The organism is Streptococcus sp. 27098_8_66, assembly GCF_041431945.1.
Classification (GTDB): domain Bacteria; phylum Bacillota; class Bacilli; order Lactobacillales; family Streptococcaceae; genus Streptococcus; species Streptococcus dentalis.
The window spans coordinates 1-115,343 of sequence record NZ_JAPVYS010000004.1; the positions used below are offsets into that span (position 1 = coordinate 1).

General features: G+C 43.6%; 103 protein-coding genes, 2 tRNA genes, 1 pseudogene and 1 riboswitch (1 of these 107 running past the window's edge). Of the genes and pseudogenes, 85 read left to right on the plus strand and 21 right to left on the minus strand.

Annotated elements, in window-relative coordinates; all coding sequences use genetic code 11:
* The 24 genes from O3642_RS04300 to rsmA form a co-directional block, all read left to right on the plus strand.
* Nucleotides 1-1,274, plus strand: a 1,274-nt coding sequence (locus O3642_RS04300; RefSeq protein WP_371605477.1) for an LPXTG cell wall anchor domain-containing protein, incomplete at its 5' end; no start/stop codon positions are given.
* 331 nt (nucleotides 1,275-1,605) lie between these two features.
* Nucleotides 1,606-4,080, plus strand: a complete 2,475-nt coding sequence (locus O3642_RS04305; protein ID WP_371605478.1) for a peptidase — start codon at nucleotides 1,606-1,608, stop codon at nucleotides 4,078-4,080.
* A 769-nt stretch (nucleotides 4,081-4,849) separates the two neighbouring features.
* Entirely contained in the window at nucleotides 4,850-6,064 is a 1,215-nt protein-coding gene (secY2, locus tag O3642_RS04310; protein WP_155127941.1) for an accessory Sec system protein translocase subunit SecY2, read from the plus strand.
* An 8-nt stretch (nucleotides 6,065-6,072) separates the two neighbouring features.
* Nucleotides 6,073-7,650 carry an accessory Sec system protein Asp1 gene (gene asp1 / locus O3642_RS04315; protein WP_371605479.1) on the plus strand — a complete coding sequence of 526 codons (1,578 nt, stop codon included), beginning with the start codon at nucleotides 6,073-6,075 and terminating at the stop codon, nucleotides 7,648-7,650.
* Between the two features lies 1 nt (nucleotide 7,651).
* Nucleotides 7,652-9,196 carry an accessory Sec system protein Asp2 gene (asp2, locus tag O3642_RS04320; protein ID WP_371605480.1) on the plus strand — a complete coding sequence of 515 codons (1,545 nt, stop codon included), beginning with the start codon at nucleotides 7,652-7,654 and terminating at the stop codon, nucleotides 9,194-9,196.
* Nucleotides 9,193-9,663: an accessory Sec system protein Asp3 gene (gene asp3, locus O3642_RS04325; protein WP_003012414.1), complete on the plus strand. Its 471-nt coding sequence runs from the start codon at nucleotides 9,193-9,195 to the stop codon at nucleotides 9,661-9,663. The genes asp2 and asp3 overlap by 4 nt, the downstream gene beginning before the upstream one ends.
* A gap of 26 nt (nucleotides 9,664-9,689) precedes the next feature.
* Nucleotides 9,690-12,074: an accessory Sec system translocase SecA2 gene (gene secA2, locus O3642_RS04330; protein WP_371605555.1), complete on the plus strand. Its 2,385-nt coding sequence runs from the start codon at nucleotides 9,690-9,692 to the stop codon at nucleotides 12,072-12,074.
* Between the two features lie 11 nt (nucleotides 12,075-12,085).
* A complete protein-coding gene (gtfA, locus tag O3642_RS04335) occupies nucleotides 12,086-13,600 on the plus strand; it encodes an accessory Sec system glycosyltransferase GtfA (protein WP_155127953.1) in 1,515 nt (504 codons plus the stop codon).
* Nucleotides 13,584-14,387, plus strand: a complete 804-nt coding sequence (locus O3642_RS04340) for a hypothetical protein (protein WP_371605481.1) — start codon at nucleotides 13,584-13,586, stop codon at nucleotides 14,385-14,387. The genes gtfA and O3642_RS04340 overlap by 17 nt, the downstream gene beginning before the upstream one ends.
* Nucleotides 14,326-14,940, plus strand: a complete 615-nt coding sequence (locus tag O3642_RS04345; RefSeq protein WP_371605482.1) for a hypothetical protein — start codon at nucleotides 14,326-14,328, stop codon at nucleotides 14,938-14,940. The genes O3642_RS04340 and O3642_RS04345 overlap by 62 nt, the downstream gene beginning before the upstream one ends.
* Nucleotides 14,933-15,124, plus strand: a complete 192-nt coding sequence (gene asp4, locus O3642_RS04350) for an accessory secretory system protein Asp4 (RefSeq protein ID WP_003003066.1) — start codon at nucleotides 14,933-14,935, stop codon at nucleotides 15,122-15,124. The genes O3642_RS04345 and asp4 overlap by 8 nt, the downstream gene beginning before the upstream one ends.
* Nucleotide 15,125: 1 nt before the next feature.
* Nucleotides 15,126-15,350 (plus strand): accessory secretory protein Asp5, encoded by a 225-nt coding sequence (locus O3642_RS04355; RefSeq protein ID WP_371605483.1) that lies wholly within the window; start codon nucleotides 15,126-15,128, stop codon nucleotides 15,348-15,350.
* Nucleotides 15,351-15,714: 364 nt separating this feature from the next.
* The gene (locus O3642_RS04360) at nucleotides 15,715-16,608 is read left to right on the plus strand and encodes a TDT family transporter (RefSeq protein WP_155127959.1); all 894 of its coding nucleotides are present in this window, start codon (nucleotides 15,715-15,717) and stop codon (nucleotides 16,606-16,608) included.
* Nucleotides 16,609-16,693: 85 nt separating this feature from the next.
* Nucleotides 16,694-17,371 (plus strand): CPBP family intramembrane glutamic endopeptidase, encoded by a 678-nt coding sequence (locus O3642_RS04365; RefSeq protein ID WP_155172659.1) that lies wholly within the window; start codon nucleotides 16,694-16,696, stop codon nucleotides 17,369-17,371.
* Between the two features lie 78 nt (nucleotides 17,372-17,449).
* Nucleotides 17,450-17,791: a ribonuclease P protein component gene (gene rnpA, locus O3642_RS04370; RefSeq protein ID WP_003002960.1), complete on the plus strand. Its 342-nt coding sequence runs from the start codon at nucleotides 17,450-17,452 to the stop codon at nucleotides 17,789-17,791.
* Between the two features lies 1 nt (nucleotide 17,792).
* A complete protein-coding gene (locus tag O3642_RS04375) occupies nucleotides 17,793-18,608 on the plus strand; it encodes a YidC/Oxa1 family membrane protein insertase (RefSeq protein ID WP_003015944.1) in 816 nt (271 codons plus the stop codon).
* A gap of 15 nt (nucleotides 18,609-18,623) precedes the next feature.
* Nucleotides 18,624-19,571: an RNA-binding cell elongation regulator Jag/EloR gene (jag, locus tag O3642_RS04380; protein WP_151378923.1), complete on the plus strand. Its 948-nt coding sequence runs from the start codon at nucleotides 18,624-18,626 to the stop codon at nucleotides 19,569-19,571.
* 78 nt (nucleotides 19,572-19,649) lie between these two features.
* The gene (locus O3642_RS04385) at nucleotides 19,650-20,279 is read left to right on the plus strand and encodes an HI_0552 family protein (RefSeq protein ID WP_371605484.1); all 630 of its coding nucleotides are present in this window, start codon (nucleotides 19,650-19,652) and stop codon (nucleotides 20,277-20,279) included.
* 147 nt (nucleotides 20,280-20,426) lie between these two features.
* Nucleotides 20,427-20,561, plus strand: coding sequence for a 50S ribosomal protein L34 (gene rpmH / locus O3642_RS04390; RefSeq protein WP_003003086.1), 135 nt, complete (start codon nucleotides 20,427-20,429; stop codon nucleotides 20,559-20,561).
* Between the two features lie 125 nt (nucleotides 20,562-20,686).
* Nucleotides 20,687-21,457 carry a TatD family hydrolase gene (locus O3642_RS04395; RefSeq protein WP_155127965.1) on the plus strand — a complete coding sequence of 257 codons (771 nt, stop codon included), beginning with the start codon at nucleotides 20,687-20,689 and terminating at the stop codon, nucleotides 21,455-21,457.
* On the plus strand, nucleotides 21,429-22,019 hold the full coding sequence (rnmV, locus tag O3642_RS04400) for a ribonuclease M5 (protein ID WP_173018869.1): 591 nt from the start codon (nucleotides 21,429-21,431) through the stop codon (nucleotides 22,017-22,019). The genes O3642_RS04395 and rnmV overlap by 29 nt, the downstream gene beginning before the upstream one ends.
* Before the next feature lie 132 nt (nucleotides 22,020-22,151).
* Nucleotides 22,152-23,561, plus strand: coding sequence for an SseB family protein (locus O3642_RS04405; RefSeq protein WP_371605485.1), 1,410 nt, complete (start codon nucleotides 22,152-22,154; stop codon nucleotides 23,559-23,561).
* Between the two features lie 88 nt (nucleotides 23,562-23,649).
* The gene (locus O3642_RS04410; RefSeq protein ID WP_049471809.1) at nucleotides 23,650-24,363 is read left to right on the plus strand and encodes a hypothetical protein; all 714 of its coding nucleotides are present in this window, start codon (nucleotides 23,650-23,652) and stop codon (nucleotides 24,361-24,363) included.
* A 19-nt stretch (nucleotides 24,364-24,382) separates the two neighbouring features.
* The gene (rsmA, locus tag O3642_RS04415; RefSeq protein WP_371605486.1) at nucleotides 24,383-25,258 is read left to right on the plus strand and encodes a 16S rRNA (adenine(1518)-N(6)/adenine(1519)-N(6))-dimethyltransferase RsmA; all 876 of its coding nucleotides are present in this window, start codon (nucleotides 24,383-24,385) and stop codon (nucleotides 25,256-25,258) included.
* A gap of 45 nt (nucleotides 25,259-25,303) precedes the next feature.
* Here rsmA and O3642_RS04420 read toward each other — a convergent pair.
* Both O3642_RS04420 and O3642_RS04425 read right to left on the minus strand, forming a co-directional pair.
* Nucleotides 25,304-25,393: transfer RNA gene (locus O3642_RS04420), tRNA-Ser, on the minus strand.
* Nucleotides 25,394-25,397: 4 nt separating this feature from the next.
* Nucleotides 25,398-25,480, minus strand: a tRNA-Leu gene (locus O3642_RS04425).
* Between the two features lie 248 nt (nucleotides 25,481-25,728).
* Here O3642_RS04425 and rsgA point away from each other — a divergent pair.
* The 16 genes from rsgA to glnA all read left to right on the plus strand — a co-directional run bounded on the left by rsgA (nucleotide 25,729) and on the right by glnA (nucleotide 45,434).
* Nucleotides 25,729-26,607: a ribosome small subunit-dependent GTPase A gene (gene rsgA, locus O3642_RS04430; RefSeq protein ID WP_371605487.1), complete on the plus strand. Its 879-nt coding sequence runs from the start codon at nucleotides 25,729-25,731 to the stop codon at nucleotides 26,605-26,607.
* A gap of 14 nt (nucleotides 26,608-26,621) precedes the next feature.
* Complete coding sequence (gene rpe, locus O3642_RS04435) at nucleotides 26,622-27,281, plus strand: ribulose-phosphate 3-epimerase (RefSeq protein WP_118396403.1); 660 nt, start codon at nucleotides 26,622-26,624, stop codon at nucleotides 27,279-27,281.
* Nucleotides 27,274-27,906, plus strand: a complete 633-nt coding sequence (locus O3642_RS04440; protein WP_155127976.1) for a thiamine diphosphokinase — start codon at nucleotides 27,274-27,276, stop codon at nucleotides 27,904-27,906. Before rpe ends, O3642_RS04440 begins: the two co-directional genes overlap by 8 nt.
* Before the next feature lies 1 nt (nucleotide 27,907).
* Nucleotides 27,908-29,158, plus strand: a complete 1,251-nt coding sequence (locus tag O3642_RS04445) for a DNA recombination protein RmuC (RefSeq protein WP_155127979.1) — start codon at nucleotides 27,908-27,910, stop codon at nucleotides 29,156-29,158.
* Nucleotides 29,145-30,092 (plus strand): 3'-5' exoribonuclease YhaM family protein, encoded by a 948-nt coding sequence (locus O3642_RS04450; RefSeq protein ID WP_155127982.1) that lies wholly within the window; start codon nucleotides 29,145-29,147, stop codon nucleotides 30,090-30,092. Before O3642_RS04445 ends, O3642_RS04450 begins: the two co-directional genes overlap by 14 nt.
* Nucleotides 30,093-30,224: 132 nt before the next feature.
* Nucleotides 30,225-31,040, plus strand: coding sequence for a pur operon repressor (purR, locus tag O3642_RS04455; RefSeq protein ID WP_371605488.1), 816 nt, complete (start codon nucleotides 30,225-30,227; stop codon nucleotides 31,038-31,040).
* A gap of 23 nt (nucleotides 31,041-31,063) precedes the next feature.
* Entirely contained in the window at nucleotides 31,064-31,648 is a 585-nt protein-coding gene (locus O3642_RS04460) for a hypothetical protein (protein ID WP_371605489.1), read from the plus strand.
* Between the two features lie 205 nt (nucleotides 31,649-31,853).
* Entirely contained in the window at nucleotides 31,854-32,267 is a 414-nt protein-coding gene (rpsL, locus tag O3642_RS04465; RefSeq protein ID WP_003003125.1) for a 30S ribosomal protein S12, read from the plus strand.
* 19 nt (nucleotides 32,268-32,286) lie between these two features.
* Nucleotides 32,287-32,757 carry a 30S ribosomal protein S7 gene (rpsG, locus tag O3642_RS04470; protein WP_003003105.1) on the plus strand — a complete coding sequence of 157 codons (471 nt, stop codon included), beginning with the start codon at nucleotides 32,287-32,289 and terminating at the stop codon, nucleotides 32,755-32,757.
* A gap of 272 nt (nucleotides 32,758-33,029) precedes the next feature.
* Nucleotides 33,030-35,111, plus strand: coding sequence for an elongation factor G (fusA, locus tag O3642_RS04475; protein ID WP_003003071.1), 2,082 nt, complete (start codon nucleotides 33,030-33,032; stop codon nucleotides 35,109-35,111).
* 279 nt (nucleotides 35,112-35,390) lie between these two features.
* Nucleotides 35,391-36,401 (plus strand): type I glyceraldehyde-3-phosphate dehydrogenase, encoded by a 1,011-nt coding sequence (gap, locus tag O3642_RS04480; RefSeq protein WP_003003093.1) that lies wholly within the window; start codon nucleotides 35,391-35,393, stop codon nucleotides 36,399-36,401.
* Nucleotides 36,402-36,635: 234 nt separating this feature from the next.
* Nucleotides 36,636-41,417 (plus strand): bacterial Ig-like domain-containing protein, encoded by a 4,782-nt coding sequence (locus tag O3642_RS04485; RefSeq protein ID WP_371605490.1) that lies wholly within the window; start codon nucleotides 36,636-36,638, stop codon nucleotides 41,415-41,417.
* A gap of 202 nt (nucleotides 41,418-41,619) precedes the next feature.
* The gene (pgk, locus tag O3642_RS04490) at nucleotides 41,620-42,819 is read left to right on the plus strand and encodes a phosphoglycerate kinase (protein ID WP_155127989.1); all 1,200 of its coding nucleotides are present in this window, start codon (nucleotides 41,620-41,622) and stop codon (nucleotides 42,817-42,819) included.
* 268 nt (nucleotides 42,820-43,087) lie between these two features.
* Complete coding sequence (locus O3642_RS04495; protein ID WP_003012394.1) at nucleotides 43,088-43,621, plus strand: aromatic acid exporter family protein; 534 nt, start codon at nucleotides 43,088-43,090, stop codon at nucleotides 43,619-43,621.
* A 67-nt stretch (nucleotides 43,622-43,688) separates the two neighbouring features.
* Complete coding sequence (locus O3642_RS04500; RefSeq protein WP_369087880.1) at nucleotides 43,689-44,048, plus strand: MerR family transcriptional regulator; 360 nt, start codon at nucleotides 43,689-43,691, stop codon at nucleotides 44,046-44,048.
* 39 nt (nucleotides 44,049-44,087) lie between these two features.
* Nucleotides 44,088-45,434 (plus strand): type I glutamate--ammonia ligase, encoded by a 1,347-nt coding sequence (gene glnA / locus O3642_RS04505; protein WP_003012492.1) that lies wholly within the window; start codon nucleotides 44,088-44,090, stop codon nucleotides 45,432-45,434.
* A 251-nt stretch (nucleotides 45,435-45,685) separates the two neighbouring features.
* Here glnA and rnjA read toward each other — a convergent pair whose 3' ends face one another.
* Nucleotides 45,686-47,368 (minus strand): ribonuclease J1, encoded by a 1,683-nt coding sequence (gene rnjA / locus O3642_RS04510; RefSeq protein ID WP_151378929.1) that lies wholly within the window; start codon nucleotides 47,366-47,368, stop codon nucleotides 45,686-45,688.
* A 3-nt stretch (nucleotides 47,369-47,371) separates the two neighbouring features.
* Nucleotides 47,372-47,602 carry a DNA-directed RNA polymerase subunit epsilon gene (locus O3642_RS04515; protein ID WP_003008866.1) on the minus strand — a complete coding sequence of 77 codons (231 nt, stop codon included), beginning with the start codon at nucleotides 47,600-47,602 and terminating at the stop codon, nucleotides 47,372-47,374.
* A gap of 154 nt (nucleotides 47,603-47,756) precedes the next feature.
* Here O3642_RS04515 and O3642_RS04520 point away from each other — a divergent pair, with 154 nt between their 5' ends.
* The 10 genes from O3642_RS04520 (at nucleotide 47,757) to O3642_RS04565 (ending at nucleotide 56,004) form a co-directional block, all read left to right on the plus strand.
* Complete coding sequence (locus O3642_RS04520) at nucleotides 47,757-48,095, plus strand: phosphoglucomutase (protein ID WP_369087879.1); 339 nt, start codon at nucleotides 47,757-47,759, stop codon at nucleotides 48,093-48,095.
* 155 nt (nucleotides 48,096-48,250) lie between these two features.
* Nucleotides 48,251-49,285, plus strand: coding sequence for a hypothetical protein (locus tag O3642_RS04525; protein ID WP_371605491.1), 1,035 nt, complete (start codon nucleotides 48,251-48,253; stop codon nucleotides 49,283-49,285).
* Nucleotides 49,286-49,437: 152 nt separating this feature from the next.
* Nucleotides 49,438-50,427: a hypothetical protein gene (locus O3642_RS04530; RefSeq protein ID WP_003012484.1), complete on the plus strand. Its 990-nt coding sequence runs from the start codon at nucleotides 49,438-49,440 to the stop codon at nucleotides 50,425-50,427.
* A 147-nt stretch (nucleotides 50,428-50,574) separates the two neighbouring features.
* Nucleotides 50,575-51,582 carry a hypothetical protein gene (locus O3642_RS04535; RefSeq protein WP_241672622.1) on the plus strand — a complete coding sequence of 336 codons (1,008 nt, stop codon included), beginning with the start codon at nucleotides 50,575-50,577 and terminating at the stop codon, nucleotides 51,580-51,582.
* A gap of 313 nt (nucleotides 51,583-51,895) precedes the next feature.
* Nucleotides 51,896-52,579, plus strand: a complete 684-nt coding sequence (tsaB, locus tag O3642_RS04540; protein WP_371605492.1) for a tRNA (adenosine(37)-N6)-threonylcarbamoyltransferase complex dimerization subunit type 1 TsaB — start codon at nucleotides 51,896-51,898, stop codon at nucleotides 52,577-52,579.
* Nucleotides 52,576-53,013, plus strand: coding sequence for a ribosomal protein S18-alanine N-acetyltransferase (gene rimI / locus O3642_RS04545; protein WP_371605493.1), 438 nt, complete (start codon nucleotides 52,576-52,578; stop codon nucleotides 53,011-53,013). Before tsaB ends, rimI begins: the two co-directional genes overlap by 4 nt.
* A complete protein-coding gene (gene tsaD, locus O3642_RS04550; protein WP_371605494.1) occupies nucleotides 53,003-54,013 on the plus strand; it encodes a tRNA (adenosine(37)-N6)-threonylcarbamoyltransferase complex transferase subunit TsaD in 1,011 nt (336 codons plus the stop codon). The genes rimI and tsaD overlap by 11 nt, the downstream gene beginning before the upstream one ends.
* A 216-nt stretch (nucleotides 54,014-54,229) precedes the next feature.
* Nucleotides 54,230-54,925, plus strand: coding sequence for an AzlC family ABC transporter permease (locus O3642_RS04555; RefSeq protein ID WP_371605495.1), 696 nt, complete (start codon nucleotides 54,230-54,232; stop codon nucleotides 54,923-54,925).
* Nucleotides 54,912-55,238 (plus strand): AzlD domain-containing protein, encoded by a 327-nt coding sequence (locus O3642_RS04560; protein WP_182448465.1) that lies wholly within the window; start codon nucleotides 54,912-54,914, stop codon nucleotides 55,236-55,238. The genes O3642_RS04555 and O3642_RS04560 overlap by 14 nt, the downstream gene beginning before the upstream one ends.
* A 103-nt stretch (nucleotides 55,239-55,341) precedes the next feature.
* Entirely contained in the window at nucleotides 55,342-56,004 is a 663-nt protein-coding gene (locus O3642_RS04565) for a hypothetical protein (protein ID WP_369087872.1), read from the plus strand.
* Between the two features lie 44 nt (nucleotides 56,005-56,048).
* Here the strand turns inward: O3642_RS04565 and gla are convergent, their stop codons facing one another.
* Nucleotides 56,049-56,921: an aquaglyceroporin Gla gene (gene gla / locus O3642_RS04570; RefSeq protein WP_371605496.1), complete on the minus strand. Its 873-nt coding sequence runs from the start codon at nucleotides 56,919-56,921 to the stop codon at nucleotides 56,049-56,051.
* Nucleotides 56,922-57,042: 121 nt separating this feature from the next.
* Nucleotides 57,043-58,215, minus strand: coding sequence for an NAD(P)/FAD-dependent oxidoreductase (locus O3642_RS04575; RefSeq protein ID WP_371605497.1), 1,173 nt, complete (start codon nucleotides 58,213-58,215; stop codon nucleotides 57,043-57,045).
* Between the two features lie 237 nt (nucleotides 58,216-58,452).
* Here O3642_RS04575 and O3642_RS04580 point away from each other — a divergent pair, with 237 nt between their 5' ends.
* From O3642_RS04580 to O3642_RS04590, 3 genes are all read left to right on the plus strand, one after another.
* Nucleotides 58,453-58,833 (plus strand): CidA/LrgA family protein, encoded by a 381-nt coding sequence (locus O3642_RS04580; RefSeq protein WP_031576327.1) that lies wholly within the window; start codon nucleotides 58,453-58,455, stop codon nucleotides 58,831-58,833.
* Entirely contained in the window at nucleotides 58,826-59,521 is a 696-nt protein-coding gene (locus O3642_RS04585) for an LrgB family protein (RefSeq protein WP_003008843.1), read from the plus strand. The genes O3642_RS04580 and O3642_RS04585 overlap by 8 nt, the downstream gene beginning before the upstream one ends.
* A 181-nt stretch (nucleotides 59,522-59,702) precedes the next feature.
* The gene (locus O3642_RS04590; protein ID WP_003005613.1) at nucleotides 59,703-60,002 is read left to right on the plus strand and encodes a YbaB/EbfC family nucleoid-associated protein; all 300 of its coding nucleotides are present in this window, start codon (nucleotides 59,703-59,705) and stop codon (nucleotides 60,000-60,002) included.
* Nucleotides 60,003-60,209: 207 nt separating this feature from the next.
* Here the strand turns inward: O3642_RS04590 and O3642_RS04595 are convergent, their stop codons facing one another.
* The 3 genes from O3642_RS04595 to O3642_RS04605 form a co-directional block, all read right to left on the minus strand.
* Complete coding sequence (locus tag O3642_RS04595) at nucleotides 60,210-60,803, minus strand: 3'-5' exonuclease (RefSeq protein WP_371605498.1); 594 nt, start codon at nucleotides 60,801-60,803, stop codon at nucleotides 60,210-60,212.
* A gap of 53 nt (nucleotides 60,804-60,856) precedes the next feature.
* Nucleotides 60,857-61,351 carry a DUF536 domain-containing protein gene (locus O3642_RS04600; RefSeq protein ID WP_003008835.1) on the minus strand — a complete coding sequence of 165 codons (495 nt, stop codon included), beginning with the start codon at nucleotides 61,349-61,351 and terminating at the stop codon, nucleotides 60,857-60,859.
* Between the two features lie 104 nt (nucleotides 61,352-61,455).
* Complete coding sequence (locus O3642_RS04605) at nucleotides 61,456-63,744, minus strand: Xaa-Pro dipeptidyl-peptidase (protein WP_371605499.1); 2,289 nt, start codon at nucleotides 63,742-63,744, stop codon at nucleotides 61,456-61,458.
* A gap of 101 nt (nucleotides 63,745-63,845) precedes the next feature.
* On the opposite strand from O3642_RS04605, the gene O3642_RS04610 reads away from it, so the two are divergent.
* The 9 genes from O3642_RS04610 (at nucleotide 63,846) to O3642_RS04650 (ending at nucleotide 73,824) form a co-directional block, all read left to right on the plus strand.
* Nucleotides 63,846-65,123 carry an HdeD family acid-resistance protein gene (locus O3642_RS04610; RefSeq protein WP_023919173.1) on the plus strand — a complete coding sequence of 426 codons (1,278 nt, stop codon included), beginning with the start codon at nucleotides 63,846-63,848 and terminating at the stop codon, nucleotides 65,121-65,123.
* Between the two features lie 106 nt (nucleotides 65,124-65,229).
* Nucleotides 65,230-65,997 (plus strand): CppA N-terminal domain-containing protein, encoded by a 768-nt coding sequence (locus O3642_RS04615; RefSeq protein WP_024055030.1) that lies wholly within the window; start codon nucleotides 65,230-65,232, stop codon nucleotides 65,995-65,997.
* A 10-nt stretch (nucleotides 65,998-66,007) separates the two neighbouring features.
* Nucleotides 66,008-66,949 carry a serine hydrolase domain-containing protein gene (locus tag O3642_RS04620; RefSeq protein ID WP_371605556.1) on the plus strand — a complete coding sequence of 314 codons (942 nt, stop codon included), beginning with the start codon at nucleotides 66,008-66,010 and terminating at the stop codon, nucleotides 66,947-66,949.
* A 172-nt stretch (nucleotides 66,950-67,121) separates the two neighbouring features.
* The gene (gene mvk / locus O3642_RS04625) at nucleotides 67,122-68,000 is read left to right on the plus strand and encodes a mevalonate kinase (protein ID WP_371605500.1); all 879 of its coding nucleotides are present in this window, start codon (nucleotides 67,122-67,124) and stop codon (nucleotides 67,998-68,000) included.
* Nucleotides 67,982-68,932, plus strand: a complete 951-nt coding sequence (gene mvaD / locus O3642_RS04630) for a diphosphomevalonate decarboxylase (protein WP_371605501.1) — start codon at nucleotides 67,982-67,984, stop codon at nucleotides 68,930-68,932. The genes mvk and mvaD overlap by 19 nt, the downstream gene beginning before the upstream one ends.
* Nucleotides 68,922-69,929, plus strand: coding sequence for a phosphomevalonate kinase (locus tag O3642_RS04635; protein WP_371605502.1), 1,008 nt, complete (start codon nucleotides 68,922-68,924; stop codon nucleotides 69,927-69,929). The genes mvaD and O3642_RS04635 overlap by 11 nt, the downstream gene beginning before the upstream one ends.
* The gene (fni, locus tag O3642_RS04640; RefSeq protein ID WP_371605503.1) at nucleotides 69,926-70,930 is read left to right on the plus strand and encodes a type 2 isopentenyl-diphosphate Delta-isomerase; all 1,005 of its coding nucleotides are present in this window, start codon (nucleotides 69,926-69,928) and stop codon (nucleotides 70,928-70,930) included. Before O3642_RS04635 ends, fni begins: the two co-directional genes overlap by 4 nt.
* A gap of 412 nt (nucleotides 70,931-71,342) precedes the next feature.
* Nucleotides 71,343-73,004 (plus strand): C69 family dipeptidase, encoded by a 1,662-nt coding sequence (locus tag O3642_RS04645; protein ID WP_371605504.1) that lies wholly within the window; start codon nucleotides 71,343-71,345, stop codon nucleotides 73,002-73,004.
* Entirely contained in the window at nucleotides 72,997-73,824 is an 828-nt protein-coding gene (locus O3642_RS04650) for a PrsW family glutamic-type intramembrane protease (protein WP_371605505.1), read from the plus strand. The genes O3642_RS04645 and O3642_RS04650 overlap by 8 nt, the downstream gene beginning before the upstream one ends.
* 49 nt (nucleotides 73,825-73,873) lie before the next feature.
* On the opposite strand, the gene O3642_RS04655 is transcribed toward O3642_RS04650, so the two are convergent.
* The 6 genes from O3642_RS04655 to pflB form a co-directional block, all read right to left on the minus strand.
* Nucleotides 73,874-75,136, minus strand: a complete 1,263-nt coding sequence (locus O3642_RS04655; RefSeq protein ID WP_371605506.1) for a hydroxymethylglutaryl-CoA reductase, degradative — start codon at nucleotides 75,134-75,136, stop codon at nucleotides 73,874-73,876.
* Nucleotides 75,136-76,308 (minus strand): hydroxymethylglutaryl-CoA synthase, encoded by a 1,173-nt coding sequence (locus tag O3642_RS04660; protein ID WP_371605507.1) that lies wholly within the window; start codon nucleotides 76,306-76,308, stop codon nucleotides 75,136-75,138. Before O3642_RS04660 ends, O3642_RS04655 begins: the two co-directional genes overlap by 1 nt.
* A 192-nt stretch (nucleotides 76,309-76,500) precedes the next feature.
* Nucleotides 76,501-76,725: a hypothetical protein gene (locus tag O3642_RS04665; RefSeq protein WP_269795816.1), complete on the minus strand. Its 225-nt coding sequence runs from the start codon at nucleotides 76,723-76,725 to the stop codon at nucleotides 76,501-76,503.
* Nucleotides 76,726-76,831: 106 nt separating this feature from the next.
* The gene (locus tag O3642_RS04670) at nucleotides 76,832-77,299 is read right to left on the minus strand and encodes a threonine/serine exporter family protein (RefSeq protein WP_003008808.1); all 468 of its coding nucleotides are present in this window, start codon (nucleotides 77,297-77,299) and stop codon (nucleotides 76,832-76,834) included.
* Between the two features lie 4 nt (nucleotides 77,300-77,303).
* Complete coding sequence (locus O3642_RS04675; protein WP_371605508.1) at nucleotides 77,304-78,062, minus strand: threonine/serine exporter family protein; 759 nt, start codon at nucleotides 78,060-78,062, stop codon at nucleotides 77,304-77,306.
* A 418-nt stretch (nucleotides 78,063-78,480) separates the two neighbouring features.
* Nucleotides 78,481-80,796 (minus strand): formate C-acetyltransferase, encoded by a 2,316-nt coding sequence (pflB, locus tag O3642_RS04680; RefSeq protein WP_155128162.1) that lies wholly within the window; start codon nucleotides 80,794-80,796, stop codon nucleotides 78,481-78,483.
* Nucleotides 80,797-81,056: 260 nt separating this feature from the next.
* Here pflB and dinB point away from each other — a divergent pair, with 260 nt between their 5' ends.
* The gene (gene dinB / locus O3642_RS04685) at nucleotides 81,057-82,163 is read left to right on the plus strand and encodes a DNA polymerase IV (protein WP_155128159.1); all 1,107 of its coding nucleotides are present in this window, start codon (nucleotides 81,057-81,059) and stop codon (nucleotides 82,161-82,163) included.
* Nucleotides 82,164-82,171: 8 nt separating this feature from the next.
* On the opposite strand, the gene O3642_RS04690 is transcribed toward dinB, so the two are convergent.
* From O3642_RS04690 to rnhC, 3 genes are all read right to left on the minus strand, one after another.
* Nucleotides 82,172-84,604 carry an ATP-dependent RecD-like DNA helicase gene (locus O3642_RS04690; protein WP_371605509.1) on the minus strand — a complete coding sequence of 811 codons (2,433 nt, stop codon included), beginning with the start codon at nucleotides 84,602-84,604 and terminating at the stop codon, nucleotides 82,172-82,174.
* 67 nt (nucleotides 84,605-84,671) lie between these two features.
* Nucleotides 84,672-85,322, minus strand: a complete 651-nt coding sequence (gene lepB / locus O3642_RS04695) for a signal peptidase I (RefSeq protein WP_369087861.1) — start codon at nucleotides 85,320-85,322, stop codon at nucleotides 84,672-84,674.
* Between the two features lie 3 nt (nucleotides 85,323-85,325).
* Nucleotides 85,326-86,225, minus strand: a complete 900-nt coding sequence (gene rnhC / locus O3642_RS04700) for a ribonuclease HIII (RefSeq protein ID WP_369087860.1) — start codon at nucleotides 86,223-86,225, stop codon at nucleotides 85,326-85,328.
* A gap of 136 nt (nucleotides 86,226-86,361) precedes the next feature.
* On the opposite strand from rnhC, the gene O3642_RS04705 reads away from it, so the two are divergent.
* The 5 genes from O3642_RS04705 (at nucleotide 86,362) to O3642_RS04725 (ending at nucleotide 93,149) form a co-directional block, all read left to right on the plus strand.
* Nucleotides 86,362-86,652, plus strand: coding sequence for a hypothetical protein (locus O3642_RS04705; protein WP_003005477.1), 291 nt, complete (start codon nucleotides 86,362-86,364; stop codon nucleotides 86,650-86,652).
* Between the two features lie 10 nt (nucleotides 86,653-86,662).
* The gene (locus O3642_RS04710) at nucleotides 86,663-87,217 is read left to right on the plus strand and encodes a CvpA family protein (protein ID WP_021153876.1); all 555 of its coding nucleotides are present in this window, start codon (nucleotides 86,663-86,665) and stop codon (nucleotides 87,215-87,217) included.
* Between the two features lie 73 nt (nucleotides 87,218-87,290).
* Nucleotides 87,291-89,630: an endonuclease MutS2 gene (locus O3642_RS04715; protein ID WP_371605510.1), complete on the plus strand. Its 2,340-nt coding sequence runs from the start codon at nucleotides 87,291-87,293 to the stop codon at nucleotides 89,628-89,630.
* Nucleotides 89,631-90,072: 442 nt separating this feature from the next.
* Nucleotides 90,073-91,491 carry a C69 family dipeptidase gene (locus O3642_RS04720; RefSeq protein ID WP_371605511.1) on the plus strand — a complete coding sequence of 473 codons (1,419 nt, stop codon included), beginning with the start codon at nucleotides 90,073-90,075 and terminating at the stop codon, nucleotides 91,489-91,491.
* Nucleotides 91,492-91,620: 129 nt separating this feature from the next.
* Nucleotides 91,621-91,715, plus strand: a riboswitch (glycine riboswitch).
* A gap of 102 nt (nucleotides 91,716-91,817) precedes the next feature.
* A complete protein-coding gene (locus tag O3642_RS04725) occupies nucleotides 91,818-93,149 on the plus strand; it encodes an alanine/glycine:cation symporter family protein (protein WP_371605512.1) in 1,332 nt (443 codons plus the stop codon).
* Nucleotides 93,150-93,202: 53 nt separating this feature from the next.
* Here the strand turns inward: O3642_RS04725 and sstT are convergent.
* Nucleotides 93,203-94,419, minus strand: a pseudogene (gene sstT / locus O3642_RS04730) (serine/threonine transporter SstT).
* A gap of 137 nt (nucleotides 94,420-94,556) precedes the next feature.
* Between sstT and O3642_RS04735 the strand changes: the two are divergent.
* Entirely contained in the window at nucleotides 94,557-95,405 is an 849-nt protein-coding gene (locus O3642_RS04735; protein WP_155128142.1) for a mechanosensitive ion channel family protein, read from the plus strand.
* Between the two features lie 193 nt (nucleotides 95,406-95,598).
* Here the strand turns inward: O3642_RS04735 and O3642_RS04740 are convergent, their stop codons facing one another.
* On the minus strand, nucleotides 95,599-95,916 hold the full coding sequence (locus tag O3642_RS04740) for a hypothetical protein (RefSeq protein ID WP_151378949.1): 318 nt from the start codon (nucleotides 95,914-95,916) through the stop codon (nucleotides 95,599-95,601).
* A gap of 279 nt (nucleotides 95,917-96,195) precedes the next feature.
* Nucleotides 96,196-97,542, minus strand: a complete 1,347-nt coding sequence (gdhA, locus tag O3642_RS04745; RefSeq protein ID WP_003004977.1) for an NADP-specific glutamate dehydrogenase — start codon at nucleotides 97,540-97,542, stop codon at nucleotides 96,196-96,198.
* A 299-nt stretch (nucleotides 97,543-97,841) separates the two neighbouring features.
* Between gdhA and O3642_RS04750 the strand changes: the two genes are divergently transcribed.
* The 16 genes from O3642_RS04750 to O3642_RS04825 form a co-directional block, all read left to right on the plus strand.
* Complete coding sequence (locus tag O3642_RS04750; protein ID WP_155170235.1) at nucleotides 97,842-98,777, plus strand: dihydroorotate oxidase; 936 nt, start codon at nucleotides 97,842-97,844, stop codon at nucleotides 98,775-98,777.
* Nucleotides 98,778-98,901: 124 nt separating this feature from the next.
* A complete protein-coding gene (locus tag O3642_RS04755; RefSeq protein ID WP_151378950.1) occupies nucleotides 98,902-99,258 on the plus strand; it encodes a helicase BlpT in 357 nt (118 codons plus the stop codon).
* 273 nt (nucleotides 99,259-99,531) lie between these two features.
* The gene (gene msrB / locus O3642_RS04760; protein WP_155170231.1) at nucleotides 99,532-100,467 is read left to right on the plus strand and encodes a peptide-methionine (R)-S-oxide reductase MsrB; all 936 of its coding nucleotides are present in this window, start codon (nucleotides 99,532-99,534) and stop codon (nucleotides 100,465-100,467) included.
* 378 nt (nucleotides 100,468-100,845) lie between these two features.
* Nucleotides 100,846-101,559: a CPBP family intramembrane glutamic endopeptidase gene (locus tag O3642_RS04765; RefSeq protein WP_155170229.1), complete on the plus strand. Its 714-nt coding sequence runs from the start codon at nucleotides 100,846-100,848 to the stop codon at nucleotides 101,557-101,559.
* Nucleotides 101,560-101,718: 159 nt separating this feature from the next.
* A complete protein-coding gene (locus O3642_RS04770) occupies nucleotides 101,719-103,062 on the plus strand; it encodes a CapA family protein (protein WP_155170228.1) in 1,344 nt (447 codons plus the stop codon).
* Nucleotides 103,063-103,065: 3 nt separating this feature from the next.
* Nucleotides 103,066-104,730, plus strand: a complete 1,665-nt coding sequence (locus O3642_RS04775) for a hypothetical protein (protein ID WP_371605513.1) — start codon at nucleotides 103,066-103,068, stop codon at nucleotides 104,728-104,730.
* Nucleotides 104,731-104,752: 22 nt separating this feature from the next.
* Nucleotides 104,753-105,469 carry a DUF554 domain-containing protein gene (locus O3642_RS04780; RefSeq protein WP_070675372.1) on the plus strand — a complete coding sequence of 239 codons (717 nt, stop codon included), beginning with the start codon at nucleotides 104,753-104,755 and terminating at the stop codon, nucleotides 105,467-105,469.
* A gap of 458 nt (nucleotides 105,470-105,927) precedes the next feature.
* Complete coding sequence (locus tag O3642_RS04785; protein ID WP_371605557.1) at nucleotides 105,928-106,506, plus strand: HD family hydrolase; 579 nt, start codon at nucleotides 105,928-105,930, stop codon at nucleotides 106,504-106,506.
* Nucleotides 106,507-106,642: 136 nt separating this feature from the next.
* The gene (locus O3642_RS04790) at nucleotides 106,643-107,491 is read left to right on the plus strand and encodes an HAD family hydrolase (RefSeq protein ID WP_371605514.1); all 849 of its coding nucleotides are present in this window, start codon (nucleotides 106,643-106,645) and stop codon (nucleotides 107,489-107,491) included.
* Nucleotides 107,492-108,124, plus strand: a complete 633-nt coding sequence (locus O3642_RS04795) for an SGNH/GDSL hydrolase family protein (RefSeq protein WP_371605515.1) — start codon at nucleotides 107,492-107,494, stop codon at nucleotides 108,122-108,124.
* A gap of 147 nt (nucleotides 108,125-108,271) precedes the next feature.
* A complete protein-coding gene (locus O3642_RS04800; protein WP_003005519.1) occupies nucleotides 108,272-108,667 on the plus strand; it encodes a CopY/TcrY family copper transport repressor in 396 nt (131 codons plus the stop codon).
* An 18-nt stretch (nucleotides 108,668-108,685) separates the two neighbouring features.
* A complete protein-coding gene (locus tag O3642_RS04805; protein WP_002901455.1) occupies nucleotides 108,686-109,057 on the plus strand; it encodes a cupredoxin domain-containing protein in 372 nt (123 codons plus the stop codon).
* Between the two features lie 10 nt (nucleotides 109,058-109,067).
* Nucleotides 109,068-111,290, plus strand: coding sequence for a heavy metal translocating P-type ATPase (locus O3642_RS04810; protein ID WP_371605516.1), 2,223 nt, complete (start codon nucleotides 109,068-109,070; stop codon nucleotides 111,288-111,290).
* A gap of 356 nt (nucleotides 111,291-111,646) precedes the next feature.
* Complete coding sequence (gene spxB, locus O3642_RS04815; protein ID WP_183136317.1) at nucleotides 111,647-113,422, plus strand: pyruvate oxidase; 1,776 nt, start codon at nucleotides 111,647-111,649, stop codon at nucleotides 113,420-113,422.
* Nucleotides 113,423-113,580: 158 nt separating this feature from the next.
* Nucleotides 113,581-113,928, plus strand: a complete 348-nt coding sequence (locus O3642_RS04820; RefSeq protein ID WP_371605517.1) for a VOC family protein — start codon at nucleotides 113,581-113,583, stop codon at nucleotides 113,926-113,928.
* 633 nt (nucleotides 113,929-114,561) lie between these two features.
* Nucleotides 114,562-115,343, plus strand: partial view of a 6-phospho-beta-glucosidase gene (locus O3642_RS04825; protein WP_371605518.1) — the 5' portion only. 658 nt of this gene lie beyond the right edge of the window; the window shows 782 of its 1,440 coding nt (coding positions 1-782); the start codon lies at nucleotides 114,562-114,564; its stop codon lies off the right edge, out of view.

The window sequence follows — 115,343 nt, forward strand, 5'->3', positions numbered from 1 at the left end:
CAGAATCAGTTTCGACATCTGAGTCAACAAGTGAGTCTGAATCAGTTTCGACATCTGAGTCAACAAGCGTATCGGAATCAGTTTCAGCATCTGAGTCAATAAGTGTGTCCGAATCAGTTTCGGTATCTGAGTCAACAAGCGTATCGGAATCAGTTTCAGCATCTGAGTCAACCAGTGTGTCCGAATCGATTTCAGTATCTGAGTCAACAAGTGAGTCCGAATCAGTTTCAGTATCTGAGTCAACAAGCGTATCGGAATCAGTTTCAGCATCTGAGTCAACCAGTGTGTTGGAATCAGAATCAGTTTCAGTTTCAGCATCTGAGTCAACCAGTGTGTTGGAATCAGAATCAGTTTCAGTCTCAGAGTCTGAGTCAACCAGTGTGTTGGAATCAGAATCAGTTTCAGTCTCAGAGTCTGAGTCAACCAGTGTGTTGGAGTCGGAATCAGTTTCAGTCTCAGAGTCTGAGTCAACCAGTGTGTTGGAGTCGGAATCAGTTTCAGCATCTGAGTCAACAAGTGTGTCCGCTTCAGAATCTGTATCAGAAACTCAATCAGTAAGCACTTCAGAGTCAGAAGAAGCGTCAACTTCACTCAGTGAGTCTGTTTCAGAATCTGTGTCAGAAACTCAATCCATGAGCACATCAGAGTCTGAAGAAACATCTAGCTCCTTGAGCGAATCGGTTTCAGAGTCTGTGTCAGAAACTCAATCCGTAAGCACTTCAGAGTCAGAAGAAGCGTCAACTTCACTCAGTGAGTCTGTTTCAGAATCTGTGTCAGAAACTCAATCCATGAGCACATCAGAGTCTGAAGAAACATCTAGCTCCTTGAGTGAGTCTGTTTCAGAATCTGTATCAGAAACCCAATCAGTAAGCACCTCAGAGTCAGAAGAAGCGTCAACTTCCTTGAGTGAGTCTGTTTCAGAATCTGTGTCAGAAACTCAATCCATGAGTACATCAGAGTCTGAAGAAACATCTAGCTCCTTGAGCGAATCGGTTTCAGAGTCTGTGTCAAGATCGACAACGACTTCAGTAAGTGCATCAAGTTCTGAATCGACAACGACGTCAACAAGTACGTCAGCTTCTTATTTAGGGTCAATGAGTCAGACTAGATCACAATCTGAATCGTCAAGCTCTTCTCAAAAATATAGAGGGTCAGAAGGAATTCTTCCAGAAACAGGAACAGCAACGTCAACAGGTATGTTTGCAGCAGGAGCATCTGCGCTTCTTGCAGGTATTGCTGCCTTGGGTCGTCGTAAGAAAAAGGATGAGAATTAATCTATCAAACTCATTCCATTGCTGTCATATAGATGAACTTAGGATTTAAAAATAAGTGAAAGCAAGTCTCGAAAGAGATTTGCTTTTTTCTAGTGAAAACTAAGTATGAAAGAATAGTCAAATATATTGAAAATGATCAATAATCCTGTATAATCAAAAGAGAATAATTTTTAGGGAGAAAAATGTGTTATTTAAGAGGATGAATGGAAAGTCTTGGAAGGGAGAGCGGATTACACGATTTAAATTAGTCAAAACTGGGAAAAACTGGATGCGTGTTGCGTGCTCAAATATTACTTTCTTCCAACGGAGAGGGAAAAAAGGAGCTCCGCCCTTGTCCTTTTCCAGATCAAGTCAATTGGCTCTCACGAGGGGGCTGATTGCAACAGGTGCACTGCTTGGAGCGGTATCGCTTGCTCAACCTACTTTTGCGGATCAAGAAGACAAACAAAGCTTTGGCTCAGAGTTGGATTCAGAAATAGGTCTAATTGGAAAAGATAGCTTAGTTTTAGGGATTGCTGGCAATTCATTAACTAGTGAAAAAATCAACTCCTTGACAAGTCAAGAAAGCTTCTCTTCATCAGTAGGAACCCCTGTTTCTGAGATTACTTCAATGGCTAGTTCAGAAGCTTCTACTTCAATAAATTCAACCTCTTTATCAGAACTGGTTTTAACGGAACCTTCTTCTATCCAATTGGATCAGCAAAAGGAACGACTCTATAAGTTAGCACAGGATATTTATAGCTATATTGACCAAGCTAAAGCTCTAGAAGATGGAAAGGAGACTGTGTTCCTTGGGAAGCAGGCCTTGGATGCTATTCGTCATCAATTAGCAAATCCTTCAGCTGAGGGAAACCAAGTAGTTGACCAAGCTAAGACAGCCCGAAACCGACTGATCAATCTTGTCCTACGTGCCACTTCAGGAAAACGTGATTCTCGAAATGGGAATGCAATAGGCTCTGATCAAATGTTGCGAGCCCCATTCGTTATGAGTGGACCTGGAAATAACCATCTCATCACTGCCTATAATTCAGATCCAGTGAGACTCCAGTATATTGTCCGGGAGCGAAATGGTGGTGTTATCCTAACTTTTATGGGTTATGCTCCAAATAGTGAGCGGGTAGATGGTGTCTTGGTGCCGAATGCGACTTTGAAAACCCCCTTTGCTCCCATGCTGATTGAGGGGAAAGTAGGAGATACAGAGGTTGTGGAACCAGGGAAAACATATACGATTACAGTTCGTTTTACCAACGCTCACAACCAGTTTATAGACCGTTCTTTCCGAATTAAAGTATTGCCACAAAATGACGGGATTCGAAATCCAATTGTTGCAGTGAAGTCAAACACGCAAGTATCTGATCTCTCTCAATTGACTGATGCAGAAAAAGAACAAGTGTGGGAAAAGTTTAAGGCTGTGAATCCCCGTCTCATATCTTCTAAGGATTTTAAGTCCTACTCAGTTTCAGCAATTGGAGAAGTTACAGTTGTTTTCAAAGATAATACGACAAATACTGTAACTGTTCCTTTGACAGAAGATCCACGAATTCGCTCACTTTCTTTGAGTGTTTCTTCAAGTCTGTCAGAGGTTGAAAGTACATCTAGATTGGGGTCTGAGTCAAAGGAAATATCTGAGTTGAAGAGTTTGTCTGAGGGATTCAGTGATTCACTGTCTAACTCGAGTGCTATCTCTGCAAGTGTCGGTCTTTCTAATTCAGTATCTATCAGCGAATCAGAAGAAGAATCAATCTCTTTTTCAGAAGAGGCCTCCTCATCGCTTTCAGAGTCCGTTTCAGAATTCCAATCAGTGAGTGCATCAGAGTCAGAAGAAAGCTCTATTTCCTTGAGTGAGTCATCTTCAGAATCTGTATCAGAAACCCAATCCGTGAGCACTTCAGAATCAGAAGAATCGTCAACTTCACTGAGTGAGTCCGCTTCAGGTTCTGTATCAGAATTCCAATCAGTGAGTGCATCAGAGTCAGAAGAAACGTCAACTTCACTGAGTGAGTCCGCTTCAGGTTCTGTATCAGAATTCCAATCAGTGAGTGCATCAGAGTCAGAAGAGGCATCAACTTCCTTGAGTGAGTCTGTTTCAGAATTTGTATCAGAAACCCAATCAGTAAGCACTTCAGAGTCAGAAGAAGCGTCAACTTCCTTGAGTGAGTCTGTTTCAGGTTCTGTATCAGAAACCCAATCAGTAAGCACCTCAGAATCAGAAGAAACGTCAACTTCACTCAGTGAGTCTGTTTCAGAATCTGTGTCAGAAACTCAATCCGTGAGCACCTCAGAATCAGAAGAATCATCTACTTCACTCAGTGAGTCCGCTTCAGAATCTGTATCAGAAACCGAATCCGTGAGCGCGTCAGAGTCAGAAGAAAGCTCTATCTCCTTGAGTGAGTCTGTTTCAGGTTCTGTATCAGAAACCCAATCCGTGAGCGCCTCAGAGTCAGAAGCAGCATCTACTTCACTCAGTGAGTCCGCTTCCGAATCTTTATCTGAATCGGTTTTGATTTCACAAACGGTCACTATTTCATTGTCTGAAAGTCGTTCACAATCAAGCCTATCTTCGCATTCAATCTCAACAAGTGGGTTAGCATCAATAAGTGCTTTGCCTTCTCAAAAAGAATTCACATCTCCATCTACTTCCTTGATCCCATCAGAGTCTATGCTCTCTTCGCAAAAGGACAGTCAATCAAAAGTAACACTTCCAGAGACTGGAGTGAGTCCTTCAAAAGGTCTTTACCCTGCAGGGATAACCACTCTCTTTGCAGGTTTAACTTCATTGGGTCATCGGAAAAAAGAAGAAAAATAATCCTATAAATAAATGAGGAAATGATGTCATTTCACGTTGCCAAGTTCCAGCAAAACCTAACATAGTTTTGCTGATTTTTAATGGAGAAATTAGCTCCAGTGAGAGGGTGAGAAATACGAAATCAGATAGAGAATATGTTATAATGAATGAGGATGCACTCGTTCGGAATTCTGTGTAAAAGTGACCAACAAGTGGTCTGAAACTTATTAAGTTAGCAAATCGACTAATGGTTCAATTGCAAAAACTTTTAATAAACAAGTAGAAGAAAAAGAAGGGGCTAGAGATAAAAATCCATTTTATAAATCTTTTCGGTTAATCTTCCAAAAGTATTGCTTTAATGGCCCAGAACGATATTATAAAAATTGTCCGATAGTTTGGAGTTAATGAGATTGACATCTACTTTTATGATCAGACGAATGAACCATGGAGAGATCTGAATTCTCGTATGGATGGCATCCTAGCGGGGTCTCTTTTGAGGATATTGTATTTGTTCAATCTCCATTTTAGAATGGGATGCTCATCTAGTTCATAAGTTAGAGAGTCTTCAAGCAAAGCTAGTGACCTTTATCAACGAGAAAGGCTAAGTATTTGTGGTTTCTAGCTTGGAAGAAGATAATCAGGTAGTGAAAGAAACATTATCGTCTAATATTTCAGCAAACTAAATATACGTTATTCTTAATTTGAAATAGTTAGTTTACCAATGAGCTAAAATTAAGTTCGTCAGATCTAATTCTGCAAGTCCGGAGAAAGAAAAATTATTGAAATTAACATGATAAAACGATCAGAAGTTGGGAAACGATTTTGTTGGACGATTTTATTCGTCTTTATTTATGTGTTTGGTAGTAAAATTGCATTGCCGTTTGTTGATTTGTCGCGAGTGCTTAATGTGAATGAAACGACTGCGACGGGCCTGCAATTATCCAGTGCCATTATGGGAGGAAATTTACGAGGAATGTCGATTTTTTCAATCGGCCTTTCTCCGTGGATGTCTTCCATGATATTGTGGCGGGTGTTTACCGTATCCAAGCGCTTTAATCTCGAAAAGACCAGTGCAGATATTGTCGGTCGACGAAAAATGTATCTAACCTTGCTGCTCGCCTTAGTACAAGCCTTGGCAGTTTCCATGTATTTACCTCTGCAAACCAGTCTAAATTCAGCTCTTGTGATTGTTGTCAACACGATGATTATGATCGCAGGCACCTTCTTTTTAGTCTGGCTCTCAGATTTAAATGCCGCACTCGGCTTGGGAAATTCAGTCGTCATCATGATGGCTGGAATGGTGATGTATTTGCCAGAAGATATTATGCGGACCTTATCTAAAATGGATATTCCAACTTATTGGTATGCAATTGGTCTCTTTTTCATCTTAGCCTTTGTTTATACAGCCGTCTTGATCGAGTATGCTCGTTATCGCATTCCAGTCAATAAGCTTGGAATTCACAACAACCTAAAAAGTTATTCTTTTTTAGATATCAAGCTAAACCCAGCTGGAGGGATGCCGTTTATGTATGCCATGACCTTAGTATCGATTCCACAGTATGTGCTGTTGCTGGTTCTCTCAATGGATTCAAATGCTAAATGGGCTGCTAAGTTTGCAAAAGAATTGGTGATGGGTGAGCCTGTCTGGATCCTCCTCTACATATTTATGATTGCCCTCTTGTCCTTTGCATTTTCTTTTGTCAATGTCAATGGAGAGGAAATTGCTGAAAAAATGATGAAAAGTTCAGAGTATATCGATTCGGTTTATCCTGGTCCAGATACTCGAAAATTTATTAATGGGATTGTGTTACGCTTGACTGTTTTTGGGACCTTCTATCTCATTCTTTTTACTGCCCTACCGTTTTCAGTTTTACTATGGGATAAGGATTTATTGCGCCTAACAATGATTCCAGGAACCTTCCTTATGTTTGTCGGAATGGTATACAACATCCGGGAAGAGATTCATGCTCTCCAAGTAAATCAACGATATACAAGACTATTCTAGGAGTTATCATGTATTACTTTATACCAGCTTGGTACGGGTCAGAACGGACCTGGCATAGCACCACCATCCCTTGGTACTGGATGAAGGATTCAATCGAGTTTGATGACACCATTAACCAGGTTCGTGTCTTCCAAGATGCAGGGATTGATCGGAAGTTGCTGATTCCGCATTATGCTCCCCAACTACGCTATTTTTTACACCGTCAAGATTTGCTAGAAACAGACTATCTCTCTGTCTTTGATCACTTGCAGGGGGTCTCTCCAGATCAGGAAATGATGCCTGTGCAGATTGAGGATTTGGAGTGGCCTTCAGAGACCACTTTTGCCTACACACCTTTTCAGGTAGTGGCTTTTCGTCGAGGGGAGATGATTGCAAAAATCGACATGGGTGTAGATGGGAATATCCTCTCTATTACTCGCCTCAAGGATGGAGAGATTGCCTTTATTGAATATTTAGATGATCGAGGCTTTCTTTCTAGTGTCATTTACTATAAAAGTGGGCATCCCTATTTCCAAGAGTATCTCAGTGTTGACGGAACTTGGGTTCTACGTGAAATGCTGACGGAAGATAATCATTCGGTATTTGTGAATGAGTACGTTCAATCCTTGTTTAAGAAAGGAGTCTACTCGGAAATCAAAGAAGTCATCATGGAGAAAATGAAGTTCCTGCTTGGGACCATCGTACCTCAGCAAGATCAAGCAGTTTTTGCAGCTCATCCGGCCAATTTGCCCTTTTTGCAAGAATTAGGATTTGGAGTTAAAAAAGTTCTGTCTTTTTATGGGAAACGCCAGCCCTTGTCTCTATATGATTCCCTACTTTATTTTTGTTTAAAGGATGTCCAGTTGATTGTCACAGATAGTGAAAAAACAAAAGAAGCCATTCTTGGCTTTTCTCCAACCTTGCAGTCTAAAGTCCATCGAGTGACCTCTTTTGACTCTCGCTTACGATTAGGGAATAGTCAGGAACGCAAAGAATCAAAAATCTTTTTCTATGTGGGGGAAGACGGTTTCCTATCGAAAAAGCTACTAAAGAACTTGCTGGAAATCTTGGCTGAGAACCCCTTGTTTGAGCTTGTTTTTGCCTTTTACAGTACATCTGAAAATCATTTGCTTACCTTAAGAAGTCAATTAAAACAATTGATAGAAGAAGAGATTGCCTTAGCTTCGGTGCAGCTAACAGTCACAGATCAAGAACTTGGGGAGAATAAGATTCAGGATGATGAGTTAGCTGTAGAAGTGCCAGAATATCGTTATACGGTAAAGAACTTCTTTCATGAGAATGATATTATCAAGGAGTTGGAACAGACCCGCTTGATTGTAGACCTTAATGATGAACCGAATCTTTATACACAAATTGCGGGAATCTCAGCGGGGATTCCTCAGGTGAATCGAACCAAGACAGAATTTGTCGATCATCTAAAGAACGGCTATATCATATCCAAAGAAGGAGAATTAGAGAAGGCTTTGAAGTACTTCTTAACAGCCTTGAAACCATGGAACGAAGCCCTAGTATACTCTGTCGATAAAATACAAGAGTATACGGGCCCGCGTTTGATAGCCAAGTGGGAAGGATGGATGAAAGAATAGTATGGACAAACAGTCGAAAACAAGTCATATTCTTCAAATTGGTTTAGAAAATTGGCTGGAACAAGTAGAGATTCCAGAAGAAATGGGTTGGCACTATTTTTCATGCCAGGATTTGCCCTCTCTAAAAGAGTATATGGAAGAGCAGGAAATCCAAAAATTCAAAGCCTTACTAATAGATCGACCTGAAGATTTGTTGGGCTTAAAAGATCAGATGGACTTTTTCCAACCCTATACCATTTTTTACAATCATCAGTTCCAACAAGAAACCTATCCGGAAGAAGTGAAGGAATTGCTTCGGTTGAAGCAGGTTAGGTCTTGGGATTTTTCAGACAAAGCCCATTTTCTCTATCAAGTCACTCGTTTCCTTTATGATGGTCAGTATGGGGATGCTTTTACGGCTTACGATATCCGCATTCGTCCTGATTTTTCAGGCTCGCAGACAGTTTTAGGAAAACATCTCTTGCAGCTGACGGGATCTTTCGGGAAGGACTTTACTCCCTTGGCTCAATGGATTTATAATTATGTTTACGATGGGACTACTCCCGTTAATATATGGTTAGAGTATGAAAAAGAGCCCTCTTGTCAACTTCAATTGCGTATTCAATTTTTCCAAAGTGGCGCTATTGGTGATCTCGTGAAAGAGATTATCTACTCTGAGGATGACCTAAAAGAGCCAATCTTGCTAGATGAATTTGAGCGATATTATCTAGCCTTTTGTCTGGAAGCAAAAGGAGAAGGGGAGTTGAAGATTGGGGCCTTACACAAACGTTATTCTCATGGTCCTTTTGGGGAAATGACCGTTGGGGCCCAGACACTTCGGGATAGCAAGCGTCAGGAAATCTTTGCTTACTTCCATCCTGGAGATATGAAACCGCCTTTGAATATTTATTTTTCAGGGTATCGTCCGGCTGAAGGATTTGAAGGATTTGTCATGATGCGAAGAATGGGAAGTCCCTTTATCCTCTTTTCAGATCCGCGCTTAGAGGGTGGCTCCTTCTATATGGGCTCTCAAGAGCTAGAAGATCAGATTGTTGCTTACATTGATCAGTATCTAGACTGGCTAGGGTTTGGTCCTAAAGAGATGAACTTTTCTGGACTTTCTATGGGGACCTTTGGAGCTTTGTACTATGGCTCCTCCTACTCGCCTCATGCTATTTTAGTTGGGAAACCGATTGTTAATCTTGGGGATGTGGCAGCTAATTTGAAATTCAAACGTCCCGATGAGTTTGGGACATCCTTAGATATGATGCAGTTGCTTGTCGGACAAGTCTCAAGGGAGGGTATTGATCTATTGAATCAACGGTTTTGGGATCGTTTCAATCAAGCGGATTTGAAGGATACTATTCTGGCCATGGCCTATATGAGAGATGATGACTATGATCAACTGGCCTATCCGAAAATTTTAGAAGCCCTCTATGATCATCCTGTGCGGATTATTAGTTCTAGTCGACCTGGTCGACACAATGATGCCAGTGCACCGATTGTTGAATGGTTTTTAACCCAATATAAAGAAATCATGGAAAGAAATTTTGGAAGGATCGAATGATAACTATTAAACAACAAGAAGCCAGACGGCACTATTGGGGGCCCTTGCCTTCAGCAGACTATCTATGGGGCTCGCTTATCCAAGGTTTTGCGAGGGATAAGGTTGTTTTTAAAAACCCCTTGATGCCTTCTGGTCAAATTTTAAAGACCTGGAAATCAATGAGCAATTTCAGCGCCAATCGTTGGGCTCCTAGTCTTCCGCTCTTAAAACGAGGTCAATCTTATGTATTAGATGTGAGCATGACTTCCACACCTTCCCATACAGTGATGGTGGAAATTGTCTTTCTGGACCGTTTTGGTGTGCCTGTCAAACGTCAGGTAACATCAGATGGAAGCTTGGCTTTTGTTTATCCAGAGAATGCCTACGCCTACGAAGTGCGTCTCCTTAGTGCCGGCATGCAAGAATTTGTTTTTCATTATTTCACGATTCAACCAATATCGTCTGAGGGAGCAGAGGTTCTCGCATAGACGAGCCAGACTGCTAGTAAAAGAGGATCACATTGGATTATTTTACATTAAGAAAAATTAAAAAGATCTTGAAGGAAGTGAATAGCTGGAAAGATCATATGACCCGCTTGACGGATCATCAGCTACAGGAGAAGACTGTAGAATTTCGGGAACGTCTAGCTCAGGGCGAGACCTTGGATGATTTATTACCGGAAGCATTTGCCGTTGCGCGTGAAGCTGATAAACGGGTTTTGGGCATGTTTCCTTATGACGTGCAAGTCATGGGAGGGATTGTCCTCCACCAAGGCAATGTCGCTGAAATGAATACCGGTGAAGGAAAGACCTTAACAGCGACCATGCCTGTTTATCTCAATGCCTTAGAAGAAAAAGGGGTCATGGTCATTACGACCAATACCTATCTGGCAACCCGAGATGCGGAAGAAATGGGACAGGTCTACCGCTTTTTGGGATTGACCGTTGGAGTTCCTTTGAAACAGTCTGAAGACGAAGAATTAGATCCAGAAGTCAAACGGGAGATTTACCGGTCAGATGTCATTTATACGACAAATACCAGTCTGGGCTTTGACTATTTAACAGAGAACTTGACAGCTTCAACAGATGGCCAATTTTTGGCAAACTTCAATTATGCCATTGTCGATGAGATTGATTCAGTGCTTCTAGATAGTGCTCAGACTCCCTTGATTATTTCTGGTTCTCCTCGGGTTCAATCCAACCTATATGGGATTATTAATACCCTGATCCAAACCTTCAAAGAGGGGGAAGACTTCAAGTTTGATGAAGAAAAGAAACGGGTTTGGTTGACTCGAAAGGGAGCTCATGCAGCAGAAAGCTTTCTTGCTATTCCCAACCTCTATAATCCCCAATATCATGATATGGTCCGCCATATCAGCTTAGCTCTTCAAGCCAATAAAAACTTTATTAAGGATAAGGATTATGTCATCCATCCCAATGTCGAAGGGCAACCGGAGATTGTCTTACTTGACCAGGCAACAGGTCGATTGATGGAAATGACACGATTGCAAGGAGGACTCCATCAAGCGATTGAAGCCAAAGAAGGTCTCAAGCTAACCCAAGAAACAAGGGCCATGGCTACCATTACCTACCAAAATCTCTTTAAGATGTTTCGTAAGCTTGGAGGAATGTCGGGGACTGGGAAAGTCGCTGAGGCAGAGTTTCTCGATACCTATGCCATGTCCGTCATTAAAATTCCGACTAACCGAAAAAAAATCCGCCAGGACTTGCCAGATGAGATTTATCAGACCCTGCCTGAAAAAGTGTTTGCATCCTTAGAATATATCAAAGAAGTCCATGCAAATGGCAATCCAATCTTAGTTTTTACAGGTTCAGTTGAGATGTCCATCCTTTATTCTAATCTTCTATTGCGGGAGGGCATAGCTCACAACCTCTTAAATGCTAATAATGCCGCTCGAGAGGCCCAAATTATTTCAGAATCTGGCCAAATGGGAGCAGTGACTGTAGCGACCTCCATGGCTGGTCGAGGGACCGATATTAAGTTGGGTCCTGGAGTGACTGAACTAGGGGGACTAGTAGTTGTTGGGACCGAACGGATGATGAACCAGCGGATTGACCTTCAAATTCGTGGTCGTTCTGGTCGCCAAGGAGATCCTGGACGGACCAAATTCTTTGTTTCTCTGGAAGATGACTTGATGAAAAACTGGGGACCAGATTGGATTCAGGATACTTACCAAGACTACGATGTAGAGGAGCGAATTGGTGCCACTAAGCCGTTGACTAAACGAAAATATAAGAATCTGGTGGGACGGGCTCAAAATGCAAGTGAAAGTTCTAGTCAGGCCAGTCGTCGCATGACGCTTGAATTTGCAGAAAGTATGAACATTCAGCGAGATATCATCTATAAGGAACGTAACCGCTTGATTAAACAAGAAGGTCGTTTGGATGTAATTGTCGAACAAATTGTCCGAGAAGTCTTTATGAGAGTGGCAGATAATAAAGATTACATAGATCCCATTGCTTTTTATCGTTATATTTTGGACAATGTGAGCTATCAGGTGGATCCGCAGACGACTCATCGATCATTCCGTTCTAAAAAAACAAAGAAAAATTTCTTATGGGAAATTGCTCAAAGAGAGTTAGAAGCTAAGTATGAGATCTTAGGCACCGATGAGGTGATCGCCCAATTCCAGCGCATGGCCATCCTAAAAGCAATCGATGAAAACTGGGTAGAGCAGGTCGATTATTTGCAGCAACTTCGAGCTGCTCTGTCTGGTCAATATGCCAGTCAAAAGAATCCATTAGTTGAGTTTTTCCAAGAAGCCTACCAATCCTTTGAACGAATGAAAGAGGCGGCCAAGGAACAAATGGTCCGCAATCTCCTGCTAAGTCGAGTAGAAATCAATAAAAAAGGGGAAATAGTCTTGCATTTCCCATAAAAGAGGACATTATGACAGTATACAATATCAATCTTGGAATCGGTTGGGCTAGCAGTGGTGTTGAGTATGCCCAGGCCTACCGTGCCCAGTTGTTACGCAATATCCATCAACCAGCTAAGTTTGCCTTTATGGATATGATTCTAGCCGATAATATCCAGCATTTAACAGAAAATATCGGTTTTCAAAATGATGAAATCATCTGGCTCTATAGCCATTTTACGGATATGAAGATTGCGCCAACGACTTATACCCTTGATCAGGTCTTAGCAGGATTTGCCGGAAAACCGACTCGTGAAGAAGTCAATGGTAAGATCAAGCGCTTCTTTTATGAGGACCAGGACAACTTTTTGACCTGCTACTTGCGGGCAGAAAATAGTCCTTATGTCGAACGTTGCGAGTATGTATCTAGAGGGATTTTGGTGAGAAAGGATTATTTCTCCTATACCCGTTATTGTACCGAGTACTTCATTCCTAAGAACAATCAAGCCAACTTGATTGAACGCCGGTTTTACAATGAAGACGGGTCGGTTGCCTACAGCATGCAGATGGCGGATGGCCGCGAAATCTATCGTTTCCCAGATCGCTACCTGGTTGGTCGCCAAGAATTGATCCGTTACTTCATGCAGACCCTTCAATTGACCAAACAAGATCTGGTGATTTTGGATCGGGAAACCAATATTGGTCAGCCTATCTTTGAAGAAGCGCAAAAAGCCCGCCTGGGGGTGGTCGTCCATGCCGAGCACTTCAGTGCCAATAATGTCGATGATCAGTATATCTTGTGGAACAACTATTACGAGTACCAATTTACCAATGCGGACAAGGTGGACTTCTTTATTGTCGCGACGGACCGCCAAAAAGAAATCTTAGCCGAGCAATTTGCCAAATACACCAACCATCAGCCAGCTATCTATACCATTCCAGTTGGGAGTCTTGCGAACTTGCCACAGAACGAAAATCGCACCCCATTTTCTATGATTACAGCCTCTCGTTTGGCGACAGAAAAGCATATTGACTGGTTGGTGCGAGCAGTGGTTCGTGCCAAAAAAGAATTTCCAGAACTGTCTTTTGACATTTATGGAAAAGGTGGAGAAGAAGGCAAGCTGCGTTCTCTAATCGATGAATTGGGAGCGGCAGACTATATCCATCTCAAAGGGCATGCCAATCTAGAGGAAATTTATAAGAATTATGAGGTTTACCTGTCAGCATCGACCAGTGAAGGCTTTGGGTTGACCCTGATGGAGGCGATTGGTTCTGGACTTCCGATTATCGGTTTTGACGTTCCTTATGGCAACCAGACCTTTGTTACAGAAGGTAAAAATGGCTATCTCATTCCGCCTTCAGCAGATCAAGTGGTCGACCAGATTGCTGCTGCCTTTGAGGAGAAAATCATCCAGTTATACAAAAAAGATGATCTAGCCAGCATGCGTCAAGCATCTTATGCGCGTGCAGAAGACTTTTTGACCAGTCGAGTAGAAGAAGCTTGGGCACAATCGATAGAAGAGGTGACACATGCTGAACGTATTTGATAGTTATTCTCGTGAAAGCCAAGACCTGCTCCACTCCATGAAAGAGTCTGGTTTTGACCACCCGACCGTTGTTTTGGAGCCAAATGGTTTCTTACCAGACGGTGTCGAGTCTCCCTTTATCTATTTCTTAGGACAAGCAAAAGGAGAGAAGCGGGGACGCTACTTTAATGAAGTTCCAGTGCCTGATTTCTGGGAAGTTTCTGGGGATAACAGTTCGGGAAAAGTGACCTACTATGGTCAGGAAAAGGCTCGGATTGTGTACCATGCTGCTTCCTATAAACGCATCGTCGAGCGCTTAGAGTGGTTAGATGATAAGGGGCAAGTGGTCATGATTGAGCACTATGACCAATACGGCCGTAAGATTGCTGTAACGACTTGTGGTGATCAAGGTCAGCATTTGGTGACCACTTATTTTGAAGGGGATACCGAGCGCTTGACAGAAAATCACCAAACAGGGGATTTGATCTTGACCTTGGACCATCAACCCATGCGGATTTTCAAGAATCGCTTAGATTACTTTGTCTTTTATCTAGAGTATCGTGGTTTTGATCTAGATGGTTTGGTCTACAATACGCTGGCTACCTCCTTTAGTATTAGTCTCCAGCTGGGCAATAAAGTCATCAGAGGACGCGACGTCTTGGTGTGGCAGGAGCCTCTTCACGACAGCCTTCCGGGGCAACATGCAGTTGATTCTAAAGAGCCCAGAAATCCGTACCAAGAAGATCTTGATTCCGCAAAACGCGACCTATCATCGCGCTTTGCAGTTGACCTCGCAGGACCAGCATAGCTATTTCGGTCCCCTTGGCTACCTGTATGATTTCAAGGTGAAAGACGATATCCGTAAAGACGCCTTTGTCTTGACCAATTCGGATCAGATCGAAGCCTTGACTTACCTAGTAGAGAACTTGCCAAATGTGACCTTCCGTGTAGCAGCTTTGACGGAGATGTCTGCGAGCCTCTTGTCTATGGTCCGCTATCCAAATGTGGTCTTGTACCAAAATATCAGTCAAGAGCGGATCAAAGAGTTGCTTAAGGTCTCTAGTATTTATCTAGATATCAACCACTATGCAGAGGTGCAAGGCATTGTTCGCAAGGCCTTCGAACACCAGCAAGTCATCCTTGCCTTTAGCCATACCCTGCATGACTGCCACTTCCTCGCACAAGCCAATATCTTTGATCAAGGAAAAGAAGCAGATATGGTGGCCCGTATTCAGGAAATCTACCAATCCGTGGATAACTACAGAGAAGCCGTCGTGCAACAAATTGCCCAATCAAGTAGCGTTGAGCCAGCTGTTTTCAAAGCTCGCTTGCAAGAAGGGATAGGTGGACACAGTGAGTGATCGTAAGAAAGATTTATTTTACAAAGAAGTAGAAGGGCGGATGGAGTCTCTCAAACGCCGTCCTGCCGAAAAAGAAAAGACGACACGTTCTGAAAAGATCAATGTCACTTTTAATGTGATCATTGGTTTGGTGATTTTGTTGGGAGTTATTTTTACCCTCTTCAGAGTGTTAGGAGGATCCTAAGATGGAAATGGTATTTGCAATCGGGATCTCGATCTTATCCCTCGCTCTTGTAGTTCTGATCACCCTGCAGCCTCGCCAACAACAATCGCTTTCAACAGATGCGACCAGTAACCTAGGAAAGCCAAGTTACTGGCGGTCTCACCGTGGACTCAAGTTAGCGACCCTTGTTGTTAGTATCGTCTTTCTCGTATCCTTATTTCTTTATATGATGGTCGTACAGACCTAGTTTCTAATAGAATGGATAAAAGAAGTTGGTATTCTCCGACTTCTTTTAGAATGTAATCCATCTGTTTCTTACATAATGCAACCTAAATGATACTTAAAAAATTAAAGAGATATCTACAATTTGAAGAGGCTGGGACAAAAGTCCTAGCCTCTCAATTATTTTTGGATTGTCGATCAAGACGCAGAGGTTGATGGGCTCTACTACGCTGATTTCATCAGCTTTTACAGCCCTACTCAACTGTGCGGAGGTGGGACGACGAAATCGAATTCTAACGAATTACCGATTTCTGTCCCAATCTCTTTTTTTATCCTGCTTCCTTCTCTTTTATGGTATACTGAAAGCGACAACATGATTGGAGCTTCCGATGAAAAAGATCCCCTTAGTATTTTCAGGCTGTCTGTTAGGACTGGTTGGCGCTGGAAACCTTCTCGCAGACTCGCTACCCTTCCTTGCCCATGCCTTTAGTCTGACAGGTTTGTTCTTCTGGTTTTTCTTTGTCGTTTATCATGCGATTCGTTGGCAAGAAACCAAGATAGAACTCCAACAACCAGCTCTTTTATCTGGGATGGCGACTTTTCCCATGGCAGGGATGATTCTATCCACCTATCTTTTGCGCCTCTTTCCTGCCTTTGGAGGTCTATCACAGTTGGTCTGGTGGTCTGCCTTTCTCTTGGACCTGGGCTTAATTCTCTATTTTACCAAGACCCATGTCCTAGCGCGACCAAGAGCCAATGCCACTCCCAGTTGGACCGTTCTCTATGTGGGCATTGCAGTAGCAGCTTTGACCTATCCCGTTGTGGGAATTAGGGGGATTGCTTATTTCGCTTTAGTGATTGGTTTTGGTTTGACCTTTCTTCTTTATCCCCTTATCTATCATGATTTGAAGCAGTCTCCCTTACCCAGTCATCTGTTGGGCCAAGAAGGCATCTATTGCGCTCCATTTTCCCTTCTGTTAGCAGCTCTGGTTCGTGTGGGTGGAGCAAGCCTTCCTGTCTGGTTCTTACTGATCATGGTAGTGGCCTCGCAAGGTTTTTATTTCTTTGTTTTGACGCGCCTACCGAAAATGATCAAAGAAGGTTTTCAACCTGCTTTTTCAGCGCTGACCTTTCCAACAGTCATCACAGCGACCTCTTTGAAAATGGCCCAAGGCTTATTGCAACTGCCTTTCTTGACAGCTCTCGTATGGCTGGAAACTCTTCTTTGTCTCTTGATTTTAGTCGCTGTCTTAGGTGGTTATGTGGCCTATCTCAGAGAGTAGGAAGTCATCCTTTTTCATTGAAACCTAGTCACGATTATGGTAAGATGCACTATACGATTTGTCATACTTTATAGGAAAGGTATCTATGAAATTCATCAAAGGAAAGCTCTCACTGCTTTATCCCCTCTTTCTGCTCTTGTTTTATTTTTATGTTCGGCCTCAATTTCGCCCCTTGGCCCAGTATGTCTCCAATAGTGTAGCAAGTGCCAATAGCTATTATTGGACCTTATTTGGCCTAGAAGGCCTCTATGCAGTCTTTACAGGATTTTTGGTCTACCGTTTTTCTAAAAAAGCGCAGTTTAAGCTGGGGAAGAACCCTCTTCAAGCTCTGATAGAAGCCGTTTTTGCGGCTTGTTTGGTTTACTGGTTGGACTACTTCATCAGTGGTTTTGTCCAAGGACGGGCGGCCGTTTTGAGTCTGTTTCCACGGGAAATTAGCCCCACAGGGGTGCTTATCCTAGTGATCGCAATGGTCGTCATCCGGCCAGTGACAGAAGAGCTGATCTTTCGTGGAGCCTTGGTGAATGCCTACCTCAAAGGCTGGAAACTCTATGCTGAGATTTGGCTTCCAGCCCTCATATACAGTGGCCTACATTTTCTTCACAATCCCTTTTCGCTAGGAGCTTCTATCATCTATCTCCTGCCGAGTGTGATTTTTGGGATCCTGTATTATCGGAGTAAGACGCTCCTTTCTCCAATTTTAGCTCATATCTTGCTCAATCTCTACTACACCTTGCCTTTACTTTTATCTGTATTTAAGTAGCAACCGATTTCCTGAGTGAGATTGGTTTTTTTTGAAAATATGGTATAATAGAATAAATTTAATAGAGGGAGTTGAGGTTTGAAAAAAAGCTACCGCGTCAAACGTGACAAAGATTTTAATGCTATTTTTAAAAGTGGTCAAAATGTTGCCAATCGGAAATTCGTTGTTTACCGCTTGCGCAAAGACCAACCGCATTTTCGAGTCGGCCTGTCTGTTAGTAAGAAACTAGGAAATGCTGTGACCAGAAATCGCATCAAACGTTTGATTCGCCATGTTTTGATCAAACACCAAGCCTTCCTTACGACCGATGATTTTGTTGTCATTGCTCGTAAAGGAGTGGAGGAACTCGACTTTCATCAAGTAGAGAAAAATCTTGTACATGTCTTAAAATTAGCACATGTCTACCAAGAAAGGGAATAATGTGAAAAAGAAACTGAAGTTAACTGGATTATTAGGAGCGGCCTTATTGGTCTTGACAGCTTGTGGAACCTCTCAAGTGACAGCTCAGTCGACGGGTGGTTGGGAACGCTTCGTCTACTTCTTTGCAGAAGCTATCCGCTTCTTGTCCTTTGGTGGAAGTATCGGTGTAGGGATTATCGTCTTTACCATTGTCATCCGGACGGTCCTCTTGCCTCTCTTCCAATATCAAATGAATTCAACCCGCAAAATGCAGGAAATTCAACCCCTCCTCAAGGAATTGCAAGCTAAGTATCCTGGGAAGGATCTTGATAGTCGGACCAAGCTTTCTGAAGAGATGCGGGCCCTTTACAAGGAAAAAGGCGTCAAAACGTCTTCAGCCTTCCTTCCTCTCTTAATCCAGATGCCGGTCTTGATGGCCTTGTTCCAAGCGCTGAGCCGTGTCGAATTTCTTAAAGTCGGTCACTTCCTTTGGTTGGACCTTGGTGCGATTGATCCGACTTATATCTTGCCGGTTCTTGCAGCACTCTTCACATTTTTCAGCAGTTGGTTGACCAATAAAGCCATGCCAGAGCGCAATGGTAGTGCGACAACCATGATGTATGTGATGCCTGTGATGATCTTCTTCTTTGCCTTGTTCTCAGCCAGCGGGGTCGCACTATACTGGGTGACTTCCAATGCTTACCAAGTTGGGCAAACCTATCTCTTGAACAACCCCTTCAAGATTATTGCAGAGCGTGAAGCAAAAGAGCAAGCTTCGCGCGACATGGAAAAACAAAAACGCCGTGCCCTAAACAAAGCACAGAAAAAGAAAAAATAAGAAAGAGGTGGACATATGGTCCTATATACTGGAGCAACTGTTGAAGAAGCGATTCAAAAAGGTCTGAACGATTTAGATATTCCTCGTATGAAGGCACATATTACGGTTGTAGCGCGTGAAAAGAAAGGTTTTCTTGGCTTGTTTGGGAAAAAACCAGCCCAAGTAGAGATTGAGCCGATTGCAGAAACAACTGTTGTGAAAGCCAATCAAAAAGCTGTCAAAGGTGTCCCAGATGAGATCAATGCGCAAAACGAACCGGTTAAGACTGTGAGCGAAGCAACGGTTGATCTCGGACGCGTCGTAGCAGCGATCAAAAAGGTCGAAGAAGAAGGAGAAGTTGTCTCTGAAGAAATCAAGACAGAAATCCTGAAACATGACAAAGAAGCAGATACCGTTCTTGAAGAAAAAGGGCATGAACATATCCTTGAAAAAGTCAAAGAACCAGCGACAAAAGAATCAAGTGAATCTGATTTCTCAAATCTTGGTATCGAAGTAGAGGAAAACTACAATATCGAAGAAGTCGTAGCTGATGTGACAGCCTATGTTCAAACAGTGCTCGATGAAATGGATGTGGATGCGACTATCTCAAGTAGTCACAACCGCCGTACGGTCAATATGCAAATTGATACCAATGAACCAGGACGTGTCATTGGGTACCACGGAAAAGTCTTGAAGGCTCTTCAACTTTTGGCGCAAAATTACCTCTATAACCGCTACTCAAAGAATTTTTACATTACCATTAATGTTAATGACTATGTAGAACACCGGGCAGAAGTTCTTCAAAGCTATGCTCAGAAGTTAGCAACGCGTGCCCTCGAAGATGGGCAAGCCCAACAGACAGATCCGATGTCAAACAGTGAACGCAAAATCATTCACCGTATCGTCTCTAAGATGGAAGGAGTCACTAGCTACTCTGAAGGGGAAGAACCAAACCGTTACGTGGTGGTAGACATCGAAGGATAATCTAGCTATTATTTCCCATAAGGGAGAGACGGGATTGAGCCGATCTCTCCTTTTTTGTTATGATTAGAAAGGAAGCAGATGACATTTGCAGCGATTCGAGAGTTTTTAAAGCTTCAAGGAATTCACTACCAGGCCCCAGCGAAGGCAGGCGTGCTAGCCTCAGAGATGGAGCAGTATCGTGCCCTAGCTCAAGCGGCTCGTAAGGAATTCACCGATTTAGTCTCAGCCTTTCAGAAGCGTCACCCCTACTTAGAGCAAGATCGGACTAGCCAATGGATGAACCAGGCTCAAATTTTGCGGCCTCATTTTTGGGCTTATCTAAGAGGCGAAGGGACGATGGCAGAGCCCATGTTTGCCTTGAGGCTTTATGGGGATGCAGCTGATTTTGGTGTTTCCTTAGAGGTGAGCTTTATCGAGCGAAAAAAAGACGAGCAGAGCCTTCAAAAACAACACAAGGTTCTCACCCTTCCCATCACTCAGCCAGTTTATTATTTCGCCCAGAAAAATGGAGAGAGTCAAAGGGTAGAGGGAACAGAAAAGAATCACCATGATCTGTTACAAGCAGTAGCAGACGGAACGGTTCGTAAGGTCCTCGTCAAATACGATGTTTCTCTAGTCGAGGAAGGTTCTCTTGAGGATATCCTGGAACAGTTGCAAGAGGCGCTGGTGGCTCTGGAACCCTATTACTTGGCAACCCGTCAGGTGTAGAAAGGTTTTCTCCAACCTGTATTTGTAACAATTTTGCCATAGCTATTGACAAATAGAGCTGAATCCGATAGAATGGTAAAGTATGTTTAGTAACTGATCACAACTAGCCGGCTAAACGAATACAAAATCTATGAGGAGGTATTCATCGTGAAACGTACTTATCAACCAAGTAAACTTCGTCGTGCGCGCAAACATGGTTTCCGTCACCGTATGGCAACTAAAAATGGTCGTCGCGTATTGGCAGCTCGTCGTCGTAAAGGACGCAAAGTTTTGGCTGCTTAATTCAGATAAAAACCTAAAAACCAGTAGAAACTCGAGACTACTGGTTTTTGTTTTGTCCGAAAGTGAATTTAGAGGCGCTTTCTGCTATAATAGAAAGAAGAAAAACTCGGAAGAAAAGGAAGATCATGCAGATTTTTGATACCCACACTCATCTCAATGTGGAAGAATTCGCAGGAAAAGAACAAGAGGAGCTTGACTTGGCCAAGGAAATGGGTGTTGTAGCCCACAATATCGTTGGTTTTGACAAACCGACGATTGAGCGTGCCATGGAGTTGGCAGATCAATATCCAGAACTCTATCTCACGCTTGGTTGGCACCCCACTGAGGCGGGCGATTATACTCCTGAAGTGGAGGCCTATTTACTTGAACAGCTAAAACATCCCAAAGTCGTCGCACTCGGAGAAATCGGTCTGGATTACCACTGGATGACAGCGCCAAAAGACGTCCAAGAAAAGGTTTTTCGTCGTCAGATTCAATTGTCTAAGGACTTGGACCTCCCCTTTGTGGTGCATACACGCGATGCTTTAGAAGATACTTATGCCATCATCAAGAGTGAAGGAGTCGGGCCTCGCGGTGGGATCATGCATTCTTTCTCAGGAAGTTTAGAAGAAGCTAAACGCTTCATGGATTTGGGAATGATGATCTCCTTTTCTGGAGTGGTCACTTTTAAGAAAGCCACAGATGTCCAAGAAGCGGCAGCTGGCCTTCCGTTAGACAAGATCTTGGTTGAAACAGATGCCCCTTATCTGGCGCCAGTTCCCAAACGTGGTCGGGAAAATAAAACAGCCTACACTCGTTATGTAGTAGACTTCATTGCAGGACTACGTGGCTTAACAACAGAAGAAGTGGCTCAGGCAACCTATGACAATGCAAGAAAGGTATTTGACCTTGACTGAGAAAAGAAAAATACCAGAAGTGATTGTCGTGGAGGGCAAGGACGACACAGCCAATCTCCGTCGTTTTTATGAGGTGGATACCTATGAAACGCGAGGTTCTGCGATCGATCAAGATGACTTGGAACGAATTGCTACCTTGCAGGAGTTGCGTGGGGTCATTGTCTTTACCGATCCAGACTACAATGGCGAGCGCATTCGCAAGATCATTATGCAAGAGGTGCCCCAAGCCAAACATGCCTTTTTAAATCGTGGTGAAGCAGTCCCCAAATCCAAGACCAAGGGGCGTTCTCTTGGAGTGGAGCATGCGAACTTTGAAGATTTAGAAAAAGCCCTAGCTGGACTGGTCGGGTCTTACGAAGATGAAAATTTCTTTGATATCACAAAGACCGACTTGATGCGGCTTGGACTGTTGATGGGAAGCGATAGTCGCAAACGGCGGGAATATCTAGGAGAAGCCTTGCGCATCGGCTACTGCAATGGCAAGCAATTACTCAAACGCTTGGAGTTGTTTGGAATTAGTTTGGCTGAGGTTGAAGCTACCATGAAAAGTTATGAGAATTGAGAAACTCCCCAAAAAGCAAGGGGAAGATGACACAATAGAAGTAAGTATATACGGTTTAATCAGACTTGGTTGCAAGCATTAGAAAAGTGACTCCATAGGATTTGTTATGAGTGTAGATAATGAGGATAATTTATGGGAATCTTCGATTTTTTAAAAAAGACAGAAACAACTGAAGCAACAAACAAAACAGTAGAGTCAATTGACAAAACATGCTTGGGAGTTCTAGAACTATTTCCGATAAAGGAGACGAATGAGTTATTGATTATTGGGAGCTTAGAGGGCGGACTCAAGGTTGGGGATTGTCTGCAATTTTGCAATCCCGATCGAGGTATGGACGCACTTGGTTCTGTAGTCGTGAAAAAACTCATTAATCAAAATAAGGATGTAGATGTTCTCACGGATGAATCTCTAGCTCATTTGGTCATCGATATGGAAACTTCCTTGGTTAATCTTAAAAAGGGAAGTGTTCTCTATAGTTATGGTGTCGATGAGGAACAACGGCTATCAAGCTATACAGATGCTCTTTATAACGCGTTTGTAATTGTCCAAAAAGGTCAAATGTCCAATGAAGACTATCAAGCCGCTAGTCTTGATGATAGCATAGAAATATTGCGCCTCTTTTTATGGGAGTGCCGTCAAAATCAGAAAACTGAAAGTGAAGAAAGCTATCAAGCTAACACTCGAAAGCTAGAACGCCTAGCAGAAATCGTCAAGGACAAGTTGTTAGCAGCAGATTCGATTTACGCGGTCTTTTCAGAAAAAACGGGGGAAGCGTATCTTTTCTCAACGACCTATGATAAAGGTGAAGAGGGCTATCTCTGTTCAGACCCGATGATCATGCTATATACGCCGCGTTGGTATCACCAATTTAAGGAAACCATTGATCGTCGACCAAATTCAGTTGTGAAACTGATTGAAAATACAGCAGATAAAAAAGGAATTGAGAATTTTCTTGGGACAGCCTTTTACTTAAATGGAGCTTTGGGAGCAGCCTTTAATACCAAGGAAGTCAGCATTAGTGCTTCTGTTTTGGTTCAGAAACCAGATTTTTCGAACCTACCAGAGATACAAGTTCCTGTTATGAATCCTGATATTGTAAGATGGATGCTGTTGATGGGGCAGATGGATAAGCCTACAACAGATGACGAAGAAGTAATATATAAGCTCTATTATAAATTCTTCTCAGCAGCCATGCCAAAAGCCAAACTCCTCATTCCTTTAAATGCTACTTCGGGATTCCCCGATAAGAGTCAGGGAGCCAACTCCTTTGTATTGAAAGAAGACGCTAAGTTCAGCATCCCAGTCAGAGAAGGAAAAGATGGGCGCAATTCTGTGCCAGTATTTACTGATTGGAAACGTCTGCGAATGGTCTTTGATGAAAAGTGGAATGGCATGATTGAAGAAGCTGGTGGCATGATTGAAGGCTTTGACTATGCCATAAATCCAACGGAGTATTATGAAGCGGGTGCCTATGTTAGCCTAACAGCTTTTAAGGAAATGCAAAAGTTTAGTGAGGAACTAGAAGGCAGAGATAAAGATTAGAGAGTTTCTTTCATTGGGAAACTATATAGTTTTATCTACATCTTACCTGAACCACTACCCTTTTTCAAAGATTTTGAAAGGAAATGGAATGGCGAATAGAAGTTATATTTACTTAAAAAACGGAGATGAAGCTCGTATCTTAACAGAGGGAATTTACACGATACCTTATTTTTGGCAATTGTTTTGGGATGAAGAAGATTTAAAAGCTCCTATTGCTCTCTGGGAAACAGCAGAAGAACTTGAAGAAGATGAAGAACAAGCAGAAAGATTTTACCAAGAGCAGAATGTAGATATCTTGCTTCCTATTGAAAAATTCCAGCAAAACGCCCTCCAAAATCGGTCTTTTTTAGAAGAAAATGCTTCTCAGACCTTACAATTATATGATGCCTTTGTTCGTTATATTCTTGCAAACGTAAAAGATGGTGATGTGCTCGGATTTGATGTCTTAGATGTTGTTTTTATGGACCAAGTGTCTGTTGTTTCTGATAAACTGTTAAAAAATATACGAGCTATTCGGGAAAATCAACCCAAAGATTTAGATTTTTCTTTGACAGAAAAGAACTTAATTGGTCTTGCTATGGGCTTTCCTGATTATTATGCTTCAGAATTATTGCCAGAAGACAATATTCTAGATTCGGTTGCCTATCAGGATGAACTGAAGAAAATGAACCCCCAAGAAGATAAGAAAGCGATCGATATGACTGGAGCCGATTCACAAGGGAACAAGTCTCGTGTTCTTTTAGTGTTTTGGATTTTGTTGGCACTAGGAATTATGTGGGTTTTATATATTGTTTTTAGCTAATAAATAGAAAAGAGAATACATGAGAATTGCAGATTATAGCGTGACCAAGGCAGTGCTGGAGCGTCACGGTTTTACCTTTAAAAAATCCTTCGGCCAGAACTTCTTGACCGATACCAACATCCTTCAAAAAATTGTGGATACGGCTGAGATTGGTCAGCAGGTCAATGTCATTGAAATCGGTCCTGGAATTGGAGCTTTGACTGAGTTCTTGGCGGAAAATGCGGCAGAAGTCATGGCCTTTGAGATCGATGACCGCCTGGTTCCCATTTTAGCTGATACCTTGCGGGATTTTGACAATGTCACGGTTGTCAACCAAGACATCCTCAAGGTAGACCTCAACCAGTACATCGCAGAGTTTAAAAATCCAGACCTTCCGATCAAGGTGGTGGCTAACCTTCCGTATTACATCACAACTCCTATCCTCATGCACTTGATCGAATCCAAGATTCCTTTCCAAGAATTTGTGGTCATGATGCAAAAAGAGGTGGCAGACCGCATCTCGGCTGAGCCCAACACCAAGGCTTATGGTTCTTTATCCATTGCAGTCCAATACTATATGACTGCCAAGGTAGCCTTTATCGTGCCTCGCACCGTCTTTGTGCCAGCACCAAACGTCGACTCTGCCATTTTGAAGATGGTCCGTCGCGAAGAACCAGCAGTAGCAGTCAAGGATGAAGATTTCTTCTTCTCTGTCAGCAAGGCTAGCTTTGTCCACCGACGCAAAACACTTTGGAACAACTTGACCAGTCGCTTTGGCAAGACCGAAGAAATCAAAGCCAAGCTGGAAGCAGGAATCCAAGCTGCAGGCCTGCAACCTTCTGTACGAGGAGAAGCTCTCAGCTTAGAAGACTTCGCCCGCCTAGCAGATAGCCTTCTAGAAGCAGGAATAAAATAACAGAAAAGACATGAGCTTCATAGCTCATGTCTTGTTTGTTGTAGAAGGAAAGGACGGGATTTGAACCCGCGCGTGAATAAAAATCCACTTGCCGGATTTCGAGTCCGGTGCCGTACCGAGCTGGGCCACCTTTCCAAGATGCGGAGAAAGGGATTTGAACCCTCACGCCCGAAGGGGCACATGCGCCTGAAGCATGCGTGTCTGCCGTTCCACCACCTCCGCATAGTTCTATTATACACTTTTTAGGAAAAATGCCAAAGAAAAAAAGGAAGGCTCCTTCTCCCTATATCCGCTAAAAGACATTTCATAATGGGCGTTCCATCTTCTGTTCCTATGCATTCAACAAAACGGTCAAGTTCATTTCTTAAATCAACAGGAGGGTTTCTATTTGCGTTTTTCTTATAGAGCAATCCAGCCTTATTTCTCATTTTTTGGTATAATAGATAGTATTAATCTCAAAGGAGTGCGATTTGCAAGGAACCATCGTCAAGGCCTTGGCTGGCTTTTACTATGTGGAGTCAGACGGTCACATTTATCAGACACGGGCTCGTGGAAATTTTAGAAAAAAAGGACAGACTCCTTATGTGGGGGATCAGGTAGAATTCTCTGCTGAAGAGAATTCAGAAGGCTACATCTTGAGCATTGCGCCTCGAAAAAATAGCCTCGTGCGCCCTCCTATTGTCAATATTGATCAGGCAGTAGTGATTATGTCAGCTAAGGAGCCAGATTTCAACGCCAATCTTTTAGACCGTTTTCTGGTTCTTTTGGAGCATAAGGGGATTCATCCCATTGTCTATATTTCAAAACTGGACTTGCTAGAAGATATGGAAGACATCCACTACTCCCAAGGAATCTATCAGGCTATTGGCTATGATTTTGTCTTGTCGATTGAGGAACTCTTGCCCCTTTTGACCAATCAAACCACGGTCTTTATGGGACAGACCGGTGTAGGAAAATCGACCTTGCTCAATAAAATCGCTCCGGATCTAGAGCTTGAAACGGGTGAGATTTCAGATAGTCTGGGGCGCGGTCGACACACGACCCGAGCTGTCAGCTTTTACCATCTAAATGGAGGAAAGATCGCAGATACGCCAGGCTTCTCCTCCCTCGATTATGAAGTGACAACCAGTGAAGACTTAAATCAAGCCTTTCCGGAGATCGCCGATGTGAGCCATTCTTGTAAATTTCGTACCTGTACCCACACGCATGAGCCCGCTTGTGCGGTGAAACCAGCCGTTGAAAGAGAGGAAATTGCGCCTTTCCGTTATGAGGATTACTTGCAATTTCTAAGTGAGATTGAAAACCGTCGCGAAACCTATAAAAAAGTTTCGAAAAAAATGCCAAAATAGGAGACACTACAACGATGAAAACAACGAAAATTGCACCCTCAATTTTGAGTGCCGATTATGCTAATTTTGAAAGTGAATTGAAACGCTTAGAAGCTGCAGGAGCTGACTATGCCCATATCGATGTCATGGATGGCCATTTTGTGCCCAATATCAGCTTTGGAGCTGGTGTCGTAGAGAGCATGCGTCCGCATAGCAAGTTGGTCTTTGATTGCCACTTGATGGTCACCAATCCCGAACACCATATCGAAGAATTTGCCCGTGCAGGTGCTGATATCATCAGCATCCACGTAGAAGCTACTCCCCATATTCACGGAGCTCTTCAAAAAATTCGTCAAGCAGGTGTGAAGGCTAGTGTCGTGATCAACCCAGGGACTCCTGTAGACAGTATCAAACATGTCTTGAACTTGGTGGACCAAGTCTTGGTCATGACCGTTAATCCAGGATTCGGTGGTCAAGCCTTCTTGCCTGAAACCATGGACAAGGTGCGCGAATTAGCCGCTCTTCGTGAAGAAAAAGGCTTAGACTTTGATATCGAAGTGGATGGTGGAATTGATGCTCAAAGTATTTCCCAAGCAAAAGAAGCAGGGGCCAATGTCTTTGTAGCAGGCTCTTATGTCTTTAATGGAGATGTTAATGAGCGCGTTCAAACGCTCCGAGATGCTGTAAATGGGTAACATCGCAATACTGGCAGGAGGTGACAGCACGCTCTTGCCGAGAGATCATGACGTTTATGTAGGCGTTGATGGTGGCTGTTTGAAGTTACTGGAACAAGGTCTGCCTTTAGATATAGCTGTGGGGGATTTCGATTCTGTCTCTGAGACCGATTTGCGCCAGATCCGAACCCAAGCCAAGCAGGTTGTTCAATCCGTCCCTGAAAAGAACGATACGGATTTGGAATTGGCTTTGAAAGTGGCCTTTGAGGCCTATCCAGATGCTGCTGTCACCGTTTATGGTGCCTTTGGCGGTCGCTTGGATCACTTTTTGTCCAATATCTTTTTGCCGACCGATCCAGACCTAGCTCCTTATATAGAGCAGATTCAATTAGTCGATGGTCAAAATCGCTTGATCTACAGACCAGCTGGCTGCCATGAGATTCAGCCAGATCCAGCCATGTCCTATATTGGTTTTATGCCTGTTGGAGAAGGTCGCCTAGAAATCACAGGGGCCAAGTATCCGCTCCATCAGGAGAATTATTTTTTGAAGGCCATGTATGGCTCCAATGAATTTTTGGATCAACCGATTCAAGTGAGTCTTGATCGTGGCTATCTTGTCATTGTTTATAGTAAAGACAGAGGTTAATATGAATATCATTCTGCTTCTGATTGGCCTGCTCAATCTGGGTCTCCTCATCTATTTTTTGCAACGGTCAGATGACACAAGACCGGCTTTACGAGAGATGCTGGAAGACCATGAGGATCATTTGACAGACCAGTTGGACTATCGTTTTGAAAAAGAAAGACAAGCAAGCCAGATTGCCAATCAGCAGTTAGAGATCACCCTGACAGATCGCTTAACCGAGATGCGAGTGGAGATCCACCAGCAGACGACGGCTCTGCGCGCTGAGATGAATGAGCACTTTACTAAAAATCGGGACAAAACAGATGAGCGCATGCGCCAGATCCAAGAGTCCAACGAAGTGCGGCTAGAACAGATGCGCCAAACGGTAGAAGAAAAATTGGAGAAAACCTTGCAGCACCGTTTGCAGACCTCCTTTGAGACGGTTTCAAAACAATTGGAGTCGGTCAACAAAGGGTTGGGAGAAATGCAGACAGTGGCGCGGGATGTCGGAACTCTTAATAAAGTTCTCTCCAATACCAAGACGCGTGGGATTATGGGCGAATTGCAGCTGGGTCAAATCATTGAAGATATCTTGACCCCAGCCCAGTATGAGCGGGAGTTTGTCACCGTTCCCCAATCCAGTGAGCGCGTGGAGTATGCTATTAAGCTTCCAGGACAAGGAGAGGAGCCAGTCTATCTGCCGATTGACTCTAAATTCCCACTGGAAGACTACTATCGTCTGGAAGAAGCTTATGAATCCGGAGAGAAAGAGGAGATCGAGCGTTACCGCAAGGCCCTTCTTGCTAGTATCAAGCGTTTTGCTAAGGATATCCAACAAAAATACCTCTTTCCACCAGCGACAACGAATTTCGGAATTCTCTTTTTGCCAACCGAAGGCCTCTATTCCGAAGTGGTTCGCAATCCAGAATTCTTCGATCGCTTGCGTCGGGACGAACAAATTTTAGTGGCTGGGCCAAGTACCTTATCAGCCCTCTTGAACTCCTTGTCTGTTGGCTTTAAAACGCTCAACATCCAAAAGAGTGCAGATGACATTAGCAAGGTGTTGGGATCGGTCAAATCAGAATTCCATAAGTTTGGAGGGATTCTGGCCAAGACTCAGCGCCATTTAAAGAATGCTTCCAATAATATTGATGATTTGCTAACCAGACGGACCAGTGCCATCGAGCGGACACTCCGCCAAATCGAAAGCGATGAGGACCTGCTGGGACTAGATGTATATATAGAAGATGGAGAAGATGATGGTCAAAATTAACCAAATGAAAAAAGATGAATTGTTCGAAGGATTCTATTTGATCAAGTCAGCAGAAGTGCGTCAAACGCGGGCCGGGAAAAACTACCTCGCCTTTGTCTTCCAGGATGAGACCGGTACAATCGAAGGTAAACTATGGGATGCCCAACCTCACAATGTAGAGAGTTTTATGGCTGGGCGCGTGGTCCATATGTCTGGACGTCGAGAAGTTTACAATAATACTCCGCAAGTCAACCAATTAAACATGCGCTTGCCCCAAGCAGGAGAGCCCAACAATCCAGCAGACTTTAAGGAAAAACCACCAGTAGACCCTAAGGAATTGCATGAATACCTGTCAAACATGATTTTCAAAATTGAAAATCCAGTCTGGCAACGGATTGTCCGTGCCCTCTATGGGAAATATGAGAAAGAGTTTTATAGCTATCCAGCTGCTAAGACCAACCACCATGCCTTTGAAGCCGGTCTTGCTTATCATACGGCGACCATGGTCCGCTTGGCAGATAGTATCGGTGATATCTATCCTCAGTTGAATAAGAGCTTGCTCTTTGCAGGGATTATGTTACACGATTTGGCCAAAGTGATCGAGTTGACAGGTCCTGAAAATACAGAATACACTGTTCGGGGCAACCTCATCGGCCACATTGCACTCATCGATGAAGAAATTAGCAAGGTCTTGCAAGACTTGAAGATTGATGACCAAAAAGAAGAAGTCATCGTCCTTCGCCATGTGATCTTGAGTCACCATGGCTTGCTCGAATACGGTAGTCCTGTTCGTCCAAAGATCATGGAAGCAGAGATTATTCATATGATCGATAATTTGGATGCAGAAATGATGATGATGACAACAGCACTTGGCTTAATTGGTCCTGGAGAAATGACCAATAAAATCTTTGCTATGGAAAACAGATCCTTCTATAAACCGAATCTCGATGAGTAAAAACAGCGAGAAATACGGGAATGCTTCTGCCAAAAATGAAATAATCAGGAAAAAACGGCCTTCTGTAAATCAGAATGTTCGTTTTTTTCTGTTCTTATGGTATAATGATAGAAAAAACTACATGGTGAGAAAATGAAATTAAGAAGAAGTGAACGGATGGTCGTGATTTCTAATTACTTGATCAACCATCCCTATGAATTGACTAGTCTCAATACGTTTGCGGAAAAGTATGAGTCTGCCAAGTCTTCCATCTCAGAAGATATCGTGATCATTAAGCGTGCGTTTGAAGAGATGGAAATTGGAAATATTGAGACCATTACAGGAGCTGGAGGAGGCGTGATCTTTACACCGTCTATCTCAGATCAAGAATCCAAAGAAATCGTCGAGGATCTTTGCAAGCAACTGTCTGAAAGTGATCGTATCCTTCCTGGTGGCTACATTTACTTGTCTGATCTTTTGAGCAATCCGAAGATTTTGAATCGGATCGGACGCATCATTGCCAAAGCCTTCCGAGATAAGAAGATTGATGCTGTCATGACCGTAGCGACCAAGGGAGTTCCTTTAGCGAATGCAGTGGCTAATGTCTTGAATGTTCCATTCGTCATTGTCCGTCGTGATTTGAAAATCACAGAAGGGTCAACCGTTAGTGTCAACTATGTTTCAGGCTCAAGTGGAGATCGCATTGAGAAAATGTTCCTTTCAAAACGGAGCCTAAAAGCAGGAAGCCGGGTCTTGATTGTCGATGACTTCCTTAAAGGTGGCGGAACGATTAACGGAATGGTCAGTCTCTTGGCTGAATTCGATTCTGAATTAGCAGGGGTAGCTGTCTTTGCAGATAATGCTGCAGCCGACCGGGAATTCTTTGAACACAAATCCTTATTGCGCGTGACCAACATCGATGTAAAAGAAAATAAATTGAGTGTCGAAGTTGGGAATATCTTTGATTAAGAGCAACAAAGGAGGATCAAAAAGTGAAAAGAATTTTAGATCGATTTGATAATAGTCCTTTGTGGATTCGCTTGGTGACAGTTCTTACCTTATCCTTTATTTTGGTAGCTGGCTTGTATACTGTTAAAAAGAATACAGCTGCTCAGGTAACGACAGAAATTCAACCTGCTAAAAAAACAGGTTCCCTTCCAGTGAAAAAGGAAAAGAAGGAAGAAAAAGAAAAGAAGGAAGAAAAGAAAAATACAGAAGCTGCTGAAAAAGCAGTCGTTCAAATGGAAACAACTCCAAGTCAAGATTCTGTGAACGCTGCCCAGGCTGCTGTGAAGAAAGTCAAAGATGCAACTCAAAAGCAATCGCTTGAAGCCCGTATCCAATACATTGCTAACTATTATGGACTGACCTATGAGAGTGGTACTGTGACAACGCAGCAGACTCAAACAGACGCTAATGCCAACACGAACGCAAACGCGAATGCTAATGCCAATGACAATGCTAATGCCAATGCTGGAGTAGCTGGAGGCAATGCGACAGTTCAACCACAACAGCAACAACAGAATGCTCCAGCTGCAGCTACAGGGGCAGAAGAACCAGCTCAAGCTGGTCAATAGTGAACTTTTTCGACTTCTTTAAAAAATAAAAAAACATCTTGCAATCAAAGTGCCGTCATGTTATAATAATAGACGGTACTTTTTACTTTTGGTCTCTCAAGAGTGTACAGGGACGTGCTGACAAATGTTGCAAAAGTACACACGGATGGTAGCTGTCACCAAGTGTACCATCACCAAAAATAAAAAATTTCACAGGAGAATGTAGATGCCTACAATTAACCAATTGGTTCGCAAACCGCGTAAATCAAAAGTAGAAAAATCTAAATCACCAGCTTTGAACGTTGGTTACAACAGTCATAAAAAAGTTCAAACAAACGTTTCTTCACCACAAAAACGTGGTGTTGCAACTCGTGTTGGAACAATGACACCTAAAAAACCTAACTCTGCCCTTCGTAAATTTGCCCGTGTACGTTTGAGCAACTTGATCGAAGTGACTGCTTATATCCCAGGTATCGGACACAACTTGCAAGAACACAGCGTGGTTCTTCTTCGTGGTGGACGTGTAAAAGACCTTCCAGGGGTACGTTACCATATCGTCCGTGGTGCACTTGATACTGCAGGTGTAAACGATCGTAAACAAGGCCGTTCTAAATACGGTACTAAAAAACCAAAAGCATAAGGAAAGGGGATAAAGAAAAATGAGTCGTAAAAACCGTGCGCCTAAACGCGATGTATTGCCAGATCCGCTTTACAATTCACAATTAGTTACTCGTCTTATCAACCGCGTTATGCTTGATGGTAAACGTGGTACAGCTGCTTCAATCGTTTACGGAGCTTTCGAACAAATTAAAGAAGCTACTGGAAACGATGCTCTTGAAGTATTCGAAACAGCTATGGAAAACATCATGCCTGTACTTGAAGTACGTGCTCGCCGTGTCGGTGGTTCTAACTACCAAGTCCCAGTTGAAGTTCGTCCAGAACGTCGTACAACACTTGGACTTCGTTGGTTGGTAACAATCGCTCGTCAACGTGGTGAACACACAATGGTTGATCGTCTTGCAAAAGAAATCTTGGATGCAGCGAACAACACTGGTGCAGCTGTTAAGAAACGTGAAGATACTCACCGTATGGCTGAAGCTAACCGTGCATTCGCACACTTCCGCTGGTAAGATTAAGATACTAAGGGCGTTAAAAAAGCGACTGAAAATTAGGAAGCTTGACGAAGAATCAAAGATTCTAGGAAAGCTTATCTATTTTCCGAGCTTTTAGCCCAGGTTCAATTGAGCTCGATCAGCTCTTGAACCCAATTCAACTCTTCTTAAAAGTTGGAACCAAAACTTAGCATGAAAACACTGAGAACGGGTAGGTCCTGCCTATCCGTTTTTATTAAATCATGTTATAATAGAATATAGAAATAAAAAATATAGGAGAAACAAACCTCATGGCACGCGAATTTTCACTTGAAAAAACTCGTAATATCGGTATCATGGCTCACGTCGATGCTGGTAAAACAACTACAACTGAGCGTATCCTTTACTACACTGGTAAGATTCACAAAATCGGTGAAACTCACGAAGGTGCGTCACAAATGGACTGGATGGAGCAAGAGCAAGAACGTGGTATCACTATCACATCTGCCGCTACGACAGCTCAATGGAAAGACACTCGTGTAAACATCATCGACACACCAGGACACGTGGACTTCACTATCGAAGTTCAACGTTCACTCCGCGTTTTGGACGGTGCTGTAACCGTTCTTGACTCACAATCAGGTGTTGAACCTCAAACTGAAACAGTTTGGCGTCAAGCAACTGAATACGGAGTTCCACGTATCGTATTCGCTAACAAGATGGATAAAATCGGTGCTGACTTCCTTTACTCAGTAAGCACACTTCATGACCGTCTTCAAGCAAACGCTCACCCAATTCAATTGCCAATCGGTGCTGAAGATGACTTCCGCGGAATCATTGACTTGATCAAGATGAAAGCTGAAATCTATACTAACGACCTTGGTACAGATATCCTTGAAGAAGATATTCCAGCTGAATACCTTGAACAAGCTCAAGAATACCGTGAAAAATTGGTTGAAGCAGTTGCTGAAACTGATGAAGACTTGATGATGAAATACCTTGAAGGGGAAGAAATCACTAACGAAGAATTGAAAGCTGGTATCCGTAAAGCTACAATCAACGTTGAATTCTACCCAGTACTTTGTGGTTCAGCCTTCAAGAACAAAGGGGTTCAATTGATGTTGGATGCAGTCCTTGACTACCTTCCAAGCCCACTTGATATCCCTGCAATCAAGGGTGTAAACCCAGATACAGACGAAGAAGAAGAACGTCCAGCATCTGATGAAGAGCCATTTGCAGCTCTTGCCTTCAAGATCATGACTGACCCATTCGTAGGTCGTTTGACATTCTTCCGTGTTTACTCAGGTGTCTTGAACTCAGGTTCATACGTCTTGAACACTTCTAAAGGTAAACGTGAACGTATCGGACGTATCCTTCAAATGCACGCCAACACTCGTAAAGAAATCGAAACAGTTTACTCTGGAGATATCGCTGCTGCCGTTGGTTTGAAAGATACTACAACTGGTGACTCATTGACAGATGAAAAAGCAAAAATCATCCTTGAATCAATCGAAGTTCCAGAACCAGTTATCCAATTGATGGTTGAGCCTAAATCTAAAGCAGACCAAGACAAGATGGGTATCGCCCTTCAAAAATTGGCTGAAGAAGATCCAACATTCCGCGTTGAAACAAACCCTGAAACTGGTGAAACAGTTATCTCTGGTATGGGTGAGTTGCACTTGGATGTCCTTGTTGACCGTATGAAACGTGAATTCAAGGTTGAAGCTAACGTTGGTGCTCCTCAAGTATCTTACCGCGAAACATTCCGCGCTTCTACACAAGCACGTGGATTCTTCAAACGTCAATCTGGTGGTAAAGGTCAGTTTGGTGATGTTTGGATCGAATTTACTCCAAACGAAGAAGGTAAAGGATTCGAGTTCGAAAATGCTATCGTCGGTGGTGTGGTTCCACGTGAATTCATCCCTGCAGTAGAAAAAGGACTTCAAGAATCTATGGCGAACGGTGTTCTTGCTGGTTACCCAATGGTTGACGTGAAAGCGAAGCTTTACGATGGTTCATACCACGATGTCGACTCATCTGAAACTGCCTTCAAGATCGCTGCATCTCTTGCACTTAAAGAAGCTGCTAAGACTGCACAACCAGCTATCCTTGAACCAATGATGCTTGTAACCATCACAGTTCCTGAAGAAAACCTTGGGGATGTTATGGGTCACGTAACTGCTCGTCGTGGACGTGTAGATGGTATGGAAGCACACGGTGCAAGCCAAATCGTTCGTGCTTATGTGCCACTTGCTGAAATGTTCGGTTACGCTACTGTCCTTCGTTCTGCAACTCAAGGACGTGGTACGTTCATGATGGTATTTGACCACTACGAAGATGTACCAAAATCAGTACAAGAAGAAATCATTAAAAAAGCTAAAGGTGAAGCTTAATTTGCCAAAGCTAAAAAACTCTTCCCAAAATGGGAAGAGTTTTTCTTTGTTCAAAAAGTGAGTGCAAGTAAAAAAGCATCCCTACTATCGATCAAGACTTTGTGAAAAACTTTAATAAAAGAGGTGGTGATCTATGATAAATCTTGCTTTTCGTTGGGAAATAGTTGCTTTTTAATGCAATAAAGTATATAATAGAGACTGTTAAAAGATGTTTGGCGCTGTGTCAAGTTACTCTTTTCACAAAAAAATTTTTTGATTTTCATAAGGAGGAAATCACGAATGGTAGTTAAAGTTGGTATTAACGGTTTCGGTCGTATCGGACGTCTTGCTTTCCGTCGTATCCAAAACGTAGAAGGTGTTGAAGTTACTCGCATCAACGACCTTACAGATCCAGTTATGCTTGCACACTTGTTGAAATACGATACAACTCAAGGTCGTTTCGACGGTACTGTGGAAGTTAAAGAAGGTGGATTCGAAGTTAACGGTAAATTCGTTAAAGTTTCTGCTGAACGCGATCCAGAACAAATCGACTGGGCTAACGACGGTGTAGAAATCGTTCTTGAAGCAACTGGTTTCTTTGCTACTAAAGCAGCTGCTGAAAAACACTTGCATGCTGGTGGTGCTAAGAAAGTTGTTATCACTGCTCCTGGTGGATCAGATGTTAAAACAGTCGTATTTAACACTAACCACGATATTCTTGATGGTACTGAAACAGTTATCTCAGGTGCTTCATGTACTACAAACTGCTTGGCTCCAATGGCTAAAGCTCTTCAAGATAACTTCGGTGTTGTTGAAGGATTGATGACTACTATCCACGCTTACACTGGTGACCAAATGATCCTTGACGGTCCACACCGTAAAGGTGACCTTCGTCGTGCACGCGCTGGTGCTGCTAACATCGTTCCTAACTCAACTGGTGCTGCTAAAGCAATCGGTTTGGTTATCCCTGAATTGAACGGTAAATTGGACGGAGCTGCACAACGCGTTCCTGTTCCAACTGGATCAGTTACTGAATTGGTAGTTGTTCTTGACAAGAACGTTACTGTTGATGAAGTGAATGCAGCTATGAAAGCAGCTTCAAACGAATCATACGGTTACACTGAAGATCCAATCGTATCTTCAGACGTTGTAGGTATGTCTTACGGATCATTGTTTGACGCAACTCAAACTAAAGTTATTGACGTTGACGGTAAACAATTGGTTAAAGTTGTTTCATGGTATGACAACGAAATGTCTTACACTGCACAACTTGTTCGTACTCTTGAATACTTCGCAAAAATTGCTAAATAATTCATGCGTATGAAGAGAGGAGGGATACCTCCTCTTTTTTTGTACTTTTTTTAGGGCTTTCTCATCATATTATAGGAATTGCCAGAATAGATTGACAGTGCTAAATAGATTAGGGTATCCTATTCTTGATTGGAGATTTCTAATACAATGAAATGAAAGCGATTACAGGTCGTGAAGAAAGGAGCCAATAGAAATCGCTCAAGAAAAAGAAAAAAACCATACAAGGAGGTCAAGATGAAAGGTCATCTATTTGAAAAGAAAGAACGATTTAGTATACGAAAATTCAGTGTGGGAGTTTGCTCCGCATTGATTGGGTTAGCATTTTTAGGAACAGGTGCTGTCTCTGCAGATGAGGCGGTTTCTACTAGTGAACAAGCCTTGGAAAGCTCTTCAGCAACGACCGAAGACGTCAATCATCTAGTGAGAGAAGCTAGCGTCTATACTGCAGATGCAGTCTTACCTTCTGCAGAAACGGAAAAACCAGCCGCAGAAGCGCTCACTCCAGAGGCTAGTCCTACAAGTACAGAAGCTAGCTCGACAACTACAGATACTCCAGCTGTTTTAGAGACTGAAAAACCAAAAGCTACTGCTGAAAAAGTGGCTGATTTACCAACCAATGAAGAAAAACAATTAAGACCCAAAGAAGTTAAGTTCGATACCTGGGAAGATCTCTTGAAGTGGGAACCAGGAAAACGAGTGGATGACGATATGAATAGAGCAAGCGTCCCACTTGCGAGTCGTTTTCAAGGGAAACAAATTAATGAACAAGCTAATCCTGAGGCGAAGATCCAAGCACTGTCAAACATGAACTCCAAAGCCAAGGATCATGCGTCTGTCGGAGGGGAAGAGTTTAAGGCCTATGCTTTTGATTACTGGCAATATTTGGACTCCATGGTCTTTTGGGAAGGGCTGGTTCCATCAGCAGATGTGATCGATGCTGCCCACCGAAATGGGGTTCCTATTTATGGAACAATCTTTTATAACTGGTCTAGCAGCATCAAGGATCAAGAACATTTTGCAGAAACCTTGAAAGAAGATAGTGAAGGCTCTAAAACCTTCCCGATCGCCCGTAAATTAGTCGAACTTGCCAAGTACTATGGCTTTGATGGTTACTTTATCAACCAAGAAACGACTGGAAATCTTGTAGAACCATTGGGTCCAAAATTGAGAGATTTTCTTCTTTATACCAAGGAATATGCGAAAAGTCTGAACTATCCGATTAAGTATTCTTGGTATGATGCTATGACTTATGAATATGGCCGTTACCATGAGAATGCGCTGGGAGAATACAACTACAATTTCATGCAGCCAGAAAATGGGGAAAATCCAGTTGATACCTTCTTTGCTAACTTTAACTGGGGCAAATCAGAAGTTGATTATTCCATCAGTACAGCCAAATGGATTAATCGGAATCCTTATGATGTTCTTGCTGGACTCGAGCTCCAAAAAGGAGGCTCTTATAAGACTAATGTAGACTGGAATGCCATTTTAGATGAACATGGCAAGTTGCGTCTATCCCTTGGTCTTTATGCGCCAGATACGATTACAGGTCTAGGAAAGACTGGAGAAGGATACCATACCCATGAAGATCTATTCTGGACAGGTTTCCAAGGAGATCCGACTAAAGGAAAACCAGCAGACCAATCTTGGTACGGTATGTCCAATCTAGTAGTGGACAAAACTCCTATTACAAGTGAAGATTTCAATACTTCCTTCAATACTGGACACGGAAAACACTGGTTTGTGGATGGCAAGATTTCTAAAGAAGGGGAGTGGAACTACCGTTCTGTTTCTGGCTACCTTCCAACCTGGCGTTGGTGGGTAGAGCATAGTGAAGATAGTACACCATTGAAAGGTCGCTATGATTTTGATCAAGCCTACAATGGAGGAAATTCTCTAGCCTTTGAAGGAGATTTAAAAGCCAATAGCAGTCAAAATATCATGCTCTATTCGACCAAGATCCCTGTGACAGAAACGACCAAGTTGAGCGTCTCTCACAAGGGCGGGGTCGGAGCAGCTGCTTGGGTAGCTGTTGCCACCAAAGAAGACTACTCTGAATACGAATGGAAAGAATTGACACCGAGTGCGGATTGGTCTACTCAAACCTTTGATTTGGGAAGTTTGGCTGGCAAGACCATTTATGCTGTGAAGATGTTCTTTGACCATGATACGGATGTCAAAGACTACAAATTTAATCTCGGCCAATTGTCGATTACGTCAAACCAAGAGAAACCAGCGACTCCAGCAGAAGTATCCGTTCGAGCAAAACGTCTACAAAATGCGCAAGAAGCAGAAGCAGTCCTCAATTTTAAAGGGGTAGCAGATGCGGATTATTATGAAGTCTATGAAAAAGATGGCGACAACTGGCGTCTTTTAACAGGGTCTTCTGCGACAACCGTCTATCTACCAAAAATTAGCCGTTCAGCAATTGCTGAAGGAACGACTCAGGACCTCAAGGTTGTGGCAGTGGGGAAGAACGGCCAACGTTCAGATGCAGGGACTGTGGCCTTTGATTGGGGCATGACCGTGTCAGATACCAGTCTTCCAAAAGCTCTAGCACCAAACGTGGTCATCGGAGCCAAAGTGATCGGTTCGAGCTTTCCAGATGCAGATGGTAGTGAAGGCATTGAAGGCATGTTAAATGGGACCATTACCAGTCTTTCAGATAAATGGTCTTCTGCTCAATTGAGTGGAACCGTCGATATCCGCTTAACACAACCTCGGACCATTGTTCGTTGGGTCATGGACCATGCCGGTGCTGGTGGGGAATCAGTCGATGATGGCAAGATGAATACCCGTGACTTCGACCTTTACTACAAGGATGAAGCGGGTGAATGGAAGCTCGCTAAGGAAGTTCGTGGCAATAAAGCCCATGTGTCTGACATTACACTTGATCATCCGATCAAGGCTCAAGACTGGCGTCTCCATGTCATTACAGCAGATAACGGCACCCCATGGCAAGCCATCCGGATATACAACTGGAAGATGTATGAAAGTCTAGATACTGAGACGGTCAACATTCCGATGAAAAATGCCGCAGCGCAAAACCTAGGTAATCATTTTGTCCAAGTCGGTTTCAAAGATGTCCCAGCTCATACTACTCTGACTCTTTATGCCGATAAAGAAGCCACTAGTCCAATTGCGACCATGACAGCCGATCAAGCTGGAAATCTCATCTTTAAACCGCTCGCTTTTGAATCAACCCCGTCTCTTCTTTACTATCGCGCACAAGTTCCTGGTAAAGATATCAGTAATGTTTTGGCGATCGAAGTTCCAAAGAATGATAAAGAGATTGCGGGACTTCAATTTGAAGATGGATTGACCAAGAAGGTCTACCGGGAAGGCGATGCCCTTTCCTTGAAAGGGGCGACTCTCCGCGTTCATTATAAAGATGGCCAAGCAGATCAACTGGTCAACCTCACCAACTCAGGTATAGAGATTCATGGATTTGACAGTAGCAAGCTCGGAGAACAACACCTAGAAGTTTCTTACCTTGGTCAGAAATTGGATAAGACCCTCACTGTTTTTGTGGTCAGTGCAGAGGAAGCAGGTGAAAAAGCAGTTGCTGGTCTAGAATTGACTGACAAACCAAAAGTGGAATATATTGTCGGAGAAGCATTGGAGAAAGAAGGCGGACGCTTTACAGTCGTCTTTGAAGATGAAACGACTGAAACGCACGCCTTGACAGATGAAGGGGTGGAAGTGACTGGCTTTGATACGACCAAGGAAGGTCGTCAAACTATCACTGTCCATTACAAAGGAGCTAGTACAAGTTTTGATGTCCTCGTGAATCCAAAACCAGCTCTCAACGATGAATACCTCAAGCAAAAATTGGCTGAAGCTGAAGCTGCAAAAGCCAAAGTAGACTTTACTTTTGCCAGTCCTGAAGTCAAAGAAGCCTTGCTAGCTGGAATGGCTGCTTCTGAAAAAGTCTTGAAAGAGCATGACACCAGCACACAAGATCAAGTCAATGAGCAGTTGAACCAATTGACCGCTCTCTTGAAAGCCTTGGATGGTCAAGCCAATCTAGTCAAAGAAAAAGAAGCTCTCTCTGCCCTAACAACAGAAGCGACCGCTCTATTAGCAAGCAAGCCAAATCACCCTTCTGGTGAGGCTTTGCAGGCACTGATTGAGAAAAATAAAGAGCTCCTAGCTTCTTCAGAGCTCACTCCTGAAGCGCTCGCAACCGCAAAGACAGGTCTAGAGACCTTGATTGCGCTCCTGAAAGAAGACAAGCCAGCGGTCTTTGTAGATCCTGCGACTGGAGTCGAAGTTCAATTCTCCAACTTAGAGCCAACCGTTGTCAAAGGACTAAAAGTCGCAAAAGTTGAAGCCAACCAGGCAGAAAAAGAAGAGCTGAAGGGACGAGAAGGAATCGTCTTTGATATTGAAGGCGTGGATGCAAGCGGTCAGGATATCGATACCCACCATCCATCCCTTGTGAAAATCCCTGTGGATAAGGATAAAGAAGTTGAGCAAGTCCTCTTCTTCCCAGAAGGTAAAGCTCCTCAATCCTTGGCCTTTGAGAGAGTTGGAGATGTGGTCATCTTTACAGCTCCTCACTTTACCCACTATGCGATTGTCTACAAGCCAGCAAAAACGGAAGGACCAGATCAACCGATCCAACCAGAAGAACCGGCTAAACCTGATCAGCCTGTTCAACCAGATCAACCTGTCCAACCAGCTGCCCCAGTGACTCCAGATCCATCTAATCCATTGAAGCCTACAGAGTCTTCTCAAGTGGATCAGTTGACCCCAACGACTTCTACTCAACCGGATCATCAAGAGGAAGAGCACAAGGATATGGTCGATCAAGAGATCCATCAGTTGTTAAGTACCCACCAAGGAACGAACTCACAGCCAACGGTTCAGCAAGAAACAAAAGATGCAAGCAAAGAAAGTCAATCGGAACACTTGCCAAATACGGCAAGCCTAGAAGCTTCCTTTGCAGCTGAAGCTGTTCTTCTAGCAGCCTTAGGCGGCTTCCTCTTGGCTGGTAAGAAGAAAGAAGAGTAAGTCTTTTACAGGATTCTTTTGTTCACTAAAAAAGTCACTCTCAAAAAACCTCTCTGGTGAAAACCAGAGAGGTTTGATCTTGTATCTAGAAGTGTTGTTCGGATCCTGTGAATTAGAGGGGAAAAGCATTGGATTTTTCTACCTCTTTTACAGCTTTTGTGATATAATTATCATGTATTAAAAAAAGAAGGAGTCATATCTAATGGCAAAATTGACTGTTAAAGACGTTGACTTGAAAGGGAAAAAAGTTCTCGTTCGTGTTGACTTCAACGTTCCTGTAAAAGATGGCGTGATCACTAACGATAACCGTATCACTGCAGCTCTTCCAACTATCAAGTACATCCTTGAACAAGGTGGACGTGCAATCCTCTTCTCTCACCTTGGACGTGTAAAAGAAGAAGCAGATAAAGAAGGTAAATCACTTGCTCCTGTAGCTGCTGACTTGGCTGCTAAATTGGGTCAAGAAGTGAAATTTATCCCAGGTGTTACACGTGGTGCTGAATTGGAAGCAGCTGTTAACGCTCTTGAAGATGGACAAGTTCTCTTGGTTGAAAACACTCGTTTCGAAGATGTTGATGGCAAGAAAGAATCTAAAAACGATCCTGAACTTGGTAAATACTGGGCATCACTTGGAGATGGTATCTTCGTAAACGATGCATTCGGTACTGCTCACCGTGCACACGCATCTAACGTTGGTATTTCTGCAAACGTTGAAAAAGCTGTTGCTGGTTTCCTTCTTGAAAACGAAATTGCTTACATCAAAGAAGCAGTTGAAGCTCCAGAACGTCCATTTGTAGCCATCCTTGGTGGTTCAAAAGTTTCAGATAAGATCGGTGTTATCGAAAACTTGCTTGAAAAAGCTGATAAAGTTCTTATCGGTGGTGGGATGACTTACACATTCTACAAAGCACAAGGTATCGAAATCGGTAACTCACTTGTTGAAGAAGACAAATTGGATGTGGCGAAAGCTCTTCTTGAAAAATCAAACGGCAAATTGATCTTGCCAGTTGATTCAAAAGAAGCGAACGCATTTGCTGACTACACTGAAGTGAAAGACACTGAAGGTGAAGCAGTAGACCCAGGTTTCCTTGGCCTTGACATCGGTCCTAAATCAATCGCTAAATTCGATAAAGAATTGACTGGTGCGAAAACTGTTGTATGGAACGGACCTATGGGTGTATTTGAAAATCCTGACTTCCAAGCTGGTACAATCGGTGTGATGGACGCTATCGTGAAACAACCAGGCGTTAAATCAATCATCGGTGGTGGTGACTCAGCTGCTGCTGCGATCAACCTTGGCCGTGCAGACAAATTCTCATGGATCTCTACTGGTGGTGGTGCTTCTATGGAACTCCTTGAAGGTAAAGAACTTCCAGGATTGGCTGCTCTTACAGACAAATAATCTAAATAGAATGAAAGAGGCTGGGACAAAAGTCCTAGCCTCTCAATTATTTTTGGATTGTCGAGCAAGACGCGGTGGTTGAGTGGGCTCTACTACGCTGATTTCATCAGCTTTTACAGCCTTACTCAACTGTGCGGAGGTGGGACGACGAAATCAAATTCTAATGAATTACCGATTTCTGTCCCACTCTCTTTTTTCTTTCTATTGATATCTGTTCTCTCCTTTCGGAAAATATGGTAGAATAATAGAAATAGAAAGATAGGTGACCATGGATTACTTTAAACGACACAAATTTGATTGGTCCAAATTCCGTTTGGGAATGAGAACCTTTAAAACAGGGATTGCCGTTTTTATTGTGCTACTTATTTTTGGAATATTTGGCTGGCGCGGCCTTCAGATCGGGACTTTGACAGCTGTTTTTAGTTTGAGAGAAGACTTTGATAAGAGTGTCCACTTCGGGGCTTCGCGTGTCATGGGCAACAGTATCGGAGGTTTTTATGCCGTTTTGTTCTTCCTTTTAAAAACGATCTTTCATGGGGCGTATTGGGTGACTCTGATTTTTGTACCCATTGCGACCATGTTAACCATTATGACAAATGTCGCCATGAATAATAAAGCAGGAATTATCGGAGGAGTTTCGGCAATGCTGATCATTACCCTTTCGATTCCTAACGGAGAAACCTTCTTGTATGTTTTTGCCCGAATATTTGAGACCTTTATTGGCGTTTTTGTTGCGATTTTGGTCAATTCGGATGTCGATCGCATTCGCGATTTTCTCAAGGAACACAAAAAACCTATGTAAGATTATGTAACATTTAATCTTGACATAGATTTTTTTTTCGATATAATAGAATAGAAAGAGGAATGGTATGAAGGAAAAGGAATTACGACGCTCGCTGGCAGTCTTTCCGATTGGCAGTGTTATGAAGCTGACCGACTTGACAGCTCGTCAGATTCGTTATTATGAAGATCAGGGATTGATTTCTCCTGATCGGACAGAAGGCAATCGCCGCATGTATTCGTTGGACGATATGGACCGCCTGCTTGAGATCAAAGATTATATCTCAGACGGCTTCAATATTGCGGATATTAAGAAGAAATATGCGGAAAAAGAGCAAGAGAAAACCAAGGTTGTCAGTCAAGAAGAGATCCGTAAGGCTCTTCATCGTGACATTCTTCAGCAAAGTCGCTTCACATCTTCCCCATCGCCATATGGTCAATTTCGTTGATCATTTCATAAACTTGTAATCTATTTTAAGGAGACAAAAATGTCAATTACTGCTGCAGATATTCGCCGTGAAGTAAAAGAAAAAAATGTTACTTTTATTCGCTTGATGTTCTCTGATATTTTGGGAACTATGAAGAACGTCGAAATTCCAGCTACCGATGAGCAACTGGACAAGGTTCTTTCAAACAAAGCCATGTTTGATGGTTCTTCTATCGAAGGATTTGTCCGTATCAACGAGTCAGATATGTATCTTTACCCAGATTTGGATACATGGACAGTCTTCCCTTGGGGAGATGAAAATGGGAGCGTAGCTGGCTTGATCTGTGATGTCTATACGACAGAAGGGAAACCATTTGCAGGAGACCCACGTGGCAACTTGAAACGGGCCCTTCGTCATATGGAAGAACTTGGATTCAAATCCTTTAACCTTGGACCAGAACCAGAATTCTTCCTCTTCAAGTTGGACGAAAATGGAGATCCAACTCTTGAAGTAAACGACAAAGGTGGCTATTTTGACTTGGCTCCAACAGATCTCGCAGATAACACTCGTCGTGAAATCGTAAATGTCTTGACCAAGATGGGCTTTGAAGTAGAAGCCAGCCACCACGAAGTAGCCGTTGGTCAGCATGAAATCGACTTTAAGTATGACGAAGTGCTTCGCGCTTGTGACAAGATCCAAATCTTTAAACTTGTCGTGAAAACCATTGCTCGTAAACACGGCTTGTATGCAACCTTTATGGCCAAACCAAAATTTGGAATTGCCGGATCAGGTATGCACTGTAATATGTCTCTCTTTGACCAAGATGGCAACAATGCCTTCTTTGATCCAGAAGATCCACGTGGAATGCAATTGTCAGAAACTGCTTATCACTTCTTGGGTGGTTTGATCAAGCATGCCTACAACTTTACAGCCGTGACCAACCCAACCGTCAACTCTTATAAACGTTTGGTTCCTGGATATGAAGCACCTGTTTATATCGCTTGGGCAGGACGCAACCGTTCCCCATTGGTACGTGTGCCAGCATCACGTGGTATGGGAACTCGTTTGGAATTGCGCTCCGTAGACCCAATGGCTAATCCTTATGTAGCCTTGGCAGTCTTGCTTGAAGTCGGCCTTCATGGTATTGAAAATAAAATCGAAGCACCTGCTCCGATCGAAGAAAATATCTATGTGATGACACCGGAAGAACGTAGAGCCGCTGGAATCACAGATCTCCCTTCTACCCTTCACAATGCCTTGAAAGCCTTGACAGAAGACGAAGTGGTGAAAGCTGCCTTGGGTGAACATATTTACACCAGCTTCCTTGAAGCCAAACGAATCGAATGGGCAAGTTATGCGACCTTCGTATCTCAATGGGAAGTAGACAACTATTTAGATCTTTATTAAGAAATAAGAGCAAAGAGGCTGGGACAAAAGTCCTAGCCTCTCAATTATTTTTGGATTGTCGAGCAAGACGCAGTGGTTGAGTGGGCTCTACTACGCTGATTTCATCAGCTTTTACAGCCCTACTCAACTGTGCGGAGGTGGGACGACGAAATCGAATTCTAACGAATTACCGATTTCTGTCCCACTCTCTTTTTAATCCTCAAAAAGACACCATAAAACCAGTTGAAACAGTGGTCTCAACTGGTTGTTTTTTAATTTTCGTCATCTGGCGTGAGAATCATTGGAATAATGATAGGTTCACGTTCTGTGCTCTCGTATAAGAATGGGCGAAGGGCATTAACAATCGCACCATTGACGGTTTGGATATTGGCATCTTTGTTCTTCAAGGCGATACGAATAGCATTGAAGAGGATGCGTTGGCTTTCACGGATCAGATCTCCTGATTCACGCATGTAGATAAAACCACGGCTCAAGATGTCTGGTCCAGCTAGGATCATCTTCAATTTGAAGTCAACAGTCGCAACAGCAAGCACGACACCATCTTCGGAAAGATCTCTCCGGTCACGAAGGACAGCAGCCCCAATTTCACCGATACGATTTCCATCGACATAGATGTCTTGAGCATTGAAGCTTCCTGCGACACGAGCAGAGTTGGCTGTCAGAGCGAGGACATCACCATTACTCATGATGAAGATATTGTCTTTTTCCACTCCGCAATCACGCGCAAGTCCTGCGTGGATCTTCTGCATCCGGTATTCACCATGGACAGGCATGAAGTATTTTGGTTTGATCAAGCGGAGCATAAGTTTTTGTTCTTGTTGCCCCCCGTGTCCAGAAGTATGGATGTTGTTGATCTTCCCGTGAATGACGTCGACACCCGCTTCAGAAATCGTATTGATCAATTTATTCACACTGGTTGTATTACCAGGAATCGGACTAGAAGAGAAGATCACAGTATCTCCTGGTTGGAGTTGCACTTGGCGGTGCGTTCCGTTGGCAATCCGAGAGAGGGCTGCCATTGGCTCTCCTTGGCTTCCTGTACACATGATCAGGATTTCATTAGCCGCATAGTCTTTGATCTCATTTGGCTCGATAATGGTTCCAGCAGGGACCTTGATATAGCCAAGCTCGATTCCATTGACGATGGCTTTTTCCATCGAGCGTCCAAAGACGACGATCTTACGACCTGTCTTAACTGCTGCCTCAGCAGCTTGTTGGAGACGGAAGATATTCGAAGCAAAGGAAGCAAAGATGATGCGTCCATGGATCCCTTCGATGATCTTCATGATGGATTGGCCAACTACTTTTTCAGAGTTGGTAAAGGTTGGGACTTCCGCGTTGGTTGAGTCTGAGAGCAGGCAGAGAACGCCTTCTTCCCCAAGAGCCGCCATACGATGGAGGTCAGCCGGTTCCCCAACAGGTGTGAAGTCGAATTTGAAGTCTCCGGTACAAACAATCTTTCCTTGAGGGGTGTGAATCACAATCCCTAAAGGTTCTGGAATCGAGTGAGTCGTACGGAAGAAGGTTGCTTTAAGATTTTTAAATTGAAGTTCAGTGTTTTGGTTGATTTCGTAGAGTTTGGCATCACGAAGAAGGCCGTGCTCTTCTAATTTTCCACGGATCAAGGCAAGCGCCAAAGGTCCAGCGTAGATAGGGACATTGGCTTGTTTCAAAAGGAAAGGAATCCCACCGATGTGGTCTTCGTGTCCGTGGGTAATGAGGACCGCTTTGACGCGATCGATGTTGTCTACGATATAAGAGTAATCCGGAATGACATAGTCGATTCCAAGGAGGTCATCTTCTGGAAATTTGATCCCGGCATCGACAATGATGATTTCATCTTGGTATTCGATCCCGTAGGTATTTTTTCCGATTTCTCCTAGTCCACCAATGGCAAATACACCAACTTCTTCAGGTTTTAAGGTATAAGCCATGGATTAGTACTCCGTTAGTTCAAAGGCACCTGACTCTTTCTCGTAAGCAAGGTGTTGCTCAGAAAGTGGTGTGATAAATTCAATGTTGAAATCTGTGTTTGCTTCAACCAATTGACGTGCTTGGATGCGTCCTTCGCGTTCATTTGGTGCATCAATATCGAGATAAAGTGCATGCGTGGTTTCACGACGAGGGTTGCGGTCTTTTGTTTCCTGATAAAAAACTTTGTAAATCATGAAGTAATTTTCCTTTCATTATTTCGGTCCATTTGTTAGCTGCGAAGGAGTGCAATCACTAGAGTTTCCTACTCGCAACTAGTGGACCTGATTCGATACAATTAATTATCATTATACCATAAATAGGCTCTAAGGAAAAGATGCAAGCGAACTGTTGGTAGACGGAAGTTTTATAGAGGGAATGGTATGTAAGGAAGCAAGCAGACGAATTCAACACGTCAAAGAAATAGGAAAACATCTTTTCGTGTTCGGTTTTGAAGAAAGTTATGGATATCTTGTAAAATTATTTATACGTTATAAAGATACCAATGGAGTCGTTTCTAAAATCAGACATCCAACTTCAAATGTATTGAAATCTATTTTAGAAGATGGATCTGGGATTGTCGTTCGCTCAAGTGGAACAGAAGCAAAAATCAAGTTCTATATCAGTGCAAAATCTGATAGCAAAGCTACTGTAAAAGAAAAAGTAGCGGTGTTACAAGCCGACTTATAAAAATTACAATAATCAATGAAGCTTGCACTCTCACGATGGTGGGAATGCTTTTTTGATATTTTGAAGGAATCTTGTGAATTAGAATGTATTATGATATAATACGTACACATTACAAACGGTAATAAATACACTAGCTTTAAAGATAAGAGGGGAACATGATGAAGAGAGAAACAAAACGCTTTTTATTAGGTAGTGTTGCACTGTTATCGCTAGTTGCGGCAGGGTGCTCTAATACGAAACCAGATACTGAAACAACACAAGTGACAACTGCTGAAGCTTCAACAGAAGAGACTACTCAAGTGACGGCGCAAGCGACAGTACAAGATGTCAGTAAATATAAAACAGACGGTACTCAGCCATCTGAAACCTTTAACTGGGAAGCAACGGTAGCCCCACTAAAGAATTCTGAAAAAGAATACATTGATACTAATGGAAATAGAGTAAAAGAAAAATCGTACACTCTAGCGAATGCAGTATTGACGCTACAAGATACGAAGAGTAAAATCACTGAGCCAAAAGTTCTTGAAGCATTGAAATTACTAGATGCTGTATTTATAGACCAGGGAAATATTGGAGAGGTCTTAAAGGCTGCAGGAGTATCGAGTCAAAAGGAACTTTATACGAAGATTTGGAATGATTTTATGATATCGTTCCTCACATCAGCTAGACCAGAATTTACTAATGATGCTACGTATGAATATGCGGGTATCACATATGCAATTAAGGACTATGGCCCAATGAAGCTAAAAGTTGATGTGAATTCGCTGGGACAGGCTGGTGCTTATACCTTAGAAAGTTATGGTGTAGAGGGAGATACGGTGTACATCAAGTATAGAGCGCCAATTAAGGATGAAGGAGTAGAGAATCTATTAATCAAGCATCAAACGAATAATCAAGCCTTCTTTGATGCCCTCAAGGAATTGTCTGCAAAAATTGTGAAAACAGATTATAGTAAAAATTTATTATTGAGATTTTTATATAGTTTAGGATCTTTGGAGTTTAAAGGAGATGGTTCCTTTGGCACAAAGGGGGATAAAGATTATTTAGACTCAAGCTCATATATTGTAGCGATTAAAGTAGATGATAATGGGAACAAGAGCATAGATATGGATAATTTAGTAGCTTTATTACAAATCCATGCTGATAATGCATACGAGGCCAATAAATCCCGATTCAAGTCAACACGTTAACAATTTCATGTTAGCCAGCTACCCAATTGGGGGCTGGTTTTATTGTTATCGGCGAAGGGGGTACAAAAAATATTTTGAAGTCCAAAGGATTGTGGTATAATAATTGCAAGTAATCGTGAAATAATTCTCTATAAGAGTGGAGAGGAGCATTTATGAATAAAGAAACAAAACGATTTTTAGTGGGGAGTGTGGTAATTCTATCATTGGTAGTGGCAGGATGTTCACAGTCTAAAACAACACCAGAATCAGCAAAGGAAACAACCGAAGCGAAAACGACGAAACAAGCAGTAGTCGAATATACAACAGATAGTAAAAATCCAGCAGCATCTTTTGACTGGAATGCAAAAGTCGCACCAATGACGAAATACGAACAAACTTTTGTCGAAACAAATGGTGGTAAAACAGTTACGAAGAAATTGGATGGTGTGCAAAAAGCAGTAGATGCCTTGAATGAAAAGAAAAAGAGCATCACTGACAAAAAAGTTAAAGAAGCTTTAAAACTTGTAGATGCAGTTTTTGTAAATCAAGAAAACTTTGATGTGTTACTAAAAGCAACAGGGACATCAAGCCAAGAAGAATTCTTCACACGTATTTGGAATGATTACATGGTGAACTTCTTGAAGGAAGCACGCCCAACATATACAAATGACGGGGAAGTGGAGTATCAAGGAGTGAAGTATCCAATTAAAGTATACGGTCCAATGTACTTAAAGGTAAATACGAATGCCTTAGGAAGAGCTGCGGCCTATACGCTTGAAGATTATAAAGTGGAAGGTGATACAGTATACTTGAAATTAAAAGCACCACGTGTTGACACTTACCAATATGAAGTACAAGCAAGCTATCAAACAAATAATAAAGCGTTCTTTGAGGGGATGCTTCAAGATGCACAAAAAGTCGGACAAACAGACTTTACAAAAGCGCTCCTGTATAAATTTATTTACCGATTAGCAGCCGTTGGATTTAGAGGAGATGGCTATGTCAACTTAGAAGGAATGGATTATTACGATAAAAACAATCACTATTTAGCGATTAAGGTAGACGATAAAGGTAATGCAACCATTGATGATAAGAACTTGGTGAACCTTCTACAAATTGATTTGAAGCCAGCAAATGAAGCTAATAAAGCAAAATTTGAATAAGAAAAATGATCATAAAGCTCCTACAATAGTGGGGGCTTTTTTATGCTTGGAAGAAATGTTGTAAAAGGGGAAACAATATGTTACAATGAAATTATATTCTACTTTGTGATGAAGTACACAAGTTATAAAGAAAAAGAGGAGAAGTTTATGAAGAAAGAAATAAAACGCTTTTTATTAGGAGGTACTGCGCTATTATCACTATTAGTAGCAGGTTGCTCAAAAACAAAAACAGATAATGAAACGAGTCAAGTAAAGACAACTAAATCTTCAACAAAAAAGAAAACACCATCCATTAGCGAGTATAAAACTGACAGCAAAAATCCAGGTGCTGCATTCGACTGGAACTTAGTAGGAGCAGGGTTAAAAGACTATAAACGAGAATTTTATGACATAGAAGGAAAGAGAGTTATTAAGTTGACTGCGTCAGTATTAGACGCAGTTGGGAATCTGCAAAAAACAAAGAGTGAGATTACAGATAGCAAAGTCCTTGCTGCGTTAAAATTATTAGATGCTGTATATGTAGACCAATCAAATATTGGAGATTTACTCCAAGCTGCGGGAGTATCCAATCAGAAGGAACTCTATGAAAAAATTTGGAACGAGTATATGATTGAAGATATTACTAAAAATCATCCAACATTCAATAACGATGCGACCGCCGAATTAGATGGTGTCACTTATCCAATTAAGGTTTACGGACCAATGAAGCTAAAAATTTATACGAACTCACTGGCTCAAGCAGGTGCATATGAATTACTCAATTATAAAGTTGAAGGCGATATGGTGTACTTGAAGTATAATGCTCCTAGCATGGAAGGAGATACACAAGTTCATTATTCAAAAGAACAAAAGAATAATCAGGCTTTCCTTAATAAAATTAAGGAAGAAACAGAAAAATCATCTGGACAAGATTATAATAAGAACCTGATTATGAGAACTATTTTCACTTTAGCAACTGTACAATTTAAAGGGGATGGATCGTTTGGCGTCGAAGGAAGTGGAGAATTTTACGTTAGTGGCCCTTATTATCTAGCTGTTAAAGTTGATGAAAATGGAAAAACAAGTATTGATCTTACCAATTTACTTGCTCTCATTCAAATTCACTCTAAGTCAGCCACTGAGGCGAATGAAGTAAAATTTCAAAAAAATCAATAATCGAAAAACCGGTACCCTCATTTAGGACCGGTTTTATTGGATATATCCTTACCAGGATTATTTCAAAATAATTTGTTTATTTGGGGCACAATGATTGCATGTAATCGTAAAAAATCTCTCTATGTTCTGAAATTCCTATTCTTGTTTCATCTTGCCCTGATTCGGTACAATTAGTAGTCATTTACAAGTAAAGTTGGAAGCGGATCTGATGGCAGAAGGGAGGGCTTTTATAGAAGGAATAGGGAGAGAAACCTTCCTCTACCGTTTAGTGCCTAATTGTAGTATAATATGAAGCAGACAATGAGGAGAAAAGATGAAATTATTAGCATTTGATACCTCGAGTAAGGCTCTTTCTGTAGCGATTTTAGAAGATGAGACTCTACTTGCAGAAACAACATTAACCATTAAAAAGAATCATAGTATTACCTTGATGCCGGTCATCGATTTTTTGATGCAACAGATCGACTTGACACCCAAGGACTTGGACCGCATCGTGGTGGCAGAAGGTCCTGGGAGTTACACTGGGCTGCGCATTGCAGTCGCAACCGCAAAGACCTTGGCTCATACTTTAGGGATTGAATTGGTCGGGGTTTCGAGCCTCTTAGCCTTAGTGCCAGATGATCTAGAAGGTTTGGTAGTTCCTGTCATGGATGCCCGTCGAAACAACGTTTATGCAGGTTTTTACCAAGATGATCAGCTGGTCGCACCAGAAGGGCATTTTCCATTTGAGGAAGTCCTAGAGCGTGCAGCGACGGGTGAGCAGGTCACCTTTGTCGGAGAAGTTACGGCCTTTAAGGAGCAGATTGCCTCTAGCCTGCCAAGGGCTACTTACTATGAAACCTTGCCAGATGCAGTGAAAATCGGACGTCTCGGTCTCAAACAAGCGCCTGCTAGCCTCCATGATTTTGTCCCTCATTATCTCAAACGGGTCGAAGCAGAGGAAAATTGGCTCAAAGACCACACGGAAACAACGACCACTTACATCAAGCGCCTATGATGAAAGGAACAATCAGGAAAGGGAGCATCCAGGATGCGGCTGCTATTCTCGCTGTGATGGAAGATGTCTATGAAGCTAGCCCCTGGAAGTTGGAGCAGATTGAAGCTGATTTAGAGCAGGAATCGATTTTCTATTTCCTAGCTGTGGATGAAGAACAAGTCCTTGGGTTTGTCGCCATTCAAGAGACTCTCTATGAAGCAGAGGTCCTACAGATTGCGGTCAAGCGCGCCTTCCAAGGCCAAGGCCTAGCTCAGAAGTTACTCGCGCAGTTGCCGGACCAAAAAGAGATTTTCTTAGAAGTGCGCATGTCCAATCAACCGGCCCAAGGCCTATACAAAAAAATGCATTTTGAAGAAATTGCACGGAGGAAAAACTACTATCACGATCCCATAGAGGATGCTGTGATCATGAAGAGGAACCCGAATGAAAGATAGATATATTTTGGCTTTTGAGACATCTTGCGATGAGACCAGTGTGGCTGTCTTGAAAAATGACGACCAACTCTTGTCCAATGTCATTGCCAGTCAAATTGAAAGTCACAAGCGTTTTGGTGGGGTGGTACCTGAGGTAGCCTCTCGTCACCATGTGGAAGTCATCACCGCTTGTATCGAAGAAGCCTTAGAAGAAGCAGGGATCACAGAAGCTGATGTCACAGCTGTGGCTGTCACCTACGGTCCAGGACTGGTTGGGGCTCTTTTAGTCGGCCTAGCAGCAGCCAAGGCCTTTGCCTGGGCGCACGGCCTCCCTTTAATTCCTGTCAACCATATGGCAGGGCACTTGATGGCTGCTCAAAGCATCGAGCCCTTAGAGTTTCCGCTTTTGGCCTTGTTGGTGAGTGGAGGACATACCGAGCTAGTCTACGTCAGTGAAGCTGGTGATTATAAGATCGTTGGAGAGACCCGTGATGACGCTGTCGGAGAGGCTTATGACAAGGTCGGGCGCGTCATGGGCTTGACCTATCCAGCAGGACGTGAAATTGATCAGCTGGCCCACCAAGGATCTGATATCTACGATTTCCCTCGAGCCATGATCAAGGAAGACAATCTGGAATTCTCTTTTTCAGGACTCAAATCGGCCTTTATCAATCTGCACCATAATGCCGAGCAAAAAGGAGAAAGCCTCTCCAATGCAGACCTGTCAGCGAGTTTTCAGGCAGCCGTACTAGACATTCTCATGGCCAAGACCAAAAAGGCTTTGGAGAAATATCCAGTCAAGACTCTAGTCGCCGCTGGTGGGGTCGCAGCCAACCAAGGCCTTCGTGAACGCTTGGCTTCTGACATCACCGATGTTAAGGTCATCATTCCGCCACTGCGCCTCTGCGGGGACAATGCAGGGATGATCGCCTATGCCAGCGTCAGCGAATGGAACAAAGAAAACTTCGCAGGCTGGGACCTCAATGCCAAACCAAGCCTAGCCTTTGAAGGAATTGAGTAAGAAAAAGGAGCCAATTGGATGAGCGATTCCAATGGCTTTTTTGCTAGATCTCACCAACTAGTAGCGGATTTGCGAGTCGAAAGAAAATTCGGTATGATAGAAGGAATGAAAGATTGAGGAGGGCATGGATTATAAAGCTTTCTCTCTCATCGGTCCTTTTTCAACCTTTTTTCTTGTGTTATAATAGAGGTCAATGATTCAGAAAGGAGTGAGAGAGTGGAAAAAGATTTTTGGCAGGTTGTGAGGGACGCGCTACCGACGGCTTTGGGCTATATCAGTATTGGCCTAGCTTGCGGTGTGGTGGCGTCTCCCTATCTTTCTCCTTTGGAGATGGCCTTGATGAGTGTATTGGTCTATGCTGGGGCGGCCCAGTTTGCGATGATCTCTCTGATTGCGGCTCATTCTTCGATCTTGAATATGGCCTTGACGGTGTGTTTGATCAATCTTCGTAATATGTTGATGAGTCTGCATACGTCGTCTGACTTTAAGGATGCTAGTCTCTCTCATACCATTGGGATTGGAAGCCTCCTGACCGATGAGAGTTATGGGGTCTACTTGAGCGAGAAGTTAAAGACAGATACCATTACAGTTCCTTGGATGCATGGGAACAATCTAGTAGGCTATGTGGCCTGGATCAGTGCGACGGTTATCGGAACAGCTCTAGGATCTCTCCTACCTGATCCAAAGGCTTTTGGGCTTGATTTTGCTTTGGTGGCTATGTTTATTGGGATTTTTGCAGCCCAGTTTCAAGGAATGCAACTGACAGAAAAGACCAAGACTATGCTCACGGTGCTGTTAGCAGTAGCAGTGAGTTTCTTTCTCTTACTCTTTTTTGTTTCGCAACCGCTAGCTGTGCTAGCTGCGACCTTGATCGGCTGTTTTGTGGGGGTGGTCTGTGATGCGCATGAATAATTATATCTTCATGGCCATTCTGGCTTCAGCCCTCGTTACCTGGATTCCTCGGATCTTGCCCTTCCTATTAGTCAAATACAAGGGACTGCCGGCTCCTGTAACTCGCTTTCTCAAATACCTGCCTATTTCCATTATCTTTGCCTTGGTTTTATCAAGCTTAGTAGATGGGAAAATTGGAAGCCTACCGCAGTTCCACTGGTTGGACCTAGTGGTGACCATTCCCAGTCTCTTTGTAGCCTTTCGTTACAAAAACCTTATGGGAACCGTCTTGTTTGGAATTGTCTTGATCGCCCTATTACGATTGGTGTTTTAAATGTAAAAATATGTTACAAAAAAATTACAATTGTTACAAAAAAAACTTGATTTTTGTAACAATTGGAGTATAATGGGGGTCAGAAAGATAAAGAGGTGATCTTATGAAAAAATCAATCTTCCGTTGGAGTGCCGCTGTTCTGGTGGCTGCGTCACTTGGTCTAGCTCTCGGTGGTTGTGGTGCAAAGGATAAAAAGACAGCTACCTCATCCGCAAAAGCATCTACCAGTAAGGTAGAGAAAAAAGCCAAGAGCAATAGCAAAAAGAGTGCAGCATCTTCCTCTCAAGCAAACGATACAGCTAGCTCTTCGACTCAAGCCAGTAGCGCGACAGCTTCAAAAGACTCTGCTAAGACTGAGAATGCGTCTACTACGACGCAAGCTCCTGTCCCTGCAGAATTGGTGGGAACTTGGGTAGGATCTAGTCCACAAGCGGATGCGATTAAAATGACAGTGGATGCCAATGGAGATGTGACAACAGTGGTTAGCTTCAAAAATGATAGCGAACCAACTCGGACAGCGACCTATACGGCTAGAGCTGTCAAAGCAACTGGAAATATCTACTATTGGGAGTCAGAAGGATTGGATGGAGCGGATGCCTTACTTCCTGGGATCACAGGTCTAGGTGTAGCTAACTTCCGACTAGAGCCAGGTTTTGTCTTAGAAGAAGGTCATTATACCCCAATTGTTTTCACAGCGCCTGTCAATACAGAATTTGACTACACCAAATACAATGATTTCCGTTTTTCATTAACTAAAGAACAATAAAAAGACGAACTCGATGGAAAATCGAGTTCGTTTTTTTAGATAGATTAACGAAGATAGATAACTTTGAACAATAATACAGCTAAGATAGCAGCAAGAATTGGGGCTGCAACTGGTACCCAAGCATACCACCATTTAGAATCCCCTTTGTGTTCTCCCAAGATAGACTTTGGAAGGAAGGCATGGACCAAACGAGGACCAAAGTCACGTGCAGGGTTCAAACCAGGTCCAGTAGGACCTCCAAGTGACGTAACAAGAGCCATAACAAGGAATCCAAGAGCCAAGTGAGCAATTCCTAAACCTGGAGCATGTGCTTGTGATAAAGCCAATTTTGCTGCTGATGTGGTAGCATCAAAGACGCCTCCTTGTTCAGCAGCAGCTTTTTGAGCAAGACCTGCAACTTCTGCACCAAAGAAATGTTTCGTCAAGCCGAGGGCACCAAAGAAAAGGACGAATGATCCGGCAAACTCGTTGATGAAGCCATTAATTGTAGCAGCCTTGCGTGATTCAGGAGTTCCTTTATCCAAACTAGAAATCGTTGAGAATGTTCCTAAGATGTTGTTAGGATTTTCAGTTTGGATGTAGTATGGACGGTGAGTCGCAACGACAACCAATTGTCCAAACATAGCTCCAAGAAGTTGAGCAACGATGTATGGTAAAACATTTGCCCATGGGAAGAGTCCGCTAACTGCAAGTCCAAGAGTGAAGGCTGGGTTAATGTGGTTTCCTGAAACATTACCGAACATCAAGGCTGGAATCATTACTCCCATCCCATATCCGATCGCAATGACAAGCCAACCGCTTTGATGACCTTTAGTTCCTTTTAATTCAACGTTTGCAACTGCACCATTTCCGAGGATAAGCAGCAAAGCCGTTCCAATAAACTCTGAAAAGAGTTTAACACTAAAATCAAAATCCATGATTCTAATAATCTCCTTTATAAATTTTATACCAATCCATTCTATCAAGTAAATACTAACTTGTAAAGAATTTTTAAAAATTTTATTTCAATAGATGAAGAATAAAGTTAGTGAATTTCTATCAGTAATGAGGGCTCCCTGCTACCCAACCGGTGCAGAGGGCGGATGTGATATTAAAACCGCCTGTATGGGCATTGATATCGAGGACTTCTCCTGCAAAGTGGAGTCCAGGAACGAGCTTACTTTCTAGGGTTTTAGGATTGATTTCTTTGAGGCTGACACCACCCTTGGTGACAAAGGACTTGGCTAGAGACATCTTCCCGGTGACGGGGATAGGCAACCCTTTGATCTTTTGAATGAGCTCTTCTGTCTGAGGAGGAGTGAGTTGCTTGGCTTTTTCAGGGAATCCTTGCGCCAAGAAATCCGCTAACCGTTCAGGAAGCAGGGCTTTGAGACTATTTTTAATCGCCTTTTCTCGATGCTCTTCTAGAAAGTCTTTTAACTCTTGAGAAGAAGTAGTCGGAAGGAGGTCCAGAGATAAGATTTCCCCGCCTTTAACAAAGCTGGACATCCGAAGGGCTGCAGGGCCAGAAAGTCCAAAATGGGTAAAGAGCAGGTCGTGTGTGATGATGTGTTTGCCGTAACTGAGGGTCACATCTGTCAGAGAGATCCCTTGGAGGGCCTTGTGTGGAAAATCTGTCAAAAGAGGACTTTCTGCCGCTTCGAGAGCGGTGATGGTGTGTTTGAAGTGGCGGGCAATATCGTGTCCGTAGCCGGTAGAGCCGGTAGAGGGGTAGGATTTGCCTCCTGTTGTAACGATCAGCTTATCGGCTGTCCAAGTGTTTTCAGCTGATTTGACGATGAAAACGTCTTCTGGCTTGGTGACAGAGACCACTTCACAGTTGGTGGCAATGCTAGCACCTAGCTCAAGGATCTTATTTTCTAAGGCTTGAATAATGGTGCGAGATTGATCACTAGCAGGAAAGACCCGGCCATGATCTTCGACTTTTAGCTTGACGCCATTATCGGTGAAAAATTGGATGATATCATGATTATCAAATTGGGAAAACACACTGTAAAGGAAGCGCCCATTTCCAGGGATACCGGCCATCAAATCGTCTAAGGTTCCGTTGTTCGTGACATTACAGCGACCTCCTCCGGTACCAGCAAGTTTCTTACCGAGCCTTTTATTTTTTTCGATCAGTAGCGTAGGTTGGCCATGAGAGGCGCTGGCAATGGTCGCCATCATACCTGCTGGGCCACCACCGATGACAATGGTGTGAAAGTGAGTCATGTAGATCCTTTCTTGGTAACTTAACCGTTTTTGGTTTCATTGTATCATAAAATGGATATCATGAATCAAAATAGTAGCTTCAATTTTTGGTCATTTGTTTAATTTTTTTAGAAAAAAGCTTGCAAATTTTCCGAAAAGGAGTAAACTGATAGGGAATAAGAGGATGTTTACTTCTAAGTAGGCAGAAGCGAGGATACGAATCCTAATTGGAAATGATCCATAAAAAGGGAGATGGAGATGAAATTATATGTACAACTGACGATTATTTTCACGATTTCATTAATTGGTGAAATCATTTCTGATGGGTTGCACTTACCAATTCCTGGAAGTATGATCGGGCTGTTGATCCTATTTTTATTATTGCAGTTTAAGTTACTACGCATGCGCCACGTCAATATGGTAGGAAATTTTTTATTAGCCAACATGACGATTCTGTTTCTTCCCCCTGCTGTCGGTATTATGGATAAGTTTCATGTGATTGCGCCTTATCTGTTTCCAATCATGTTGATTCTACTTGGAGCCTTGGTCATCAATGTGGCTTTAATTGCAATCGTGGTTAGTTTTATAAAAAATCGTTTTGAGGGTGATTATCCAGAAGGGGGACACAAGCGTGGCTAATTTTGCGAGTAATCCTTTATTTGGGATTGTCTTATCTATTTGGGCTTACTTGATTGGAATGTTAATTTTTCGCAGGTATCCCCATCCAATAACAACGCCACTTTTAGTGGCTACAGTAATCGTTATCTTATTCTTAATGATTACAGGAATTTCTTATAAGGATTACTATGTCGGTGGTTCCCTGTTAAATCAGTTGATTGGACCATCAACAGTCGCCTTGGGGATTCCTCTCTATAAAAGTTTCCATTTGATGAAGCATCATGCACGGAGTATTCTGATCGGCTCGACAGTGGCAGTTATTGTGAATACTATTTTTACAGCATTGATCGCGAAAGCATTTGGAATGAAGTACTTTCTAGCCATTTCGCTCTTTCCAAAATCGGTTACGACTGCAATGGCAGTTGGGATTACTGAAAAAATGCAAGGAATTACGACCATCACTCTTGTGGTAGTTGTAGCAACTGGATTATTAACAAGTGTCTTGGGGCCAACGATATTGAAACTGTTAAAAATAAAAGATCCAGTAGCTATTGGTTTAGCCCTTGGAGGAACTGGACATGCAGTAGGAACAGGGACAGCGTTTAAGTATGGTCATGTGGCCGGTGCTATGGCAGGATTGGCAATAGGGATTACAGGAATTTTGTATGTGTTCATTAGTCCAATTGTGGCTTCGATGATTTTATCCTAAAACAATTTATTATTTTTCTGAGAGAGGCTCAAAAAGGCTCTCTTTCATTTTGTAGTGAAAGCTTAAAAATCAATCTAGAGTGAAAGAAGCTTTTCATGATTACTATCCAAAGCTTTTCCAAGCGTCTAAAAAATGGTATAATGAACTGTAAATTTCAGAAGTTGGAAGGAATGTAATTGCTATGATGAATATGCAAAATATGATGAAGCAAGCTCAAAAATTGCAAAAGCAAATGGAGCAAAGCCAAGCGGAATTAGCCGCAACTCAATTTGTAGGGAAATCTGCTCAAGACTTGGTTGTTGCAACTCTTACAGGTGATAAGAAGGTTGTTTCCATCGATTTCAACGCCGCAGTGGTCGACCCAGAAGATACAGAAACTCTTTCTGATATGACGGTTCAAGCCATCAATGCTGCCATTGAAGAAATTGATGCGGCAACCAAGAAAAAACTCGGTGCTTTCGCAGGGAAATTACCATTTTAAGCAAAGGAAGTTTTCATTAACTCAAAAGAGGCTGGGACAAAAGTCCTAGCCTCTTAATTGTTTTTGGATTGTTGAGCAAGACGCAGTGGTTGAGTGGGCTCTACTACGCTGATTTCTTCAGCTTTTACAGCCCTACTCAACTGTGCGGAGGTGGGACGACGAAATCGAATTCTAACGAATTACCGATTTCTGTCCCACTCTCTCTTTTTATTCATCAAAAAATCCGGATAAGTCCAAGCCTCCGAAGGGGTTGGTGGAGAAGTTCTCTTGCTCGTCAAGGAGGGTGCGGCCTTGATCAAATTCGAGGAATTGTTCGTAGACAAGGGCTGTCATGCGGGCGTCCTCTAAGCTATCGTGTGATTTTCCTGCGACTCCTAAAAATTCTGCAACGGTGTGGAGTTGGAGATTTTTAATGCCGTGGAGGTCAGATGGACGACGTTCGAAAGCCTCGTCAAAGACATCGACAGCGTACTGGTCTTCTAGATCCAGCCCATTTTCAAGCAGGATGGGAAGGTCGCTCTTTTTGGCATTGTATCCGATCAAGGGCCGGTCTCCAACGAAGGCCTTGAATTCGCTGAGGACCTGTTCGAGTTGTGGGGCATTTTGGATCTTGTCCTGGGTAATGCCAGTCAGGCCGTTAATAAAGCTTTTTAGGGGCTTATCGGTGTAAACGTAGGAGTCGTAGTGATTGACTTCTTTACCGTTCGTGAAACGTACGGCAGACTCTTGGATGATCTGATAGGCGCCTTCGTATTGGTTAAATTCGAGGTCAAAGGCGATATAATCTTCTAATGCTTTCATGGGAAATCTCCTGTGGTAGAAAAGAAAAGGGACTGGTAGGATCCAGCCCCGGATTATCGACGGAAAACGCGTGCCCAGAAACCTTTGCTTTCTTGCTCTTGAACTTTTTCGTTGGCTTGTTCGAGTTCAAGTTTCAAGGTATCGCGGTCGTTCATTGCTTGTAAAGTCAATTGTTGTTGTTGGTCCAATTGCTTGTCTTTTTCAGCAATTTGAACGTCTTTCACGCGCAACTGTTCATCTTTCTTAGCGAGTTGCTCGTCTTTGGCTTTGAGTTGCTCGTAGAGACGGACGATTTCAGCATTTTTTTCATCTACCAAAATTTCCATCAATTCGCGTTGCTTCACATCATCGCTTACTGGCTCATCTTCAAAAATAGTTTTTTTGTAGATTTCTTCGAGCTTGATCAAGCCACTACGGGTTACAACGGTAACCCCTTTTTCGTTTTTTTGGGTATCTTCTGGAGCCAGCGCCTTGACACGGTTATTGACCGCCTGGCGGCTGACTCCTAAAATTTCAGCAATTTCGCTGACAGTTTTTTCAATCGCCATAACTTCCTCTAATATCTTTTTCTATGAAATACTCTATTAGATAGTAACATAAGTAGGCTAAGCTGTCAAATGAAGCAAAGAAAGGCTAAGCCTTGATACCACGATTAGTGGGCCTCAGTCATTTCAGGAAGATGAAGACTTGATTGTGCTAAGTCGATGGTGAGTTGGTAATCGGTTTGATCACGCACAGTGATTTCAAAGTCCGTCGTGTAGAGGACCAAGCGAAGGGTTGCGCCTTTTTCGAGCTTGTAGATGGTTGGTTGGAGTTCAAAGTCAAATTCCATCCACTCGCCTGGCGTTACGGCCTCAACTTCTAAGAGGTCATGCCGGTTTTGGAGGTTGAGATAACCTTTCGAAATGACTCGTTGGCCGGCTTCCTTGAAGGGCAACTCGGTCAAGTTGTCTAGCATATGGTAGCGACCGTTATCTAGCGTACGGACCGATAAGATTGCAGGATAGGGTTGGAGGTATTTCTTGCTTCCAAGCTCTAAGAGTTGGGCTGAGAGAAGGCCTTTATTGGTGCTGGAGTGAAGTCGCAGGTGAAGGCGAGCTTTCCCGTTGAGGCGCAGGTCTTCTTCGATTGGAAGATCAATCGTCACCTGTTGCGCCTTGTCTTGATAGAGATCGCTTAAGAAGGTCGGATAAGCCTTGCCATAGCGCTCGTAATCTTCCGTTGCATAGCGGTTTTGGATGACTTTTTCACCGTCTCCGAGTAGGAAGGTCCGCTGACTTGTTTGGTTGCCAAAATCATCCAAGGAAGTCCAACTTTGTTCTCCTGTATTGTCCTGCCAGATGACAGTAGGCAATTCATAGCTTGAAGCATAGCCCAGCAATTTTTTAGAGAGAAGGGCGTTCATGCTCTCACGGAAGTCAATGGACTGCCAGTTGTTGAGGTAGACATGGGCACCATTGTGGTAGAAGAGGTGTTTCTTGATGCTTGCTGGAAGGGCTTGGAACATGTTAAAGACGTGAAGTGGTTTGACGTTCCAGTCTTGGGAGCCATGGGTAAAGACCACCTCTGCCTTGACACGATTTGCGTTTAAGAGATAATTGCGGTCGTGCCAGAATTGGTTGTAGTCCCCAGAAGCGCGGTCCAGCTCTTTTTTGACGCGATCAAGATCGGCTTGGTGGGCCGCATTGTGGTGTAAATAATCTCCACCTAGAAGGTTGCGTGAATAGGTCAATTCTGCAAGGGAATCAAAATCTTCACCTGGATAGCCACCAGGACTTGTCACGAGACCGTTTTCGCGGTAGTAGTTGTACCAAGAAGAGATCCCAGCCTCTGCAATGATGACTTCTAGACCGTCCACACCAGTGGTCGCAAGGCCGTTAGACATGGTTCCAAGGTAGGAGATTCCTGTCGTTGCGACCTTTCCATTAGACCAATCGGCTTTGACTTGACGCTGGCGTGTGTGATCTGTAAAGGCCCGGCAACGGCCATTGAGCCAATCGATGACATTCTTGTAGGCTTCGATTTGTTGGTAATTTCCATTGGTCATCAGCCCTTGCGAATCTTTTGTCCCCACTCCAGATACGTAGAGATTGGCGTAGCCGCGTGGAAGCAAGTAGTCATTGAGGGTATAGCTGGAGTTGATATGGGTCAGGAGCTCTTCGGCCTCCTCCATCTCTTCAGCTTGACCGACAGGTTCGACTACTGTTAATTGAGGTTCTTCTAGTTGAATGGTATGAGGTTCTTTGACTTCCAGGTCGACATTCATATTGTAGAGGGCCTTGTCGCTGGCCTTGTCGTTAGTACCTTGGTGGTAAGGGCTAGCGGTCATGACAGCTGGAATCTTACCTTCATAGCGAGGACGGATGATGCTTACCTTGACCAAGTCTGGCAGGCCATCCTGGTCGGTATCGACCCGACTTTCGACATAAACGACCTCGCGGATGGCATTATGGCTCGTAAAGGTTGCGAGGCTCTTACCATTAAAATAGTGATACTGGTTGGTCTCAGGAATCAAACCATCGCTGACCAACTGATCAATTAGTAAATTCCCTTTGACTGTTCGAGTATTGAGGAGGTGATAGAGGTTTTCAACCAAGTTTCCATACTCAATCGGAAATTGGACTTCTTTCAAGAAGCTATCCGTATCTTCAAAATCAATAAAATAGTGGAAACCGAGCAACTGGAGAGCTACTGTGTAAAAAATCTCCGGCGACCATTCGCGGTCTGATTGGAAATAGCTCAGGAGATCTGTTTCAGCATCCACCACTAGGTTAGAGAGGGGATAATCTGTATCTTTATAGGTGAAGTAAACCTTGCGGACAAACCATTCAAACAGTTCTTTTTCTGGGAGGTGGGTGGGAAGGTCAAACCCAATTTCTTTTAGTTCCTTAAGAATGTCTTTTTGGTCAACAGATAGATAGCTATATTGATTGTATTTCATAGACTGCTCCTTTTATCAGTTTCTTTTTTCTTTACTTCTTATATTATACTTGATAAAATAGTATTTGTCTAAAGACCTTTCGTCTATAAGGAGAAGGAATATTGAAAAAAATATCTTTTGAACAAGTTGCAAGAAGACGGACCTTATTGTTTGGGGTTCTTGCCGTCATTTTTGGGATTCTCATTTTTCGAAACGGCGTTGGTTTCACCAAATTTTCCTTGGATCTATTAGCCATTTACTTTTTAGTTGATGGACTAGGAAGCTTTCTTCTTCGCTTTTTGTTACGTAGCAAGTCTATTTCCTATAGCCACTCTATTTGGTTTATTTTTCTTTCACTTGCGTTGATCTGGTTGAATCGACTGAGTAGTCTGCCCGTAAACTTAGTTGTGATTTGTTTAGGGGCATATCAGTTGGGGAGTGCCATTGTCTATGGGATCACATTTTGGCTTTATAAGGCCAATCGGGTAAAAGGAGGCTGGCTCTATTTATGGGATGCGCTTTTAAACGGTGGGCTTGGTCTAGCAACTGTCTTGGAACCTGGTTCAGATGGGCACTTCCAATTTATCCTCTTGGGGGCTTATCTGGTCTTGTTGGGGATTTCTAATATTCGAGATGGTATTTTATTTGACAAAGACCAACAAGGCCAAGAGTTAAAACGTCGCTTTCGTATTAGCCTACCGGTTATCTTTGCAGCCTTTATCCCTGCTAAGGAGTTAAAACGGTTTAACCAGTTTCTTCAAAAAGGGAGCTCGGCGGGACACACAGGCCCTTATCGATTGGTGAAAAAAGAAGAAGAGGCAAGGGAATTAGAAATTTTGGTTCATACTTCTGACAGCAACTTATTTGGAGCGATTGGGCATGTAGATATTTGTTATCAGGGGAAGGTCATTTCTTACGGAAGTTACGATCCCTTTTCAGAGCGTCTATTTGGGACGATTGGGGATGGCGTACTGTTTAAAGTGGATAAGGAACCATACATCGAACTATGTAAAAAAGAGAGTCAAAAGACGCTGTTTGGCTACAGCCTATCCCTTACCGAAGAAGAGAATCAGGCAGTAGAGAAGCGTCTAGCTGAAATTGATCAGTTGTTAGAACCTTGGGATCCACCTAGGAGGTTACTGGAAGACGGTCAGCCGACCTACGCTTACAAATTGAAATATGATTTAGGGGCTGAGCTATATAAATTTACTTCTTCGCGTTTTAAATCTTACTTTGTTCTGTCTACTAATTGCTGCCTGTTAGCAGATTCCATTGTGGGACAGGCAGGAACGGCTGTATTAGATGTGCGTGGAGTGATTGCACCAGGGACCTATCAGGATTACTTAGAATACGAATTTGAAGCTCCAAACGGGCGGGTCCATACACGAACAGTATACTAAAAAAAGAAAGACAGATTTTTATTTTTGAAAAATCTGTCTTTTTTGCACAAGATTTCTTGTAAAAAGCCAGAAAATCTTTTACAATAAAAAGTGCTTGGAGGAAAGTATGACAGCAAATCAGATCGTAAGAGTGATCCCAGTCTTGAAAGTGAATAACCGAAATGTCAATCAACGCTTTTATGAAGAGACATTGGGAATGAAAGTATTAGTGGAAGAAGGAGCTCTCCTATCTTTAGGAGATGCCTCAAAAGTAGAGAAAATTGTCTTAGAAGAGTCACCGAGTATGCGTTCGCGTAAGGTCGAAGGTCCAAAGAAATTGGGTCGCATCGTGGTGAAAGTGGCACAAGCTCAAGAAATTGATTATTTGTTGGCCCGCCAGCCAGAAACAAGCGCCCTTTACCAAGGAGCTAATGGTCGCGCCTTTGAAGTTGTGTCTCCTCAAGGAGATACCATTTTCGTGCATGCTGAAGAAAATCTTGAAAGCCTAGAACCGTTGGAGAAAGCGCCTCTTGTTGACGTGCCAGAAGATTTCAAAGGTTTGACCAGCTTTGATGTGGACTTTCTTGAGGTCAATGTGGCCGATTTTGCTGAGGCTGAGAAGTTCTATAGCAACTTGCCAGCTTTGGCCCACTTTATCCATTTGCAGGAAGCTCAAGGAGAAGATCTCCAAGTGGAGAACAAGGTGACTTGGGATTTGAGCATGATCAAGGTCGAATTGGCATCTTTTGATGTGGAAGTCGTGAAAGAACGCTTGGGAGAAACTGTCGATTTTGTGCACCGTAAGGGAACTTTCTTGATTGCTAAGGATCCGAGCCAGATCGAACTCTGGTTTGAAGCCAATCAAGATCAGGTCCATATTTCTTATGAAGAATAAGAATGGAGTGATGAGCGTGAAGGCAATCATCAAAAAAATCACCGAACAAATCCAAGAAGGCATCTATCCAGGTGCCTCTCTTGCGCTTTACCGAAATGGTCAGTGGAGTGAGCACTATCTGGGACTAGCAGATCCTGAAAAAGGAGAGCCAGTAGAGGCTGATCTGGTCTATGATTTGGCGAGTGTCAGCAAGGTTGTCGGAGTCGCTACTATCTGTGCCTTTTTGTATGCAAAAGGGGAGCTTGCGCTCGATCGCCCTTTTAAAGAGGTCTACCCACGTTTTGCTCATGAAAAGACGACCATCCGGGAACTGTTGACCCATACTTCTGGGCTTGATCCCTTTATTCCAAATCGGGATCAATTGGATGCGAGACAATTGAAAGCAGCCCTTGAAAATTTGCAGTTAAAAGAGGACAAGAGTTTTCATTACACCGATGTCAATTTTCTTTTGCTAGGTTTTTGGTTAGAAGAAGCATTCGGTCAGTCCTTGGATGACTTGTTTGAAGAGTTGATTTTTGCACCCTGGAAGATGACGGAGACACGGTTCGGACCGGTCAAACAGGCGGTACCAACGGTCCGTGGGCTTGCTTCTGGAAGTGTTCATGATCCAAAAGCGAGAGTATTGGGTTGTCATGCGGGAAGTGCTGGACTTTTTTCAACGGTTCCAGATCTAGAGCGCTTTTTAGAGCATTATCTGAGGGATGATTTTGCGCGTGACTTGTCTCAAAATTTTGCGCCTGAAGAGGGTAAAACCCGCGCTCTCGGATGGAATCTAGAGGGGGACTGGTTGGATCATACGGGCTATACAGGAACCTTTATCATGTACAATCGGAAGAAGCAGGAAGCTGTGATCTTTTTGTCCAACCGGACCTATGAGAAGGATGAACGGGCCCAATGGATCTTGGACCGCAACTCTTTGATGGACTTGATCAAACAAGAATGTGAGAAATAGAAATGGATGGCTGGGATAACGGATCCCGGCCTTTTCTTGTCTGTCCATAAGAAGGAGCTCTTCTGGGTGATCCATTTTTGGACTCCGTCTTAGGTTGGATTTCCTTCAAAAGCATCGCTTTTTTGGCTGATTTATATTAAAATAGTAATGACCTTAATAGAGCGAGATGAATATGCATAAAGAGATAGGCGTCGGAAAGGCGCATAGTAAAATTATCTTAATTGGAGAGCATGCGGTGGTCTATGGCTATCCAGCTATTGCGCTGCCTCTCCATCATATCGAAGTGACCTGCCAGATTATCCCAGCAGACAGCCCATGGATTTTGTTTGAAGACGACACCTTGTCCATGGCGGTTTTTGCGTCTCTTGAGCACCTCGGGATTCGTGAGGCCCGGATTCGCTGCCGGATTCAGTCTATGGTACCGGAAAAACGGGGGATGGGGTCCTCTGCGGCGGTCAGTATCGCAGCTATTCGTGCAGTTTTTGACTATTATCAAGAGGAGCTTGATGATGAGACCTTAGAAATCTTGGTCAATCGAGCAGAAACCATTGCCCATATGCATCCAAGCGGACTCGATGCCAAGACCTGTTTGAGTGATCAAGCCATTAAATTCATCCGGAATGTCGGCTTTTACCCGCTGGAGCTGGGTATAAAAGCGAGTTTGGTGATTGCGGATACGGGGATTCACGGCAATACCCGTGAGGCGATTCAAAAGGTTGAAGCTAAAGGGCAGGAAGTTTTGCCCCATTTCCATGAGATTGGTCAGTTGACCCAGCAGGTGGAAGAGGCTCTGAAAATGAATGATCTAACGAGCCTGGGACAGGCTTTGACTACTTGCCATGAGCACTTAAGAGCCGTGGGGGTCAGCTGTGAAAAAGCAGACCACCTGGTCGCCGTTGCCCTTGAAAAAGGGGCCTTAGGTGCTAAAATGAGCGGAGGCGGTCTTGGTGGTTGTGTGATTGCCCTCGTCAAGGATTCTCGTGAAGCAGCAACCATTGCCCATGCATTAGAAAAAGAAGGAGCGCACCATACATGGATCGAAAACCTGTAAAGGCTAAGTCCTATGCCAATATCGCGATTATCAAATACTGGGGAAAAGAAGATGCCAAACAGATGGTCCCTTCGACCAGTTCGATTTCGTTGACCTTAGAGAATATGTATACAGAGACGAGTCTCTCTCCCTTACCAGCAGATGCGACTGCGCATGAATTTTACATCGATGGGGAATTCCAAAATCCAGCTGAGCAAGCCAAAATTGGAGCTGTGATTGATGGCTTGAAGCCAGCAGATGAAGCAGGATTTGTTCGGGTGGATACCAGCAACAACATGCCAACCGCCGCAGGCTTGTCCTCTAGCTCGAGCGGGCTCTCTGCTCTCGTCAAGGCTTGTAATCGGTACTATGATTTGGGCTTGACCCAGGAGGAATTAGCTCAAAAAGCCAAGTTTGCTTCGGGCTCTTCTTCGCGGTCTTTCTTTGGCCCTTTAGCAGCCTGGGACAAAGAAAGTGGAGAAATTTATAAGGTCCAAACAGACCTAAAACTGGCTATGATCATGCTGGTCCTCAATGACAAGCAAAAGTCCGTTTCCAGCCGGGAAGGGATGAAACGCTGCATGGAGACTTCGACTAATTTCAAAGAATGGATCGAAGAGTCTCGACAAGATTATAAAGACATGCTGGACTATCTAGCTGGCAATGATTTTGAACAGGTCGGTCAGTTGACAGAGCGCAATGCCCTTGCTATGCATGCGACGACTAGAACAGCCACTCCAGCCTTTAGCTACTTGACAGAAGAAAGCCACAAAGCTATGGACTTTGTCCGTGAGCTTCGCGCTGCAGGCCATGCTTGTTACTTCACTATGGATGCAGGGCCAAACGTTAAGGTTCTCTGTTTAGAAGAAGACTTGGATCAGCTGGTGCCTTTATTTGATGCCCGCTATCGGACCATAGTATCTAAGACAAAGGATCCTCAAAATGAAGACTAAGTATCAGGTACAGACCGGAGGCAAGCTCTATCTAGCTGGAGAATATGCGGTGCTTACACCTGGTTATGGAGCCGTGATTCAGTTTATTCCCATTTATCTGTCAGCTACTATCCAAGAAGCAACAGCCTATCAGTTGGTCTCAGATCTTTTTGGCTATAGTGTAGATTTGACCCCAAATAAGGACTACGCCTTGATTCAAGAGACTATTCAGCTCATGGAAGAGTGGCTGAAAGATCAGGGAATAGCCCCTAAACCTTTTGATCTTCACCTTAGAGGAACACTGGGCGAAGAGGGGAAAAAGTATGGGATTGGTTCCAGCGGAAGTGTGGTCTTGCTCGTGATCAAGGCCATGGCTGCTTTGTATGAATTAGACCTAAGTCCAGATCTGCTCTTTCGACTAGCAACAGTGGTCTTGGTGCAAAGAGGGGACAATGGTTCCATGGGCGATTTGGCTTGTATTGCCTTCGAGGACTTGATTTATTACCACTCCTTTGATCGGACTTGGTTGCATGAAGTCTTGACTTCTCAGCCTCTTTCACAAGTTTTAGACCTGGATTGGGACTACCAAATCTGCTCGATCCAGCCAGCCATCTCTTATGATTTTCTGGTTGGTTGGACCAAGGAACCAGCGATTTCAAGTGATTTAATCCGCCAGGTCAAGGGAGCGATCAATGAAGAATTTCTTCAGGAGAGCCAGAGTGCAGTGAAGAATCTTGAAAAAGGCCTCCGTGAAGGGAACCAAAAAGAAATTGAGACCAGTATCAAACGTGCGGATAAGAACCTAAAAGCCTTGAACCCTTTGATCTATACCCCAGCTCTGAAAGTTCTGCAAGAAGCGACAGAGGGTCTTTCTGCCTGTGCCAAATCTAGTGGTGCTGGAGGAGGCGACTGTGGAATCGCCCTTAGTTTTGACCCAGTTGAGACTCAGACCTTGATAGACCGCTGGAAGGATAAGAATATCGAAGTCATTTACCAAGAAAGGATGGGAGATTCGTGAGCGAAAATCGAAAAGACCAGCATATTCGCTATGCCTTGGAGCAAAGCTCCTCCTATAATAGCTTTGATGAGATCGAGCTGATTCACCGATCCCTCCCCCTTGTGGATCTAGCGGAGATTGATTTGACAACCCATTTCGCAGGGCGTGATTGGGAGGTTCCTTTTTATATCAATGCCATGACAGGAGGGAGTAAACGGGCTAAAGAGATCAATCAAAAGTTGGCAGCAGTAGCCGAAGCTTGTGGGATTCTCTTTGTGACTGGCTCTTACAGTGCAGGGCTGAAGGATCCGAGCGATCAATCGTATGCGGTCCAAAAAGACCATCCTCATCTACTTTTAGCGACCAATATTGGCATCGATAAAGAGCCAGATTTGGGCTTGCGAACAGTGGTAGAGCTACAACCCCTCTTTCTTCAAGTCCATGTGAATCTGATGCAAGAGTTGCTCATGCCCGAAGGGGAGCGGATTTTCCACACTTGGAAAGACCATCTCAAGAGCTATGGGCAGGGCTTTCCTGTGCCAGTAGTCCTGAAAGAAGTCGGTTTTGGCATGGATCCTAAAACAGTCCAGGCGGCGCTAGAAGCTGGGATTAAAACCGTTGATATTTCTGGACGTGGTGGTACTAGTTTTGCCTATATTGAGAATCGTCGTGGTGGCAATCGCGCTTATCTGGATGATTGGGGACAGTCAACTGCGCAGTGTCTCTTACAGTTACAGGATCAGATAGATCAGGTTGAGGTCCTAGCAAGTGGGGGTATCCGTCATCCTCTTGATATGGTCAAGGCCTTGGTCCTTGGAGCACGTGGCGTAGGACTATCCCGCATTTTTCTTGAGATGGTAGAGACTAAGAGCATTGAAGAAGTGATCGTCCTTGTCCAAGGATGGAAAGAAGACCTCAGATTGCTCCTTTGTGCGCTCGGTTGTCAGAACCTGAAAGAGCTCCGTGAAGTCGACTATCTCCTCTATGGAAAGTTGTGGCAAGCTCAGCAACAGAAAAAATGAAGAAAAATCATTTTAGAAACTTTCCTTAGGTGAGTACGGACGTCAGCGAACTTCTACGAAGTTCCATGACTTAGTTTTTAACCTAAGGTTTCAAAACTCCCGAGTGCCTGAAACAAAAACGTTTCAGGCACTTTTCTCACGGCGGAAAGTTTTCGTATATTATGATTCATTTTGAAAATTAGAACTCTTTTATAGTTCTTTGAAGAATCACTTAACTTATTTTACTTAAAAATTAGTTCCTATTCGTTTAGGATTGGCAAAATAAGCCAATTCTTTCTTTTTTTTGAAAAAGTGTTTCCCTCAAAAATTCTGATAGTTTACGAATCGTTTACGGTTACTGAAATCGCTTGCAAAATAGGCTTGTAAAAGAGTATACTAAATAAGGAAAAACATTTTTAAAAAGGAGTTTAGGATGAAGAAGCACTATTTTCGATCAGCTGTAGCAGCCTTGCTTCCGCTTTTGTTGATTGCTCAACCTGTTGAGGCTTGTACAGGGTTCATCATCGGGAAGAAACTGACTGCCGACGGTTCGACCTTGGTAGGGCGTACCGAAGATTTAGAACCCAACCATAATAAAAATTTTGTGGTCAGAGAGCGTGTCTACAATAAAAAAGGAGCCATCTTTGAAGATGCTGCCAACGGTTTTCAATATCCCTTGCCAGAGATTAGCTATAAGTATACAGCGGTCCCAGATGTCACCCCAGATCAAGGAATTTTTGACGAAGCAGGCTTCAATGAATATGGGGTTTCCATTTCTGCCACTGTATCTGCTTCAGCAAATGACAAGATCCAAAAGGTGGATCCCTATGTCAAGGATGGCCTCGCAGAATCGGGCTTGACCAGTATTGTTCTCCCAAGTGTGAAAACCGCAAGAGAAGGGGTTGAACTCATTGCTAAAATCGTCGAAGAAAAAGGCGCTGCAGAAGGAAATATCGTGACCATTGCCGATAAAGAAGGCGTCTGGTATATGGAAATCCTATCTGGTCACCAATATGCAGCGATTCTCTTCCCAGAGGATCGGTTTGCGGTCTTTCCAAATACTTTTTTCTTAGGACATGTCGATCTATCGGATACCGAACGCACGATCGCCTCAAAAGATCTTGAAAAAGTCGCCAAAGAAGCCAATAGCTATAAGGAAGTGGACGGAAAATTCCACGTTTCTCAATCCTATAATCCGCCTTTGCAAGAAGCAGATCGCTCTCGGGTTTGGTCGGGAATCAAATCGCTAGACCCAAGCTCTCCTGTTAAATATGACGATGCGTCTTTTGACCTTCTTCATACAACAGATCGGAAATTAACTCTCCGCGATGCCATGAATCTGCAACGCAATCGTTTGGAAGGAACCAAATATAAACCACAGGATCAAATGGAGCTGGATGGAAAAGGCATTCCGAAAAAAGGGGAGTTTGATGCGGTTTATAAATACCCTATTTCCAATCCAAATGTCATGGAGGCCCATATTTTCCAACTGAAAGACGATGTCCCAGCGAGTGCAGGTGGAGGCACCATGTGGCTGTCGATGGGTAGCCCACGAAATGCTCCATACCTACCCTACTATGGAAATATTCTCAACACCTATCAAGCCTACCAAGAATTAGGGGATCATTACAATGATCGCTCTTGGTATTGGACCATTTCAAGAATCAATGACCTTGTGGCCAAGTATCCAGATTTATTCGAAGATGGGGCGATTCGTACTGAAATGGAACGGTTGGAGTCTCAGTGGATGGTTGAACAAGATCTGAGTGATAAGGAACAAATCGCTCTTGCTTCTCAGCCTGAAGAAGCTAGTAAGAAGGCAACAGAGGAAAGCTTGGCAAGAGCTGAGAAAACCTTCGAACGCTTGCAAGAAATCAGAAAAGAAGCAGAACAAAAGGTAGCAGATGAACACGGAAAAAGTGCTCTGCAAGATCTAGATGACGAAGAAGATGCTGCTTATGAAGAAAAGATTGATCTCGTTGATTTTGACTATGATTACATTCTAGCAGCAAGCTTATTCGGGGCAACCCTTCTAGCGATTGTGATCTACTTGATTCGCTCAAAGAAACAAAAGGGAGGAAAACAAGATGACTAAAATTCAAAGAGCCTCTATCTATCTTTTTCTACTGTTTGCAGGAATTGGCTTGGAGTTTGAACTCGGTCATCTTTCTCAACAAGAATTTAGCCAGTCTGCAGGCAGAGACTTGGTCTTAAACTTGTCTGTCTTAGCTGCTATTATTATCCCGCTTTATCTCTTTTCAAAACGATTGGCCAAGCAGTTGTCTGTCCCAACTTATGTTTTATGGATTGCCATGTTTGGAGGAGCCTTCGTAGCAGGCTGGTTGAGCTTTTCAGGCAATAGCTTGATTGATATTATAAATAGCCATGTGATCAAGGATGCCACTGTCTTTAACAAGTGGACCGATGCCTTGACAGCTCCATTCTCAGAGGAATTCTTTAAGGCTCTGGTTGCCTTTTGGGTTGTCTTGATGGTTGGTAAGAAAGATCTAAAAGCGATTCTAATTGCCGGCTTGGGCTCTGGCTTTGGTTTTCAAATCATTGAGGATTTAGGGTACGTTGCCCGCCAAACAAAAACTAGCCAATTAGCCGCCGTTACTGAGGCCATTAACCGGATCTCTGGTGGATTAGCTTCACACGCCCTCTATACAGCTGTTGTATCCGTTGGTGTCTTCCTCTTGTTATCTCAAGTGACCCAGAAAAAGGAAAAACTCTTTGGACTCTGGTGTGTTGTCTCGACAGTAGCCAATCACTTCTTATGGAATTCTCCGTTTTATGAAACAGACCATCGAATTAATCTTCTCGTCGGACTGCTCTTTGCCGTCCAAGTAGGGACCTTTATCGAAGTGGTTCTCTATACCAAGAAACATCCCGATCTGCCATTTTTAAAACAATAAGAAAATCTTTTACAAACATAAAAGAACTAAGACGTCGGTCTTAGTTCTTTTATTTTCTCAGTTCTTGTAAGAGTGTTTGTGCCTTTTCTAAATTAAAGGGTTTGTTTTCAAGGAGTTGGCTGACCAATCGGGGAACTTCCTCTTCTTTAGCTCCTGCTAGAAGGGCTAGGGAGCGTGCTTGGAGTTTCATATGTCCTGCTTGAATTCCTGTGGTGACAAGGGCTTTGAGGGCCGCGAAATTCTGCGCCAAACCGAGCGAAGCAATGATACCTGCTAATTCAATAGCAGAAGGCTCTCCTAGCAAACGGTGGCTGACCTGAACCGTTGGGTTGAGGCCAATCGAGCCTCCTTTTGTCGCAACCGGCATTGGTAGGGTGATCTCTCCATAGAGTTTTTTCTCTTCCGGCTGACTTGTCCAGTGACTCAAACCTTTGTAAGAACCACTTTGTGCAGCATAGGCATGGGCTCCTGCTTCGATGGCCCGCCAGTCATTGCCTGTTGCAAGGACCAGGGCATCAATCCCATTAAAAATTCCCTTGTTATGAGTAGCCGCACGGTAAGGATCCACTTGAGCCAGTTGGCTAGCTAGCTCCATCCGGTGGGCAATCTCAATGGCTTCTTCAGGATTTCGACTCAGTGCTTTAAAATCGATCGCACACCGTGCACTCACCAAAGAGCGAGTGGCCAAGTTGGATAAAATTGCCATCAAGGCCTGACCACCAGAGAGTTCCTGGATACGATCGGTCAGAGCTTCTAACATGGTATTGAGCATATTGGCTCCCATGGCTTCTTTAGGATCGACAGCCAAGTAGACAATAAGAAAGTCTCCCTTGTTTTCGACCCAAAGATCTCTCGCTCCACCTCCACGCTTAACGATAGAAGGATAGGCTTCATTAGCCAGCTGAAGAAGGCTTTCCCTGTCATCTAGGATGCGTTTGCTCGCAATTTCCCAATCCTTAACATCCGTCAGAGCAATCTCACCGATCATTTGGCGCTGGTGCACCTGGGTGGTGAAACCGCCCGAACGTTGGATGAGCTTGGCTGCAAAGCTGGCAGCCGCGACCACGGATGGTTCTTCTGTGACCATGGGAAGGACATAGTCACGACCATTGATCAGGAAATAAGGAGCGAGGCTAAAAGGCAAGTCAAAAGTCGACAAGACATTTTCCGTCAGTTGATCTGCAATAGAAAGGGGGAGTCCCTTTTGTTCTTTTAAGATCTGTGCTTCATCCCAAGTTAAGAGGCCTTCCTTCAGTAAGGCCTCTATGCGTTCTGTGGGAGAAAGTTTTGCAAAACCTGGTAATCGTGCCATTATTTTTCTACTTTCTGGTAAGTGCGTTGGTGTTCCTTGATCTCTGTCAAAGCAAAAGTTTGATGAGTAGCAGGCTCAAACACTTGATTGCCACTAGGATCTAGATCTACTTCCTCATAAAAGAGTCGTTCGTAGTCAGCAACACTAAGAACCGTACGTTGGTCCAGTTTTTCCATGCGTTTGTGATCTAAGAGTTGCTCAAAACCAGGAACGAGATTGGCACTAAAGATCTCAGAAACCGCTCCACTTCCATAGCTAAAGAGGGCGATTCGGTCTCCAGCTTTGAGTTTGGGGTCATTTTCCAGTAGTGACAGCAAGCCTAGGAAAAGAGATCCAGTGTAGATATTTCCCACGCGTTGGCTGTATAGAATCGATTGATCAAAGTTGTATTGTAATTGATCTTTTTTCTCTTCTGACACTGACTTATCCAGGATTTTTTTCAAGCCCTTGAGAGCTAATTTCGGATAAGGCAAGTGGAAGCAGACGGCCGCAAAGTCTGTCAAGGTAAGGCCAGTCCGTTTCTGATATTCCGCCCAAGTTGTTTTCAGAGAATCTAGATATTGTTGCGTTGAATAAATCCCATTCACAAAGGGAGTTGTCGCATAATTTGGACGCCAAAAATCCATGACATCGCGTGTTTGGGCAACATTGTCATCGTTAAAAGATAGAATACGAGGATTGTGGCTGATCAGCATGGCAACCGCTCCAGCCCCCTGTGTTGGCTCTCCAGGAGTTCCAATTCCGTATTTAGCAATGTCACTGGCAATGACCAAAACCTTACTCTGAGGGAATTTTTCAACATGGAGTTTAGCATAATCCAAAGCAGCAGTCGCAGCATAGCAGGCTTCTTTCATCTCAAAAGAGCGGGCGAAAGGCTGGATATCTAGTAAGCCATGGACAAACACAGCAGCAGCCTTACTCTGGTCAATTCCAGATTCTGTCGCAAGAATTACCATGTCGATCGCTTCTTTATCTTCGTCTGTTAAAATATCATCTGCTGCAGTAGCAGCCAATGTGACGATGTCTTCTGTGATCGGTGCCACACTTTGTTCTTTTAAGAGAAGACCCTTGCTCAGTTTTTCGGGATCAGTATCACGAGCAGCAGCCAAATCTTCTAAACGCAAGACATAAGGGCTCGTCGCAAAACCAATCTTATCAATCCCAATTGTCATTCTTAACCTCTTTTTTATTTGATATCTACTAGTATATTTCGTTACTATTTTACCATATTTAAGGGTAAAACTCCCTTGAAAAAGCTAGATCAGCAAGGAAATCATTCTCGGGACCGATTTTGCAATGTTTCAAAGAAAAATAGAGAATCTATAAGAAAAAGCCATCCTCAGATGGCTTTTCAAATCTTATGTTTAGCTATCTTTTTTAGGGTTACTCATGACCCGTATGAAGAGTTCTTTGCATTTGTCTCTTAGAACTTTTTCGAAGAAGATGAGTATAGCGATGTTCACAATCATAAAGTTCAAGGTCAGATAGAACAAGTCAAATGAATTGCGGGCATAATCAGTCGCTAATAGATAGGAGGAGAGGGCTCCTAGAATCATATAAGGAAGATACTTGATATACTTGTTTATCATCATACAGCACCTCGCATCCTTTAAAGGATTTGTTATTTCACTATCATTGTACTACTTTTAAACAAAAATACAAGCGATTACATAGATAAGTTTTGAAAAACCAATGCTAGTTGGCATTGGTCGTTTTTCTTTTTTGATGACGTTGATAAGAATGGTAGAGTTTCAAGACGACAGAGCCACTAGCCATCCCGATGGAAATCACCAAGGCCAGAATAACCACCAGGGTCACGCTGGTTACTGCCTGGCGATATTGGCCACTGACAAAGAAGGAAGTGGTTCGATAGGAAATATATCCAGGAACCAAGGGCGCGAGAATGGACAACATAAAGACCACGACAGGCGTCTTGAGAATGATACTTAAAATCTGACTGATACAGGAGCCGACAATGGCTGCGATAAAGGTTGCAACGATGACATTGGTAGGCCCTTTTAGGATATAGTAAAGTAGCCAGATGCCCATACCTAGGATTCCTCCAGGAATCAACATGGAGCGCTGCACATTTAGGACAATTAAAAAGGTGATGATGGCAATCAAACTGGCCACCGCTTGGATTAAAAATTCAGTTAGGTTCATGATTTTATTTCATAAGGACGAGGGCAACGGTTGTACCGGCACCAAGTGCAAGAGTAATGAGGAGAGTCTCAAAGAGTTTGCTCATCCCAGAGTTGAGGTGGTAATTCATCAGATCTCGGACAGCATTGGTCATAGCGATTCCAGGAACGAAGGGCATGACACAGCCTGCGATAATGAGATCGGTATTGGAAGGAAAACCACTATAGCGCGTCCAGATATGGGCCAAAAAACCAAAGACAAAGGCTGCCGCAAAAGCAGTGACAAAAGGAATGCGAACGTATTTCTCAACGACAAGAGAAAAAGCAAAGGCAAAGACAGTCGCAACACCCGCTCCAATCGCATCATAGAAATTTCCTCCAAACATGATGGAGAAGAAAGGGGCACTGAGGGTTGCCGCAATGGTCAACTGGAGATTGGTATAAGGAACGCGCTTCATTTTCAACTCGCTCAGGGCCTGGTAGGCTTGCTCGAGATCGATCTCTCCAGAGACGAGTTGACGAGAGATCTGATTGACATCACAGACCTTTTCGATATTGTAATTAGTCCGCAAGATCCGTTTCATGCGCGTGACATTAGCATTCTCAATTGAAAAGAAAATAGCGACTGGCATCGCTAAAACATTGCAATCGACGATTCCCTGTGAATGGGCGATCCGGATCATGGTATCTTCGACCCGGTGAATCTCAGAACCGCTCTCGATCAGGAGGGTTCCAGCTAACATCAGGACGTCGATCACTTGGTTGATCTGTTTTGACTCTTCCATAATTTCCTTCTTACTAAATAATCTGTTTCTATTATAGCAAAAAAGGACGAGAGACAGAACTAAAATCTGACAATTCTAGTTTGTTTCTTATCCTTTCTGAATTCGTTTAGAATAGCTATTGTTTAGGCTTATCATTCGCTAACTCGGGTGGTGGTGCTGCACGGTGCTGTCCTGGACGAGAAGGGTTGCTAAAAAGATCAGTGCAATCAGGATAAAGAGCCAAATAATAGCGAAAATAAATGTTAAAAACATAGGATCACCCCTTCTATATTATTTACAGCTCTACTATAACACTTGGAGAAAGCGCTGTCAAACTCTATATAGTAGGCTCTTAAACTCTTTCAAAATTCAGAATACTCTTTCGATGGGGATGAAAAAACCAGCCGTTTCCGACTGGTTTTTAAGACCTATTTGAATCTTAGTTCAAGGCATCATCCATTGAAAGAACTTCGTGGAAGACACGTTGTGTCAATTCAGTTTTTTGTTCTGGAGTGAGGTATTTAGTGTTTACACAGTATCCAGAGATACGAACGATAACGTCTTCACCTGACATGATCTTTTCGTAAACATCGTTCAAGTCCATAACGTTCAAGTTACAGTGTTGTCCACCGTTTTCGAAGTATCCATCAAGGATAGTTACCAAGTTATCAACTTGTTCGTCACGAGTTTTACCAAGAGCACGTGGTGATACTTGAGTAGTGAGTGAGATACCATCAGCTGCGTAACCAAAGTCAAGGCTAGCAAGTGAGTTCAAGTTTTGCAACCATCCACCTTTAGCTTTGTTAGATGGGTTAGCACCTGGTGAGAAGAATTCCAATTTAGACAAGTTCACAGAACCATCTTCGTTGAGGTATACCCCTTTGTGGACTGGTGAGTTACCAGTTTGTTTAGAGTAAGCAACGTTAGAAGTGATGGTAAGAAGTGAAACAGTTGCTTCAGCGTTCTTGTAAAGTTTGTGGCTGCGAAGACGAGTAGTGTAAGCTTCGATCAACCATTCTGCCAATTCGTTAGAACGTGGGTCATCTTCACCCCAACGTGGGTATTCACCGATTGTTTCGTAATCGTAGATGTAGCCATCTTCGTCACGGATTGGTTTAACAGTAGCGTATTTGATTGCTGACAAAGTATCAACAGTGTTAGCGAATCCACAGATACCGAATCCCATGTTAGCGCGTTGGTGAGTTGGCAAGAAGGCCATTTGAACAGCTTCGTAGTTGTACTTATCAGTCATGTAGTGGATGATGTTCAAAGCATCTACGTAAGTGTCTGTCAACCAGTCAAGAGATTTTTCGAAGTTTGCTTTAACAGATTCGAATTCAAGAACTTCGTCACGGATTGGATCGATGTCAAATACTTTATAGTCTTTATGAACATCGTCGTAACCACCGTTCAAACCAGTAAGAAGAGCTTTAAGAACGTTAACACGAGCACCGAAGTATTGGATGTTGTGGCGTTGTTCTTCGTTTTCTGGGTCAAGTGGAGATACACAACATGAGATACAGCTCATTTCACCGTATCCGTCTTTCGCCATTGTTGTTACACCTTCGTATTGGATAGAAGAGTGTTTATGGCTCATGTGCATACAGTAGCGACGGAAGTTGTATGGCAATTTGTCAGTCCAAAGAACTGTCAAGTTTGGTTCTGGAGAGTTACCGATGTTGTCCAAAGTGTTCAAGAAACGGTAGTCCATCTTAGTAACACGGTGACGACCGTCGTTACCCATACCAGCCATTGATGTTGTGATGAAGGTTGGGTCACCTGAGTACAATTCGTCGTAAGCTTTTGTACGAGCAAATTTAACAGTACGCAATTTCATAACGAAATCGTCAACGAATTCTTGGATTTCTGATTCAGTAAATGTACCACGAGCCAAGTCACGTTCAGCGTAGATATCCAAAACGATTGGCACACGTCCAAGAGAAGTAGCAGCACCGTTGATCACACGGCAGACAGCCATGAAGGCGATGTTTGTCCATTGGATTGCTTCTTTTGTATTGAAGGCAGGACGACGTACGTCTACACCATAAAGGTCACCCAATTTAACAACTTCTTGAAGTGCTTGGTATTGAAGGTTTACTTCTTCACGAAGACGGATTGATTCTTCATCGATTTCAGTAATAGAGTTCCAGTCGTTTGCTTTTTCAGCCATCAAGTAGTCAGCACCGTAAAGAGCCAAACGTGCATAAACCCCGATGATACGTCCACGAGAGTATGCATCTGGAAGACCAGTTACAGTGTGAGCGTGACGTGCACGACGGATGTTTGTAGTATAAGCACGGAAGATACCATCGTTTACAGTTGTAACGTATTTTGTGAAGATTTCATGAACTGCTGGATCTGGTTCGTATCCATTTTCTTTCAAAGTAGTTTCCGCCATACGGATACCACCACGAGGCATGAAGTTCAATTTGAACAATTCATCATTTTGGATACCGAAGATCAATTCGTTTTCTTTGTCGATATATCCAGCTGCGATATCAGCGATAGATGTTGGACGGTTATCGTATGGGAAACGAGTTTCTTCGTAATGAGCTTTTGTTTCTTCAACAATCTTTTTGATGTGAAGAGAACGTTCAGTTGGACCAGCTAGGAAGCTTTCATCGCCATCATAAGGTGTGTAGTTAGCTTGAACGAAGCGAGAAACGCTTGCTTTTTCTTTCCAATCTTCACCTTTGAAGCCTTCCCAGGCTTTGTCAAAAATATCTTGTGCTTCAACGACTGTTTTAACAACCATTTTTATTTTCCTCTATTGTCTTTCTAGCAACTATATCTGTTGCACTTACAATAGTAGTATACCATACAGAAACCGGTTACACAAAGACAAATTGCGAAAAATAGCAGATTCTTTTATAATACAGTTTCAATTCTTCTGCGATACTGTACTACATTTTTGAAAACGAACATGAATTTCCATCAATTTTCATGTTTTTAGGAAGGGCCGATTTTTGCAATTCTAAAATTTTCTTCTTATAATAGAAAAAAGGAGGGTGAAAAATGCTGATATTTCCATTGGTGAATGATACGAGTCGCAAGATTATTCATATTGATATGGATGCATTTTTTGCTGCAGTCGAAGAAAGAGATAACCCTAGTTTAAAGGGGAAGCCTGTCGTAATTGGCCAGGACCCTCGTCAATCAGGAGGGAGAGGTGTGGTCTCGACCTGTAACTATGAAGCACGGAAATATGGGATTCATTCGGCCATGAGTTCCAAGGAAGCGCTGGACCTTTGTCCCCAAGCGATTTTTATCTCTGGAAATTATGAAAAATACCGAGAAGTGGGCGAGCAGGTTCGTGAGATTTTCAAGCGCTATACAGATCTGATCGAGCCTATGAGTATTGACGAAGCCTATCTAGATGTGACGGAAAATAAAATCCAGAGCAAATCAGCTGTCAAGATTGCCCGCTTGATTCAGCATGCGATCTGGGAAGAGCTGCATCTCACAGCTTCAGCAGGTGTCTCTTATAATAAGTTTTTGGCCAAGATGGCAAGTGACTACCAAAAGCCCCGTGGCCTAACGGTGGTCTTGCCGGAGGATGCCGAGGATTTCCTGAGCCAGATGGACATTGCCAAATTTCACGGGGTAGGAAAGAAGACAGTGGAGCGGCTGCATGAGATGGGGGTCTATACTGGCGCGGATCTTTTAGCCATCCCGGAGATGACTTTGATTGATCGATTTGGACGCTTTGGCTATGATCTCTTTCGTAAGGCGCGAGGCATTCACAATAGCCCTGTCAAGAACCATCGCATCCGCAAGTCGATCGGAAAAGAGCGGACCTACCGCAAGCTACTCTATGCTGAAGATGATATTTTAGAAGAAATTGCCAATCTGTCCAGTAAGGTGGCCCAATCGCTGGAAAAACACGGCAAGCAAGGAAAGACCTTGGTCTTAAAAGTGCGCTATGGAGACTTCACCACCCTGACCAAGCGGATGACATTGACGGAGCCAACACGAGAGGCTGAGTGGATCAATCGTTCCGCCCGACATATTTTTCAAGAAATCGAATCGATAAATACAGGAATCCGTCTCTTGGGTGTCACCATGACCAATTTCATCAATCATACTGAGCTGCCTTTGGTGGAAGAAAAAGAAAACGACTAGTTTGTTCACTAGTCGTATTTTTTGATGTCAAAAAAGGCTGCAATCTCTTCTTCAGTCAGTCCGATCATAGGAGAAATGGTGTGGAGATTGTCTTCTGTCAGTCGATAGACAGTCGGTTCATCAGGCTCAGCCTTCCTTTCAACAGTCCCTTCCTTGCTTCGTGCGGATTCTACTGTAGCAGAAGCGGTGGCAACGGATGAAGAAGAGTCTTTGGTTGCCTCGCCTCCGTCCAGGTCCTTGAAGCGCTCCACCAAGTAGGTCTTGCGCGCAGTACCGGTATTTTTAGTGGCGTAATCAAAGGCGCTGTATTCTCCTAAGAGAATCAGCTTGCTCTTAGAGCGCGTGATGGCAGTATAGATCAAATTACGCTGCAACATCCGGTGGCTTTGATTGGTAATGGGTAAAATCACTACCGGGAACTCACTTCCTTGCGATTTGTGAATACTCATGGCATAGGCTAAGCGAATCTTGTACCATTCATCGCGCGGATAGACGATTTCATTGCCATCAAATTGGATGGTCAATTCATCTTGCTTGGATTCTGTATATTTTCCTGGGAGAAGATCGGTGATGTAGCCGATATCTCCGTTAAAGACATTGCTTTCTGCATCATTGACCAGATGGATGACCTTGTCTCCATCGCGGTATTGGCAGTCTGGCGTGTCAAAAACCACCTGATCTTTGACAGCTGGATTGAGAAGGTCTTGCATGAGCGTATTGATATTGTCAATGCCGGCCTGGCCCTTGTACATGGGTGCCAAGACCTGGATATCTCGAGCAGGGATTTGACTGCGAAGGGCAGCAGAAGTGATTTGTTCGATCATCTTAGGGATGTGTTCGCTTCCGGCTTCGAAATAAGAGCGGTCAGCTTTTCGTTCTGTGAAATCTTGAGGAAGCTTGCCTTGGCGAATGTCTCCTGCCAGTGAGACAATGGTCGAGTCCTCACTCTGACGGAAAATATGCTCCAGTTTGGTCTGAGGGATGCTTGGGATCTGCAAGAGATCAGCCAAGACCTGACCAGGGCTGACGGAAGGTAATTGGTCGGCATCTCCCACAATCAAGAGTTTCGTATCTGTTGCAATATTGCTAAGTAATTGATTAGCTAGCCAGGTATCAACCATGGAAAATTCATCCACAATGATAAAGTCTGCATCTAGGTAGTCCTCTAAGTGGCTGGTGTCATCATCCCCAGTCATCCCCAAATGGCGGTGGATGGTGGCGCTCGGAAGTCCTGTCAGCTCATTCATGCGCCTAGCTGCCCGTCCCGTTGGGGCAGCCAAGAGGATCGGCAGGTCTTGTTTCTTCCGAAGGTCCAGCTGGTGGAGTTGGGCATAGACACTGATCATCCCATTGATAACGGTAGTCTTTCCTGTCCCAGGACCCCCGGTGAGGATAAAGACCTTGTTTTGGATAGCTTGGTGAATCGCCTCTTTTTGAATCGCATCGTAGCGAATCCCCAAATCTTTTTCAACCGCCTCAATCTCCTGGTTGATTTTCTCAGGGTCAAATGAAGCTTGCTTTCCTTTTTCTAGGAGGCGACCGATATGACTGCGAATCCCTTCCTCCGCAAAGAAGAGGCTATTGTCAAAGATCTTGGTGTCCACGTTTTGGACCTTGTCTTCCTCGATGAGGCGTCCTAATTCTTGGGCGACAGTGGAAGGGTCCAATTCTACTGGCCGAGCGGATTCTAAAAGGTCAATGGTATAGCGCAGGAGGTCTTTGGCTTCGATGTAGGTATTTCCAGTCTCGATAGAGTAGCTAAAAAGGCTGTGGATCAGACCCGCGCGGAAACGCTCAGGGGCGTCACTTGCAATCCCCAATTCTTCGGCTAGTTGGTCCGCGATTTTAAAGCCCATGCCTTGGATATCTTCCACCAATCGGTAGGGCTGTTGCTCCACGATCTGGAGGGTTTCTTCTTTATAAAAATCTTGGATCTGAAAGGCCAATTTATTGGGAATGCCATAGTTGGCTAGTTGGGCGAGAATGCGCTCTGCTCCGTAATTCTGACGGAGTTTTTCTACAAAAGCCAGGCGGTTTTTCTTGGAGAGACCAGTGATATCTTCTAATTTTTCAGGGGCCTCCAGAATTTTGTTAATGGTATTGTCTCCATAGAGGTCCACGATTTTTTGAGCCGTTTTGAGCCCAATTCCTTTGAAGTGATCGCTGGAAAAATATTTCACCAAGCCCTTGCTAGAGGGTTTAGCACGTTCATAGCGATTGATTTTGAGCTGTTCTCCGTATTTAGGATGATGGACCAGCTCCCCCCAGAAAGTATAGTCTTCGCCTTCCATAATATCTGCCATAGTGCCCGTTACAATGATCTCAAAATCATCAAAGTCTTCGGCATCTGTATCGCTGATGTCGAGTAAGAGGATTCGAAAAAAACTGCTAGGATTTTCAAAAATAATACGCTCAATAGTACCAGAAAAATAATATTCCATCATTTCTTTCCTTTTTATAAAGCAAGGCTGGGACATACTTGTCTCAGCCTCAGTCTGTTGATCTATACTAATAAGTTTTGAAAGGGTAGATAGGCCATAGTCTAAAGACAGTTTGTCCTTTGATTTGTTCTTTCTTGAAAGCTCCGACCTGACGGCTATCTTTTGAAACGATCCGGTCATCTCCAAGTAAGAGGTATTCATCGTCGAGCAACTTCAAGGTAAATTTAGGATTGCCATCCTTGTCTACTGTAAAGGCTTGGGCTGTATTGGCCAATTGGCGGAAGAGTTCTCCGTTTTCTTCGAACCCTTTTCCAGTGTAGGTTGATTGCAATTTATCTTTTTTGAAACGAGCGATGTAGTCTTTCAAATAGGGCTCATTGGTCTTTTTCCCATTGATGTAGAGAGTATCGTTGTCATACTGGATAGTATCTCCAGGAAGACCGATGACCCGCTTGACGATGTCCTTGGTTTTGCCGTCGTCGTCTTTTTCACTGGCAACGACAATGTCGAAACGATCAATCGAAAGGTGGTTGATCACAAGGAGGTACTCGCTATCAGCCAAGGTCGGATCCATCGAATGACCATCCACCTTGACCGGAGCCCAAAGGAAGACGCGAGAGGCGATGATGAGACCAACGATGATGCTGAAGAGGCCCCATTCTTTAAGGAATCTCACCACTGGTGAGCTAGATGTATGTTTTGAACTTCTTTTTGACATAACTTATCTTTCTAGTAATTTCTTTGCTTTTTCTGTGTTTTTAAAATGGAGTTTGGCACAATAATCCAGAGCTTTCATCCCGTAGGTCTGGAGCAATTTAGCAGCGACTTGGTCAGACTTCGTCCCTGCTCCACTAGGGAGATTAAAGCCCAGTTCCTTGCCCAGATCTTCCAGATTTTGAAGGAAGAGATTGCGGGCGATGATGGAACTAACTGCAACAGCTAAATACTTACCTTCTGCTTTTTCTTCCAAATCAATGGCTTGGGTGACCTGATTTTTTTCGGCTTTCACGTATTTTTGGTAGTTTTTAGCCGTCGTAAAGGCATCGATCACAATTCGCTCTGCTTGGACTCCTTTATTTAATAGAAGATAGATAGCCTGATTGTGCAGGGCCACTTTGACTGAAACAGCATTGTAGCCAGAAGCAATGACTTCATTGTACTTCTTTGGAGACAATAAGAGTGCTTGGTGCTGGATGTTTTCCTCAAGGAGAGGAGCCAATTGCTGAATTTTTCGATCATCCAAGGTCTTTGAATCCCCCACACCGAGCTTTTTGAGCCAGTCGTGCTGGTCAGGTGTGACAAAGGATGCAACGACGGTGAGTCCACCAAAATAAGAGCCGTTTCCGACCTCGTCGGTTCCGATCATGGCTAGATCTGGTCCTGCAGATGAAGTAGTAGAACCTTTAGGGTTCCCAGCATCTTGCCCGAAAAAGGCCAGGTAAGGAGTAAGGTCATTGCCCTGGAGCAAGACTTTTCCAGACTTGTAGATTGAAACGGTCGCTCCCTCTAGTCGAAAGAAATAATCCATATGAGGATTCTTGCTTTGAGTGAGAGAACTGCGATAGGTATGGACAAAATCAAGGATTTGCTCCTGTGTTGGAGTGAGTGTCATACTTTCCATAACCACTATTGTACCACAAATTCAGGGAGAGAGGGAGCAAAAAGAAAGAAAGAATCCACTGGAAAATCCCTGTGAAGAGGGGTTTTGCTACTGACAAAGCTAGCCTTTTTTGGTATAATACCGTGAGGTGATTTTTATGGCGAGCTTAAATAGATATAAATTTACATTTGGAAACAAAGCGCTCACTTTAACAACCAACCATGATAATCTGTTTATGGAAGAAGTCGAACGTGTTGCGAAAGAAAAATACCAAGCAATTAAGGAACAAATGCCAGAGGCAGATGACGAAACCATCGCGATCTTATTGGCAGTAAATAGTTTGTCCATGCAGCTGAATCGCGAGATTGAGTTTGACGACAAAGAAAAAGAATTAGATGATTTTCGTCGCAAAGCTTTAGACGACTTAAAGGATAAATCATCTAAATAAGAGGAGATACATGTTAACTTTCTTAATCTTATTGATTTTGGCATGGAGTTTTTATATTGGTTATGCAAGAGGGATTATCCTCCAGTCCTATTACTTTCTAGTGACCTTAGTGGCCCTCTTGATTGCAGGCGGCAGCTACAAGGGGCTGGCCAAGGTGTTGTCTTTATGGGTTCCTTTTTCGAGTCCCACCCAGCAATCGGTGAATTATTTTTATGCCAACCGCTACCTATTTCAATTAGATGACATCTTTTATGCAGGTTTAGCTTATGTATTGATTTTTGCGATGATCTACCTGATTGGTCGTGTGATTGGGATCTTTATGCACTTGGTACCCCAGCCAGAAAAACTGGAGGATCGCAAGTATCAAATTGGAGCGGGTGTGATCGCCGTCGTGATTACTCTCTTGGTCATCCAAATGGGCTTGACTGTCCTCTCAACGGTTCCCATGGCTTCCATCCAAAATAGACTAAATGCAAGTGGATTGATCCGCTTTATCATCCTTCATACCCCGATCAGTTCCAGTCTGTTCCACAACTTGTGGGTGACTGCGATTATCGGAGCTTAAGGAGCAAAAATGAAGAAAGGAGTGAGACAAGTCCGATTCAAGGAAGGACGCTCACTTTTTTTGTAGGAGAAACATGAATAAAAAAATCTTAGATATTCTGGAGTTTGACAAGGTCAAGCAACTCTTTGAACCCTATCTACAGACAGAACAAGGGGAGATGGAGCTAGCAGCCCTTACTCCAACTGATAAAAAAGAAAGCATCGAAACGGCCTTTACGGAGCTAGAAGATATGGAGCAGATCCTCTTGGAAGAGCCTCGCTTTGCCGTATCGACCATTCAAGATGTCCGTCCAGTGGCCAAGCGTTTGGAGATGGAGGCATCCCTCAATATCGATGAATTACTAGCGCTAAAAGCTGTCCTTCGGGTGACACATGAGCTCACGGATTTCTACGACAACTTGGAAAATGTCCGTCTGGAAAGGCTCAATCGCCTCTTTGACAACTTGGTGGATTTACCACGCCTACAAGGTGGACTTCAAGCTATCAACGAAGGAGGCTTTGTCGAGTCTTTTGCCAGTGAAAAATTGGCCAAAATCCGTCGCCGAATCCAGGAAAATGAACACCAGGTCAGAGAGATTCTACAAGATCTGCTGAAAAGCAAGGTCGATATGTTAGCGGATGTTGTGATTGCTAGTCGGAATGGCCGCAATGTTCTACCAGTAAAAAACACCTATCGCAACCGGATTGCAGGGGTGGTCCACGATATCTCAGCCAGCGGGAATACCGTTTATATCGAGCCTCGGGCAGTCGTCAATCTTAATGAAGAAATTGCCAACCATCGAGCCGATGAACGGTATGAAATCATTCAGATTCTGGAGGAATTATCTGACACCCTGCGCCCTCATGCAGCAGAAATTGCAAATAATGCTTGGATTATCGGTCACTTAGACTTGATCAAGGCCAAGTATCGGTTTATGCGCGATTATAAGGCAGTGGTACCAGAGGTTAGTAGCAATCGCTCTATTCAGCTCTTGCAATTACGTCATCCCTTGATTGAAAATGCTGTCGCGAATGACCTGCATTTTACCGAGGACTTGACAGAAATCGTGATTACCGGTCCCAATACAGGGGGGAAAACCATCATGCTAAAAACGCTGGGACTAGCGCAAATTATGGCCCAGTCTGGTCTTCCCATCCTAGCAGATCCAGGTAGTCGTGTGGGCATCTTCTCACAGGTCTTTGCAGATATTGGAGATGAACAATCGATCGAGCAGAGCTTGTCGACCTTCTCCAGTCATATGACCAATATCGTATCTATCTTAAATCAAGTGGATACCGCCTCCTTGATCCTTCTGGATGAGTTGGGGGCTGGAACCGATCCTCAAGAGGGGGCTGGCCTTGCTATTGCTATCCTAGAAGACCTGCGTTTACGCGGGATTAAGACCATGGCGACAACCCACTATCCAGAGCTCAAGGCTTATGGAATTGAGACTGCAGGGGTGCAAAATGCCAGCATGGAGTTTGACACAGCAAGTCTGCGTCCTACCTATCGCTTCATGCAAGGAGTTCCTGGTCGCTCCAATGCCTTTGAGATCGCCCGCCGTTTGGGCTTGTCTGAGACCATTATCCAGGATGCCATGAAGATGACCAATACGGATAATGATGTCAATCAAATTATTGAAAAATTGGAGGCGCAGACCTTAGAAAGTCGCAAGCGCTTGGATACCATTCAAGAGGTCGAGCAAGAAAATCTTAAATTCAATCGTGCTCTTCGAAAACTCTATAACGAACTGACCAGAGAGAGAGAAACAGAGCTCAATAAGGCGAGAGAAGAGGCCAAGGAAATTGTGGACATGGCCCTCTCAGAGAGTGACCGTATCCTTCAAGGACTTCACGCAAAATCCCAGTTGAAACCACATGAGATCATTGAAGCCAAGTCTCAGTTGAAAAAACTCGCTCCTGAGACCGTTGACCTTTCTAAAAACAAGGTCTTGAAAAAAGCCAAAAAAGCGCGTGCTCCTAAGGTAGGTGATGAAATCTTGGTTATCAGCTATGGCCAACGTGGAACCCTGGTCAAGCAACTCAAAGATGGCCGCTGGGAGGCGCAAGTCGGCTTGATCAAGATGACCTTGGAAGAAAAAGAATTCAACCTTATCAAGGCTGAAAAAGAAGCAACTCAACCTAAGAAACGCCAGGTGAATGTCGTCAAACGTTCGAACACGAGTGGGCCGAGAGCGCGTCTGGACCTCCGTGGGAAACGCTATGAAGAGGCCATGCAAGAGCTAGATGGCTTTATCGATCAAGCGCTGCTCAACAACATGGCACAAGTCGATATCATCCACGGGATTGGGACGGGTGTCATCCGTGAAGGGGTGACCAAATACCTCCGCCGCAACAAACACGTCAAAAGTTTTGAATATGCCCCACAAAATGCAGGTGGTAGCGGCGCGACTATTGTTACGTTTAAAGGATAAGTCAAGCCCTAGCTTTTCATTAGCTAGATTCAGATTGAAGAAAAAGTTATCTTAGAAACTTTCCTTAGGTGAGTACGGACGTCAGCCAACTTCGAAGAAGTTCCATGACTTAGTTTTGAGCCTAAGGTCTCAAAACTCCCGAGTGACTGAAACAATTGTGTTTCAGTCACTTTTATCACGGCGGAAAGTTTCAGTATATGTTTGAATGAGCCTATTAGTATGTATCAGTTTTAATTATTCTATATCACTTAAGTTGTTTTAAGTAAAAAAATTTATCTACATTCTAAATCCTAGCTGTTTATCAGCTAGTTTTTTTAAAATCTTACATAATGAAAATATTTGAAAGTTGTTGAAAAGGATTCGCTTTTAAATCTGATTTTCAGTAGGTCCTCCTTTTTAAAAGTGCTATAATAGAGGCAATGAATGATTTGGGAGGATACGCATGCGTAAACGTGAAAGTGCAGATTCGTGTACAACGATTCTAGTCGGAAAAAATGCTAGCTATGATGGTTCGACCATTGTAGCACGAACAGAGGATTCTCAAAATGGCGTTTTTACGCCCAAGAAATTGATCGTGGTCAAACCGGAAGATCAACCGCGTCATTACAAGTCTGTTTTATCAACTTTTGAAATCGACTTGCCAGATAATCCAGTTCGCTATACAGCGGTTCCAGATGCCATTCCTAAAGACGGGATCTGGGGAGAAGCTGGGATCAATGTCTATAATGTAGCCATGAGTGAGACAGAGACCATTACGACCAATAGCCGTGTGCTAGGGGTAGATCCCCTAGTAGAGAGTGGCATCGGTGAGGAAGACATGCTGACCTTGGTCTTGCCTTATGTTAAGACCGCCCGCGAAGGGGTCTTGCGTCTCGGAAAGATTTTGGAAGAGTACGGAACTTATGAGTCTAACGGGATCGCCATTTCAGATGTGAATGAAATCTGGTGGTTGGAAACCATCGGAGGTCACCACTGGATGGCGCGCCGTGTCCCTGATGATGCCTATGTGACCAACCCGAACCAACTGGGAAGTGATTATTTTGAATTTGGCAATCCCGATGAGTTTCTTTGTGACCCGGATCTTGAACATTTTGTCACAGAGCACCATTTGATTCTGGATCAAGAAGGGAAAGGTTTTAATCCACGCTATGCCTTTGGTAGCCAAAAAGACAAGGATCGCCACTACAATACACCGCGGGCTTGGGCCATCCAGCGTTTCCTCAATCCTGAAATCGAGCAGGATCCACGGAGTTTTGAGATTCCTTGGTGTCAAAAACCCTATCGCAAGGTGACGATTGAAGATGTCAAATATGTCTTGAGCAACCACTACCAAGACACTATCTACGATCCCTATGGCCCTGAAGGAGATCACGTGAGTCAGCGGACCTTCCGGACGATCGGGATCAACCGGACCAGCCAGACAGCGATTCTGCAATTGCGTCCCAATAAACCACAAGAAACGACAGGTATCCAATGGATTTCTTATGGCTCCATGCCTTACAATACAGCCGTCCCTTTCTTTACCCAAGTGGATACAACGCCAGACTACTTTGCCAATACGACGGCTAAGGTAACAACGGATTCCTTCTACTGGGCCAACCGGATTATTGCAGGACTAGCAGATCCTCACTATGCTCACCATGTTGGTGATTTGGATGATTACCAAGAAACAACAATGGCCTGGGGACATGCGCGCATCAATAAAGTCGATCGTGCACTTGCAGCAGGTGACACCGTTGATTTTGAGGCGGAAAACCAAGCTATGAGTGATCAAATCCAGGAAGCGACAGATCAACTCTTGGACAAGATTTTGCTCGATGCTAGCAACCTCATGACCAATCACTTCTCCTTGAGTGATTAAAAACTGTGTATTTTCAGGTAGTTTACAAGATATTTTCAGAAACGATTGACAAACTTTTGAGAATCGATTAAAATAGAGAAAATTATATACGACCGAATGAAGTTTGCAGGAGCGTGAGTGACTGTGAATGGACGGAACTCTGGAGAGACCAGAAATGGCACCGAAGGGGCAAGGTAGAGGATGCATCTACTCAAACTCTCAGGTAAAAGGACAGAGCGAAAGATAGGGGAAGTTCCCTATTTTAAGCAGGACCAGAGTACATGTTTGACATGTGCTCTTTCTTTTTCTCTTTTCTGTCGAGCGGTCGATGAAAAAGGAGACAGAAAATGGATCATGTATTGCAGTTTTTTCAGCAGATCGATAATTTAGTGTGGGGCGCCCCCTTATTGGTGCTCTTGGTAGGAACAGGGATCTACCTGACGCTTCGCTTGGGATTGCTTCAGATACGCTACCTTCCAAAAGCTTTTCGCTTGATCTTTACAGAAGATGAGGGACACGGGGATATCTCGAGCTTCGGAGCCCTTGCGACAGCTCTAGCGGCTACTGTAGGGACGGGGAATATTGTAGGGGTAGCTACAGCGATTCAGACAGGTGGCCCAGGTGCCCTCTTTTGGATGTGGATGGCAGCCTTCTTTGGAATGGCGACCAAGTATGCAGAAGGGTTCTTAGCCATTCGTTATCGGACCAAGGATGACAACGGTCATATCTCAGGTGGTCCCATGTACTACATTCTTCACGGGATGGGAGAGAAGTGGCGACCATTGGCTATTTTCTTTGCGGTTGCAGGAGTGTTGGTAGCCCTCTTTGGGATCGGAACCATGACCCAGGTTAATTCCATTACGGGATCCCTTCAAGCAAGTTTTGGAACAGCTCCAGAAGTAGCTAGTGTAGTGATTGCTCTGGTGGTTTCGACCATCATCTTTGGAGGGATTCACTGGATTTCCAAAGTCTCTGAAAAAGTGGTTCCTTTTATGGCTGCTGCCTATATCTTTGCGACTGTCACGATCATTGCCTTGCATCTGGACCAATTGCTTCCAGCCTTGAAATCGGTCTTTTCGGGTGCTTTTACAGGGACTGCAGCCATGGGAGGTTTCACAGGAGCAACGGTCAAAATGGCTATCCAAAAAGGGGTGGCGCGTGGAGTTTTCTCTAATGAATCTGGTCTCGGATCTGCACCCATTGCAGCAGCAGCGGCGAAGACCAATGAGGCCGTCGAGCAAGGGTTGATCTCCATGACGGGAACCTTTATTGATACCATTATCATCTGTAGTTTGACAGGACTTTCACTCTTGGTTTCAGGTGAGTGGATGGCTAAGGGCAGCACGAGCACCCTGACTCAGGATACGTTTACAGGCGTCTTTGGTCCAGTCGGAGGTATCATTCTAACGCTATGCTTGGTGCTTTTTGCGACCACGACTATTCTTGGATGGTCTTATTACGGAGAGCGGTGTTTTGAATTCCTATTTGGTGTCAAACATATCAACCTCTATCGGACCTTCTTTGTCTTTATGGTTGGACTGGGAGCCTTCCTTAAGCTGGATCTGGTCTGGGTGATCGCGGATATTGTGAATGGGCTGATGGCTTTGCCCAACCTGATCGCCCTTTTAGCTCTCTCCCCTGTCATCATCAAAGAAAGCAAACAATACTTTAAGAAATAAGAAAACCCAGATCGCGAGATCTGGGTTTTCTTGTCTATTTGAGATAGGCTCATTTAATAGCGTTTTTCTTTTGGCCAGCTGCTCATTTCGGCGATGGCAGTGAAGAGCACATCTGTCGAAGAGTTGAGGGCTGTTTCGCAAGAGTCTTGGATGACCCCGATGATAAAGCCGACGCTGACGACTTGCATGGCCAAATCATTGGTGATACCAAAGAGGCTACAAGCAACAGGGATGAGAAGGAGAGATCCTCCAGCAACTCCAGATGCTCCACAAGCAGAGATAGCCGCTACGACACTCAGGATGAGCGCCGTTCCAAAGTCAACCTGAATGTGCAAGGTATTGGCAGCAGCTAGCGTCAAAATATTGATCGTCACGGCTGCGCCTGCCATGTTTACAGTTGAACCAAGTGGAATGGAGACAGAATAGGTGTCCGGATTCAGCCCCAACTCTTCACAGAGACGCATATTGACAGGGATATTGGCTGCAGAACTTCGAGTGAAGAAGGCTGTTACCCCACTGACACGGAGGCATTTAAAAACTAGGGGATAAGGGTTCTTGCGGATCATGAAAAAGACGATCAATGGATTGATGACCAGGGCTACAAAAGCCATGGTACCAACCAAAACAAGTAAGAGAATCCCGTAGTTACTAAGGGCACTGAGCCCTTGGCCAGCGATGGTCGTGAAGACCAAGCCTAAGATCCCAAATGGAGCTAGGTTGATAATCCACTCAACAATTTTTGAAGTGATGTATGCTAGGGTTTGCAGGAGGTCTTTACTGTGTTCACTCGCCTCTCTCATAGCGATCCCAAAGACAGTTGCCCAAGAAAGGATCCCGATGTAGTTAGCTTGCTGCAAGGCGTTGACCGGGTTGTCGACGATCTTGAGCAAGAGGTTACTAATCACTTCGCCAATCCCGTTTGGAGAGGATCCTTCAGCGGCCTTTCCAGTCAGGGTAATGGTGATCGGGAAGATGTAATTGACCAAAACAGCAACGAAGGCGGCTGCAAAGGTTCCTAGGAGATAGAGGACGATGACCTTTTTCATATTGGTCTCTGTCCCTTTTTGGTGTTGGGAGAGGGCATTTGCGACGAGCGCAAAGACCAGAAGGGGTGCGATCGCACGGAGCCCCCAACAAAGAACTCTCCTAAGAGTCCAATGCCAGTTGCTTTCGGGAAGATAAGTGCTAGGATGACTCCAAGTACAATCCCGATTGCGATCCTTTTCATAAGGTTGGTTTTATTCCAAGTTGTAATCAATCGATGAATCATGTAGGACCTCCTTAAAAAATAATTAAGGAATATTATACGATAGTTAGGGGGGGAAAGCAATGAAATTTTCAAAAAATAGCCTTATTTCCGAATATTTGATATAATTATACTATTCTTTGGTAGAAAGGCCCGAATAAATGAGTCAAGCTTTCCAACGTTATTTCAGTAAAATAGATTGGACAAAGATTTTTGATGATCTGATATCAAAATGTATTTCTCTGATTTTTGTCTTTCTTTTATTTTTTATCGCTAAAAAGGTCATCCATAGCCTGGTCAAGCGGATATTAACCCCTTCCTTTAAGTATACGGTGCAGGATGAAGCCCGTAAAAAAACGATTCTCCGTTTGGTTGAGAGCCTCTTAAACTATTGTTTGTATTTCATCTTGATCTACTGGATTTTGTCGATTCTGGGTCTTCCGGTCTCTAGTCTCTTGGCTGGTGCTGGGATTGCTGGGGTGGCGATTGGGATGGGAGCCCAGGGCTTTCTTTCCGATTTGGTCAATGGTTTCTTCATCCTTTTAGAACGCCAGCTGGACGTGGGAGACAATGTTCGTCTCACGAATGGGTCTATTAATATTGCCGGCATCGTCAGTAGTGTCGGGATTCGGACGACCCAGGTACGGGACTTTGATGGGACTCTCCACTTTGTTCCGAATCGTAATATCACCGTCGTCAGCAATCTCTCACGCGGCGATATGCGCGTACTGATCGATATTCCGCTAGACGCAAATACCGATCTCGACAAGATCTATCAGGTGATTGCTCAGGTCAACCAGTCAGAACAAGACAAACACCCAGAAGTGTTGACAGGTCCTACGATTTTAGGCCCACAGATCGAAAAAAATGGTCGTTATTCCTTCCGCATCGCTATGACTGCGCAAAATGGAACCCAGACGACTGTCTATCATACCTACTATAAACTCTACCATGATGCCTTGATGGAAGCAGGGATTAGCCTACCGACAGGAAAGAACGGGATCATGTAACACAAAAAAGAGGCTGGGACAAAAGTCCTAGCCTCTCAATTATTTTTTGATTGTCGAGCAAGACGCAGTGGTTGAGTGGGCTCTACTACGCTGATTTCATCAGCTTTTACAGCCCTACTCAACTGTGCGGAGGTGGGACGACGAAATCGAATTCTAACGAATTACCGATTTCTGTCCCACTCTCTTTTTTGGTCTATTTTAAGTGGCAGTATTTGAAATCCAGCTTTTTAATCTGGTCCCAATTTTTTCGAGCCTCTGGTGGCAAGACGATGAGTTGCTTGCGCAGCATAGTCGTGATTTCAAGATTTAAGGATTCGATCGGGAGGGCAATGGCTACGGAACTTTTTGCCCTTTGGATCTTGTCCATGCAACATTCAATATGATGGCAAGCTGCGCCGGTCTGTGATTGACGGCTAGCTGCGATTTCTTGTCGCATATTGGAGAGTAATTGGACCAATTCAGACTTAAGGAATTCGATCGTATCTGATTTTTCTTGAGCTAAAAGAAACATAAGCACACCTCCTTTTGCTATAGTTTAATACTAATTTATTAAAAATGCAAGGGGGTAAAGTAAAAAAAATAAAATTTTTTTAGAAAAAGATACAGAAAAAGAGAGGGCTTACATCTCCCCACTACAGAAGGTCGAACCCCTTGTCTTAAAAATGGCTTTCCTCACTTGGGACGGGGTGTCTTGACAGAGGTCTGTAACTACAAAAAAACTCCTGAAACATACTGGTTTCAGGAGTTGAGAGGCTTTGACCCGAAGGTCTCAAAGAAAAATATCGATTGATTATACAAGACCTTGTGCAATCATCGCATTTGCGACATTTTCAAAGGCAGCGATGTTGGCACCTGCAAGGTAATCTTTACCAAGACCGTAAGTTTCTGCAGTTGTTTTAGCAGTGTTGAAGATGTTGGTCATGATGTCTTTCAAACGTCCGTCCACTTCTTCGCGTGTCCATGAAAGACGTTGGCTGTTTTGGCTCATTTCAAGAGCAGATACAGCAACCCCACCAGCATTAGCTGCTTTAGCAGGTCCGTAAAGGATACCATTTTCTTTGTATACGTTGATGGCATCGATGTTACTTGGCATGTTTGCTCCTTCAGAGACAACTTTCACACCTTGAGCGACCAAACGTTTTGCAGCATCGCCATCGATTTCATTTTGAGTTGCACATGGAAGAGCGATGTCATAGTTACCAGCATAAGTCCATACAGAACCTTCGTAGTAAGTAGCAGTTGGTTTTTCAGCAGCGTATTCAGTCAAACGTGCACGACGTTTTTCTTTGACGTCTGTAAGAAGGTCGAAGTCAATACCGTTTTCGTCGATCACGTAACCGTTTGAGTCAGATACAGAGATAACAGTTGCACCAAGTTCAGTTGCTTTTTGAAGAGCGTATTGAGCAACGTTACCAGAACCTGAGATCACGACTTTCTTACCAGCAAAGCTGTCGCCGTTTGCTTTGAGCATTTCTTCAGTGTAGTAAACCAAACCATAACCAGTTGCTTCTGGACGGATCAAGCTACCACCGAAACCAAGAGGTTTACCAGTCAAGACACCAGCATCAAATTGGCGAAGGCGTTTGTATTGACCGTAAAGGTATCCGATTTCACGTCCACCAACCCCGATATCACCAGCTGGGACATCAAGAGAAGGACCGATATGTTTTTGCAATTCCGTCATGAAGCTTTGGCAGAAACGCATCACTTCAGCGTCTGTTTTTCCTTTAGGATCGAAGTCAGATCCACCTTTACCACCACCGATAGGAAGACCAGTCAAGACGTTTTTGAAGATTTGTTCGAAACCGAGGAATTTTAAGATCCCTTGGTTAACAGTTGGGTGGAAACGAAGACCACCTTTGTAAGGACCTACAGCAGAGTTGAATTGAACACGGTAACCACGGTTTACTTGGATGTTTCCTTCACGGTCAACCCAAGGAACACGGAAAGAAATTACGCGTTCAGGTTCTGTAATACGAGCCAAAATGTTTTCTTCGATGTATTCAGGATGTTTTTCAAAAACAGGTTCCAAAGTGCTGAGGAACTCTTCAACAGCTTGAAGGAATTCAGCTTCGTGGCCATTACGAGCTTTTACAGTTTCGAAGGTGCTTTGGATATATTCTTTAGCAGTTGTCATGTTAATTCTCCTTTGTGAATGAAACGAAAACCAGCAAACCCGCTAGGGGAGTGGTTTTGAGACAGTTGACAAACAATGTCATGTTTTTTTACATGGATCATTATAGCAGACTTTTTTTGGCTTGTAAAGAAAAAAGTTGAATTTTCTGAAAATTTTATCACTAGTAGGAAAGTCCGAATGTTTGGAAGAATTTTTAGCTTTGATTGTCCGGAAGCTTCCAAGTGATGGTATAATGAAAGAAGAAAATAGAGAGCATCCCGAACGATTCTGTTGGTGGTGTTTCAAAAAAGGAGTACAAGATGGTATCGACAAAGACGCAAATTGCTGGTTTTGAATTTGACAACTGCTTGATGAATGCGGCAGGTGTAGCCTGTATGACCACTGAGGAATTAGAAGAAGTGAAGAACTCAGCTGCTGGGACCTTTGTGACCAAGACAGCGACCTTAGAATTCCGTGCTGGTAATCCAGAGCCACGCTACCAAGATGTGCCGCTTGGTTCGATCAATTCGATGGGGCTACCTAACCAAGGGTTGGACTATTATTTGAATTACTTATTAGAGTTGCAAGAAACGGATCCTGACCGGACTTTCTTCTTATCTCTCGTCGGCATGTCTCCTGAAGAGACCCATACCATCTTGAAAAAGGTGCAAGACAGTGACTTTAAAGGTTTGACAGAATTGAACCTATCTTGCCCCAATGTCCCTGGGAAACCTCAGATCGCCTATGATTTTGATACGACAGATCGGATCTTGTCTGAGGTCTTTGCCTATTTCACCAAACCTCTAGGGATCAAGTTGCCACCTTATTTTGATATCGTTCATTTTGATCAAGCAGCAGCGATCTTTAACAAATACCCGCTCAAGTTTGTCAACTGCGTCAACTCAATCGGAAATGGCCTCTACATTGAGGATGAATCCGTGGTGATCCGTCCGAAGAACGGATTTGGTGGGATTGGTGGTGAATACATCAAACCAACGGCACTCGCCAATGTCCATGCCTTTTACCAACGTCTGAATCCAGAAATTCAGATTGTGGGGACTGGGGGAGTCTTGACTGGTCGCGATGCCTTTGAGCATATCCTTTGTGGGGCTAGTATGGTGCAAATCGGAACGACGTTGCATAAAGAAGGAGTAGGAGCTTTTGAACGCATCACTGCGGAGCTCATAGTCATCATGGAAGAAAAAGGATATCAAAGTCTGGAAGACTTCCGTGGGAAATTGCACTACATTGACTAATCATTCGAAAAGAACTTCCTCAAGTGGAAACTTGGGGAAGTTTTTTATGGTTTCTCGTCAAGAGAGAACATTCTGTTCCTAGTTTTAGGAATTTTCTATTTTTATAGAGAGAAAAAGGTGTACAATAGAGGTGCAAAGGAAGGTGATTTCTATGGAAGAAAGGGACGTGATTCAAGAGGCAAGGACGAAGATCACCCTTCTTCAAACAGCCTTTTCTAAAGGATTCACTCCCAGTCCAGATGCCCTTCGATTTCGAGAAAATCTAGATCAGATGTTGAAAGGTTTACGAAAGGCTAGGCGGGTAGACAATCGTCTGTTGATTGAGATGGAAAAGTTTTATCAGACCGCCAGTCTATTGATTGGTCTGGGTGGGCTAGCTTTGAACGAAGAGGCCTTTCAAGCTTGGCGAGCTTATGATCACTGGCATTACGAGGTTGTGAAGCCTCAGTTACAGGTCTATGGACCGACGGTAGTTTTATAGTTGATGTGCCTTGAGTTTGTCTACAGATATTCAGAGGAGGTGTTGGTCATGGTAGTCCTTCATGATTTTCTACATCAGTTAACCCTATCGTTTTGGAACTTCTATTACTCGCTCTTTTTCTTATTTGAAAAATAAGAAGGATTGAATCCCTTTTACATATAGTAGAAGGGATTTTTGATGCAGAATCCTTGAAAATCTGAGGCTCTTGGATTATGATGGAGCTAATAGATAAGAAGCGTTCCTTGTGGGGAATGCAGGAAGCGAGGAAAAAAGATGGCAGAGATTTATCTAGCAGGTGGCTGTTTTTGGGGCTTAGAGGAATATTTTTCACGGATCCCCGGTGTAGAAGAGACGACGGTGGGCTATGCCAATGGCCAGGTAGAAACGACCAACTACCAACTGATCAAGGAAACGGATCATGCAGAAACTGTTCAGGTCATCTACGATCCAGATAAAATCACCCTACGAGCGATTCTGCTCTACTATTTCCGGGTGATCGATCCCCTGTCCATTAACAAGCAGGGAAATGATCGAGGCCGCCAATATCGGACTGGTGTTTATTACCTAGATGAGGCAGATCGTGAAGTGATCGCCCACCTGTTTGCTGAAGAAGAGAAGCAACTGGGCCGCAAAATTGCGGTTGAGTTGGAACCCTTGCGCCACTACATCCTAGCTGAGGACTACCACCAAGACTACCTCAAGAAGAATCCTGGAGGCTATTGCCATATCGATGTGACGGATGCTGAGCAGCCCTTGATTGATCCGTCAGCCTATCAGAAGCCAGATCAAGAAACCTTAAAGGCGAAACTGACAGCAGAACAGTACCAAGTCACCCAAGAAAGTGCGACGGAACGCCCGTTCCACAATGCCTATGATCAGACCTTTGAAGAGGGGATCTATGTGGATATTACGACGGGGGAGCCTCTCTTCTTTGCCAAGGATAAGTTTGCATCTGGCTGCGGATGGCCAAGTTTCTCCCGTCCCATTGCCAAAGATGTCGTCCACTATTACCAGGACCATAGCCATGGAATGGAGCGGATCGAAGTTCGTTCCCGCTCGGGCAATGCCCATCTCGGCCATGTCTTCACCGATGGACCCAAAGACCAAGGTGGCCTTCGCTATTGCATCAATTCGGCCTCTTTGCGCTTTATTCCAAAAGAAGAGATGGAGCAAGAAGGCTATGGTTATTTGTTAAAAGCATTGAGATAATAGAAAAAGCATCTTAGAAACTTTCCTTAGGTGAGTACGGACGTCAGCGAACTTCGAAGAAGTTCCATGACTTTGTTTTGAACCTAAGGTTTCAAAACTCCCGAGTGCCAGAAACATCACTGTTTCAGGCACTTTTCTCACAGCGGAAAGTTTCAGTAGATGCTTGCACCAGTTGAAAATCGTGATGATGTTTTCCGGCGGTTTACTGCAGATGATTTATGTCAAAAAGTTCCTCTGCATTCTAAGGGGAGGAAGCCTCTTTTATAAATTTTAGAAACGAAAGAAAAACTAAAATATAGTGTTCTCAATAAAGGTAATCTATGCTATAATAAATATCATTTTCATGAAATTCCAAATTAAAAAAGTAGAGATGAAATTATGAAATATTTGAAACATACGATTGCCTTGCTATGTTTTTCCTTTATGGCTTTATTTGTTGTAGTAATGGCTGCGATAAAAATTACAACCTTATTCAGTGGGAGCATTACCATCTTTTATAGTATCCAGCTAGCTCTTGAGGTGTTGCTGAGTCTTGGGATCATCCTCTGGATGAAACGGGAAAAACTTCCGATAACGTTTACCGCTTCAAAATGGAAGTGGTCTTATCTGATTTACTTTTTCCTTATTTTCCTTTTAAATATGATGACGATGTGGATTGCTACAATATTTCAAAACTATATTGTTCCCGCACCAAATGATTTATTACCTAGACTACCAGATTCAGTGTTTTTGAAGGGAACTGGTATAGTAGTTTTTTTGAAATTCGTTCAGTCTATTATGACTGGTCCAATTTTGGAAGAACTACTTTGCCGTGCCTATGTGATGAATGCCTTTTTTAAAAATAGTCGCTTTCATTTAGATGTATTAGTATCAGCTCTGCTTTTTTCAGGGCTTCATCTTGCGTTTGTGTTTCGCGATCCGATCTCCTTCCTGCTCTTTTTTGTTGGAGGGGTATTCTTAGCAGAAATTTATAAAAAACACAGGGATCTACGATTGGTTATCCTCTTGCATGCTTTTTACAACTTTTTACCTTACTGGAAACCAATTTGGATCTTCGTCTACAATTATATCTACTGGCATTTTTTGGTGTGACAAGTCTATTGTTTCAGTAGTAAATCATTTAGAAGTTCTGTTTTGCAGAACTTTTTTTCTCCTCTGGAAATTTGTGATACAATGAAGAGAAAGTATTTCAATGACAGCTCAATTTGTTGGCGGATCATTGGAGAAACTAGGTACGAAGAAGAGGTAGGAATGTTAGAGAAGTGGGAGAATGTGAAAGGGATCATCAAAAAGATGGGGAAAGAGCTATCGGCAGCCTTTGACTGGGCTTTTGATCGTCTCTTTTCAAGGATTCAGCTGACCAATGAACAGTTTATCTATGTGCTCTTGTCTGTCGTTTTTATCGTGGCCAATGCCATCTTATGGGTGCAAAAGTTCCAAGGCTTTCCGATCACCGCAACCGAATGGCCAGAGGTTGTGTACAAGGCAAAAACACCGGCTGATCAGATTCCTCATACAGCGCGGATCATGGCCAATGGAGATCAGCTCTATCATGATTTGGTCTATATGAGCGCGCAAAAAGAAGATGGGACCTATGATTTTCATGAAAATTATGAGTATGTCAAACCCTGGCTACAAAAGGCGGATCTGGTCTTGGGCGATTTTGAGGGAACCATTAACCCCAATTACTATTTGTCAGGTTATCCCCTCTTTAATGCGCCGAGCGAAGTCGTACCAGCCATCAAGGATGCTGGTTATGATGTCATGGATTTGGGACACAACCACATCCTGGATTCAGGTCTAGAAGGGGTCTATTCGACAGCCAAAGCCTTTGAAGATGTAGGCATCACCCCTGTCGGTGTCTACACGCATGAAAAGAGAGGCCAGGCCCCCTTGGTGATCAAGGAAGTGAATGGCATCAAGATTGCTATTCTAGCCTACGCTTATGGGTTTAATGGAATGGAAACGACCCTTACTCCAGAGGAGCAAGCAGATGTCTTGTCTGATCTGGATGAAGAGCGGATGAAGGCGGAGATCCAAAAGGCGGAGCAAGAGGCTGATATTACTATCGTCATGCCCCAGATGGGAATTGAGTACCAGTTGGAGCCAACAGAAGAGCAAAAAGAACTCTACCACAAGATGGTTTCTTGGGGAGCTGATATCGTCTTTGGTGGGCATCCCCATGTTGTAGAGCCTGCTGAAGTGGTCAATAAAGATGGTCAAAACAAGCTTATCATCTACTCGATGGGGAATTTCCTGTCCAATCAGCGTCTGGAAACTATGGGAGATGTGGAGACTGCCCAATGGACAGAGCGAGGGGTCTTGATGGATGTGACCATCGAAAAGGTTGGTCGCAAGACAAAGATCAAGACAGCTACTGCTCATCCAACCTGGGTCAGTCGGACTCCGAAGGGCACCTATTCTCCTGAAGGCTATGACTTGTACAAGTACCAGACCTATATCTTGGAAGATTTTATCCAGGGTGGCAAATACCGCAACAAGCTGGATGAGGAGACCAAGGAGAGAGTGGACACGGCCTACCGAGAAATGAAGGAACATGTTCACTTGGACTGGCCTCAGAGTGGAAAGGAATAGAGCATGGAAGGAAATGTGAACTGGATCCTGCTTGGGATCCTAGGATTGATCGTGGTGATTTGGGCAACCAAATTTCTTACGGCCATCCGTCTCAAGCAAAAGCTGAAGAAGGCTTGGGATGGAGCGCCTTTCTTTCGCAAGAAAGATACAGAAGAAAGTTTGATAGACAGCCTGGCTTATCCGGCTAAGGGAAAGACGATCGATAGCCAAGTGGATGATCAGACCTGGCATGATTTGGCTTTGGATTCGGTCTTTGATCAGCTCAACTATACCCAATCGAGCCTTGGGGCAGAAGCTCTCTATCAAAACATGCGCCTGCTGGAATTCCAGCTTCAGGACCAGCTTCATGACTTAGAAGCCTTCTTTGAAGAGCATCCGGATTTGCGGCTCAAGGTCCAGGTCATTTTCAACCAACTGGGCAAGAAGAACCACAACATGGCGCGTAGCATTGTCGCAAATCCCGGCAAGCGTTATGCAGGTTTGCCCCTCTATCTAGCCTTGGCCTGCCTTCCTATTCTCTGTCTCTTTGCCATCCCCTTTGAGCCAGTCGGGGCCATTACCCTCTTGGTGATCAGTGTGGTCTTTAATATCGTCTTTTCGAGTTTGCGCAATTGGTCCAATAGAATCCGTCTGGACAATGTTAGCTATCTGGTCCGCATCTTTGCTTCGGCAGAACGCTTGAGCCATCTAGCCTTGCCACAACAAGAAGAACTCAAGCAGGCAGTCAAACCCTTTAAGAAAACGCGGATCCTTGCCAGTGTCTTACAGAGTCCAACGGGGACCTCTGAGATGGAAATTATTCTCCTCTACATCAACGTCCTCTTTTTACTCCCGCAGATCGCTCAGGTTTATATTTACAATCAGGTGAAGACTCATCAAAAAGAGGCCCAGAAGCTTCTGGATCTCCTAGGAGAGATGGAAGTCGCCATTAGTCTCTTGCGCCACAAGCGAGACCTAGAAGTGGTCTGCCAGCCAGTCTTTACGGAAACGGGTGGCATTGAGGGTGAGACGCTCTATCATCCCTTGCTGTCTAATCCGATTGCGAATGATGTGCATTTTCAAAAAAACATGGTCATCAGTGGGGACAATGCGTCCGGGAAATCGACCTATTTGAAAACTGTCGCCATCAATGCCATTCTGGCTCAAGGATTAGGCTTTGCCTATGGTGAAAGATTGGCTCTTCCCTATGGTCATGTCCTAACGGCTATGGATGTGAGTGATGACATTGAAGTTGGAGATAGCTACTTTATCACGGAGAGCAAAGCTATTTTGCGCATGATTCAGCATCTGAAAAAGCCTGGTTTTCACTACTTCTTTATTGACGAGCTCTTTAAGGGGACCAATACCATCGAGCGGATCGGATCAGGCCTTGGGATTGTCCGCTGGTTAGCTGCTCAAAACTGCCTCTACATGATTTCCAGTCATGATATTGAGCTGGTCGCAGCTTCTGGTGAGGTCAATGATAATTACCATTTTGACAGTCGTTATGTGGATGGCAAGATCGTCTTTGACTACCAGATCAAGCCAGGGTCAGCCGTGACCAAGAATGCGGTCAATACCCTAGAAAGTCTGCATTATCCAGAGGCGATCACGCAAACAGCCAAGGACTTGATTGACCAGTATGAAGAGACGGGACACTGGTCTTTGAAAGAAATTGAAAAAGAATGAAAATAAACGAAGGAGTTTGTAAATGATCGGTTTAGGGACCTTCTATAATGCCTTAGGGGTCGTATTTGGTGGGCTTTTAGGATTGCTCATCGGTCAACGTTTGTCAGAAGATTTTCATGAGACCCTTCTGAAAGTGACGGGTGTTGCTGTTTTTGTCTTGGGCATTGCAGGGACCTTGGAAAAGATGCTGGTGGTGCATGGAAGTCATGTGGAAAGTCACGGCAGTATGATGTTGATTCTGAGTCTAGTGATCGGGACCGTTATCGGGGAACTCTTGAAGATTGAGGAAGGCTTTGAGCGTCTGGGAACCTGGCTGAAGGAAAAGACGGGCAACCAAGGCGATACTAGTTTTGTTGATGCCTTTATGACCACGGCCTTGACCATTTGTATTGGGGCTATGGCAGTGGTCGGAGCTGTCCAGGATGGCCTGACAGGCGACACCTCGACCTTGTTGGCCAAGGCTATTCTCGATATGGTTATCGTTTTGGTCTTGACCGTTTCAAAAGGAAAGGGCGCGATCTTTGCGGTGGTTCCACTCGTGATCCTTCAAGGTTTGATCACGCTGTTGGCCCATTTGATCGCACCGATCATGACTCCGCAAGCCCTTTCGAATCTGTCCCTAGTTGGCTCTAGCCTCATTCTCTGTGTAGGGATCAATCTCATCTGGGGCAAACGAATCAAGGTCGCCAATCTCCTTCCAGCAGTGCTGATTGCCATTATTTGGGCCTTTGTTGGCTAAAAAAGAGAAGCTAACCAGGAGCTTCAGATTTAAGACAAAGTCATATCAAAAACTTTCCTTAGGTGAGTACGGACGTCAGCGAACTTCGTAGAAGTTCCATGACTAATTATTGAGCCTAAGGTCTCAATAATTCCGAGTGCCTGAAACGTATTGTTTCAGGCACTTTTCTCACAGCGGAAAGTTTTTGTATTTTCTTGATTCATTCTAAAAATAGGAACTCATTTTTACTTACTTTTAGAATCGATTAACATATTTTACTTTAAAATAGTTTGTCTCATTCTAAAGTTAACCGGTAAAGACTGGTTAGCTTTTTTGCTTGCCCTTGTAGTCTTGTTAGAAAAATGAAGGTGATCCGGAAAAGAGGGACATTTTCTTTTTGCAAATACGGGAATTCATTTATGGAAAACCTGATTTTTGGTATGATAATCGTAATTTCGAATAGGAAGGTTGGAGTCGCCATGAGTGATTTGAATCAGACAGTTGAATTTATTAAAGAAATCGAGAAATTAAAGTCAGTAACAAGGTTTAATAGAACCCTTGATGGACGGTTTGAAAATAGTGCCGAGCATTCTTGGCAGGGTGCGATCGCTGCGATGGTTCTGCAAGATTATTATCCTGAAAAATTGAATATGGAAAAGGTTATGTTTCTGTTATTGATTCATGATTTAGGTGAGATTAATGCTGGAGATACTTGGGTGTTTGACGATGAAAAAAAGGTTCATGCTCATGATAGAGAGTTCGCATCTATAGAAAAAACAATGAGCCTCCTTCCAGAAGCAACATATGTGAATATGAAAAATTCGTGGTTGGAGTTTGAAAAAGGGCAGAGTCCTGAGGCAAGATATGCAAGAGTGATTGACGCATTGGTACCACTGATCAATCACTTGGAAGTATCAGAAGTCAATTATAATCCTGATCATATCCGTTCAGAGATGGTATTAGAAAAGAAAAAGTTCATAAAAAGTGAATCGGAAGAATTATGGAAACTGACAGAAGAGTTAATTCAGGAAAGTGTAGAAAAGGGCTTGTATTTATAAGATCCTTTGGCCATCAGTAGGAACCTTCAGCCCAAGAGGAAGCCACCTGTTTTCACGGGTGGTTTTGACTTGCTTGATCTGTGGTATAATGGAAACAGATAATTTGCACCCTTTGAAAGGGAAAAGGTTAGATTGTATGATTAAGTTGATTGCAACAGATATGGATGGGACCTTATTAGATGAGCGAGGAGAGGTGGATCTTCCGCGCCTGGAAAGGCTTTTGGACCACTTGGATCAAAAAGGGATTCGCTTTGTCATTGCGACGGGAAATGAAATCCATCGCATGCGCCAGCTCTTGGGTCCTTTGGTCAAGCGGGTGACCCTGGTCGTCGCCAACGGAGCTCGGATTTTTGAGAATGACCAGATGGTTCTAGGAAAATTCTGGGATCGGGAATTGGTGGAGGCGGTTCTTGCTTATTTTAAGGGCCGGGAAATTTCAGATCAGTTGGTTGTATCAGCTGTCAATGGTGGCTTTGTCAAGGAAGGCACGGTCTTTACAGAAGTTGAAAAATTCATGCAGCCGGAAGTGATTGAAGCCTTGTACAAGCGAATGAAGTTTGTTCCGGAATTGACAGCCGATTTGTTTGACCAGGTGCTTAAAATGAGCTTGGTGGTTGGCTTGGATCGTCTTGATCAAGTGAGTCAGGAAGTCCAACAGGCTTTTGGAGATCAGCTGATGGCGGTTTCGAGCGGTTTCGGGAGCATGGATCTCTTACAAGCAGGCATTCACAAGGCTTGGGGACTGGCTCAATTAATGGAGAAATGGCAGCTTGATGCTAGTCAGGTCATGGCCTTTGGGGATAGTGGAAACGACATCGAAATGCTTGAAATGGCTGGTCACTCCTATGCGGTGGCCAATGCAGAAAGAGCTGTCAAGGCTGTTGCCAAACACCTAGCACCGAGCCATCAAGAAGGCGGTGTCTACCAGGTGATCGAAGAGTACCTAGGACTGACCCCCTGGGAACAAGTGAAAGGACAGAAGTAGATGGCGGTACAACTGTTAGAAGACTGGCTCTTAAAGGAGCAGGAGAAAATTATAACAACCTATCAGGAGCTCAATCAAGCCCCTCTGAAAGAGCCTGGTTTGATCTTTATCGGAGACTCCATTGTGGAATATTTCCCCATTCATGAACTATTACAAAGTCCCAAACACATGGTCAATCGAGGAGTACGAGGCTATAAGACGGATCTTCTTCGTAAACATCTAGACGCCCATGTCTTTGGAACGGCGGTGGATCAGATCTTTCTCTTGATCGGGACCAATGATATCGGAAAAGAAATTCCTCAAAAGGAAACCCTAGACAATGTAGAAGCGGTCTTACAAGCAATTATGCGGGACTTTCCGCTGACCCACATCAACCTGATCTCGGTTCTACCGGTGAGTCAAGAAGAGCGCTACAAACAAAAGGTCTATGTGCGGACCAATGAAAAAATTAAAGCCCTCAATCAAGCTTATCGCGAATTGGCCCAGGCCTACCACCAGGTCAGCTATGTCGATGTGTATTCGTCTTTATTGGATGAAGTGGAGCAGTTGGCAGAAGCCTATACGACAGATGGCCTTCATTTAAGTGTGGCCGGTTATCGCATTCTAGCTCAAGCTCTGCAGGAGATATTATAGAGACAAAAATAGGAGCGAAAAAAGCCCAACCAGACAAATCTTCAAAGGAAGATTTGTTTTTTTTAAAACTTTTGGTTGACAAATGTAAATCTTAGGTGTAAAATAGCATCATAAGATTTACAAATGTAGATTTAGAAAGGAGAAGCCATGCAAATTTCCAATGCGGAATGGCGCATCATGAAGATTATCTGGATGGAAGGCAAGCAGACCAGCACGGATTTGATCGCCGTCTTGTCCGAGCGCTTTGACTGGTCGAAGTCGACCATCAAGACCCTCTTGACGCGCTTGGTGGAGAAAGGCTGTCTGACCAGAGAAAAATCTGGCAAAGCCTTTGTCTACTCGGCTTTGTTGAAGCAGGACCAAAGTTTAGACTTGGTGGTTGAGGATGTGAAAGACAAGGTTTGCTCAAAAAGAATTGTCCAGGTGCTTGAAAACTTGATTCAGGAGAGTGACTTTACGCTTGCAGATCTTAATCAGCTGCAGCAGGTCCTGGAAGAAAAGAAAGCAGAGGCTGTCGAAACAGTCCCTTGCAATTGTATGTAATAGAAAGAAGGAAATTCCATGTTTGGATTGTTAATTAGTATTGTTTGTTTACTTGTGGTTGCTTTTATTGCTTGGTGGTTCTTTGCAGAGCATGAAAAGGTAAGCGGCCACGCTCGTCAGAAATCAGGTTATCAAGAAATTGAAGTCGAAGTTATGGGGGGCTATTCGCCTGAAACCATTGTCCTGAAAAAGAATGTTCCAGCCCGGATCATCTTTAATCGCAAGGATCCATCTTCATGTCTGGCTCAAGTGATCTTTCCAGATTTTGGCGTTCATGAAGATTTGCCTTTAGGTGAAAAACATGTCATTGAAATTACGCCAGAAAAAGCGGGCGAATATGGGTATTCATGTGGAATGAACATGATGCATGGTCACATGATTGTGGAATAAAGGAGTAGGTATGGTAGAAAAACAAAAAGCAGTTGTGGAAAACGGAGTGCAAAAGATCCGTATTACAGCAGAAAAAGGCTATAGTCCAAAGGAATTTCAACTTCAAAAAGGGATCCCTGCTGAAATCACCTTCCATCGGGTCAATCCTTCCGGCTGTTACAAGGAAATTTTGTTTGAAGATCAGGGGATTTTAGAGCCTTTGGAAGTCGGTGTGGATAAGGTCATATCTTTTACCCCGACAGAAACAGGGGACTTCGAGTTTTCATGTGGAATGAAGATGCAAAAGGGTTCCTACACGGTTGTGGAAAAACGCCGTCGTGTCTTAGGTTTACTGGGTCGCTTTTGGATTACTAGTATCTTTACCCTTCTCTTATTGATCTTGATGATCGGGATGATGGCAGGATTTGTATCCCATCCAGTCAGTCGCTGGGGGACTTTTCTAGCGACAACGCCGATTATGCTAGTGGCAGGAGTTCCTTTTATCAAGAGTGCCTGGGCCTCATTTAAGAAGCACCATTCCAATATGGATACCTTGGTAGCTCTTGGAACCCTGGTAGCCTATGTCTATAGTGTATTTGCCCTTTTTACTGGTCAGCCAGTATACTTTGAGGCTGCGGGTTTTATCATCTTCTTTATCCTCTTAGGGCAAATCTTTGAGGAACGGATGCGTAACAATGCCTCCGAGGCTGTGGAAAAGTTGTTGGATTTGCAGGCAAAAACGGCTCAAGTTCTCCGTGATGGGAACTATGTCGAGGTGGCGGCAGAAGATATCCAAATTGATGACTTGATTCGGGTCCGTCCTGGGGAAAAGATCGCGGTTGATGGGACGATTGTAGAAGGAAGTACGACCATTGATGAGTCGATGGTGACAGGTGAAAGCTTGCCTGTGGAAAAATCAGTTGGTGATGCAGTCATTGGCTCCACTATCAACAGCAATGGGACCATTCTCTTTAAGGCTGAAAAAGTCGGTAGTGAGACCCTCTTATCTCAAATTGTGGACTTTGTCAAAATGGCCCAATCCAGTCGTGCTCCTATTCAAGATTTGACGGATAAGATTTCAGGTATCTTTGTTCCAGTGGTGACGATTTTGGCCATTGCGACTTTCTGGGTTTGGTCCGTGCTTCTGGGCGCGTCGCTTCAAGAGGCCATGCTCTATGCAGTCTCTGTCCTCATTATTGCCTGTCCTTGTGCCCTTGGTTTAGCAACCCCAACAGCCCTGATGGTCGGAACCGGCCGTAGTGCCAAGATGGGGGTTCTGATTAAAAATGGAACAGTTCTTCAAGAAGTGCAAAAGATTCAAACCGTTGTATTTGATAAGACAGGGACTATTACCATTGGCCAACCACTTGTAACCGATGTTGTAGGAGATGAAGCGCGTGTCTTGACACTGGCTGCTAGTCTTGAAACTTTTTCAGAACATCCCCTTGCGCAAGCGGTCTTATCACGAGCAGAAGAAAAAGGTTTGGTGCTATCCCCTGTGGAAAACTTCCAAGCGATCGAAGGAAAAGGGGTCCAAGGTCAGATCGACCAGCAGTTGGTGACCTTGGGAAATGGCAAACTTCATGACGGGACAGCGATGGATCCGGAGCTTGAAAAACGGATGGTAGAGTTGCAAGAGCAGGCCAAAACAGTGATCAGTTTGTCTGTGGATGGGCAAGTGATTGGCTTGATTGCCATTCAAGATGCTCCGAAGGCCAGCTCAAAAGAAGCGATCAAAAAGCTCAAAGAACGGAGCTTGAAAACGGTCATGTTAACAGGGGATAATGAACGGGTGGCCCAAGCTATTGCTAAGCAAGTGGGCATTGATACCGTGATCGCTGATGTGCTCCCTCAAGAAAAAGCCAGCGCCATCCAAAAACTGCAAGAAAGCAGTAAGGTAGCCTTTGTGGGAGATGGGATCAATGATGCTCCAGCTCTTTCGATCGCCGATGTCGGAATTGCTATGGGATCTGGAACGGATATTGCGATCGAGTCCGGTGGCATCGTGCTCACGCAAAATGATTTGCTTGGAGTTGTGCGCGCCTTTGACATGAGTCAAAAGACCTTCCGTCGGATCTTACTCAATCTCTTCTGGGCCTCTATCTACAATATCCTTGGGATTCCAATTGCTGCTGGAGTCTTTGTAGGACTGGGATTGACCCTCAATCCAGAACTAGCAGGTCTTGCTATGGCCCTTAGTTCTGTGTCTGTTTTGACTAGCTCGCTGCTTCTCAATGTCGCGAAGATTGATTAATGAAAATAAGAAGTGGTACAGAATTCTGTATCACTCTTTTTCTCTTTTTCTCTTTTTCCTAGAACGACAAGGAAAAGGGATGGGTATAAAACTATAGTAAAATACCCTATTGTAGGATAGTTTGTGAAAATTTCTCAAAAAGAGGATCTGTTATGGAATAGGGATTGAGCATCTCTGAGCAGATCCTTATACATGTGAATCTCTTTGTGATAAATTAATACTGTAATCGTTTTGTAAATCGTTTTCATGAGAAAAGTCAGAAAAAACTCATTTTCAAGGCGAGATGATCGCAAAGATGAAGTAGAAGCGCTATGCTGCATTTTAAGGGATCAAAATAGAATTAAAGGAGAGTTAGAATGACTCAAGGAAAAATTACTGCATCTGCAGCAATGCTTAATGTATTGAAAACATGGGGCGTAGATACGATCTACGGTATCCCATCTGGAACACTTAGCTCACTGATGGACGCTTTGGCTGAAGACAAAGATATCCGTTTCTTGCAAGTTCGTCACGAAGAAACTGGTGCTCTTGCAGCGGTTATGCAAGCTAAATTTGGTGGCTCTATCGGGGTTGCAGTTGGTTCAGGTGGACCTGGTGCGACTCACTTGATCAATGGTGTTTACGATGCAGCTATGGATAACACTCCATTCCTTGCTATCCTTGGATCACGTCCAGTTAACGAATTGAACTTGGATGCCTTCCAAGAATTGAACCAAAACCCAATGTACAACGGTATCGCTGTTTACAACAAACGTGTAGCTTACGCAGAACAATTACCAAAAGTAATCGACGAAGCTTGCCGTGCTGCAGTTTCTAAAAAAGGTCCAGCAGTTGTTGAAATTCCAGTAAACTTTGGTTTCCAAGAAATCGACGAAAACTCATACTACGGTTCAGGTTCATACGAGCGCTCATTCATCGCTCCTGCTTTGAACGAAGTTGAAATTGACAAAGCTGTTGAAATCTTGAACAATGCGGAACGCCCAGTTATCTACGCAGGTTACGGTGGTGTTAAAGCTGGTGAAGTGATCACTGAATTGTCACGTAAGATTAAAGCACCAATCATTACAACTGGTAAAAACTTCGAGGCCTTCGAATGGAACTACGAAGGGTTGACAGGTTCTGCTTACCGTGTTGGTTGGAAACCAGCCAACGAAGTTGTCTTCGAAGCAGACACAGTTCTTTTCCTTGGTTCAAACTTCCCATTTGCTGAAGTTTACGAAGCCTTCAAAAATACTGAAAAATTCATCCAAGTGGATATCGACCCTTACAAACTTGGTAAACGTCATGCTCTTGACGCTTCAATCCTTGGGGATGCAGGTCAAGCAGCGAAAGCAATCCTTGACAAAGTGAATCCAGTTGAATCTACTCCATGGTGGCGTGCAAACGTTAAGAATAACCAAAACTGGCGTGATTACATGAACAAACTCGAAGGTAAAACTGAGGGTGAATTGCAATTGTATCAAGTTTACAATGCAATCAACAAACATGCTGATCAAGACGCTATCTACTCAATCGACGTAGGTGACACTACTCAAACATCTACTCGTCACCTTCACATGACACCTAAGAACATGTGGCGTACATCTCCACTCTTTGCGACAATGGGGATTGCCCTTCCTGGTGGTATCGCTGCTAAGAAAGACAATCCAGATCGCCAAGTATGGAACATCATGGGTGATGGAGCCTTCAACATGTGCTACCCAGACGTTATCACAAACGTTCAATACGACCTTCCAGTTATCAACGTTGTCTTCTCAAATGGTAAATATGCCTTCATCAAGGACAAATACGAAGACACAAACAAACACTTGTTTGGTTGTGACTTCCCTAATGCTGACTATGCGAAAATCGCTGAAGCTCAAGGTGCTGTAGGATTTACAGTTGACCGTATCGAAGACATCGATGCAGTCGTTGCAGAAGCTGTTAAATTGAACAAAGAAGGTAAAACTGTTGTGATCGATGCTCGCATCACTCAACACCGTCCACTTCCAGTAGAAGTTCTTGAGTTGGATCCAAAACAACACTCAGAAGAAGCCATCAAAGCCTTCAAGGAAAAATACGAAGCAGAAGAACTCGTACCATTCCGCCTCTTCTTGGAAGAAGAAGGATTGCAATCACGCGCAATTAAATAATTCCTCTCGCCGAAAATCAAAAGTAAACTGCGTTATCTTCACCTTGCCGTACTCCAGTACTGTCTGTGGTTCGATGCCTTGTTTATTCTTTGATTTTCTTAGAGCAGAACTTAAAAAGATCGGAGCAATCCGGTCTTTTTATGGAGGATAGATAAGAAATGAATTTAAATCAATTAGATATTATCGTTTCAGATGTTACCCAAGTTTGTGCTAGCTTGGAGTGTATTTTGGATAAAAAAGCCAATTATGTTGACGACAGTTTTGCTCAGTTCACGATTGGCAGTCACTGTCTCATGTTGTCTCAAAATCATTTGGTTCCTTTGGAAAATTTCCAGTCAGGAATCATTCTTCACGTTGAAGTTGAGGATGTAGAGCAGAACTACCAACGATTGAAAGAGCTTGGTATCCAGGTTTTGAACGGTCCAGTTGTAACCGATTGGGGAACCGAAAGCCTGTTAGTTGAAGGCCCTTCCGGATTAGTGCTTGATTTTTATCATATGAAGTAGGTAATTCTATTATCAAAAAATTTAAACGTTCTTGGAGTGGAACATAAACAGATCGGAGCAATCCGGTCTGTTTTATTAAAGACAAAGTCTTCTTTGAAACTTTCCTTATGTGAGTACGGACGTCAGCGAACTTCGAAGAAGTTCCATGACTAAATCAAGATGCAAAGGGCGTCTGCGGATAAAGTCAAAATAGGAAGTTTGACGCAGAATCTTTCGATTCTAGGAGAACTTATCTTTTTGACACAATCCGCAGCGCGTGTTCAATTAGTTTTGAGCCCCTTCGCTTTTCAATTTCTGGGCTCAGGCTAAAACAGTTCCCCGAACTGTTTTACTCTCAAAACTACCGAGTGCTAGAAACAATCGTGTTTCTAGCACTTTTCTCACGGCGGAAAGTTTCAGTTTATTCTTTACGATTTAAAAATAGAAATCATTCTTATTTTTTCAGAAAAGCCGATATTAAATTAGGTGAAAAACAATTTGTATACATTCTGAAAGATCGGAGTCATCCGGTCTTTTTGTGTTGCACGTGAACAGAAATAACCTTAGAATAGGTTTAGTTTTTCATAGGATCTTGTAAGATTTTTTGGAAAGAGAAGGGTATAATAGAACTATCAAATCAAGTGAGGTAGAGAGATGACCGACAAACTTCAATTTCCAGATGGTTTCCTCTGGGGTGGGGCAACGGCTGCTAACCAGTGTGAGGGAGCTTATAATGAAGATGGCCGTGGCTTGGCTAATGTGGATGTGGTGCCGATTGGACCTGATCGTCACGCCATTATTACAGGTCAGAGAAAAATGTTCGACTTTGAAGAGGGCTATTTTTACCCTGCTAAAGATGGCATTGATATGTACCATCGCTACAAGGAAGACATTGCGCTCTTTGGGGAAATGGGCTTTAAAACTTATCGCTTGTCCATTGCCTGGTCTCGGATTTTCCCGAAAGGGGATGAACTAGAGCCGAATGAAGCAGGTCTCCAGTTCTATGAAGACCTCTTTAAGGAGTGCCACAAGTATGGCATTGAACCCTTAGTGACCATTACCCACTTTGACTGTCCCATGCATTTGATTACCGAGTATGGAGGTTGGCGTAGTCGCAAGATGTTGGAATGTTATGAACGTCTCTGCCGGACCCTCTTCACTCGCTACAAGGACTTGGTCAAATTCTGGCTGACCTTTAACGAGATCAATATGATCCTCCATGCGCCTTTTATGGGAGCAGGTCTCTGCTTTGAAGAAGGGGAGAATGAGGAGCAAGTCAAATACCAGGCGGCTCACCATGAGTTGGTCGCTTCAGCCATTGCCACCAAGCTAGCCCATGAGATTGATCCTAACAATAAGGTCGGCTGTATGCTGGCAGCTGGGCAAAACTATCCGCATACCTGTGCTCCACGAGATGTCTGGGCTGGTCTAGAAGA

Excerpts from the sequence above, each read along its gene's own strand:
- asp3 (WP_003012414.1), top strand. The coding sequence starts at position 9,193 with ATGATAACTATTAAACAACAAGAAGCCAGACGGCACTATTGGGGGCCC.
- rpsG (WP_003003105.1), top strand. The coding sequence starts at position 32,287 with ATGAGTCGTAAAAACCGTGCGCCTAAACGCGATGTATTGCCAGATCCG.
- O3642_RS04770 (WP_155170228.1), top strand. The coding sequence starts at position 101,719 with ATGTTAGAGAAGTGGGAGAATGTGAAAGGGATCATCAAAAAGATGGGG.
- gap (WP_003003093.1), top strand. The coding sequence starts at position 35,391 with ATGGTAGTTAAAGTTGGTATTAACGGTTTCGGTCGTATCGGACGTCTT.
- O3642_RS04740 (WP_151378949.1), bottom strand. The coding sequence starts at position 95,916 with ATGTTTCTTTTAGCTCAAGAAAAATCAGATACGATCGAATTCCTTAAG.
- O3642_RS04635 (WP_371605502.1), top strand. The coding sequence starts at position 68,922 with ATGAAGACTAAGTATCAGGTACAGACCGGAGGCAAGCTCTATCTAGCT.
- jag (WP_151378923.1), top strand. The coding sequence starts at position 18,624 with ATGGTCCTATATACTGGAGCAACTGTTGAAGAAGCGATTCAAAAAGGT.
- dinB (WP_155128159.1), top strand. The coding sequence starts at position 81,057 with ATGCTGATATTTCCATTGGTGAATGATACGAGTCGCAAGATTATTCAT.
- glnA (WP_003012492.1), top strand. The coding sequence starts at position 44,088 with ATGTCAATTACTGCTGCAGATATTCGCCGTGAAGTAAAAGAAAAAAAT.
- O3642_RS04385 (WP_371605484.1), top strand. The coding sequence starts at position 19,650 with ATGACATTTGCAGCGATTCGAGAGTTTTTAAAGCTTCAAGGAATTCAC.
- gtfA (WP_155127953.1), top strand. The coding sequence starts at position 12,086 with ATGACAGTATACAATATCAATCTTGGAATCGGTTGGGCTAGCAGTGGT.
- pgk (WP_155127989.1), top strand. The coding sequence starts at position 41,620 with ATGGCAAAATTGACTGTTAAAGACGTTGACTTGAAAGGGAAAAAAGTT.
- O3642_RS04445 (WP_155127979.1), top strand. The coding sequence starts at position 27,908 with ATGAATATCATTCTGCTTCTGATTGGCCTGCTCAATCTGGGTCTCCTC.
- O3642_RS04810 (WP_371605516.1), top strand. The coding sequence starts at position 109,068 with ATGGTAGAAAAACAAAAAGCAGTTGTGGAAAACGGAGTGCAAAAGATC.
- O3642_RS04675 (WP_371605508.1), bottom strand. The coding sequence starts at position 78,062 with ATGGAAGAGTCAAAACAGATCAACCAAGTGATCGACGTCCTGATGTTA.
- mvk (WP_371605500.1), top strand. The coding sequence starts at position 67,122 with ATGCATAAAGAGATAGGCGTCGGAAAGGCGCATAGTAAAATTATCTTA.
- O3642_RS04660 (WP_371605507.1), bottom strand. The coding sequence starts at position 76,308 with ATGACAATTGGGATTGATAAGATTGGTTTTGCGACGAGCCCTTATGTC.
- O3642_RS04765 (WP_155170229.1), top strand. The coding sequence starts at position 100,846 with ATGAAATATTTGAAACATACGATTGCCTTGCTATGTTTTTCCTTTATG.
- O3642_RS04410 (WP_049471809.1), top strand. The coding sequence starts at position 23,650 with ATGGCGAATAGAAGTTATATTTACTTAAAAAACGGAGATGAAGCTCGT.
- O3642_RS04450 (WP_155127982.1), top strand. The coding sequence starts at position 29,145 with ATGGTCAAAATTAACCAAATGAAAAAAGATGAATTGTTCGAAGGATTC.
- O3642_RS04575 (WP_371605497.1), bottom strand. The coding sequence starts at position 58,215 with ATGACTCACTTTCACACCATTGTCATCGGTGGTGGCCCAGCAGGTATG.
- O3642_RS04580 (WP_031576327.1), top strand. The coding sequence starts at position 58,453 with ATGAAATTATATGTACAACTGACGATTATTTTCACGATTTCATTAATT.
- O3642_RS04355 (WP_371605483.1), top strand. The coding sequence starts at position 15,126 with ATGGAAATGGTATTTGCAATCGGGATCTCGATCTTATCCCTCGCTCTT.
- O3642_RS04655 (WP_371605506.1), bottom strand. The coding sequence starts at position 75,136 with ATGGCACGATTACCAGGTTTTGCAAAACTTTCTCCCACAGAACGCATA.
- O3642_RS04710 (WP_021153876.1), top strand. The coding sequence starts at position 86,663 with ATGTTAACTTTCTTAATCTTATTGATTTTGGCATGGAGTTTTTATATT.
- O3642_RS04650 (WP_371605505.1), top strand. The coding sequence starts at position 72,997 with ATGACTAAAATTCAAAGAGCCTCTATCTATCTTTTTCTACTGTTTGCA.
- O3642_RS04340 (WP_371605481.1), top strand. The coding sequence starts at position 13,584 with ATGCTGAACGTATTTGATAGTTATTCTCGTGAAAGCCAAGACCTGCTC.
- mvaD (WP_371605501.1), top strand. The coding sequence starts at position 67,982 with ATGGATCGAAAACCTGTAAAGGCTAAGTCCTATGCCAATATCGCGATT.
- O3642_RS04620 (WP_371605556.1), top strand. The coding sequence starts at position 66,008 with ATGAGCGTGAAGGCAATCATCAAAAAAATCACCGAACAAATCCAAGAA.
- rsmA (WP_371605486.1), top strand. The coding sequence starts at position 24,383 with ATGAGAATTGCAGATTATAGCGTGACCAAGGCAGTGCTGGAGCGTCAC.
- secY2 (WP_155127941.1), top strand. The coding sequence starts at position 4,850 with ATGATAAAACGATCAGAAGTTGGGAAACGATTTTGTTGGACGATTTTA.
- O3642_RS04440 (WP_155127976.1), top strand. The coding sequence starts at position 27,274 with ATGGGTAACATCGCAATACTGGCAGGAGGTGACAGCACGCTCTTGCCG.
- O3642_RS04600 (WP_003008835.1), bottom strand. The coding sequence starts at position 61,351 with ATGGCGATTGAAAAAACTGTCAGCGAAATTGCTGAAATTTTAGGAGTC.
- O3642_RS04780 (WP_070675372.1), top strand. The coding sequence starts at position 104,753 with ATGATCGGTTTAGGGACCTTCTATAATGCCTTAGGGGTCGTATTTGGT.
- O3642_RS04670 (WP_003008808.1), bottom strand. The coding sequence starts at position 77,299 with ATGAACCTAACTGAATTTTTAATCCAAGCGGTGGCCAGTTTGATTGCC.
- rnhC (WP_369087860.1), bottom strand. The coding sequence starts at position 86,225 with ATGGAAAGTATGACACTCACTCCAACACAGGAGCAAATCCTTGATTTT.
- O3642_RS04800 (WP_003005519.1), top strand. The coding sequence starts at position 108,272 with ATGCAAATTTCCAATGCGGAATGGCGCATCATGAAGATTATCTGGATG.
- O3642_RS04775 (WP_371605513.1), top strand. The coding sequence starts at position 103,066 with ATGGAAGGAAATGTGAACTGGATCCTGCTTGGGATCCTAGGATTGATC.
- O3642_RS04715 (WP_371605510.1), top strand. The coding sequence starts at position 87,291 with ATGAATAAAAAAATCTTAGATATTCTGGAGTTTGACAAGGTCAAGCAA.
- tsaB (WP_371605492.1), top strand. The coding sequence starts at position 51,896 with ATGAAATTATTAGCATTTGATACCTCGAGTAAGGCTCTTTCTGTAGCG.
- O3642_RS04705 (WP_003005477.1), top strand. The coding sequence starts at position 86,362 with ATGGCGAGCTTAAATAGATATAAATTTACATTTGGAAACAAAGCGCTC.
- rpe (WP_118396403.1), top strand. The coding sequence starts at position 26,622 with ATGAAAACAACGAAAATTGCACCCTCAATTTTGAGTGCCGATTATGCT.
- O3642_RS04605 (WP_371605499.1), bottom strand. The coding sequence starts at position 63,744 with ATGAAATACAATCAATATAGCTATCTATCTGTTGACCAAAAAGACATT.
- O3642_RS04530 (WP_003012484.1), top strand. The coding sequence starts at position 49,438 with ATGAATAAAGAAACAAAACGATTTTTAGTGGGGAGTGTGGTAATTCTA.
- asp2 (WP_371605480.1), top strand. The coding sequence starts at position 7,652 with ATGGACAAACAGTCGAAAACAAGTCATATTCTTCAAATTGGTTTAGAA.
- fusA (WP_003003071.1), top strand. The coding sequence starts at position 33,030 with ATGGCACGCGAATTTTCACTTGAAAAAACTCGTAATATCGGTATCATG.
- O3642_RS04805 (WP_002901455.1), top strand. The coding sequence starts at position 108,686 with ATGTTTGGATTGTTAATTAGTATTGTTTGTTTACTTGTGGTTGCTTTT.
- O3642_RS04790 (WP_371605514.1), top strand. The coding sequence starts at position 106,643 with ATGATTAAGTTGATTGCAACAGATATGGATGGGACCTTATTAGATGAG.
- O3642_RS04690 (WP_371605509.1), bottom strand. The coding sequence starts at position 84,604 with ATGGAATATTATTTTTCTGGTACTATTGAGCGTATTATTTTTGAAAAT.
- O3642_RS04535 (WP_241672622.1), top strand. The coding sequence starts at position 50,575 with ATGAAGAAAGAAATAAAACGCTTTTTATTAGGAGGTACTGCGCTATTA.
- O3642_RS04665 (WP_269795816.1), bottom strand. The coding sequence starts at position 76,725 with ATGATAAACAAGTATATCAAGTATCTTCCTTATATGATTCTAGGAGCC.
- O3642_RS04500 (WP_369087880.1), top strand. The coding sequence starts at position 43,689 with ATGAAGGAAAAGGAATTACGACGCTCGCTGGCAGTCTTTCCGATTGGC.
- O3642_RS04525 (WP_371605491.1), top strand. The coding sequence starts at position 48,251 with ATGATGAAGAGAGAAACAAAACGCTTTTTATTAGGTAGTGTTGCACTG.
- O3642_RS04615 (WP_024055030.1), top strand. The coding sequence starts at position 65,230 with ATGACAGCAAATCAGATCGTAAGAGTGATCCCAGTCTTGAAAGTGAAT.
- rnmV (WP_173018869.1), top strand. The coding sequence starts at position 21,429 with ATGCAAGAAAGGTATTTGACCTTGACTGAGAAAAGAAAAATACCAGAA.
- O3642_RS04565 (WP_369087872.1), top strand. The coding sequence starts at position 55,342 with ATGAAAAAATCAATCTTCCGTTGGAGTGCCGCTGTTCTGGTGGCTGCG.
- tsaD (WP_371605494.1), top strand. The coding sequence starts at position 53,003 with ATGAAAGATAGATATATTTTGGCTTTTGAGACATCTTGCGATGAGACC.
- O3642_RS04645 (WP_371605504.1), top strand. The coding sequence starts at position 71,343 with ATGAAGAAGCACTATTTTCGATCAGCTGTAGCAGCCTTGCTTCCGCTT.
- O3642_RS04725 (WP_371605512.1), top strand. The coding sequence starts at position 91,818 with ATGGATCATGTATTGCAGTTTTTTCAGCAGATCGATAATTTAGTGTGG.
- gdhA (WP_003004977.1), bottom strand. The coding sequence starts at position 97,542 with ATGACAACTGCTAAAGAATATATCCAAAGCACCTTCGAAACTGTAAAA.
- O3642_RS04515 (WP_003008866.1), bottom strand. The coding sequence starts at position 47,602 with ATGATTTACAAAGTTTTTTATCAGGAAACAAAAGACCGCAACCCTCGT.
- purR (WP_371605488.1), top strand. The coding sequence starts at position 30,225 with ATGAAATTAAGAAGAAGTGAACGGATGGTCGTGATTTCTAATTACTTG.
- O3642_RS04485 (WP_371605490.1), top strand. The coding sequence starts at position 36,636 with ATGAAAGGTCATCTATTTGAAAAGAAAGAACGATTTAGTATACGAAAA.
- O3642_RS04495 (WP_003012394.1), top strand. The coding sequence starts at position 43,088 with ATGGATTACTTTAAACGACACAAATTTGATTGGTCCAAATTCCGTTTG.
- rnjA (WP_151378929.1), bottom strand. The coding sequence starts at position 47,368 with ATGGCTTATACCTTAAAACCTGAAGAAGTTGGTGTATTTGCCATTGGT.
- O3642_RS04590 (WP_003005613.1), top strand. The coding sequence starts at position 59,703 with ATGATGAATATGCAAAATATGATGAAGCAAGCTCAAAAATTGCAAAAG.
- O3642_RS04820 (WP_371605517.1), top strand. The coding sequence starts at position 113,581 with ATGAATTTAAATCAATTAGATATTATCGTTTCAGATGTTACCCAAGTT.
- O3642_RS04395 (WP_155127965.1), top strand. The coding sequence starts at position 20,687 with ATGCAGATTTTTGATACCCACACTCATCTCAATGTGGAAGAATTCGCA.
- O3642_RS04365 (WP_155172659.1), top strand. The coding sequence starts at position 16,694 with ATGAAATTCATCAAAGGAAAGCTCTCACTGCTTTATCCCCTCTTTCTG.
- O3642_RS04720 (WP_371605511.1), top strand. The coding sequence starts at position 90,073 with ATGCGTAAACGTGAAAGTGCAGATTCGTGTACAACGATTCTAGTCGGA.
- O3642_RS04750 (WP_155170235.1), top strand. The coding sequence starts at position 97,842 with ATGGTATCGACAAAGACGCAAATTGCTGGTTTTGAATTTGACAACTGC.
- rimI (WP_371605493.1), top strand. The coding sequence starts at position 52,576 with ATGATGAAAGGAACAATCAGGAAAGGGAGCATCCAGGATGCGGCTGCT.
- O3642_RS04560 (WP_182448465.1), top strand. The coding sequence starts at position 54,912 with ATGCGCATGAATAATTATATCTTCATGGCCATTCTGGCTTCAGCCCTC.
- asp1 (WP_371605479.1), top strand. The coding sequence starts at position 6,073 with ATGTATTACTTTATACCAGCTTGGTACGGGTCAGAACGGACCTGGCAT.
- O3642_RS04785 (WP_371605557.1), top strand. The coding sequence starts at position 105,928 with ATGAGTGATTTGAATCAGACAGTTGAATTTATTAAAGAAATCGAGAAA.
- O3642_RS04795 (WP_371605515.1), top strand. The coding sequence starts at position 107,492 with ATGGCGGTACAACTGTTAGAAGACTGGCTCTTAAAGGAGCAGGAGAAA.
- rpsL (WP_003003125.1), top strand. The coding sequence starts at position 31,854 with ATGCCTACAATTAACCAATTGGTTCGCAAACCGCGTAAATCAAAAGTA.
- lepB (WP_369087861.1), bottom strand. The coding sequence starts at position 85,322 with ATGTCAAAAAGAAGTTCAAAACATACATCTAGCTCACCAGTGGTGAGA.
- msrB (WP_155170231.1), top strand. The coding sequence starts at position 99,532 with ATGGCAGAGATTTATCTAGCAGGTGGCTGTTTTTGGGGCTTAGAGGAA.
- O3642_RS04735 (WP_155128142.1), top strand. The coding sequence starts at position 94,557 with ATGAGTCAAGCTTTCCAACGTTATTTCAGTAAAATAGATTGGACAAAG.
- O3642_RS04595 (WP_371605498.1), bottom strand. The coding sequence starts at position 60,803 with ATGAAAGCATTAGAAGATTATATCGCCTTTGACCTCGAATTTAACCAA.
- O3642_RS04360 (WP_155127959.1), top strand. The coding sequence starts at position 15,715 with ATGAAAAAGATCCCCTTAGTATTTTCAGGCTGTCTGTTAGGACTGGTT.
- gla (WP_371605496.1), bottom strand. The coding sequence starts at position 56,921 with ATGGATTTTGATTTTAGTGTTAAACTCTTTTCAGAGTTTATTGGAACG.
- O3642_RS04405 (WP_371605485.1), top strand. The coding sequence starts at position 22,152 with ATGGGAATCTTCGATTTTTTAAAAAAGACAGAAACAACTGAAGCAACA.
- pflB (WP_155128162.1), bottom strand. The coding sequence starts at position 80,796 with ATGGTTGTTAAAACAGTCGTTGAAGCACAAGATATTTTTGACAAAGCC.
- spxB (WP_183136317.1), top strand. The coding sequence starts at position 111,647 with ATGACTCAAGGAAAAATTACTGCATCTGCAGCAATGCTTAATGTATTG.